Below are 115343 nucleotides of genomic sequence, written 5' to 3' on the forward strand. Positions count from 1 at the left end.
TTATATCCCTTTCTTCTGCTTTTCTTATCAATCTGTCAAGGAACATTGCGCGTTTTGCGGGGTGCAAAGGTAACATCCGTTTTCTATTCTCACAAGCTTTATCGAATCTTTTTTTGAAAATAAATTTTCCTTTTGATCCAATTAACTTGCCAGTATTTTAAAGAACTTCTGCGCCATTGCGGGTGCAAAACTACACCCTTTATTCGCTTTTACAAGCTTTTTAATCCCTTTTTTTTGACCTTTTCTTAACTTTTTCTTTAACTAGCTGATATCACGTTTTTTGAAGATCAAAGTTTTTTCTTTATAACCCTACCCGCCTCCAAAGTATACCCTTTCTTTCTCTAAAACGACTATTCCAACTGCAATACTAACACTTCGATTCCTTTTCTTTCTTTGCCAAATATTTCGAAATACAGCTATAGCTGCTCTTTTACCCGCTCTTCGTTTCGCTTTTCTAATTCATAGGGTGCTTTACCTCCATTATTGAAGTCTAAAATTAATCCAACTAATGGTTTTGTGCTATATAGATGGGATAGTGTGTTAAATTGTACTATTGCTTTTATATCCTATATATAAGGTATCATTATATACATCAAAACAACTAAAAGTTCTAAACTAAGAAAGCACGCGTTAGGGATAGTAGTGAAAAGCCCGCAAGAAAGTGGAGCGTAACGCAACTTTATGAGGACTTGTAGCGGATAGCCCGACTCCTTATATAAAAAGAGACTACTACACGCTATAGTAATTCCTCTTTTTATATATGGAGGAACGCTCAAATAATAGCTTAACGCCTTTAGTTTTCTACCTTTTATAGGGTCACGTTAGAAATTACGGATTTGTCTTGTAGCAAAATGTCACTATCACCGGCATATTGATCTTTTGATTTTATTAAAAGCCAGGTGTTTTAGTGTTTCGTTTTCAGTTTCACTAATATGAATTTGCTTTTGAGTTTTTTTTCATTAAGAATAAAACTGAGATGTCCTTTTTGTAAATCGGTTATTAGTTTGCATATCCAGTTTTACCATGCTCTGAGATTTATTTGCTTTAAACAGAATAGAAGTAATCCATTTAAACAACATAAATTTATTTAATGCATATTATTACAAACATTAATAAAAACTTATGAATAAAAAAACCCACCTTTGTAATTAGATAATTAATATATTCCCTCAGCTAAAAAAAGAATAATTAAGGATTTTAATGAGTGGGTTACAAAAAAATTGTTGACGGAATTGCAGTATGTCCTTTCGTGCTAAAAATTTGCGCTGTAATATTTTCCTTTTCTAATATTTTGAATTAGTAAACAAATACTAGAATTTTAGCGATGAAAACAGATGCCTATTGTATTCGCTTAACTTTTAACCAACCAAAAGTTGAGCGGTGCAATTCCTCTTCCACTGGATATTCCGGGGCAAACTGAACACCCTATTCCGGTTTAAACTGTACATGTGATTGCTGATGGCGATTTTATGGGTGTATCTCCCCGAATATTCCACCACCTGACTTGAACCGCCAAAAGGTTGCTTAGCAAATACCATGAATCCTGCCGGATTTGTTAGTATTCATTGCCATTTCCTAAAAGGATCACTTTATGTTTTGTGATGTTAAGAGCAATTTTCAACCCTTTTTACGGACTGTTTTATTTTAATAATCATAAGCGACTTTTACCAGAACGAATTTTAATTGTAGTTTAAATAACATATATTTACTCAATGATTAACAAAATACAGTTCGTTTAGAGGTTTTTATCCCGATCCTTCAGGAAAATTGACGTTATGTGTCAAGTATACCTAAAATCGGAGAAAAATAACGAATTATGACTGAACAATTTTCACAAAAGACACAAGAAGAATTAAAATCTTATGTTTATATTCTAGTTGACCCAAGAGATAACAAAATATTCTATGTTGGAAAAGGTTATGGAAATCGTGTTTTTTCTCATATTAATGAAGCAATATTTAATCCAAGCGAAACTGAAAAATTAGAAATTATCAGAGCAATTAAAATAGAAATTTAAAAGTAAAACACTTTATAATTAGACACGGATTAGAAGAAAATGAAGCTCTAATAGTTGAATCTGTTTTAATTGATTTTTTGACCTTTAGGGATTTTGCAGAAATTGCTAAAATTTCAAATATCGTCGCTAGACATAATTCATTTAACCAAGGAATTAAAACTGTTAATGAATGTGAAATACTTTACAATTGTGAAGAATTAAAAAAAAGAAAATATTGAACATACAGTTTTAGTAATTAATATAAATAAAACATACGATAATAAACGAAAAAAGAAAAGTGAAAATCCAGTTTATGACAGACCCAATATTTACGAAGCAACTAGAGGTTGGTGGGTATTAGACAAAACAGAGCAGAAAATTAAGAGCTTGTTTTAGCCGAATATAAAGGTGTAATAAGAGCAATATTTAAACCTGAAAAATGGGTTCAAGATATTGAATATAGAGGCACAAAAAGATGGGGATTTGAAGGTTCAGAAATTATTTCAAAAGAAATTCTTGATATATATGAATAAAATAGTGCCTAAAATTAGAGGAATGGCAAATCCTATTCGTTATTTTGAAAAAATATAATAGTAAAAAAAACCAGCCAATAACATTTAGCAAACTAGAACATTTAAAACAGCCGTTCTTATGAAGAAACTCGATTGATTTCTTTCCTAAAAGCAGCCTGTTATTTTTTATTAACTTTATTCTAGTCCTTATTATAGTATTCCTTTTGCCCTATAAACCTTTATTAACCTACATTAAAAAAAAAATGAAAAAATTCTCTTTATTATCCTTCATGATTCTTCTAACCATCAGCTGTGCTTCTCAAGAATCTAGCGTTGCTCGTGTTGATCCTACAAAATACATGAATACAATAACAGCTGACGAACTTAAAACGCACCTTTATATTGTTGCTTCAGACGAAATGGAAGGCCGTGAAACAGGATCTGCCGGACAAAAAAAAGCGGGGATGTACCTCATTGATCAATATAATAAAAATGCGGTTCCCTTTCCTACAGGCGCTTCCGACTATTACCAAAAAATTCCTGCCGCCTTCCTAAATGCAAAACGCAATGAAAACTTACCGGATTCTGAAAACATTTGGGCCTATATTGAGGGTTCTGAAAAACCAAATGAGGTCTTGGTCATTTCTGCCCATTACGACCACGTAGGGACAAAAAACGGAGAAATTTATAACGGCGCTGATGATGATGGTTCCGGAACTGTTGCTTTGTTAGAAATTGCACAAGCATTCCAAATAGCTAAAAAAGCAGGTCATGGTCCAAAACGCTCCATCCTATTTCTCCATGTTACCGGTGAAGAACATGGTCTACATGGCTCCCGATATTATTCTGAAAATCCTCTATTCCCATTAGCCAATACCATAACCAATATCAATATTGACATGATAGGCCGTCGCGATGATGCCCACGCCAGCAGCAATAATTACGTATACGTCATTGGAGCCAATCGATTATCAACTGATCTGGATAACATTTGTACCATTGCAAATGCTAAATACACCAATCTTGTTTTGGATTACAAATTCAATGACCCAGAAGATCCAAATCATTTTTACGAACGTTCTGACCATTATAATTTTGCCAAAAACGGTGTGCCTTCTGTTTTCTTTTTTAATGGCGTCCATGCTGATTACCACAAACCTACTGATAGTCCGGACAAAATTGAATATGATGCCTTGACTAAAAGAGCCCAGTTTGCATTTGTAACCGCCTGGGAACTGGCAAACCGCGCCGAAAGACCTATGGTAGATAAAAAATAAAGTTTGTATTTGGGCACATCCACGCTTTCACTAGCGTTACAGCGTGGTCGGGCTATTCGTTACAATCTTTTATATCTTGTCAGGATTAAAAACCCTGACAAAATATAAAAGGATTTCCACTGCTATCCCTTGTGCAAACCCACAAGGAACGGATTGTCTCATTTATTAATTCATTTGCAGTCCAATAAAAAACTTCAAATTCTATCTAAATAATTTTACCGGACAACACTGTTTTTAAAAAATGTATATTTGACAACCTAAACTAAAAAAATGCAACTCGTTTTCGCTTCCAGCAATAAAAATAAAATTTTCGAATTACAAAGCATGCTTCCTAAAACCATAACCATTGTAAGTTTAGAAAGTATCGGTTGTCTTGAAGACATACCGGAAACAAGCGATACGATTGAAGGCAATGCCATTCAGAAAGCAAATTACATCACTGAAAAATATGGATGCGATTGTTTTGCAGACGATACTGGACTCGAAGTCCATTCCTTAAATGGAGCACCCGGCGTTTATTCTGCCAGATATGCAGGCGAGCAACGCAATGCAAATGATAATATGACTAAATTATTAGATGCCCTTTTGGATAAAGAGGATAGAAAAGCACAATTCAAAACAGTTATAGCACTAAATCTAAACGGGAAACAATATCTGTTTACCGGAATTGCTGGTGGTGAAATAACCTTAAAGAAAACTGGTAATCAAGGTTTTGGTTACGATCCGATCTTTCAACCTGATGGCTATCAGGAAACTTTTGCCGAATTATCATTAGATATAAAAAACAAAATAAGCCATAGAGGAAAAGCAACACAAAAACTGATTCATTTTCTAAAGACGAATAAATAAACGATTCAATTGTACTATTTTTATAACAAAAACTTGAATTCCAAATAAAAATTTCACACTAAATACACCAAATCAAAACGATTAATTTTCAAACAAAACGATAACATTCTGATAATCAAATTATAATAAATTGTAAAATCTTAAAATAGCATTAGTTTATATGAATTATAAACAGTAATTTTGCACCCTATTTTAAAAATACATATGAATAAATTTGAACAATTAGGATTGAGTGAATCGTTACTGAAGGCGATTTTAGATCTAGGATTTGAAAATCCGACCGAAGTACAGGAGAAAGCGATTCCCCTATTATTGGAAAAAGACACAGATATGGTTGCGTTGGCTCAGACAGGGACAGGGAAAACGGCAGCATTTGGATTTCCAGTTATTCAGAAAATTGATGCCAACAACAGAAATACTCAAGCATTAATTTTATCTCCAACACGCGAACTTTGTTTGCAGATTACCAACGAAATTAAAAACTACTCTAAATACGAAAAAGGTATTAATGTGGTAGCAGTTTACGGTGGAGCTAGCATTACAGATCAAGCGAGAGACATAAAGAGAGGCGCGCAAATTATTGTAGCAACTCCAGGAAGAATGCAAGATATGATTAATAGAGGTTTGGTAAACATCTCTCAAATCAACTATTGTATTCTTGACGAAGCTGACGAAATGTTGAACATGGGTTTTTACGAAGATATCGTAAACATCCTTTCTACTACGCCAGACGAAAAAAGCACTTGGTTGTTTTCAGCTACAATGCCTGCCGAAGTAGCACGAATTGGAAAACAATTCATGAAAGACCCAATTGAAATTACAGTTGGAGCTAAAAATTCAGGTTCTGCAACAGTATCGCATGAATTTTACCTTGTAAATGCTCGTGATCGTTACGAAGCTTTGAAACGTTTAGCCGATGCTAATCCAGATATTTTCTCAGTAGTATTTTGTCGTACCAAAAGAGATACGCAAGCTGTTGCTGAAAAATTAGTTGAAGACGGATACAGTGCTGCTGCATTGCACGGAGATTTATCTCAAGCGCAACGTGATGGTGTAATGAAATCTTTTAGAGGAAGACAAATCCAAATGCTTGTCGCTACTGATGTTGCTGCACGTGGAATTGATGTTGATAACATTACTCACGTAGTAAATTACCAATTACCAGACGAAATTGAAACTTACAATCACCGTTCAGGTCGTACTGGCCGTGCTGGTAAATTAGGAACTTCTATCGTAATCGTAACTAAAAGCGAATTGCGCAAGATTTCTTCAATTGAAAGAATCATCAAACAAAAATTCGAAGAAAAAACGATTCCTTCTGGAATTGAAATCTGCGAAATCCAATTATTACACTTAGCTAATAAAATTAAAGATGTAGAAGTTGATCACGAAATTGACAACTATCTTCCTGCAATTAACAGCGTTCTTGAAGATTTATCGAAAGAGGAATTAATCAAGAAAATGGTTTCGGTTGAATTTAACCGTTTTATCAATTATTACAAGAAAACTAGAGATATTTCTAATCAAGCTTCCGGTTCTGAAAGACGTGAGCGCGACGATAGAGATGGTGCTCCGAGAGAAAACAACAATGGTGGCGCAACACGATATTTTGTGAACATAGGTTCTAGAGATAACTTTGACTGGATGTCATTGAAAGATTACCTGAAAGAAACATTAGACTTAGGTCGTGATGACGTTTTCAAAGTAGATGTAAAAGAAGGATTCTCTTTCTTTAACACAGATCCGGAACATACCGATAAAGTAATGGAAGTATTGAACAATGTTCAATTAGAAGGACGTAGAATCAATGTTGAAATTTCTAAAAACGATGGTGGCGGAAGACGTGATCATAACGGAAGAAGTTCTGGCGGAAGTTTTGGCGGAGGTCGTTCTGGTGGCGAAAGAAGTTCAGCTCCAAGAAGAGAAGGTAGTTTTGCTCCAAGAAGAGAAGGTTCTGGTGGATTTAGAAGCGACAGAAATTCTGCTCCTAGAGAAGGTGGTTTCGGAGCAAGAAGAGAAGGTGGTTTTTCATCTGACAGACCTCGAACAGAAGGTTCTGACAGAGCACCAAGACGTTCTGAAAGCTTTGGTGACACACCAAGACCAAGAAGACCAAGAAGAGACTAACATTCATTGTTAATATTCTTATAATTATATACTGAAACTACAAAATATTTAATCCTGTTTTATTACTTTTAAAGTCTTAAATCAGTTTATGAAATATTTTGTAGTTTTCTTTTTTTTAGTACTATCTGTACCTGCTTTTGCGCAAGTTAAGAAACCTTCCCAGAAAGTTGATGGTGTCATCATCAGTAACACAACTAGAGAACCATTATCTAGTGTAAACATCATTAATATTAATAAAGTCAGAGGAGCGACAACCGATTCAAGAGGCCATTTTGAAATCGATGTACAACTAAATGACACACTTCACATTACCAGTCTCGGATTCCAATCGCTTCGTGTACGAGTTACTAATGACTGGATAAAAAATAAAAGCACCAAAATACAGCTAACAGAAAAAGCAATTGCTCTTGAAGAAATAGTTATAAGACCTTTTAATCTAACCGGATATCTTGAAGTAGATACTAAAATCATTCCTATCAGTGAAAATTACCGCTACAGTATTTCCGGATTAACACAAGGATACGAGGCAGGTGAATATTCCCCAAATGCATTTGGAAGAGTATTGGGCTCCATCTTTAATCCAGCAGATATGCTTTATAATTTCTTTGGTAACAACCCCAAAGAACTCAAGAAACTAAAAGAATTAAAAAAGGATGATACCGTTCGAAATCTTTTGGAATCAAAATTTGACAGAGAAACTATTGCGGTACTTTTAGGTATTGACAAAAATGAAATTCCTGAAATTTTGCAACGCTGCAACTACTCTGAATCGTTTATAAAAACAGCAAACGACCTACAAATCATGGATGCCATCAGTGGCTGTTATGAAGAATATAAAGTTTTAAAGATAAAATAAAACATACTCTTATATTGAAATTTTGCCATTTCCATAAATTAAATCATTCCTCAATTCTTAAAGAAATTGGGGCTTTTTTAAAGTAATATTTCAAACAAATCAAAAATATTATATACATTTACCTACATCAAGAATTAAAAACAAAACCTAAATACTCCTATTATGGCAAAAAGTCAAGACGCGAAGAAAACCGCAAAGAAAGAGCCTTTAAAAACGGCTAAAGAAAAGAAAGAAGAAAAAAGAGATAAGAAAAACACTCCCAAAAGAGACTAATTATTAGTGAGCAGTGAGCAGTTTTTAGTATTCAGTTACAAATAGACTGAATACTAAAAACTGATTACTGAACACTTTGTTTTATTTGACTGGAATAGTAGCTAAAATTTCCAAAACAAATTTCCAAAATTTCTGAGAAGAAGAAATACTAGCTCTTTCATCAGGGGAATGCGCTCCGTGAATGGTTGGCCCAAAGGAAATCATATCCATATCCGGATAATTTGTCCCTAGAATTCCACATTCTAATCCTGCGTGACACGCCACTACTTTTGGTTTTTCACCGTTTTGTTTTTCGTAGATTGGCACCAAAACATCCAAAATTTCAGATTCTGAATTTGGTGTCCAACCAGGATACGCACCTGAAAATTCTACTTCACAACCCATTAGTTCAAAAGCGGAACGCAACGCATTGGCCAAATCAAATTTAGCCGTTTCAACAGAAGAACGTGTTAAACATTGTACTGAAAGTTGTCCATCACCTACAATTACTTTGGCAATATTATTCGATGTTTCTACTAAATCTGCAAAATCAGCACTCATGCTGTACACTCCGTTGTGCGCCGTATACATAGATCGTACAAAATAAAACTGAGCAATTGTAGGCATTACTCTAGCAGGAGCTGCCTCCATTTTTTCAAAAACAACTTCTAAATTTGGCTCTGTAGTTTTAAGTTCCGTTTTGATTTCGTTTACAATTTGCTGCATGTCAAAAACAAAAGCTTCATCATATACCTCGGCAATAATTACTTTAGCTTGACTTTCACGCGGAATTGCATTGCGTAAACTTCCTCCTTTTATTTCGGAGATTTGCAAACCAAAATTATCAAAACCATCAAATAACAATCGGTTCATAATTTTATTGGCATTACCTAACCCTTTATGAATATCCATTCCGGAGTGGCCGCCTTTCAGGCCTTTTACAGTAATTGTATACCCCACAGAACCTTCGGGAGTGGCCTCTTCATCATACTCTGCAGTGGCCGTCACATCAATTCCTCCTGCACAACCAATATCTATTTCATCATCTTCTTCCGTATCCATATTTAAAAGAATTTGACCTTGCAGAATACCTCCTTTTAAGTTCAGTGCTCCTGTCATTCCTGTTTCTTCGTCAATAGTAAACAAAGCTTCTATTGCAGGATGCGGAATATCAGTACTTTCTAAAATTGCCATAATCGCAGCAACTCCAAGACCGTTATCAGCACCAAGCGTTGTTCCTCGAGCACGAACCCAATCTCCATCTACATACATATCGATTCCTTGGGTATCAAAATCAAAAACAGTATCAGCATTTTTTTGGTGCACCATATCCAAATGTCCTTGAAGTACGATAGCTTTTCGGTTTTCCATACCAGCAGTTGCCGGTTTTCGGATAATTACGTTTCGAATTTCGTCTTCAAAAGTCTCTAATCCAAGGCTTTCGCCAAATTTTTTCATGAACGCAATCACACGATCTTCCTTTTTAGAAGGACGAGGCACGGCATTCAAATCGGCAAACTTGTTCCAAAGTGCTTTTGGTTCCAGACTTCTTATTTCTTGACTCATTTATTTGTGTTTGAGGTTTAACATTTACAAGTCCCAAAGTTACAAAGTTTAAATTCCTTACGGTAGTAATTGATATTGTAATTATATTTACATTTCCAAAATTCAACCATTGAAAACAAAATATTTCCTTTCCTCCTTTCTATTTATCCAAATACTGCTTTTACAAATTATTTCCTTCTATCCGGAACAGGTAGAAGAATGGTATAGCAATGGTCTCTACCCGATACTTTCGTTGTTCTCGAGAACCATTCTGGGAGAAATTCCATTTTCCATAGGCGATTGTCTCTATTTCATAATTATTTTATTTGTTTTCAAATGGCTTTGGAACAAACGAAAAACATGGAAATCCAATTGGAAAGACACCCTTTTGAGTATACTGAGCTTTGTTTCGGTTTTTTACTTTTTGTTTCATGTACTTTGGGCACTGAATTATTACCGTGAACCGCTTTTTGAAAAAATGGAAATTCAAAAAGACTATTCAGATGCTGATTTGTTGGCTTTCACCAAAAAAATAATTACCAAAACCAATGCCGTTCAAAACCAACTCACAAAAAATGACAGCTTGAAAGTGGTATTCCCGTACTCTCAAGAACAGGTTTTTGAAATGAGTATGAATGGATATAAAAACCTGGAAGCGGAACATCCTTACTTCGCCTATTCAAAGCTAAGTACTAAAAAATCGTTAATTAGTTTGCCCTTGACCTACATGGGTTTTGGAGGCTATTTGAATCCGTTTACCAATGAAGCACAGGTTAATTACCTAGGTCCAATGTACAGTTTCCCCATGACTACTAATCATGAAATGGCACACCAAATAGGCTTTGCAAGCGAAAGTGAATGCAATTTTATTGGGTATTTAGCTTCGGTCAAAAATGATGATTTGTATATTCAATATTCAGGGTACAGCATGGCTTTGCGATATTGTTTAAGCAACTGGAAGGCCCGAGACGAGGTGGTTTTTAAACAATTATTAAACACTGTTCATCCCGGTATTATCAAAAACTACAAAGAAAGTGAGCATTTCTGGAAGCAATACGACACGATTATCGACAAAGGATTCCATGCTTTTTATGATCAATTCCTGAAAGCAAACCAGCAAAAAGACGGCATCGAGGGCTATAGTAAATTTATAAATTTGATGGTAAATTATTACAAGGAAAGAAGTTATGAGTTATAAATAAGACTTTAAAATTCATGATTTTCTATACTTCATCGCTGGTAAATGTCGTAAAACTTTTCTTTTTGTAGGGTCTGATAATCAAACGGCCTTCCCGATCAAAACGAATGTAGTTGTAGACCCAATTCAGGAATACGACGGCTTTATTTTTGAAACCAATCAGTGAAAACAAGTGGACAAACATCCAGACAAACCAGGCAAAAACACCGCTGAAATGGTATCCCGGCAAATCGACTACCGCTTTATTCCTTCCTATGGTTGCCATAGATCCTTTATCATTATATTCAAAAGCTTCCATGGGTTTATTTTTAATTAATTTTATTAAGTTTTCGCCCAATAATTTCCCTTGCTGCATCGCAGGTTGCGCCATCATGGGATGTCCTTGCGGATAGGTTTCGGATTCCATGGAAGCAATATCACCCATTTCTAGGCCGCCAACAGCAACTTAATACAGCAGTTGGAAAGGATGGTAATAGTGTTTATCTAAAAAAGAGTACCTGGACTTTTTTATTTTTGAGTTTTTTAGCTAACGCAATTCCGGCAAAGCCACCGCCTATAATAACTATTCTGGGTAAAGGTGAGTTTGGGATGTTCATTTTTATTGAAATATTTTTTAAAGGTGCTAAAGAATCAAAGATACAACGTTTTAAAATGTGAATTGACAAAGTGAAGGGTGAGAAGTAAATGGTAAAGAGTCAAATTAAACATTTTCAAAATTGGATTTTATTCCGCAAGATCAGGATTTATTTTTTTTTTAAAGCCCGTCAGAAAACTAATCGTGTAATTGAGTTTTGATAAATGTGAAAAGGCTTTTCCTTTGTTTTACGAAAGAAAAGCGTGCAATAATATAGTAGAAAACGAACGAAACGAACTAAAAAAGCAGACAACTCCCCAAAATAAATGATTGCTTTTCATTCGTTTATAATCCGTTATGATTTTGTATTTACACCCATATAGCAACAAACCTTACTTATATATTGTGTGTATTTCTGCAATGCGCTATATTTGCATTCTTAAAATAATAAACAATGATTAAGATTACTTTGCCCGACGGGTCAGTTAAAGAGTTTGCTTCAGGGGTAACACCGATGGATGTTGCTAAAAGCATTAGTGAAGGATTTGCCAGAAATGTGATTTCGGCTTCTTTTGATGATACAACTATTGAAACCACAACTCCTTTGACGACAGACGGCAGTCTTATCTTGTTTACCTGGAATGACGAGGGCGGAAAAAAAGCATTCTGGCACTCTACTTCGCATGTTATGGCACAGGTTCTGGAGGAAATGTACCCAGGAATCAAATTAACGCTCGGACCAGCAATATCTAATGGATTTTATTATGATGTGGATTTTGAAGATCAAAAAATAACGGACGCGGATTTTAAGAAAATTGAGGATCGTGTTCTTGAAATAGCAAGAGGAAAACATGAATTCAAGCTACGTCCTGTATCTAAAAAAGCCGCTTTAGAATTATACAAAGACAACGTTTATAAAACAGAAATGATAACCAATCTTGAGGACGGAACGATTACGTTTTGCGATCATGATACGTTTACTGACTTATGCCGCGGTGGTCATATTCCAAATACTGGAATCATCAAAGCGATGAAAATAATGAGTGTTGCCGGTGCCTACTGGCGCGGTGATGAAAAAAACAAACAGTTGACCCGGGTTTACGGAACTTCGTTTCCTAAACAAAAGGATCTTACGGAATACCTTTTATTACTAGAAGAGGCAAAGCGTCGCGACCATAGAAAACTAGGAAAGGAATTAGAGTTATTTGCTTTTTCACAAAAAGTTGGAGCAGGCTTACCGTTATGGTTGCCAAAAGGAGCTGCATTGAGAGATCGTTTAGAACAGTTTTTAAAAAAAGCACAGAAGAAAGCGGGTTATGAGCAAGTAATTACGCCACATATAGGTCAGAAGGAATTGTATGTCACTTCAGGACATTATGCTAAGTATGGTGCTGATAGTTTTCAACCTATAAGCACTCCTGCTGAAGGTGAAGAGTTTTTATTGAAACCGATGAACTGTCCCCATCACTGCGAAATTTATAATGTAAGACCATGGTCCTACAAAGATTTACCAAAACGTTATGCTGAATTTGGAACCGTTTACAGATACGAACAAAGTGGTGAATTGCACGGATTAACCCGTGTAAGAGGATTTACACAGGATGACGCCCATATTTTTTGTACACCGGAACAATTAGATGAAGAATTCAAGAAAGTAATTGACTTGGTATTGTATGTATTTGGTTCATTAGGATTCGAAAACTTTACCGCTCAGATTTCTTTGAGAGACAAAGAAAACAGAGATAAGTATATTGGTAGTGATGAAAATTGGGAAAAAGCAGAAAATGCGATTATTAATGCTGCTGCAGATAAAGGGCTGAACACCGTCGTTGAATATGGTGAAGCCGCTTTCTATGGTCCAAAATTGGATTTCATGGTAAAAGATGCTTTGGGAAGACAATGGCAATTAGGAACCATTCAAGTAGATTATAACCTGCCGGAACGTTTTGATTTGACCTACAAAGGATCTGACAATGAATTACACAGACCGGTGATGATTCACAGAGCTCCTTTTGGATCAATGGAACGCTTTATTGCTATTTTATTAGAACATACTGCAGGAAATTTCCCTCTTTGGTTAATGCCGGAACAAGCTATAATATTGTCTTTGAGCGAGAAATATGAAATATATGCGAAAAAAGTTTTAGATTTGCTAGAAAATCACGAAATTCGCGCCCTCATAGATAATAGAAACGAGACAATCGGGAAGAAAATCAGAGATGCCGAAATGCAAAAAACCCCGTTTATGTTGATCGTAGGCGAGGAAGAAGAGAGAAACGGAACCATCTCTATTCGTCGTCACGGACAAGAAGGAAAGGGAAATATCAGCGTTACAATAGACGAATTTGTTGCTATTGTAAATGAAGAGATCAATAAAACATTAAAAGTATTTACAGTTTAACTTAAATTATAAAGTCATAGCAATAAGAAGCAACAGAGGTTACCAACCTCGCGTAGAAAAAAAAGATGCACACAGAATAAACAGTCTTATTCGTGGTGTACAAGAAGTAAGACTTGTAGGAGAGAACATTGAGCCAGGAGTTTTTAAACTTTCGGAAGCTCTAAGATTAGCGGATCAATTTGAATTGGATCTTGTTGAGATTTCTCCAAATGCAGAACCACCGGTGTGCAAAATCATGGATTACAAGAAATTTGTTTACGAACAAAAGAAACGTGATAAGATCCTAAAAGCGAAATCTACACAAGTTGTTGTGAAAGAAATCCGTTTTGGCCCACAGACCGATGAGCATGATTATGAGTTTAAGAGAAAGAATGCAGAAAAATTCTTGAAAGAAGGAGCCAAATTGAAAGCATTCGTTTTCTTCAAAGGGCGTTCAATCATATACAAGGACCAAGGTCAAATCTTATTGTTGAGATTGGCAACAGATCTTGAAGAATTTGGAAAAGTAGAAGCCATGCCTGTTCTGGAAGGAAAGAGAATGATCATGTTCATCGCTCCTAAAAAGAAAAAGTAATATCCTCCCCTAACCCTTCCGAAGGAAGGGAACAAAAAAAAAGGAGAAACAAATATAACTTCTCGTCACCCTCCCCTTTGGTGAGGGCTGGGGAGAGGAAAAAATAAGTAAGTACGAATAAATTAAAACACTAGGAAAAAATGCCTAAAATGAAAACCAAATCTAGCGCCAAGAAACGTTTTAAAGTTACTGGTTCTGGAAAGATTAAAAGAAAGCATGCTTTTAAAAGTCACATTTTGACTAAAAAGTCTAAAAAACGTAAATTAGCATTGACTCACTCTGCGCTAGTTCACAAAACAGATATGAAAAGCATCAAACAACAATTAAGAATTATTTAATAAGTCTTAAAGTTGCAAAGTCAAAGGTCTTAAAGCCTTTGGACATTCGACTTTAAAACTTTTGACTAAATAGTCTTTAGGTTAAAACAATTTAAAATAACCTTGGAGTACGGCCATTAAGCGCTTTTGATTTAATTCAAGCCGCCTGCTACAAAAAACAATAAAAATTATGCCAAGATCGGTAAATTCAGTTGCTAAAAGAGCAAGAAGAAAAAAAATAATGAAGCAAGCCAAAGGTTTCTTTGGTAGACGTAAAAACGTTTGGACAGTTGCTAAGAATGCGGTAGAGAAAGCAATGTGCTACGCTTACCGTGACAGAAAAGTGAACAAAAGAAATTTCCGTGCATTATGGATTCAACGTATCAACGCTGGAGCTAGATTGGAAGGAATGTCTTATTCACAATTCATGGGTAAAGTAAAAGCTAACGGAATCGAATTGAACCGTAAAGTGCTTGCTGATTTAGCAATGAATCACCCAGAAGCTTTCAAAGCTGTACTTAATAAAGTAAAATAAACGTTTTATAACTCAATTTAGATTACTTACTTATATAAAAAACCCAATCCGAAAGATTGGGTTTTTTTGTTTACATACTGTTCAGCTTAACTGCTTCTACACCATCATTGCATTAAATTATACTTTTTGATAATGTACTTGGTAATAGGCTTTAGTGGTTTTCCCGTTACTGGGTGAAATCCTGACATATTGAAAAGTTCTATCACTCCATCACGCTTACAATACCACACGATAGGTGTCTCTTTATTAAAGAATTGCAACGTACTACTACAATCTACTTTCTTTAATTTCATTACCTCCTCATCAATGGAACTACTAATTCCAAACTGCCCATTGTCTTTCAAGCAATCTACTGCTACATAATAATTCCCCTCCCATTTCATACAGTCCTTCTCTGGAAAAAAAATTCCTTTTACAGTATATCCCATAAAAAATAATGCCATCAAAATAGCAAGAATAATTCCTGATTTTCTCCAATGCGTATATTGAGAGATTCCTGCTAGAACATTATTAGTAGGTTTCACTAATTGAATACCAACATCGGTCATTCTCTTTTTTTGAAACGCTTTAACACTTTCTTGAGCATCTCTTTCGCTACTCTTACCATGGAGTAAATACGTATTATAAGGCCTTGGAATAAAATCTACCAAAATGGCTGCTAATTCTATTCTAGCCGCAGTATCAGAATCTTTCTGTCCTTTTAGAAAGGATATAATGGGTTTAAATTTTCCGAGATCAAAATTTTCAATTACCCGTCTCAAAGTATCCTCCGCTTTAGCATCAAAAAACATTTTAAATACATTTTCATCTGCATTAGACAGGCCATTACCCAATTTCATCAAGCATAGATTCCGCAATTGTGCAGGGGTTGGATTTAATAATATTCCCGACACTTCATCCATTTTAGATACTTGATATTCTGCTTTAATGGCACGTTTATACTCCTCAAAAGTAATTTTATTCATACTCCTATTTTGGTATTTATAAGCATTAGTCGGAAACTATCAGAATTACCGGAATTACCGGAATTCCTTTGAGAACAAACTGCACTATCCTCATTCCTTTGCTTAAGAATTCTTTGCTGTCTTGAATTGCAATCAAGACAAATGTACAAAACTAGTTCTTAAAAAAAGTGTTACAAAACAGCCTGGTCGGTCTATTCGGGAAGTATAGATGGTCCTATTCTGTTTTCAGCACACTTACTTCCCAAAAAAGCTAATCTTTTATGGTAGGCTAATCCTGATAACAATTCGATTTCGAAATCGGACTGACCAACCCATATTTAATTTTAATTCAAAAAAAATGAAAAGAATACTACTAGTATCGTGTTTAATCATTGCCGGAATTGCAATGGTTTCCTGTACCAATGACGAAGTACAAACCACTCCAGATAACAAACAACAAGTATCCGCAGATGATACAGGAGGAGGTGCGAATGGACAAACTAAAATTCCTCCTCCAAAATAACAATACAAATATAGAATTAAATCCATATCTAAAATTAATTTATGTATTTTCGGGGAATGAAACTTAAAAAGTTGAATTCCCCGTTTTTAATTTCACTCATCCTTTTATTTACAGGATTTATATCTTGCAAAAAAGAAAGTAACATTGCAACACAAATCAAAAGCAACCCGCACTACCAACAGCATTTTTTACGTGCAGAAAAACATTTTGAAAACCAAGTTTATGATAGTGCTTTTTATTACTACAACGAATCCAAATTAGCTTGTAATGAAGGAACGGATACTGGAAAAATAATTTATTCCTTATTAAAAATGGCTGTAATTCAGCAAATACAAGGGGATTATTTGAGTAGTGAAACCACGGCTACTGAGGCTATTTCCTTATTCCAAAAAACAACAAATCGCTACTACAAATGTGCTGTATACAATATATTAGGTATTAATTATGAGCGACTTTATGACTATGACAATGCAATACTCTACTATAATAAAGCACTCAATCAAATCCCGGATGAATCACAAAAAACAATCCTTACAAATAATATTGCCGTAGCGTATATAGGCAAAAATGATTACAAAAGCGCACTGCAGCTTCTGTTGCCATTAACTCTCCATACAAACATTTCAAACGATGAGGAAAATAATGCCAGGGTTCTTGATAATTTGGGCTATTGCTATTTCAAAATGGGTGATTCAAGAAGTCTTTACTATCTGAATACCGCTTTAATCATTAGAAAAAAAATAAAAGATGACTTTGGAATTACAACCAGTTATCTTAATATTGCTGAGTTCTATAAAAAATCCAATCCTGGATTATCTTATAAATATGCACAATTAGCTTACGAAAAAGCAACAAAAATTAACAATGTTGATGACCGATTGAAAGCAATCGCATTATTAATACGAAATAGCGTTGGGAAGGAAACAAAAAAATTTTCCATTCTTCACCTCCACATCAATGACAGCATCAATAAAGCCCGACAAAAAGCAAAAAATCAATTTGCAAAAATAAAATATGATTCTAAAAAAGATAAAGATGAAAATTTAGAACTAAAAACACAAAAAATAGAAAATGCACTTTTATTAGAAAAGCAAAAAAATAGAAATCTAATTTTATCCTTTGTTATCGTATTCACCTTAATAATAAGCATTTCCGCAGCAAATTTTCTTATGGCTAAAAACCGAAGAGAAAAGGTGAAAATTTCATATACCACTGAAATTCGAATTTCAAAAAAACTACATGATGAACTAGCTAACGATGTGTATCAAACCATGGCATTTGCAGAAACACAAGATTTATCCACCGCACAAAATAAAGAAGTTTTACTAACCAGCCTAGACACTATTTATTCCCGGACACGAAACATTTCCAGAGAAAACAGCACTATTGAAGCAGGAGCACTGTTTGAAACTAGTTTAAAAGAAATGATGTCCGGTTTTCAAACAAATGAAATCAATATATTAACCAATGGAATGGATACAATTCAGTGGAACGCTATAAACAGTACTAAAAAAATAACGCTTTACCGAGTGGTACAAGAGTTACTGGTCAACATGAAAAAGCACAGCCAATGCAGTTTAGTTGTATTAACTTTCAAAAAAAATAAAAATAAATTACAAGTCGATTACACTGATAATGGTATTGGAGCCACGCTTGAAGAATTAACTTCAACAAATGGACTTCAAAATGTGGAAAACCGTATTCATGCCATAAAAGGAACCCTTAATTTTGACAGTAAATCCAACAAAGGGTTTAGAGTCCGTTTTATTTTTCCAATATAATCTAGTCCATATGTTCCATAAAGTTTTAGTTGCCGAAGATTTAGACACTATAAGCATCGCAATAATTCAAGCACTAAGAGAGCTTTCTATTTTAGAAATTCACCATGCCAAATACTGTGATGAAGCTTTCCTAAAAATAAAAAGAGCCCTTCATGACAAAGTTCCCTATGACTTGTTGATTAGTGATTTATCATTTAAACCCGATCACCGTCAGGATCGATTATCCTCTGGTGAGGAACTCATTGAAGCCGTAAAAAAAGAACAGCCTGAACTTAAAACCATTGTGTTTTCGATAGAAGACAAATCCTTTAGAATAAAATCACTGTATACTAATTTAGGAATAAATGCCTATGTATCAAAAGGAAGAGACAGTATTCCGGAACTCAAGAAAACGATACAAAATATTTATAATAATAAGAACCTTCATCCATCTGAGGAAGTACGCCATGCTTTAAGAAACAAATCCCTTTTTGAAATTGAAGCCTATGATATTTTACTTTTAAAATCTTTATCCAATGGATTAACCCTGGAGGATATTGCTTCGGAATTTAAAAATTCCGGAATTATTCCTAGTGGCACCAGTAGTCTTGAAAAACGCATCAATAGGCTTAAAATATATTTCAAAGCAAACAATAACGTACATCTTATAGCCATCACTAAAGATTTAGGATTAGTCTAATTCGCATTTCAGACTATTAAAAACTAAAAAAAATATTCCAATAACGTTATTACTGCAATTTAAAAGCATCAAAAACAATCAATTGCTAAGATCATTTACAGCGCTCCAAAGATTTTTGACACGGTGATTAAATCATAAAACATAGCGGTAGAATTGATATGTTTTTTACGGTTGTACCAAAGATAAGTGATGACTAAAATTTAATGTCGTATTTTAATAAAGCACTGAATTTCTTTGCCACAGATTTCACAGATTAGCACAGATTAATTCGTTATGTAATTTTAAAAATCTTTTTAATCCTTACAATCTGTGGCAAAAACTCTTTTTAATAATTGCGACAATATATCTTTCTTGCTACTTAAGTATGCGATATTAGCTTAAATTCACTTCTTTTTTTGACCATTGTATTGGCAAATCATAGCCTGATTTTAATAAAAATGATGTCTTTACGGTTTCCCGTAAAAAATAGATTTCAAAAGTTGCTAGATTTGGTTTATAAAAAATCAAATGAAACAAATGCTCCAGTTTACAATAACCAATTTAGTATTCGCTCGATATTCCGAAGGAAGGATCTTGACAAAGGACAACTATCGGGAGTTCAAAAACCAAATAAAAAAACCCATCTTTTTTATACTGTCATTTTGCATCCTAACATCTTGCAAATCAGAACCAAAAAAACAACCTCAACACCGACAAATACTTCACAACCAAATACATCGAAAATATGATGACGATGTGTTAGTAGTACCAAAACAAACGGATACAGCTATAGACAAAAAAACAAATACGCAAACTGATTCGTTAAAAAGAAAAAATCAAATACCTCTTGCAAATCCAATACAAAGTCCAATTGGGATTGCTATACCTCAAGAAAAGCTAAAAACCTCTTCAAGACAACGAAAAGGTAAAGTTATTTACACATCGGAACGTAAAAAAAAGAATCAATGGAAAAAATTATAATTATGAAATACATCCTGTTGTTTTCAATACAAATAGTTGTACCGAGTATCGGCGGATTATTGATATAGCGTATAAAATTCGGAAAAAACAATCCAAATGAGGAAAACCGTAAAGAAGTTATCTTTTACGGAAGTAATTTTGAAACCAATTAGCAACAAAATACTATGGAATTAACCATTCAACTAAAATCCCTAGCGGATAAAATCATTCAGTTAAAAGACAAAATCGAAACCGAAGAATCAACCAAACACGCATTTGTACTCCCATTTATCAACATGCTTGGCTATGATGCCTTCAATCCGCTGGAGGTAGTCCCTGAATTCACTGCCGATATTGGATTAAAAAAAGGAGAAAAGGTAGACTATGCTATTTTCCAGAGCGGTGAACCCATCCTAATTGTTGAATGCAAAAGCTGGAAAGAAAACCTTTCAGTGCACAGCTCACAACTATTTCGCTATTTTCATGTCACAAAAACTCGTTTTGCACTCTTAACTAATGGCATTCAATATCAATTTTATACCGATTTAGACGAGAAAAACAAAATGGACCAGAAGCCTTTTCTGGAGTTTGACATCATCAATCTCAAAGAAAATTCGATCATTGAAATTGCTAAATTCCATAAATCAAGTTTTAATGTAGATCACATTCTAAACAATGCGAGTGCTTTAAAATATACCAAAGAAATCAAAAAAGAGATTAATGACGAACTGGAAAATCCCTCGAATGATTTTATAAAACTCTTTGCTAATAAAGTATATGCTGGAAGACTTACGGAAAAAGTGATGGAAGAATTCAAAATGTTAGTTCAAAAAGCATTTAATCAATTTATCAACGAAAAAATTAATGACCGCTTGAATGCCGCACTAAATAAAGAAACAATAAAACAACAAGAAGAAAAAATGGAACCCGTTGAAGAAGCGAGCAAAGTGATTACGAGTGATGAAGAACTGGAAGCCTACCGAATTGTCGTGGCTATTCTAAGGCGTAAAATTCCTGTAAACAGAATCGTTCCTCGGGATACTCAATCCTACTTTGGGATTTTACTTGATGACAACAACCGCAAACCTTTATGCAGGTTGCATCTCAACGGAACTAAAAAATATCTTGGCCTTTTCAATGAAAACAAAATCGAAATAAAACATCACATTCAGTCAATTGATGACATTTATCAATTTGAAAAGGAATTATTGGAAACTGTTGGGGCTTATGAAGGGAAGTGATTTACTTTGTAAAAGTATTTACAATACGAAATAAATCCTGTATTATGACCTTTTGACCTAAGTCATTAAAGTACGTGTTGCACCATAAATTCTAAAAGTTGACAAGAATATAAATTATAATTAAACAAATGATTTACAATAACAATTTCAGAAAAATAACGGTAACAGAAAACGGAATAGTTTTGACTTATAAAACACAAAAAATAAAAAAAATATTATTTTTCTGAGTTAGACAAAACGTACGTAAAAGTAAATAAAATGAGGCCAAGTTATACTCTTGTAATTATTTTGGTATCATTATCCTTGGGTTTTCTTTCCTATTTGTACCTGCAAATAGACCTAATCTTACTGATTCCTTTTTTTTTGATTGTATTTATTTTTTTAAAAATGAATGAACACAAAAGCTATAGCATAAAAATCCGTTTGAAAAATGGTGAAATTATAGAAGAAAAAATATTGGCAAAATTAAAACTGGAGACTATCAACAGTATCAATGAAGTCCAAAAAGGGATCTACAACTATAAAATAAATAACAACAAGAATTACCTTTAGTTCCTAACTATGGTCATTTGATTGTTTATACCAAACTTTAAAAAAAATTATATGAATCTCAAAAAAAATCAAATATTAAAATTGTAATTATCTTTCAAGACTACCCGTTATTTGTACCATACTGCCTCTAGTACATACAATTATTATTATTTCAAAAAAGGAGAATCCTATAACAAGTCTAAGTAATGAAATTTCTCCTTTGTCGATATAACCAAAATAAAATACATCAGAAAACAATATTAAACAATCCATAAGACTCGAAAAATTCCTCAAATTCCATTTAATTATCATACGTTTGAGCTACTCTAATTCTATCCGTAAAAAGTGATACTAATATTCTCCTAATTAAATGAAACCCCTATTTTCCTTACTGTTCCTCTTCCTAGCCACTTTTGCTTTCGCTCAAACCAAAATCCTTTCCTGGAACATAGCCAATTTTGGAAAATCGAAATCCGAAGAAACCATTACTTATATTGCAAAAACGCTGAAAGATTATGACATAATTGCCATTCAGGAAGTGGTTGCCGGATATGGAGGCCCACAGGCAGTAGCACGATTAACAGATCAACTCAACCGAAAAGGAGCTAAATGGGAGTATGTGATCAGTGACCCCACCAGCAGCAGTGCCTATAAAACCGAAAGATATGCCTTCATTTGGAAAACGAGCAAAGTAAAGAAAATAGGAAAAGCTTGGCTCGAAAAAAAATACCATCTAGAGATTGAGAGAGAGCCTTATTATTGCACTTTTCAATATGAAAACAAACAATTCACGCTGGTGAATTTTCATGCTATTACTAAAAAAATGCAACCCGAAACCGAGATTAAATATTTCAAATTTTTACCTGATGAATATCCCACCTTGAATTTAATTTTTGCAGGAGACTTCAACTGTCCGCAATCACATTCGGTTTTCAATTCGTTGAAAAAAATGGGATTTCAATCTATTTTAGTAAACCAAAAAACCTCATTGAAACAAGAATGCAAAAAAGAGATTTGTCTCGCTTCTGAATTTGATAATATGTATTACAAAACTTCTAAAACTACACTTCTAAATTCCGGTATTATTCCTTTTTATAAAAATTTTAGCACACTAAAAGAAGCTCGAAAAATATCCGATCACGTTCCTATTTGGTTTGAATTTTCTTTGAATTGATATCCACACCGCATTAAGTGATGTTGTGACTAATGCAATTGATATTGTTCAGGAATATTTAGACAAGGAAAATGAAGATGGAAGCGTTTAATCATTTATCTTTTACATCACAAAAGCTACCGTAACAGGTGGCTTTTTTTTTGATTTTAAATTATTTGGAGCTATTCCTGCTGTTCGTTTTATCCACGCTAAAAAGCGTGGTATACCAATACCATCAGGGCTAAAAAAACCAATTGGTACTGATTGGTTTTTTTATTCTATGTCTTTAATTTTTTCTTTTTAGCTGCAGGGAACAACACATTGTTCAAAATCAAACGGTATCCGGGTGAATTTGCATGCAAGTCCAAAACTGTAGGGGGATCGCCTACCTGATGCTGAAAATCCTCCGGATCATGACCCCCATAAAAAGTGAACATCCCTTTCCCCTTCTGCCCATAAATATAACGGGCTTCGCCATTAAGTTCACCTGTCCCCATGACTAAAACATTCGATTTTACAAGTACCGCATCAAATGATGTTGTTTGTCCCATAAATCCTTTGACAAGTTGTGTGTGATTTTGACACAACATAGTGGGAATAGGATCCCATTTTGCCGAAAATTCCATTAAGGTAAAATAATCTTTTTCCATAGGAATTCTTCGTTTAGAGGTCATATCAATATCAGAGAACTCATATTGTTCAGGTCTTCGCTCTAAGATAAAATCTTTGAAAGCAAAAGAATTACTATAATTCATCTTCGATTGGTAATTGCCTTCACTCACATCCCCATCAAACATAGCTTCGCAAATATCTACTCCATCCGCTGCAAGGGCAATATCAAAACTATCTGTTGCGGAGCACATTGCAAACATAAACCCACCTCCTATTACAAAGTCCCTAATCTTTTTAGCCACAGCTCCCTTTTCGTCAGATACTTTTGAAAACCCTAATTTTGTCGCCAGTATTTCAGCTTCTTTCTTTTGTTCAATATACCAAGGTACATTTTTATACGCTCCGTAAAACTTACCGTATTGCCCGGTAAAATCTTCGTGATGCAAGTGCAACCAGTCATAAAGCAACAATTGGTCTCCCAACACTTCCTGATCATATATAGCTGTAAAAGGAATTTCAGCATAGGTCAAGACCAGCGTCACTGCATCATCCCACGGTTGTTTCCCTTTTGGTGTATACACTGCAATCTTTGGTGCTTTCTCTAAAATAACGGATTCCATATTCTGGGACGGACTGGAGATTTCATTTAAGAGTATCACTTCTTCCTCATCAGAGATTATTTCAAAACTCACTCCTCTAATCTGGCACTCTTTGCGTATTTCCTGCGCATCAGGCACTAAAAAAGAACCGCCACGGTAGTTGAGTAGCCAGCTGACTTTGTGATTTTTTTCCAAACACCAAAACGTAATTCCATACGCCTTCAAGTGATTTTGTTGCGTAGTTTCATCCATTGGCAACAAAATAAAAGAAGCTTTTACGGAAATTGATAGTAGAAAAATCAGAATATATATAAATCGCTTGTACATCATTGTATTGCCTTTTTATATTTCAAAGATAGAAAGGAAGCCGTTCAAATGAGAATAATTTAACTTTAAAATGAATGCACCAATCTAATTTAAATAAAACCACGTAAAAACACCTATAGCCAGACGAATTAGTATCTATAAATTTGTAACTATAACCTAATCTACATTAAATGAAAAATTTAGTACTAAATTCAAAGGAAAACAATAACCATTTTAATTTTAAAACTATTTTTAAAAAAATTGGATTTTCTTTGTTAGTAGGACTTATTGTTGTTTTTTACACTTTATGTTTTAATTATTTTCTTCTGTAATGCTAAATCGAGACCAAAAAACACCACAACCAATTGTTTCAAAAAATTATTATGCCGCGTTATCAGAAGAAATCCTATCAACTGCAAAATTAGGAAAAGATACGACTTCCCTCAGAAGACAACTTTATTATATCAGACATACAAAAATCGAAAAGAGTCTGGACACTGATGCTTTAAAAAAAACTTTTTGGATTAATATCTATAATGCTTTTTATCTCATTATTCTAAACGAAACAAAACAAGACGACACTATGTATCGTCTTAAAAGGATAAAGATTGCACGTTCCATATTCTCGTTAAATGATATTGAACATGGTATTTTAAGAAAAAATAAATTCAAAATAGGATTAGGATATGTAACCAATCCATTTTATTCTGGTTTTATAAAAACCTTAGCCGTCAGTAAACTAGACTACCGAATTCACTTTGCGTTAAGAACTACAAATTTAAATCCTGATCCGTTTGATTATTTTAATTGTGATGAAATTGAATCACAGCTTGCTACTGTCACCACTGATTTTATCAAATTTGAAACTGAATTTGACCATGAATCAAAAAAAATGATCGTATCGCAATTTCTGTTTACCTATTTACGGGATTTTGGCGGAATACAATCCATAAAAAAAATGCTGAAAACTATTTTTAAAAAAGATTTCAAAGGATATTCGTTAAAGTTCAAGCCGTATAACAGAATCGAAAAAAAGCACCCTATTTCTTAGTCCATTGGCATTTGTTAAAGGAATCCCTTATCTTAAAACCTGAATTTAAGTTGTTTAAAATTTTAAAAAAATCTTCTCTTTTTTTGCAAAAAAAAGTGCATCCAGCATTGCTTTTAGTACAAATGGGTTCTGATTAATCTTCAAACGGCATAATTTCATTTTGAACCGCATACACAACCAATCCTGCAATATTCCTGGATTCTGTTTTAAGCAACAAGTTATTTCGATGTCCTTCCACCGTTCTTGGACTTATAAAAAGTTGCTCTGCAATTTCTAAGGTGCTTTTTTGATAGCAAATAAGTTTGAGTACTTCCAATTCACGTACACTCAAAAATCCACTATCAAAGTTACTTTTCGTTTTTCTAGTGTTCAAAATATTGGTTTGAATAATTTTCATGACATATTCCGTATAGTAAAATCCTTTTAAAGCCACTTCATTTACGGTTGTAAGCAATTCTTGTGGTGTCGCATTTTTTATCACATAGGAAACAGCACCAACATCAATCATATTCGCCACAAAAGATTTAGAATCATAGCTGGTTAGCGCTATAATTTTTATTTCAGGGAATTCTTTATGGATGATCTTAGTGGCTTCGACTCCATTTAAAATTGGCATTTTCAGATCCATGATAATAATATCGGGATGATTTTTAGTACTGCGAAGGTAGGAAATCAATTCATCCCCATTGGAGGCTTCAAAAACAATCTCAATATTTGTTTCCCGTTCCAGCAAAAAAGAGATTCCTTTTCTAAAAAGAATTTCATCATCTACTAAAATTATTTGAATAACATCATTCATTATTTAAAAATTAAAAGTGACCGTAATCCCTTTATTTACAGCTGAATTAATGACAATAGTGCTGTTTAAAAAAGCGACTCTACTATCAATATTTTTCATCCCAAGACCTTTTTGCTTGTCTTTATTTTTCATATCAAAACCAATTCCATTATCAGAATAAGAGCATTTTTTGAGTCCGTAATTGTCCTCAAAAAGAATAGATATGACAGTTGCCTTACCGTGCCGAATGGAATTATTGATCAACTCTTGCAAGATTCTAAATACGTGTAAATGCTTCATATTATCTTTAATATCAAAGAAGGTTGTATTTTCATAATTTACCGTGACAACTTGAGAACTATTGCATTCCATGCATAATTCTCCCACTCCTGCATCTAGTCCAAATTTATCTAAAACCGGAGGTAACAAACCGTGTGCGATTTTCCTGGAACTATCCAGCGCTTTGGCAGTCAGATTGATGATATTCTCGGTAATTGTTCCTACCTCATCTTTGGTCAAATTTGGAGTATTTAACAAATGACTGTTCAAAGACACAATATTAAGCTGAGAACTGATGTCGTCATGTAAATCTTGGGCAATACGCTTGCGCTCTTCTTCTTGCGTAATAATTACGGCACTCAATAGCTCTTTTTGATACTGGATTTCCAGATCTTTTTTTTCTAATTCTTTCTGGATAATTTTTTTTCTCGAAAAATAGAAAAACAAGATTAAGACGAATCCCATCAAAAGAAAAGCAACACAGGAATAAATAATTATTTCGATTATATCACTTTCATTTATTAATTCTGCCTTCATAAATATTTATTTAATTACTTTTTGGAAAAACTTTTTTTCCACTCTAGTAAAATGAATAATTGGTAGACTATATAGAGTCCTGAGTTCAATACCCAAGGTGTTTTTGTGTATTCCAGTCTCAATATATTTGTCAAATTTCCTACTATAAATAAAATGGTGCTTCCAAATAAATAGAGTAAAATACCCATATTGATATAATAATACTCTTTTTTCTCATTTAATATGTTGTAAAGATGTAGGGTTGCGTAGCTAACTATTAAAAAAGAGGTAATGAATATTTCGAATAAATTGAATTTAAAAAACAAACTCGGATCTAGTACGTATTGAATTCCAATGACTGCTAAACCAGCATACAAACCCACTGTAACAATCTTTTTTTGATACGTCTCTTTTAATAAAACTTTGTAAAAAAAACTGAGTATTATAAACTGACCCACAAAATAAAAATGAGACAAATAAAGGTTATTAATATTAACTCTTGCCAAGACATTCGAAATTATTTGGATAACTAAAACCAACCCTAAATATCCTGTAAAAATCTTAAAGACTTTATCCTGAAGAGAAAAGCACCGGATAAATAAAACAAAATTCAAAAATAAAACCAAGAGACCTACATATATAAATACATTTAACATCTATTGTAGCATTAGAGTTTCAGGATCACAAGTAGATGGACAAGGAGACGTAAAATCATAAATATCATCTTCCGTTGCACCAGCGTCACCATTGTCTTGAGGGATCATATCAACATAAATTTGAGTTAGGGGATCATATTTTGTTCCCACAATCATTAATTTTTCTACTCCATCATCATCAACTCCTATGTATGCTCTCACTGCATCGACCCCTTCTTTGAGGACTTCTACTAAATCAATTTTAGGGATCAAAAAAGCATTTAAATAATGGTGTTTGTTATAATTTCCTTCTCGTTTAGACCATCGTTTTGCCCATCTTTGGGCTGTTTTTAACGGAATGACATTCACAACTTTTCCTTTTTTTAGGCTTCCAGAAGTAGTTTCTTGTGACATATTTATTAGGTTTGCAGATTACGGATTTTATAAATAAAAAATTATTAGCTAAACTACTGTTTTTTATTGTTTATACAAAACCAGCTTAGTAATTATACAAGCTACAATGTTCGTTTTCAAAATAAGCACCGATTGCTCAGGTCGCTTATTTAGTTCTTGTAACCCTGAATTTGGTTTCTAGAGAATCTAATTTGTAATAGCTTTGCTGAAAGGCATTAATTTAATATGAGTACCAATGCTAAAAATAGCTTGTTTTTGAGTCATCAACCTATTAAATACAAGCTATGAACCTACCTGAATTTTCAGAGAAATACCCTGATTAAGCCACACGTAATAAGGGATTCAAAGCTAAACTACTTGAAATGGGAATTGTATGTAAAAAGTGTCAACACACCGAACATTACTTTCGTAAGGCAGATTTAAAATTTCAATGCAAAAAATGCGGTAGTCGTGTCAGTCTTCGTTCAGGCACCGTTATGGAGAATACTAATTTGCCTTTTCCAATATTGGATGCTCTGTATTGAACTCGTGATGCTGTCACAAAAGAGTTTTTCGGCATTAGAAATACAACGTATGTTGGGTCACAAACATTATGAACCCTTGGTAGGGTAAATTGCTTTAGAGTTGTCTTACTTGAGAATGCTATCAATAAAGAAGCACTCAATAATCACTAAAATAAAAATTATGAACACATTTAAAGCCTTACTCATTTTGATCACTATTGGTTTTGCCATAAATATAAATGCGCAAGAAGCCAATAGTACCGATGAACCAAAAAAAAACACAAAACAAGCTACGGTAACTTATTACCAACAACGCGCTGCAGAGGATGCAAAATATGAGCAGGAGTTTACTGCTCAAAACAACAGCGAAGACAAAGCTTTTTGGAAAGAACAAAAAAAATACGAAAAACAATTAAAGAAAAACAACAAAAAAGCTTATCGCGCCTACATTCAAGGAAAAAAAGAGGCATACGCAGAACATCACCAACATTGCAATCACGATCACCATAGCGATTATTTTTATAGCAATGCCCAGTTTTATTATTACCAATACGACAACAGACACAACTATCAGAGAAGACCAAATCGTACTATAATAAACACTCCGGTGCGAGTAAGCACTCCGAGCATTCGTTTAGGGATTTTTTAATTACGGGTAAACTATTTTTTTTTTAATAATATCTTTTTTAAGACCGACGAAATAATTTTTGTTAAAGAATTCTGATTGAAGTTTCTATGCCATATATTTATTTACTGACTAACCAAAAAGAGCACTCCTAGAGGATTTATTCCTGACACTTTCACAACACTGACAACAGATCTGTAATAATAAAACCTCTTGTAACACTTTTAAATAAATCTAATTACTGTATATTACCATCTTATCTAAAGGTGGAAATTATGAAAGACAATAAAATATTACGTTATATTAAAGACGTGTTAGAAAATAAGCCAACTGGCTGGTTGAATCTAACAACTCACAGACTAGATATTTATGACGAAAAATTGGCAAAAACTCAATTCTTAGAACAGTTTGAAATTTTATTTAATAGCAATAATTCTGAATCAAAGGCATTAGAAGAGTTACCCACTGCTTATGACTATATTCGATTAGGGCATCCATTATCTTGTATATTAGAATGGGTGATTGCCCACTTACATCATTTAAAACCAGAAAATGTAATTAGTTTTTCCTCAAAGACGACTCCGATTTTGGCAGTACTAAGGAAAAATTTATTAGCTGGCAAAAACACTCAAATTATTTACACTGGTGAATTACCAGAATTTTTTGATGTTGAAGTACTTCAGCACATTTATGGCTATACATTTGATTTAAAGAAGATTGAAAAAGAAACAGCCATTTCCAAGTTTGACGGGAGTACCATTTTCATTACGCAGCAAGATGAAATTAGCACTTTTGATTTTACCAAAAACATTGACTTTTTTATCAATGTTCATTCTGACTTTGGAAGTATTTTAGTTGTAAATGGAGACCAAAACGAAAGTTATATCCCCGAAATTCAGCATGTCAGAAGAAGAGAGACCATTGCAATGACGCCAGCCAATTGTCTTGCTATGTTGAAAATTCTGACAGCACAATCTTCTTTAGAACCAAAAGAGAATACTATCGAGACAAACAAAGCAATGGTTTTAGATTCGATTGCGACCATTACCGGAAGCAAGACAAAAGCACTAATTGCTTCCAGTGGACTATCAATTCAATATGCGGTTGTCATGGGATTAATTCATGATGCGAAGGAAAACCATAAAGGAAAGGCGATCAAAATTATTGTTCCCCCCAATTGTTACGGTGGTACAAACGACCAAGCCAGACGAGTTGCTGCTTGCATTGACTCTGTTGAAATACTGGATTTACTGGTTGACGGTGGTAAAGATATGGTTGAAAGTATTGCGCTTCTTTTAGATAAAATTGCTGACGAGGATGCTATTCCAATCATAATTGCTGAAATTCCAACAAATCCCAGAGTTGAAGTTCCGGATCTTTTCAAATTAAGCGCTACTTTGAGTAAACAGCGAAAAACTGCAACTGGTAAAATTGCTACAGATCCTATTTTTGTTTTAGATCAAACCTTTTGTCCAAATGTACACTTTTTAGGTGAAGAGGATATATTATCACCAATTAGGGCCATTTCATATGTAAGCGGATCTAAATTTCCAAGTGGCGGGCAATGTACTGCGGGCTATTGTGTGGGAAATAAAAAAACGGAAGGGTTGATGAAAAAAATAGAATTTCATCTAAAACTTTGCGATAATGAGGCTACCAATCTTCAAATGGAGATTTTGGCAAAACAATTGCCTTCTATGAATCAAAGAATAAAGGATGCATATCATAATACACATGAATTTGTAAACTTCATAAAAAAAACTTTACCAGCGGCGAAAATTAATTTTGTTTCGTCAGCATTGGCAGACCAAGGATTTACCCCCTCTGTGTTTTCATTAGACCTTCCCAGTAAAGGGAACACAACGGAAGAAAAAGAAGCTCATAAAAGAGAGTTAAATCTTAGGTTAATAAATTTAATGATTAGAGAAATACCTAATGAAAGCAAGTTTTGTGTGAGTTATGGGCAGTTAAAAGGATGTTACTGGACAATTCCGGCAACATCAACTCAAGGGACGACTAAAGAGGGTGACAAAGATTACATCGTACGTGTAGCACTTTCTCCTACCATGGATTTAGAACTTCACAAAAAAGTTTTTTTAGATTTTGTCAGCCAAATTTAATTCTGATCCTATACCATTCCTCTATTTAACCTTGAAGGAAAAAACTAAGTAATGATCCATATTAACTAAAATAGAATTTTCTGATTTTTTTTTACAGAAACAGACAACCATTACAAGTAAACCACTGTGGAGGGATAGGTCAAAGATTTGGTTATTAATACCAAACAAAATTACTATTGGCTCCATAAAAAAGCTTTCAGAAAAGTATTTGAATGCTGATAAAATGATCTATTTAGTGGTAGGTGATGCTGAAACGCAGTTAAAAAAGCTGAAGAAAATTGGTTATGGAACGCCAATTCTTCTGAATACACCAGCGGTAAATAAGCTGATTTAAAACTAATTTGGGTTATAAGTAATAACCATGGTATAATGTCGTATTTTAAAATCAGGATAAAATTATGTAACAATATGATTTAAAGCTGTTTTACTTAAAGTTAATTCTTTTGACTTTACGACTTTTAAACTTTCGACTTACTTACATCACTGATTCTCATAGCCGCGATAGATGTGAAAATTTTATTCACTCATTTCATCATATCGCTCCGGAACTTGGGGATCATACAGCGAACATTTGAATTCATCCATTATATTCACTAAAGTATCCATTGTTTTTCCTTCAGTGCCATAACAATCAATTTTTACACTTTGGGGCGTCATCCTGATATGAAAAGCACCTGCACCATAGTTATTTTTCCAACTGTTCTCGTCTACTTTTTCCCATTTGGAGAATACAGAAGCAATTCTGTTCAAAATGACTTGTACCGGAAGTTCTTCAAGACCTTCAATTTCAGCTTGTTCTTCTGAAACAGCTTCATAAACTTCGTGATGGTTGAGATAAATTCCCTCCAGATATTTCCAAAAAACCAATTCGTACATAGATAAAAAATTAAAAGATTAAAGAATTGAAAGATTGAAAAATGAACTTCAATTGAAGCTTTTTAATATTCAAAAGTTCCGTATTCACTGGTAATAGTCAGTTTTTTTGAAGTAGCAGCTTCTACTCTACCTACGATTTGCGCATCAACATTAAATGATTTTGAAATCGCAATAATGTCTTGTGCAACAGCTTCCGGAACATAAATTTCCATACGGTGACCGCAATTGAAAACTTGGTACATTTCTTTCCAATCCGTTTTAGATTGTACTTGAATTAACTGAAATAATGGCGGAACTGGAAATAAATTGTCTTTTATAATGTGTAGGTTTTCTACAAAGTGTAAAATTTTAGTTTGGGCTCCTCCACTGCAATGCACCATTCCGTGAATTTGATTGGAAGAATATTGGTCTAAAATTTTCTTAATGATTGGTGCATACGTTCTGGTTGGCGAAAGCACTAATTGTCCGGCATCGATTGGTGAATTTTCAACGGCGTCTGTCAATTTTACTTGTCCAGAATAGATTAATTCTTCAGGAACTAAAGCATCGAAACTCTCCGGATATTTGGTTGCCAAATATTTCCCGAAAACATCATGACGCGCCGATGTTAACCCGTTGCTTCCCATTCCGCCATTATAGTTTTTCTCGTAAGTAGCCTGGCCAAAAGAAGCCAATCCTACAATTACATCACCGGCTTTAATATTAGCATTATCAATTACTTTGCTGCGTTTCATACGAGCAGTTACTGTTGAATCTACAATTATAGTTCGAACAATATCGCCTACATCAGCAGTTTCTCCACCTGTTGAATGAATGGTCACCCCAAAAGATTCCAGTTCTTTAATCAGTTCTTCGGTTCCGTTAATAATTGCTGAAATTACTTCAGCGGTAATCAAATTTTTATTTCTTCCAATGGTTGATGAAAGCAGAATATTATCCGTTGCACCCACGCACAATAAATCGTCAATATTCATGATTAAAGCATCTTGGGCAATGCCTTTCCAAACAGAAATATCGCCTGTTTCTTTCCAATACATGTAGGCCAAAGAGGATTTAGTTCCCGCTCCGTCAGCATGCATGATCAGACAATATTCTTCGTCTTGAGTTAAATAATCAGGGACAATTTTACAGAAAGCTTGTGGATATAATCCTTTATCAATATTTTTTATCGCATTATGAACATCTTCTTTGGATGCCGAAACACCGCGAAGCGCATATCTTTTTGAAGTATCTGAACTCATGTAGTCTAGTTGTGAAGTCTGCTTTTATGCAGGTAGTTGTGCGGCAAAGGTAATTATTTTTTTGGGTTTTGCCTATCGAGTCATCAGAAGTGTTTCTTGCTAAAATTGTCATACTAAGAATATTTGTTTACACCCTTCAATTTAGCCTTTCAAGGTGCAAAACATCAAAAAAATGTCTACCTGAAACAGATAGACATTTTTATTAAATTTCAATGGCGTAATAAATTACTCCCAATCAAGCATGCATGCGTCAAAAAATAATACTACCCTATGCACCGGTAAATCCAGATATTATTTGACTTATAATGACACTCGATGTGTTAATAAGTAGATTACTTCGTAAATAACAATTCTCTGTATTTTGTTAGTGTCCAAATCTCATCATCCACTAACAGCTCCAGTTTATCACAGTGGCTTCTAATTTCTTCAAAAAATGGTTTTACTTTATCACAATAAGCTAGGGCCATTTCATGTGCATCAGTAATTGCATTGGCTTTCTTTCTAGCTTCGGTCATTTCATGAACTTTAGAATTGATCCCCTCAATATGTCCGGAAATTTCTTTGATTAAAATGATTTGTTCTTTTGCAATTTTTTCAAAATCAGCACCAAAAATCTCTTTTAGTCCCTTCACATTTTCAATCAAAGTGTTTTGGTAGCGAATGGCTGTTGGAATAACATGGTTTTGAGAAAGATCACCTAAAACTCTACCTTCAATTTGAATTTTCTTAGTATACTCCTCTAATTCTATTTCATAACGTGCCTCCACTTCAATATGATTCATGATACCCATTTCAGAAAACAAATCTAAAGCTTGCTTAGAAGCTCTTGCTTTTAGTGCTTCAGGAGTTGTTTTAAAGTTACTTAACCCTCTTTTACCTGCTTCAATTTCCCATGCTTCACTATATCCGTCTCCTTCAAAAAGGATTTTCTTAGAAACTTTGATGTACTCTCTCAAAACATTGAAAATAGCATCATCTTTTTTCATGTCTTTAGATTCTATCAGCGCATCTACTTCAATTTTGAAATCTTTTAATTGTTTTGCTACAATAGTATTCAAAGTCGTCATTGAATTAGAACAGTTAGCTGATGATCCTACTGCTCTGAACTCAAACTTATTTCCTGTAAAAGCGAATGGTGATGTTCTATTTCTATCTGTATTGTCCAAAAGAACATCTGGAATTTTCCCTACTACATTTAGTTTTAAGTCTGTTTTTTCTTCTGGAGATAGTTTCCCTGCAGTTACACCTTCTAATTCTGCTAGAACTTTAGTCAACTGCGCCCCAATAAATACGGATATAATTGCTGGTGGTGCTTCATTTGCCCCTAGTCTATGATCATTACTTGCAGTAGCAATTGCACCTCTTAATAAAGACTCGTAATCATTTACTGCTTTTATTGTATTGATAAAGAAAGTCAGAAACTGTAAATTACTCATTGGAGTTTTACTAGGGCTCAGTAAATTCACTCCTGTATCTGTTGCCAAGGACCAGTTATTATGCTTTCCGGAACCGTTCACTCCTTTGAAAGGTTTTTCATGAAACAACACTTTCAAATCATGGCGTTCTCCTACTTTTTGCATCACATCCATCAACAAGCAGTTATGATCAACAGCAAGATTTGTTTCTTCAAAAATAGGAGCCAATTCAAATTGATTTGGTGCTACTTCATTATGACGTGTTTTCACAGGAATTCCTAACAACATGCATTCTTGTTCCAAGTCTCTCATATACATTAAGGCACGAGTAGGTATAGACCCAAAATAATGGTCATCTAATTGTTGCCCCTTAGCCGATGTATGTCCTAACAAAGTCCTACCGGTCATCATAAGATCAGGACGCGAATTTGCTAAAGATCTATCAATTAAGAAATATTCTTGTTCCCAACCTAAAGTTGCAGTTACCTTTTTTACATTTTTATCAAAATATTTACATACTTCGGTAGCAGCGTCATCCATAGCGGTCAAAGCTCTCAACAAAGGTGTTTTATAGTCTAAAGCTTCCCCCGTATAGGAAATAAAAACCGTTGGAATACACAAAGTAGTTCCAAAAATAAATGCTGGTGATGTTGGATCCCAAGCTGTATACCCTCTAGCTTCAAATGTATTTCTGATTCCACCATTTGGAAAACTAGATGCATCCGGTTCTTGTTGTACTAATTGAGCGCCACCAAATTTCTCTACTGGATCACTGCCATCATACGAAGTTTCAAAGAAAGCATCATGTTTTTCAGCGGTTGTTCCTGTAAGTGGCTGAAACCAGTGTGTATAATGAGTCACCCCTTTAGCCAAGGCCCACTCTTTCATTCCCATTGCGATATAATCCGCTAATTTTCTGTCTATTTTAGTTCCATGTTGAACTGCATCGCGCACTCCTTTAAAAGCATCTGAAGTTAAAAACTGTTTCATTGCTTTGTCATTAAAGACATTTGAACCAAAAATAGTTGATTTTCTATCAGTCTCTTCAAATTTTACTGGAACTCTGTTTGATGCTTCTTTCAAAGCTTGAAAACGTAATGATGACATACAATTTTGTTTTAATTAATTAAACCCCCTATTATTTTGATGCAAATATAATTTAATAATTACTTTTATAAAATATTACCTCTGTTTTTTATGGGTAACCACGTCAAATTTATCAAATTAACAAAAAATATTAATTATAATAACAACTTAGCAATTTAAACACCCCTATTTATTTTTACTGATATTTTCATAAAATAAAATAAACATAGACAATCACAAACAACAGCAAACTTTCGATTAAATATTTATTGAAGTTAAACAATCTAAAAGTATCTTTGTGCAACTTTTTAAATATATGATATATGATTGTCTGGATTTCTTTCTTAGTAGCCGTAATGATTTTCTTGGCTCTTGATTTAGGTGTTTTCAACAAAACGCCACATATTATAAGTTCAAAAGAAGCGGGTAAGTGGACTGCAATATGGGTTACTTTATCATTCCTGTTTTCCGGCGTTATTTATTGGCTCTACAACAATAATTATATCGCAAATCCGGATCAATTAACTCCCACAACAGCATCCATAAAGTTCATTACCGGATATTTAATTGAATTATCATTAAGCATTGACAACATCTTTGTCATAGCCATAATCTTTTCTGCTTTTAAAATTCCGCCACAATACCAGCATCGTGTTTTATTTTGGGGAATATTAGGGGCAATATTCTTTAGAGGCCTAATGATCTTTTTTGGCGTTATGCTAATCAATAAATTTTCTTGGATGACGTATATTTTTGGTGCTTTCCTGATCTATACTGCCATGAAAATGTTGTTTGGAAATGAAAATGAAAAATTTGAACCTAAAAAATCATTCGTCTATAAAAGCCTAAAAAAAATAATGCCCATATCTAATCATATGGATGAGGAGCATTTCTTTGTCAAAAGAAGACACATTACTGCCGCAACCCCTCTATTTGTAGCTCTTGTGGTTATTGAAGTCATGGATGTGGTTTTTGCCATTGATAGTGTTCCTGCTATTTTAGCCATTACTAATGACCCCTTTTTAGTTTTCAGTTCTAATATTTTTGCCATTCTAGGATTGCGATCCATGTATTTCTTTCTGGCTAATATGTTAGCTAAATTTAGTTATCTGGAATACAGTCTAATCGCTATTTTAAGTTTTGTTGGTGTGAAAATGTTAACCCATGACATACTAAAAAAATACAATTATGAAATTCCGGAATGGATGTCACTGGCTTTTATAGCGGTGGCTCTTATAGTGGGAATTGTAGTTTCACTTAGAAAAAACAGCAAAGAGTTTGTCTCCTAATTTTAAGGTCTATAAAAAAAGGAAATCTTTCGATTTCCTTTTTTTTTGACTTCTCTGAAATTATAAATTTATTTTTTGAATTTCACTTTTACTAACCTTCAATGAGGACATAACTGCATCCATATTATTTTTGTTTATTGTAGAGGCAAAATTTGCTGGTACAATTACTATTCTAAAAGTTTGATTTTGTGTCCAACTGGAATCTAAAGTATTCAGATTGAAATTAGCCGCAAGAAAAATTTTAACATCAAACCTGGAATAATCAAAATTAAAATCTAATTCACCACCATTATTCAGATAATACGTTTGAGGCATTAATTTCCAAATATCTGCTCCATTTACCGTATCATACAAATGGTATACTAAAACAGAATCCGAAGAATAAATTGGCGGATCAAATACAACCAAGCTGCTATAATTATTATTGGAGTTGAACGAAGTTGTAACTTCATACACTTCAGTTCGAGGACCGTTATCAACGGTATTATATAGTTCTGTCACTTCACAACTTTGTAGTGTCATCATCCCGATGAAAACTAAAAATAAAGTAATTTTTTTCATTCGTTATCGTTTTATAATTTATATTAAAAAACTCTATTCATGAATTGTGCCAAACTTTATTCTCAAAAAAAAGTGCTTTTCAATTATGGAAAAAAAACTTAAATTATACCTAATAATCCTGGGCTTAAAAGGAACTAAAAAAGCCTCTCAGACGAAAGGCTTTTTTAAAATTTTATTACTATTCGGTTATTATTTCTCCACAACAGCCACGCCATTATTGTTTAAAATTTTGCTAAAAAACAACACATGAAAAGGTAACGCATTTTCCCAATATTCCCACGTATGCGCTCCTGGCCGTTCCGTATAATCGTGAGCAACTTTATTATAAACAAGCCTTCGGTGTAATTCTCTATTGGATTCAATCAAAAAATCATCTACACCGCAATCTATAATCAATTCCAGTTTGTTACTTTTTATTTTATCCACCATATTCAAAACTGCACTGGAGGCATATACTTCCTGTGGCGCTCCTTCAATCCCAAAAACAGGTTCCATTAATTTAGTAACTCTTTCCTTAGATTCCGGATTAATCATGCTTCCCATATCAACAGCGCCGCTCATACTTCCTGCTGCACAAAATAGTTCTGGATGTCTTGTCGAAAGATACAATGCTCCGTGACCTCCCATAGAAAGTCCCGTAATTACACGTCCTTTTCTGTTGTTTATTGTCCGATAAGTGTTGTCTACTTTCTGAATTACTTCTTTTGTAATATACGTTTCAAACTGACTTCCCTTATTCACAGGACTATCCAGATAAAAACTGAATGTTTCTCCTTCCGGCATTACGATTATGATATTATACTGATCTGCTAAATTGTGCAATAAATTCTTATCCGGAGTTTTAGACAACCAATCATTAAAATGACCATAAGCGCCATGCAGCAGATAAAGCACGGGATAATTAATCTTGCTTTTTGCATACGAACTTGGTAATACTACCGCAGCTTTATACGTTTTATTCATTGCCATACTAGGAATTTGCAATGTATCGGCTTTTGCTGCATAAGAAACTACAGTATGACCAAGAAGAAAAAATAAGAATACAATTTGAAGTTTTTTCATACTATTCGGTTTTAAGGTAAAATGTAAATATAGTACTTTAACTCGTTGGGTGTAATTAATGAAAATTTCAATTAATCTTAACTAAAAAAATGAACCACATAGAAACATAGAAAAAAAGAGTTGGACAGCCCAATTTTTGGCTTCATATAGCTATGATTTTCTCCAAAAAAGTGAAACGACTTACATAATTTTAAAATCTATGTTTCTATGTGGTTAAAAAATTAAACGCATTGGATTACACCCAACAGCTACTTTAGAATAAATGTAATAAAGTCGCAATAATTACATGAACAAAAAAAGACCTCTCATTACTGTAAGGTCTTTTAAAAAAAAAATTAGATCACGCCCGCCCAAAAGCGGGATAAGCGATTCACACACTTTTTGCGATGCAAAAAGTGGTTCTCTGCTTACATATTTCTTCTGTATTGTCCACCTACTTCAAATAAAGCAGCTGTTATTTGTCCCAAGGAACAAACCTTGGTCGCTTCCATTAAATGCTCGAATAAATTTTTGTTTTTAATGGCTGCTTCCTGAAGCGTATTTAAATGATCCTTCACTACATCCTGATTGGATTGATGCAAATGGTTCAACATATCAATTTGGTATTGTTTTTCTTCCTCTGTGGCGCGAATTACTTCGGCGGGGATTACTGTTGGAGAACCTTTGGAACTCAAAAACGTATTCACACCAATGATAGGAAATTCACCTGTATGTTTCAAAGTCTCATAATACAAACTTTCTTCTTGAATTTTACTTCTTTGGTACATGGTTTCCATAGCTCCAAGCACGCCACCACGTTCTGTAATTCGGTCAAATTCTAATAAAACTGCCGCTTCGACTAAATCCGTTAGCTCTTCAATAATGAAAGCACCTTGAATTGGATTTTCGTTTTTGGCCAGTCCTAATTCTTTATTGATAATCAACTGAATTGCCATCGCACGACGCACAGATTCTTCTGTAGGTGTTGTAATTGCTTCATCATACGCATTGGTATGCAAGGAATTACAGTTGTCATAAATGGCATACAACGCTTGCAAAGTAGTACGAATATCATTGAAATCAATTTCCTGTGCGTGCAAAGAACGTCCCGAAGTCTGAATGTGGTATTTCAACATTTGCGCACGCTCGTTAGCGCCATATTTATTTTTCATGGCTTTCGCCCAAATTTTACGTGCCACACGACCGATAACGGCATATTCAGGATCTACACCATTCGAAAAGAAAAACGATAAGTTGGGTCCAAAATCATTGATATTCATACCACGACTCAAATAATATTCTACATACGTGAACCCATTAGAGAGCGTGAAAGCCAATTGTGTAATTGGATTTGCTCCCGCTTCGGCAATATGATACCCTGAAATAGAAACCGAATAAAAGTTCCTTACATTCTTAGTAATAAAATATTCCTGTACGTCACCCATTAATCGCAACGCAAATTCAGTAGAGAAAATACAGGTATTTTGCGCTTGATCTTCTTTAAGAATATCGGCCTGAACGGTTCCACGAACTTGAGATAACGTTCTTGCTTTTATTTCGTTATACACTTCCAAAGGTAAAACCTGATCTCCGGTTACACCCAAAAGCAGCAACCCTAAACCGTTATTCCCTTGGGGCAAATCCCCTTGATAATGCGGTCTTTCAACTCCTTTTGCTGCATATATTTTGTTGATTTTTACCTCAACTTCTTTTTCAAGGCCATTTTCTTTGATGTAAAACTCACATTGTTGGTCAATCGCTGCATTCATGAAAAACCCTAATAACATAGGTGCCGGTCCATTAATAGTCATACTCACCGAAGTCATTGCATGAACCAAATCAAAACCAGAATATAATTTCTTAGCATCATCCAAACAACAAATAGAAACTCCGGCATTACCTATTTTTCCATAAATATCAGGGCGTACATGTGGATCGTTTCCGTATAAAGTCACACTGTCAAAAGCCGTTGATAATCGTTTTGCCGGTAATCCCGCACTTACATAATGAAAACGTTTGTTCGTTCTTTCCGGTCCGCCTTCTCCGGCAAACATACGAGATGGATCTTCTCCTTCACGTTTAAAAGGATATAAACCTGCGGTAAAGGGAAATTCTCCAGGAACGTTTTCCTGCAAACACCAACGTAAAATATCACCCCAAGCTTTGTACTTTGGCAATGCAATTTTCGGAATTTGAGAATGTGAAAGGGACTCCGTGTGCGTGGCCATTTTGATTTCTCTATCCCGAACTTTGAACGTATACACCGGATTCTTGTACTTGTTTACTTTCTCGTCCCAAGTCAAAATGATTTCCCAGTTGTATGGATCCAAATCCATTTTTATTTTATCAAATTGATTTAGTAAAAGATTTAAAAATATTTTGTCCTCAGCAGCACCCGGTTTTTCAGATTCTAAAGCACTTGGCAAAACCGAATCGTCATTAATTCCTGTTTTATTCAATTCAGGGATTTTTCTAGTAACCGATTCAATCGTTTTAAAAATCCCGTACAATTTCTGAGCCACTTGTTCTTGGCTAACGGCCGTAACATCATACTTCCGGTTGCTCTCGGCAATTTCAGACAAATAACGGGTTCTGTGTGGCGGAATAACGAAAATCTTCTCGCTCATTTCACGAGTGATTTGGAATGTTGATTTCAAATCAGAATTCGTTTTTTCATGGACTTTATCCATTATCGCTTTGTACAGCGTATTCATTCCCGGATCGTTGAACTGCGAAGCAATAGTCCCAAAAACCGGAAGCGTATCTAAATTCGCATCCCATAAATTATGGTTGCGTTGGTATTGTTTTTTCACGTCTCTCAATGCATCCAGAGAACCGCGTTTGTCAAATTTGTTTATCGCTACCAAGTCAGCAAAATCAAGCATGTCGATTTTTTCTAGTTGAGTTGCAGCACCAAATTCAGGCGTCATTACATATAAAGAAACGTCAGAATGGTCCATAATCTCCGTATCAGATTGTCCTATACCTGAGGTTTCCAGGATTATGATATCATAATTTGCTGCTTTAATCACTTGGATTGCATCGGCAACATATTTAGACAAAGCCAAATTCGATTGGCGTGTGGCCAAAGAACGCATGTAAACTCGAGGGTTATTAATAGCGTTCATTCGGATTCTATCACCTAACAAGGCACCGCCGGTTTTTCTTTTTGATGGATCGACGGATATTAATCCGATAGTTTTTTCCGGGAAATCGATTAGAAAACGACGCACTAATTCATCCACCAAAGAAGATTTTCCTGCTCCACCTGTTCCTGTGATTCCAAGAACCGGAGTTTTACAACCCTGATTCTTTTTTTGGATAACTTCCAGAGTTTTGGCCGCTATGTCTGGGAAATTCTCTGCTGATGAAATAATTCTGGCAATTGCTTTTGGATTTTTTTCTTCCAAATGTTTTATTTCATCCGTCAGTTTATCTCCAACGGGATAATCAGATTGTTGTACTAAATCATTAATCATTCCCTGCAATCCCATCGCGCGACCGTCATCCGGCGCATAAATACGGGTGATTCCGTACGCTTGCAATTCGGCAATTTCAGAAGGCAGGATTACTCCTCCTCCCCCACCAAATATCTTGATTTGCCCAGCTCCTTTTTCCTGAAGCAAGTCATACATGTATTTGAAATATTCGTTGTGTCCGCCTTGATACGAAGTTATCGCAATAGCATTCGCATCTTCCTGAATCGCGGTATTGACCACTTCTTCCACACTACGATCGTGACCCAAATGGATTACCTCAACGCCTGTAGACTGAATGATTCTACGCATAATATTGATTGCAGCATCGTGACCGTCAAAAAGCGCAGCTGCGGTAACAATTCTTACTTTATTGTTAGGGATATATGGTTTTTGTTGTTCCATTTTATGAATATGATAATTTAAGACTGCAATTTACAATTTTATTTTAAAAATTATCCGTTGTTACTGTTGGTTATTAATAAATAATAAAGTTTATGCCATGCAGGACAACAAATAGATTAAAATTGGGCTATTTTTTTAAACATAAAACAACCCAATCTAACTTTTTTATAAACACAGATACATTTAGTTTTGAAAAACACTAATCATTACTAAAAAACAAAGCTAAAAACAAAATGCTAATGCAAAAAATTACAATCCTAATCCATTGCAAAGATCAAAAAGCAATTATTGCCTCCGTTACAAATTATATTGCCTTCATTGATGGCAATATAATCTACCTAGACCAACACGTTGATGCTAATGAGAATGTGTTTTTCATGCGTTTAGAATGTGAATTCAATACCAAAAATTGGAATATTGAAGCTATTAAAAATGATTTTCAAGCAACGTTGGCTTCACCGTTTAATATGTCCTGGGCAATGTACACCCAAGATGAAAAACCAAAAATGGCATTATTTGTTTCAAAATACGACCATTGTTTGTATGATATTTTAGGACGCCACAGCGCTGGTGAATTGCCACTAGAAATTCCTTTGATAATAAGCAACCATGAGGATTTGAAACCAGTAGCAGACCGTTTTAATATTCCGTTTCATTATGTACCTTTTACCAAAGATACAAAAGCCGAAGGCGAGCAAAAACAACTGGATTTACTGAAGCAGTATACTATTGACTTTATTGTTTTGGCTCGCTACATGCAGATTATCACCCCTAAATTGATTGCGCAATACCCGAATCAAATCATCAACATTCATCATTCCTTTCTCCCTGCGTTTCCCGGGGCAAAACCCTATCACTCAGCTTTTATGAGAGGTGTTAAAATCATAGGCGCTACCAGTCATTATGTGACTGAGGAATTGGATGAAGGTCCAATTATCGAGCAGGATATTACCCGAGTTACACACAGTCATTCTATTGAAAATTTCATCATGAAAGGACGTGATCTGGAACGTACGGTTTTGGCAAGAGCCATAAAACTGCATGCCGAGAGAAAAACAATAGTATATGACAATAAAACGATAGTATTTCTATAGACTTATTACCCTTTAAAATCCAGGTCTTAAACAAAAAGATAACTCAAAATTAAAACCTGAGACAGTCCATCGTGTAACTTGCTACCGAGTGAACAAAAAGTATGCATTGAAACAAAGTAAAAAAAAACTTAACGTATGTACAACAAAGTAATAACAAAATCTTAACAGCAAAACGCCTCTGTAAGTGTGATCTTTGCAGAGTAATAAACTGGTTATTTATTATTTTGGTTTTGGTTAGTTAAAGAATTGCCTGCATAAAAATGCAGGCAATTTTTATTTAGCAGTGTTTATAAAAGAAAGAACAGCATCGTTAAAAACATTAGGCTGTTCCACATTGACTACATGTCCACAGTTTTGTATTACAAACAACGTAGACGATTTGTAATGATTTTCTACCACTTTTTTAACTGATGGTAAAAACATATAATCCTCTTCGCCCATCACATAAAGCGTAGGAATATTTAACTCGACCTGACGGAACCATTTGAGTACCGGATTTATTTCGGCGGTGAGTTTAAACCATTTGATAAATTCTTTTTGGTATAATTTCTTGGCCTCGTTGATAAAAAGCACCCGAGACTGTTTGTGACTTTTTTTTGGCATGATGACAAAGGCAAAAAACTGATATAAAACCAAATAAGGCAGTACATATTTAAACAAATTACCCAATCGCATCAATACTTGAGAACGGAAATTCATTTTCAATATCGCACCGCCAAGGATCATGCTTTGCACGCGTTCCGGATACATTTCAGCCAATTGTCTGATGAGTATGGTTCCCAATGAAATTCCGACAAAATGTGATTTTTCAATTTTGAGATGGTTTAAGACTTCCAGAATATCATTGGCCAAAGCCGAAAAAGTATATTTTTGTTTGAAAGCTGTTTTCAGCGTAGGTTTTGATTCCCCGTGACCGCGTAAATCCAATAATAAAACACTATGCTGTTTCTTAAAATCCCGTATTTGTTTGAACCATATAGACGAACTTCCACCAGCACCGTGAACAAAAGTTACCCATTGGTCGCTGTTTTTATTTTCGTAAATGGTATAATTGATCACGTCTTTTTTTTGTAAAAATAGCACATTAATTTTAAATCCCAATCTTAACAAATAATAATGCTTCTTTTAAGATCGTAAAATGTAAATTTGCATAAAATCATCACCCATGAAAGGATTATTGCAAGAGAAAAGTGAAATAGAAAAGCTTAAAAAAGAGTACCAAAAGTTCTCAGAACTAAATTTCCATATCGAAAATTCTTCTGTTAAATCGATCGTGACAACAGAAAAATTGATTTTAGAAGAATGCGAATTATAATTTTTGATGCATTTTTTTAAAATAGTCAAACGCTTTTAACAGCCTGCTTCCATACCAGGAAAACATTTCACCATCTACAAATACCGTTTTTGCGTGGTGTGTGTGTCTTCCTATTTCGAAAGCATCTTCCTCTTTGAAAGGATACGGCTCTGATGAAAGAAAAACCAAATCCGGATCCCCTTCTAAACGCATTTTTTTGAGTTCAATTTCCGGGTAACGTCCAGAAGTCTCGGCATTGCCTGCATATATGTTTTGAAAATGGTTTAGTTTCAGTAATTCATTGATAAAATTATTAGAACCGGCAACCATAAAAGGATTTTTCCAAATGAAATATACTACTTTTTGTTGCGGCTTATCTTTTATAAAGTTTTTAAAATCGCTCAGGGCAAAAGCCAATTTATCGTTCCATTTCTGGGCTTCGGTTCTGCAATTGAAAAGTTGACCAAAGTCGGCAATCATCTGAAAATTATCTTCAATCGTGATGATATTGGTCACCCAAACCGGACAAATTTTACGCAACTCTTCCACAATTTCAGCGGTATTTTCCTCTTTGTTACAAATGACAATATCCGGTTGCAACAATCTGATTTTTTCGTAATGCACTTTTTTGGTGCCACCAACTATTTTCTTGGTCGACTTAAAATGATACGGATGCACGCAGAATTTTGTAATTCCTATAATTCGGTCTTCCAAACCTAAATCATACAGCAATTCCGTTTGTGAGGGAACCAATGATATAATGCGTTTTGGCGAAGTTTCAAAAGAATGTGTTATTCCGATTTGATCGATTAAAGTTTTTTGTCTCAAGTTTAATGTTTAATGTTTAGTAAATCTAATCAAAAATTATATTTTTAAACCATTAAGAAATTTAGAAAAATTAAGGCTTAAAAAGTTTAGCGCTAAAATTTTTGATTCAAATCTTAGCGCAAGGGTAATAAAACTTAATTTCTTAATGGTTTAAAATGAAGAATGATTGAATTCAAAATATTTTATAAAAACCCAAAAACGTTAAACGTTAAACTTCAAACTCATAATTTGCTCCATTTCCTGTTGCATTTTCAACGCTTCGGTTCTTCCTTTATCGGCAAAATTAGTTCCGTTTGAAGCATAAATAATCGCTCTGGAAGAATTGATTAGTAATCCAACATTCGCATTCATTCCGTATTTACAAACTTCAGCCAGACTTCCGCCTTGTGCTCCTACTCCGGGAACAAGCAAGAAACTGTCAGGAACAATTTTGCGAATTTCAGTGAAATATTCAGCTTTTGTTGCACCTACAACATACATCAGGTTTTCGCTGTTTTTCCAGTTTTTAGATATTTCCAAAACTTGTTTGTACAATTCTTTTCCGTTTACGTTTAAAGTCTGAAAATCAAAAGCACCTTCGTTAGAAGTCAAAGCCAACATAATCGTATGTTTACTTTTGAAAGCCAGAAAAGGCTCCACTGAATCTTTTCCCATATAAGGAGCAACGGTAATACTGTCAAAATTCAAATCTTCAAAAAAAGCTTTGGCATACATAGCAGACGTATTACCAATATCACCGCGTTTGGCATCGGCAATAGTAAAAATATCCGGATACGTTGAGTTGATGTAATTAATTGTTTTTTGTAGAGACGTCCATCCTTTCAAACCATACGCTTCATAAAAAGCAATATTAGGTTTATAAGCCACAGCCAAATCATGCGTTGCATCGATTATCGCTTTATTGAATTCGAAAATGGGATCTTCCAATTCTAATAGATGCTGTGGAATTTTAGTCAAATCGACATCGAGTCCTACTGCTAGGAATGATTTTTTTTGTTGAATTTGGTCAATAAGTTGTTGTGTAGTCATTTTTTAGGTGGTGGGTTCTTAGATGTTGGGTGTTGGTTTTAAACCTTGGAATCAACATACTTTTTTAAGGATTGAATTCTTTTTTGAATTATGTTAAGCTCGGAAATAATTTCTAAGTGTAAAAACACATCCACAAAACCTATCTCTTTAGCTATTTCAATTTGAGTCTCTAATTCAAAGGCCGAACCTAAACTTATCTGTAAAAATCTAGAAAAATCCTTTTGAGAAGTTCTGGAACAACCTTCCGCTATGTTCGAAGGAATTGAAACTGCACATCTATTGATTTGAGAAACCAGTCCAAATTTTTCTTCTTTGGGAAACGAACCAGTAATAATATAAATTTTTTTAACAAGTAAAACAGAACTTTGCCAAACTTCTAAATCCCTAAAGTTTCTCATATATTTTAGTTTTACAAAAACCTATAACCTACTAAGACCTAAAACCCGGCGCCCAAAACCTATTTAAAAAACCTCGCTGGCTTCTTTCAGTTTTTCCATGTTGTTGACTAACGCCAACTCCTCTACAATTTTCTGAATATCACCATTCATGATATTTCCCAAATCGTACAACGTCAAACCTACACGGTGATCCGTTACACGACCTTGTGCATAATTATAGGTACGGATTTTTGCAGAACGGTCACCAGAACTTACCTGAGACGTACGCGTTGTAGCATCTTCCGCTTGTTTTTTGGCTAATTCCTGTTCGTACAAACGGGAACGCAAAACGCCAAAAGCTTTATCTTTATTCTTGTGTTGTGATTTCTGATCCTGACATTGCGCCACCAATCCAGTTGGAATGTGTGTCAAACGAACCGCTGATTTAGTTGTATTTACCGATTGTCCACCAGGTCCTGACGAACAGAAGAAATCCACACGCACATCATTCATATCAATTTGCACATCAAATTCCTCTGCTTCCGGCAATACCATAACAGTCGCCGCTGATGTGTGAACACGTCCTTGTGTTTCCGTTTGCGGTACGCGTTGCACACGGTGAACACCCGCTTCAAACTTCAAGGTTCCGTAAACATCCTCACCGGTAACTTCAAAAATCACCTCTTTGAAACCACCCGAAGTTCCCTCATTCATATCCACTACCGAAGTTCTCCAACCTCTGTTCTCACAATATTTCGTGTACATACGGAACAAATCCCCGGCAAAAATACTCGCTTCATCCCCACCCGTTCCGGCACGAATCTCCACCATAACATTTTTGGCATCTTCGGGATCTTTAGGAATCAACATAAACTTGATTTCATCCTCCAGTTCCGGCAATCTTTCCTTAGCTTCGTCCAGTTGCATTTTGGCCATTTCGGTCATATCCGCATCACTGTTATCGGCAATTATTTCGTTTGCTTCGTCGATGTTTGCCATCAAAACAACATATTCATCGCGTTTTTCAGCCAAAGCTTTTAAACTTTTGTACTCTTGATTCAATTGCACATAACGCTTCTGATCCATAATAACATCCGGCTGAATAATCAAATCCGAAATCTCATCGAAACGTTGTTTTACTATTTGAAGTCTATCTAACATTTTCTTAGTCCTTTATTTAGGGTGCAAATTTAGTGAAATATTTCACATTATTCAGTGAAAAGATTTCACATTTTGGATTGCAGATTTCACATTTTTTTCGAGGAGCTGATTCCTGCTGTCATTCCAATCTTTATTGATAAAACTTGCTCTGCGTTTTATCAATAAAGGATTTTCCCTTCCATCAGGGCTAAGGTGTTTGTGTTAAAATAACTGCGTTTACGGTTTCCCGTAAAATTACTGAAACAAAAGGAGTTAGTTTTGGGTGGAGATTTAAAATTGATGATTTTTTATCAGTATTTTCGGCAGAAATTTATATATTTGAGAACCTAAAAGGTAAACAATATTTATCAATCTTTCTAATTTTGGGTTTATAAACGAAAATTTGTTTCACTTGTGTGGAAATTTGTAACTATGCTACTAACTTAGTAAAAGAATTGAACAAAATAATCAAAAATAAAATATGAAAAATTCAGAAATAATAATAGCAACATTTTTCATAATTGAAAGTATCATCATTTGTTACTTCTTTTATGTTTATTCTAATAATGAGAAAATGAATAAAATTCAAAGAGAAAATGAAATAAAAGAATTACAAAACATAATTTTAAATAAAATTGCAGAAACTAAAAAGGAGCAAGAAATTAAAAATATTGAAAATATAAATAATCAACAAACTATACTTAATGAAATTTCACAACAAATATTTGAGAAATTTGAAGAATTAAGCAAGAAAGTAAAACTGTTTCAAGAACAATCAAGCGCAAAAACTGAATTAGGCTTTAAAGTATTATTACAAGAATACATTAAAATTAAAGATGAACTGAATACTGAAACTACCTTAATTAAAGATTCTTTCAAAGATTATTCTCAAAATATTGAAACAACAATATCTAAATACTCTGAAGACAATTACAACACCAAATTAGCTGCAAATAAATTTAAAGAGGAATTGGAGCAAGATTTAAAAAGTATTTTAATGGGAATAAAAGATGCAAAATTAGATGTAGATAAGTTTAAAGAAGAAATGCAACAAGACTTAAAAAATATTTTGATGGAAATAAAAGAACCACTTGATTTGGAATAATTATGAGCAAAATATCAAATCATACCCAAAACACAAAACGAATTATTGCGTATCTTTCATATTTGAGAGACATTAGTAGAAAAATCATTTCAAGAAATGGTTTTGAAAAGTGTTTACTCAATAAAAGTCTTGGATACGCAACTCAATTTGAAGAAATTGAACTAGAGATTAAACCAAACGAAAACAATTATAATGAACTAAACAATTACTATAGTTTTTTACAAAAAAATCACGACAAAAAATTATTTGTAGGACTTGGAACCGTTGCAGGAACAAGTAAAAAAATATTTGCATCACCAATCTTAATAATACAATGTGAATTATCAAAAGATGAAATAACAAATTTTATTTCTATAGAACCTGATATTAGTACATTAACAATAAACTATGATTTTGTTTCCTCATTATCAACAAATTATTTCAATGAAGAAGATGATGTTTTAAATTCTCTAACTGAAGATGAAAATACAACATTAGAAAATATCGAAAGTCATTTGAGAGAAATTTATAAGTTTGACTTTCAATATCTTTCAAAATTTTCAAATGAAATATTTAGTGATTTACAAACTAAAATTGAACAATTCAAAAAAATTAAATTAATTCAGAAATCTGACTATAATTTTAAAGATGAATTAAAAAAATATACATATCGTCCAACTAAAAAAAGTGGAGAAAAACGTAAAGAAAAATCAATATTTGAAAAGGAATTAATTTTTGTCAATGCAAATCATTTTTTTCTTAATCTCATACCAAATGAACTATCTACTTATGAAGCATTAAACAGTTTTGTACAAAGTATCGATGAAGAAGGGGATTTTAAAAATCCAGTTGTTGAAAAATTATTAATAAATGCATTAACCGACGAAAGAGTTCCAATAAATAGAAATCCGATTGAAGATGATATTCAAAAAATTATAGATAAACATATTCCTATTTCATTATCAAACTGTCAAATTCAAGGATTAAAAAATGCTTGGTCAAATGAAATATCTTATATTCAAGGTCCCCCAGGAACGGGTAAATCTCACACAATCTCAGCAATCGTTTTATCAGCAATTGCAATGAATAAAAAAGTTTTAGTATTATCCCAGAAAACCGCCGCATTACAAGTTGTAAATAAGAAAATTGAACCTTATTTATCGGACGGAGATGGATTATTGGGAGTATGTTATTATGATACACATGCAAGAAAAAAAATCAAAGATTATTGTAACTATCTGAGGAATGAAACATCAAACTCAACTAAATTCAGAATAAAATATGCAATATTTGAAACCAAATTATTAGAATATGAAAATATTTTGGCTAAAAATTTAGAAGACATATCAATTGAAAAAATTAAACTAAATAAGATTTTAGAAAAACAAAGATTTTTTAAAGATATAAACGAACGTTTTCTAACTGAATTGCAAAGAATTGATAAAGATTTTTTTGAAATCCCTATTGGATTTCAATTCAAAAAAATCAAAGATGAAAAAAAATATAAAAAAGTTATTGAAAAAATAGAAAAAATATGGGAAGTAAACTCTAATAATTTATCTTCTAAACTTTATATTCACAAGTTCAAGGAACATTTAAAATTAAAATTTAACACGCCAATTAAATGGCTAAATGATAATACTTTGCCTAATTTTAGTAAATCATTTATCAAAGTAAATTTTTTATTCACAGAAGTACAAACCAAAACTAATGAATTAAACATTGATGCAAATAGTATTCGAAAAGGTATCAAAAATTTACAAACAGATATTTTAAAAATTCAAAAACAAATTACTAAACTTAAATACAAAACAAATGTTTTTGAGAAAGTAAGCGATATAACTTATCAACGTGAAATTGACAAGTTTAACGGAATGCTAACAAATGTAAACAGCAAATTAATTGAAAAAAAAATGAATGAAATTGATTTTAAAAAAATCACTGACGTCATTCCTTTTTGGACTGCTGAAATTAGACATTTGGGAAATTTATTTCCTTTAATACCAGATTTATTTGATTTAGTAATTGTTGATGAGGCATCGCAAGTCAATCTTGCTGAAATTTTACCCGCATTTTATCGAGGAAAAAAATTGTGCATTGTTGGAGACCATCAACAATTAAGTTTAAAAGCAGCCGGTTTAAATTTTTCATTAGGGAAAAATTTTGATGAATTAACTTGGGAAAAATATAATCGAGAATTAATGCGTTATCAAACTGCTACAAAGAAAAAACTAACTGTTACTCAATCATCAATATTAGACTTCATAAAAAGTGATGATTATAATGTTATACCAAGAGAAGTTATGCTTGATGAACATTTTCGTTCATTACCAAAACTTGCCAAATATACTAGTAAGCAATTTTATAAAGATGAAGAAAATCCCGAAGGAAAATTAAAAATAATGACGGAAACGCCAGATAAAGTTTCAATTGAATGTTGCAAAGCAATTAATGTAAATGGCAAAAGAGAAACTGAAACAAATAGTAAAGTAGTTCTCGCAGAAGCGGAAGAAGTAGTTAAAATTATTCAAGGTTTAACTTCGTCAAGCACACAGGATTTATTTTATACAACTACTACGAAATACAATTTGCCAAGCCATATTGATAAAAAAGATTTTACAATTGGAGTTATTTCAATGATAAGGGATCAATGTAAAAAAATTGAAGAGTTAATAGAAGAACATTTACCAAATTTAGATAGTGATTATGATTTGATGATTGGAACACCTGAAGAATTTCAAGGTAATGAACGAGATATTATGATTTTTTCACTTTGTCTCGATACGGATTGTAAAGGCGGTCAAGGTCATTACCAAGACCAAAAGAGATTAAATGTTGCAACAAGTAGAGCAAAATTATTTACATATTTTGTTTACTCACCATTTCCAAAAACTTTCAATATCATTTATAACTATTTGTATTATATAAATGGCACAGTTACTGAAAATGATTTGACACCAGTCAAAGATGAAAATCTTAAACCAAATTTACCGAAATTAAACTTTGATTTATTTGAAAGTGATTTTGAAAGATATGTGTATTCTTTTTTAGAAAAATTTGTGGAAATAAATTCCAAGGGAAATAAAATCACATTGCATAATCAAGTAAAGAGTTGCGGTCAAAAAAGATTAGATTTTGTCATGTTTAACCATAATACAAAAAAATCAGTTGCGATTGAAGTAGATGGAGTTCATCATTTTACTAACAACGGAATTGCAGATAATTATACAATTGAACATATTGATAGAATGGAAATCTTAACCCGTGCAGGTTGGAATATCATTAATACACCATATCATAAATGGTATAAAGATGGTTGGTTATCGGAAGAAACAAATAATAATTTCAAAGAAGAAATTGATAGAATTTATTCAGAAATTAAAGATGTAATCTTTTAAAAATAAAGTACGTCCTTTAATAATTATAGTTACCCGATCGCTATAATATCCATAATCGCTGGCGCAGTTTTGCAAACTGTGCCCACAACGAGAAGGAAATAAACAATTGATAAACTAAGTGAGATTGCTTTGTTCCTCGCAATCACTTAAGCGTTCCGGCACAAGCTTTCCGCTCTTGCTCACAAACAGATGTAAATGCATAAAATTTCGCAAGGCCGGAACGCTTGTTTCTACTATTACTAGAAAAATCTGTTTCAATATTTTATGTTTTTTTTCGTTATTATGAAAACAAAACGAAATCTTTAGCCCTGATGGAAGCGGCATCTCCCGATATAGAAAAACAAGGCTTTTTCAGCCGTAGATTTTATTAATCGGGAATACAGCAGACAGCAGGACGGTTCTTCGTTGAGAAAAACAGTCGTTCTGCTCCTAAAAACAGCACAACGTACCAGTTCATAACTCCATAAAATTTATTTTTAATACCAATTTCTAAATTCCTACTTTGCACCCTTAAATCAGTAGGAAAAAATGAAGGTCTGTATTGCCGAAAAACCAAGTGTCGCCCGCGAAATCGCATCCGTTTTGGGAGCTAATACCAAGCATGACGGATATTATGAAGGCAATGGTTATCAGGTCACCTACACTTTTGGGCATTTATGTACCTTAAAAGAACCGAACGATTACAAGCCCCATTGGAAAAGTTGGGACTTGAACAATCTGCCCATGCTTCCCGACAAATTCGAAACCAAAGTGGTCGAGAATTCGGGGATCCAAAAGCAATTCCGAATCATAAAAAGCCTTTTCGACAAAGCCGAGTTGGTCATCAACTGCGGGGATGCCGGGCAAGAGGGTGAACTTATTCAACGCTGGGTGATGAACGAAGCCAATTATAAAGGCGAGGTGCAACGCTTGTGGATTTCTTCCCTAACCACCGAAGCCATCAAAGAGGGTTTCCAGAACTTGAAACCATCTGCCAACTATGATAATTTATACTATGCAGGATTTTCCAGAGCCATTGGCGACTGGTTACTGGGCATGAATGCCACGCGTTTGTACACCGTAAAACATGGCGGATACAAACAAGTTTTGTCTATTGGCAGGGTACAAACCCCAACATTGGCAATGGTCGTGGACCGATTCAAGGAAATCGAGAATTTCAAACCGCAACCGTATTGGGAGTTGCAAACTTTATACAGAGAAACGCTTTTCAGCTATGAAGAAGGACGCTTTTTGAAAAAAGAAGATGGCGAACTCTTGGCCAATAAAGTCAAGGAAAGTGAGTTCGAAATTGTTTCTGTCGAAAAAAAGAATGGCAATGAGTTTGCACCTAAACTATTTGATTTAACAGGATTACAGGTGTATTGCAATACCAAATTTGGTTTTACGGCAGATGAAACGCTCAAAATTGTGCAGACTTTGTACGAACAAAAAGTAGTTACGTATCCCAGAGTTGATACGACGTTTTTGCCCAATGATATCTATCCAAAAGTGGCTGGGATTCTGAAAAACTTGACGAATTATGCAGCATTGACGCAACCGCTTTTGGAAAAAAAGATAAAAAAATCGACCAAAGTTTTCAACGATAAAAAAGTTACGGATCACCATGCGATTATTCCAACGGGGATTCAATCCAACTTGCAATACAATCAGCAGCAAGTATATGACATAATTACCAAGCGATTTATAGCCGTGTTTTATGACGATTGTTTGGTTGCCAATACCATCGTTATTGGGAAAGCAGCAGATGTAGCCTTCAAAACGACAGGAAAAGAAATCCTTAAAAAGGGATTTCGCGTAGTCTTTGAAGATCCAAACGCCAAAGAAAAAGAAGCCGATATTTTACCGAGTTTTGTTGTAGGTGAAAAAGGGCCACATGAACCCTCGTTTTTAGAAAAGGAAACCAAACCACCGAATCAGTTCACCGAAGCTACTTTATTGCGCGCCATGGAAACCGCAGGCAAGCAAGTGGATGATGAAGATTTACGCGAATTGATGAAAGAAAACGGTATTGGGCGTCCCTCCACGCGAGCCAATATTATTGAAACGCTGTTTAAACGCCAATACATCATTAGGAACAAAAAACAGGTATTGCCAACACCTACGGGAATTCAGCTTATTGACACCATTCAAAATGATTTGGTGAAATCAGCTGAACTCACCGGCTCTTGGGAAAAGCAGTTGAAAGATATTGAAAAAGGAACTTTTACCGCTGCTGCGTTTATTAAGAACATGAAAAACATGGTAGAAGCTTTGGTCTATGAAGTGCGAAGTGAAACCAGACGTGCCAATATCTCGCACGCGGGAAGCATTCAAAAAGAAGTTGTCAAAGTCGAGAAAAAGAAAGCCGCGGGAATTTTGGCGGAAGCCTGTCCAAAATGCAGAAAAGGAACACTTATCAAAGGAAAATCTTCATTTGGATGTACCAATTATAAAGCAGGTTGCACGTTCCTATTGCCTTACACTTTTGCAGAGAAAAAAATATCCGAGAACCAATACTTGCGATTACTACAAAAAGGATCTACTGTAAACATGAAAGATTTTAAAACTGATATCGGCACTGTGGAAGGTTTGCTTCGTTTTGACGAAAATTTCCAACTTCAATTAGAAGCCAAGAAAGCTTTAAAAAAAGTCATTCCGGACGAATTAGCCTGTCCGAAATGCAAGAAAGGAACGGTGCTAAAAGGAAAAATGGCTTATGGCTGCAGCGATTATAAATCAGGCTGTGATTTCAAAGTGCCTTTTGATGTGGTCAGAGCAAAACTGAAAGATCAAAAACCAACTAAAGAATTGGTTTATATTATTTTGAATGAAAGTGATTAAATTTTGTTTTAACCATATAAGTAGCAAGAAAGATATATTGTCGCAATTATTAAAAAGAGTTTTTGCCACAGATTGTAAGGATTAAAAAGATTTTTAAAATTACATAACGAATTAATCTGTGCTAATCTGTGGAAAAGAAATTTAGTGCTTTATTAAAATACGACATTAAATTTTAGTCATTACTTAAGTTATATAAGAAAACCCGTTGGGTGCAATTATTCAAAACGTCAGTTCGAGTGTTTTTTGTGTAGTAAAACGGAACAAACTTCTCGATACGCTTCGCACTCGAAGTGACGTGTATCGAGAACCGTTTTTAATACTAATTTTCTAGTTCTCGATATAATCCCGCCCAAAAGCGGGATCACTCGAACTGACGAAAATTATCATCAAAAATTAATTGCACCCAACGGGTTAAGGAAGTTAGTTTATTTGTCACATTGGCTGAAGAGAACGTAAGTTAAAACATTCTTTATGAACTATGCGACTTTCCTTAAATGAACTGTTTTTTTCCTTTATTCTATTCAAATTAAAAACTTATATGACTTATATGGTGAACCTGTGATTCCAAAACTAAAAAAACGACGTTATTCTATTTTTTCTTAATTTAGCAGTTCAAAATAACACCAAATATTTACACCAATGTTTCAAAAAACAACTCTTATATTACTTTTGTTAACCATTTTTTCCTGCAAAGAATCGGATGCAAATGAATTAGAAAAAATGAAAGCCGCCAATTGGATTTTAGGAAATTGGGAAAATAAGTCCGTTGATGGAAATCTTTCTGAAACTTGGAAAAAAGTAAACGACAGTACTTTTGAAGCGCAATCCTATTTTATCAAAGAAAAAGACACTTTGCATTTTGAATCTATTATTTTGCAACAAAAAGGAGAAGAATTAACGTATTCAACTATGGTAAAAGGACAAAACGAGGATAAAGCAGTCGCATTCAAGTTGACAACGACAACTGAGAAACAACTGGTTTTTGAAAACCCGAAACATGATTATCCTCAAAAAATTATTTATAGTCAAATCAATCCAGACAGTATCGTGGTAAAAATTTCAGGAATCCAGCAAGGAAAACCCAGTTCCGAACAATATTCAATGAAAAAAATCAACTAAAATTTTAACATTTTAGTTCCAATCAAAACCTTGCTCGAAATAAGCAAGGTTTTTTTATGCCGTTAAAAAACTGTTTTGCAGTGGAATAAAAATTAATTTTAAATATTATCTATAATTAGTCTAAATAAGTTTTGTTAAGAACAAAAGCACTCTTATATTTGCAACTTATTTTTAATTAATCTAAATAAATGAAAAAGATACCTGCCTTTTACCTGTTCGTTTTGCTTTTTGGAATAACGGTTACTGCTCAAGAAAAGAAAGAGCAAGAAAAAGATACCTTAAAAACATTGAAAGAAGTGATTATAAACACCAACAAATACAGGTATAAAAGAGAAAAAAGCACCACAATCTCTAAAATGCCTTTGAATAATATTGAAAATCCACAGGTGTACAATACGGTTACCAGCGAGTTAATGAAAGAACAAGTGGTTACTAACTTTAGTGATGCGCTAAAAAATGCAACTGGAATCACGCGTCTTTGGGAATCAACCGGGCGTGGCGGCGATGGTGCTGAATATTTTTCCATGAGAGGTTTTTCAGTTCAGCCAACAATGATCAACGGGCTTCCCGGAATCAACAATGGAAGTATTGATCCGGCCAACGTGGACAATATTGAAGTGATCAAAGGACCTTCAGGAACATTATTTGGTAGTAGTTTGATTTCATACGGAGGTTTAATAAATATTGTAACTAAAAAACCTTATTCAAGATTTGGTGGAGAAATCAGTTATAATGCCGGATCGTATGGTATGGATCGCCTTACTGCAGATGTAAATATCCCGCTAAACACGGATGTTTCCGTACGAATCAATACAGCCTACCAAAAAGAAAATTCGTTTCAGGATGCCGGTTTTGGCAAATCCTTTTTCTTTGCGCCTTCCTTGAGTTATAAAGTTAGTGATAAACTTTCGTTCTTGATCAATACTGAATTTACAAACCGAAATTCATCAAATGCCCCGATGCTTTTCTTGAACAGAAATTCCGCTCTATCATTTGATTCGATGGAATTATTCGAAAAAAACTATAATAAATCATTCACTTCAAACGAGCTGTCCATCAGCAATCCTACTTATAATTTACAGGCTCAAATGTTTTATAAAATATCGGATCAGTGGACTTCACAAACGGTATTATCCAGAAGCAACAGTAAAACAAATGGGTATTATTCCTATTTATTTGATGCATCAAACGGAAATGATTTTACACGATTCATTTCTAAAAGAAACGGAGAAACTTTAGCAACGGATATTCAACAAAATTTTATTGGAGACTTTAAAATTGGAAACTTAAGAAACCGATTGGTTGCTGGTGTCGATTATTATAAATCAAATATTATAAACGGGAGTACCGGCTGGGTTGGAAACGGAATTGTCTCCTTAATCGATGGATCAGATACCGGAGATTTGACCCAAGCGGGAGTTGATAATCTTTTAGTAGATTCGTTTGACGGAAATTCAAATGCTGAAGTTGAGGTTATTAGTGCGTACGCCTCTGATGTGTTGAATGTTACCGATAAATTATCTGCAATGATCAGTTTGCGCGTCGATTATTTCAAATCGAAAACAGCGACCGAAGAAAACAGCCAAGCAGCCGTTTCTCCAAAATTCGGTCTGGTTTATATGTTGATTAAAGATAAAGTTTCGGTTTTTTCAAATTATATGAATGGCTTTGTAAATGTAACGCCACGAGAAGTTTCTGAAGTGGATGGTTCTAATCCAAGAATGGAATCTTTTGATCCGGAGCAAGCTAATCAATATGAATTTGGATTAAAAACGAACTTATACAAAGACATCATTTCGGCATCGATTAGCTACTACAACATTGATGTAAAAAACCGATTAATGACGGATCCAAACAATATTAACAACGCAATTCAGGGCGGTGAAGTCAACAGTAAAGGAGTTGAAATCAGTTTTACGGCAAACCCAATGAAAGGATTTAATGTGATTGCTGGATTCAGTAATAACAAAAGTGAAGTTACAAAAGACAATCCCGGTGATGGATATTTAGGATTAAGACCTGAAGAAGCCGGACCAGAAACGCTAGTAAATTTTTGGGCAAATTACACGTTGACTTCCGGGAAATTAAAAGGATTCGGTCTTGGATTTGGCGGAAACCTTGCCAGTGAATATAAAACGTTGAACAGAGCGAATATCGGAACGTTTGTCTTACCAAGTTATACCATATTAAATTCGGCTTTGTCGTATTCGAATGATAAATTCAATTTAGCTTTAAAATTAAATAATATATTAAACGAAAAATATTATTCAGGCTGGTCTACTGTAACTCCACAGCGATTAAGAAGTGTAACTGCCGGTTTGACGTATAAATTTTAAGATTCCTAATTCGTTTTGTCTAACTAAACTCCTCTTTCCCTGGAGGAGTTTAATCCATTTATAATGAAAAATAACACCTTAAAAAAAGCAATCCTAAAAATCCATCTTTGGCTTGGCTTATCCTCAGGCATACTTGTTTTCATAATTGCCATCACGGGAAGTTTGTATGCCTTTCAGGAAGAAATACAAGATTACACCGATGAGTACAGGTTTGTTATAAAACAGGAAAAACCATTTCTATTACCTACGCAATTGGAAGAAATTGCCCGAAAAGAAATTCCAAACAAAGTGTTACATGCCATAAAATACAATGGTTCTGTCAAATCAGTGGAAGCTATATTTTTCCATTACGAACCTTCCTATCATTATATTGTGTACCTCAATCCGTATACAGGTGAAGTCCTTGAAAAAACCAATATGGAAGATGGGTTTTTTAACTTTATTCTTGACGGTCATTTTTATCTTTGGCTGCCTCATGAAATCGGACAAACCGTTACGGCATCGGCAACTTTAGTGTTTTTGATTCTGCTGATTACGGGAATGATTCTTTGGTATCCAAAAAATAAAAATGCTGCCAAACAACGTTTTTGGTTTAAATGGAAAAAAGGATTAAAATGGAAACGCAAAAACTATGACTTGCATAATATTACTGGCTTATACGTGCTTATAATTGCCCTTATTTTTGCAATTACGGGTTTAGTCTGGGGTTTCCAATGGTTTGGTTATTCTTATTATACGGTTCTTGGTGGAGAAAAATCATTGGTTTATGAAGATCCAATTTCGACTATAAAAACAAAAAAAGTAGATAAACCGCTGGATCAAATTTGGACTTTGATGCAAAAAGAATATCCAAAAGCAAAATCTATAGAAGTGCATCCACCGGAAAGTGCCAATTCTTCTATTGCTGCAAATGCAAATCCTGAGGAAGGCACCTATTGGAAAATAGACTATCGTTATTTTGACCAATACAACCTAGAAGAACAAAAAGTAGATCACCTTTACGGAAGGTATAAAGAAGCTAAAATTGCCGACAAACTGCTGCTCTTGAATTACGACATTCATACGGGTGCCGTTTTTGGAATAGCCGGAAAAATATTTGCCTTTTTAATCAGTTTACTTATTGCGAGTCTTCCTATAACCGGATGCTATATTTGGTGGGGAAGAAACCGAAAATCAAATGTTAAAATTTAACGTTTCACGCTAAAATTAAAAATCCTTGTCTAAAAGCAAGGATTTTTTTTATTTAAAAAACTGTATTACAATACATTAAAAAACATTTAAATTATTATCCATATTTAATCTAAATAAGTTTTGTTAAATCAAATTCAGATTCTATATTTGTATCGTTATTTTTAATTATTCCAAATAAAGATTCATGAGAAACTTTTTAATACCCACTTTAACCTTATTTTTCAGCATAAGTGGCTTTGCACAAGAAACTGCACACATAATTGAAAATTTCTAAATCTTTTGGTACAAGCGGCAGTCTTGTAGTAGAGGATATTTTAGCAAGAACAACATAACATACAGCCAATTTGAGTTTTTTTATGCAGATTGTCAAATATTACAAATGTTTTGAATTATACCGTACATGAAAATTACAGTGTAAACCCAACAGCCCCCCGTCAAGTGATGACCAGCTTAAAATATAAATTCTAATTAAACCTTTTGCCAAATAAAAAGTCTGATTCATAATTCAAAACCTAAAATTCAAACCCATGATGAAAATAAAAGCAAGAAATTTACACCGTGATTTAGGGTATTTCTATATCGGATTAATTGTTTCTTTTGCCCTCTCAGGACTTATGATGAACCACAGAGAATACTGGCATCCGGAAAAATACACTACCGAAACCAAGGCGATCCAAGTAAAAGTTTTTGCTGAAAATGAAATTAATGAAAAATTTGCTGAAGATTTAGGCAAACAATTGGGCATCGATGATAAAATGAGACGTCAAATGGTAAAAAAAGGAACCTTTAAAATTTCTTTTGAAAAACACGATGTCGAAATTGACCTGAAAACTGGAAAAGGTGAGATTGTTTCCTTCTCTAAAACGCCAATTATCAGCCAAACGATGAAATTGCATAAAAACACCTCTAATTTTTGGATTTATTATTCTGATATTTTTGCGATCAGCTTAATCATTATTGCCTTAACAGGAACGGTTATGATTAAAGCCGGAAAATTCAGTTGGAAAAACAGGGGTTGGAAACTGGCCGTTGCCGGAATTATATTTCCGTTATTATTTTTGTTTTTATTTGGCTAAATTTCTACTTCAATCCTGCTAAACTAAGTTGACATAAAAAAGAACCCGACCCATATTGAAAATGGGTCGGGTTTATATATTTTGACTAAGTCTATTTCAATCCAGCCAAACTGTGCTCGATAGTTTCCATTTTTGCCAGAGCATCTGCTTCTTTTTGTCTTTCGTTGGCTAAAACTTTCTCCGGTGCACCAGCCACAAATTTCTCGTTGGCTAGTTTATTTTGTACTGATTTCAAGAAACCTTGCGTATAGACTAACTCCGCCGTCAGTTTAGCAATTTCAGCTTGCACGTCAATATTTCCAGTGATTGGGATGAAATATTCATTCGATTTGACACGGAAAGACAAGGCGCCATCCACTTTATCCAAAACATATTCTAAGGAAGTCAAGTTTCCTAATTTAGTCACCACCGAATCAAAATAATCCGAAGTATTGTCATTATTGACAATTTTAAATTCAATCGCATCTTTAAACGGAATATTCTTGTCTTTACGGATCGTACGAATTCCGGAAATAACCTCCATTGTGTTTTCAAAATCAGCAATTAAACGGGAATCAAACGGTTTTATTTCTGGCCAAGTCGAAACGATTAATGCTTCATCTGTAGTTCTTTCGGCAAGAATTTGCCAAATTTCCTCTGTCAGGAACGGCATAAACGGATGCAATAATTTTAAATTATTTTCAAGCATTGCTATGGCTTTCGCCAAAGTAACGCTGTCGATTGGCTGTTGGTACGCCGGTTTTATCATTTCCAGGAACCAAGAGCAGAAATCATCCCAAACCAGTTTGTAAATTCCCATTAAAGCTTCGGAAATTCTGTATTTTTCGAAATTATCTTCGATTTCTAGAAGTGTTTGTTGCAACTTGGCTTCATACCACTCGATTGCTACTTTTGAAGATTCCGGTTGTGGAATCGTTTCCGAAACTTCCCAACCTTTGATCAATTTAAAGGCATTCCAAATTTTATTGGTGAATGCTTTTCCTTGGTTGCACAATTCTTCGTCAAACATAATGTCATTCCCGGCAGAAGCGCTCAAAAGCAATCCAACCCGAACACCATCGGCACCAAATTTTTCTATTAAGTCTAAAGGATCCGGTGAATTCCCTAATGATTTAGACATTTTACGTCTTTGTTTGTCACGAACTAAACCAGTCAAATAAACATTTGTAAAAGGTTTTTTTCCTGTGTACTCATATCCTGCAATAATCATTCTCGCTACCCAGAAAAACAAAATATCCGGACCAGTTACTAAATCATTGGTTGGATAATAGTATTTAAAGTCTTCACTTTCCGGATTCATTATACCTCCAAAAACGGACATTGGCCATAGCCAAGACGAGAACCAAGTGTCAAGAGCGTCAACATCTTGCTTTAAATCTTTTGTTTCAAGTTTAAGGTTTAAAGTTTTCTCTCTCGCTAACTTTAGAGCGTCTTCAATATTTTCAGCGACCACGAAATCCTCTTTTCCGTCGCCATAGAAATAGGCCGGAATTTGTTGTCCCCACCACAATTGACGCGAAATATTCCAATCGCGAATGTTGTTTAGCCAATGGGCGTACGTATTGTTAAAACGTGCTGGATGCAATTTAATTTCGCCATCAACCAATACGGATTGAATTGCCGGTTTTACCAAATCTTCCATTTTCAAGAACCATTGGTCTGATAAACGAGGCTCGATAACTGCTTTGGTTCTTTCCGAAGTACCTACTTTATTTAAGTGTGTTTCTGTTTTTGCTAAAGCACCTATAGTCCCTAGTTCTTTTGCAATTTCTTCACGAACCACAAAACGATCTTTCCCTTGGTAATGCAAACCAAAACTATTCATCGTTGCATCTTCGTTGAAAATATCAATAATCTCCAAATTATGCTTTTCTCCCAATGCCTTGTCATTCATGTCGTGAGCTGGGGTCACTTTCAAACAACCAGTACCAAATTCGATATCAACATAATCGTCTTCGATAATCGGAATCACTCTTCCGCAAATAGGGACAATCGCTTTTTTGCCTTTCAAATGAGCAAAACGTTCGTCATTTGGATTAATACAAATGGCGCTATCACCAAAAATAGTTTCCGGACGCGTTGTTGCTATTGTCAGAAAATCTTCGGATCCTTCTATTTTATATTGTATATAATATAATTTTCCTTGTTGTTCTTCATAAATTACTTCTTCATCAGACAAAGTCGTTTTGGCTTCCGGATCCCAGTTCACCATTCGGTATCCTCGATAAATCAAACCTTTGTTGTATAAATCTACAAAAGAACGAATCACTGAGGCTGACATATCAGGATCCATGGTGAATTTTGTTCGATCCCAATCACATGAACAGCCCAATTGTTTGAGTTGTTCCAGAATTACACCGCCATATTTATCCGTCCATTCCCAGGCATGCGCCAAAAATTCTACACGTGTTAAATCATTTTTATGGATTCCTTCAGCTTTTAATTTGGCTACCACCTTAGCTTCTGTAGCTATTGAGGCATGATCCGTTCCCGGAACCCAGCACGCATTGAACCCTTTAAGACGCGCTCTTCTTATTAATACATCTTGAATAGTATTGTTCAACATGTGTCCCATGTGTAAAACTCCAGTCACATTAGGCGGTGGAATTACGATAGTATATGGTGTTCTATGATCCGGCTCTGAGTGAAAATAATTGTTTTTCATCCAGTAGTCATACCACTTATTCTCAATAGTTTTAGCGTCAAATTGTGCAGGAATAATCATTTTATTGTGGGTCATTTAATCGTTAAATTCAATTGTTTGTTGGTTCCGTTAAACCAATAACCAGATCAACAAATACCCTTGTAGACTTTGGTCTGATATTTGTAATTCTGATAGGGCACAAAAGTAAATAATTAAGTAGACTATAAAAAGGGAAATAAAAATTTGTGCGTTAATTAAAACAAAGTATATTTACTTTAATGAATTTAAAAAAATGAAAATGAAAAAAATACTAATTTTATTTGCATTCACATTAATTAGCACCGTAGGATTTGCTCAAAATGGCCCTAAAATTGAATTTTCTGCAAAAGACAATACAATCGATTATGGGAGGGTTACCAAAAATGATAATGGAACCCGTAATTTTATTTTTACGAACACTGGAAATGCGCCATTACTTATTACAAATGTACTTTCTACTTGTGGGTGCACCATTCCAACAAAACCAACCGAGCCAATTATGCCGGGAAAAACAGGAAAAATATCCATAAAATACAATATGGCTCCCGGACCAATTAGAAAAACAATAACTGTTGAATCGAATGCCGTGAATTACGATTCCGGGAGAGTCGCTTTAAAAATAAAAGGGGAAGTAGTTGCAAATTAAATCACGCAATTGTGATTTATTTAAAACAAGGAGATACCCTGTTTCCTCAGACTTTCGCGTTAAGGAGCCAATGGACAAAAACACTATTCCTCTAAATCCAATGTGTCCTATTTGATTTTTACCCGACCTACTTGATGGATTTAAATTCCATGTGTACACATCAATACGCTTCCTGAAACCCTCTGGAGGCGTTTTTTGTTAGAGAAAATCCTGTAACTGAAATCTAAATTTCAGAATCTGACTGTTTCTTTCCACTTCCAATGTTATCCATTTTTCCTCCTCAGATCTAAAGAGAGAATTAACTTTTTGCAACGAATATCTATAAGCAGGAGCGTTATTGATTAAAATAATAATATCGCCTTTTTGTACTCCTGAATTTGCTGCAGGCGAATTATTTCTAACATTTGCAATCTCATAAATAGGCTTTAATTGGAATTTATACTTAAAGTCATTGAGTACTTTAGTTTCGCCTGACTCATTATATTTTGGTAACAAAGGGACGGTTTCCATCCGAACAGTTTCCTGAACCCACTGTAATCCGTTGTGCTGGATCTCTACTCCGCTTTTATTGTATGCAAAAGGATCGTTGTAAAGACTATTTTTTTTTACATACATTTCTTTTTTAGGGTAATTAAAAATAACGGTAAATCTTTTCATAATCTCTCCTCCTACTGATCCCATCCGATCAGGAACCATAGTAACATTCCTAATTGAAGTAGAGTCCGGGAAAGCTACTATTGGATTATTAAATACAAACTGATTCATTGCGAATTTTTGAATTCTGGCTCTTTTTCCTTCAACATCACCACTAAATCCTCTGCCCAAAAAATCAGCAAAATTTTTCGGGGGAACTTTAAGAAATTCGGAGCGATCCTGAAACAACCATATTGCATCACTATTTCCTATATCAATCAGCAACTTGACCACCAGTTCCTTATTATTCAACAACACCGTACTTTTTAAATACGGCTTTGATTTCTCGATAGCGATAGGAATAGTTTTGAACTTTCTATCTATTTTTTTTCTATTTTTAGCGGTATCGCTATAGACTATAACTCTCTTTTTAGAGTAATTAATTTCGACCAGATTATTTCTAAAAAACTGAAATCCTATAATTCCGTTTACAGGAATCCCAATATGAGAGGATAAATTAAAATCCTGATTCAAAACAATATAAACCATATGATCCGCATACAACATGCTGCCGAATTGCAATATATTATTGGTCGATTTCAATCCCTCGACCGCCTCTTGACTCCCTAATCCTCTTAATAGTACTTTTTCAGCGTTAAAAAAACGAACTTCTTTTTTTTCTTCCAAACTAAATAATATGGTCTCTTCTACACCGGAATCCAATAAAAAATTCAATTCTACTCCATTCACTTTTATAGGCAGAAGCACTAAATTATTGATCAACTTGAAAGGCACACTAATTTTGTCTCCGTTTTTTTTAAACTGAAATCCTTGCTGCGCCAAAACACTGGATATTGAGAAGATTAAAAAAAATAAATTTAGCGTTCTTTTCATTGTGCTAGCTTTCTATAAAAATACTAAAAATATAAAACAAAACCTTGTTTTATATGATATATCCGGGCATAAATTGTGATAAATTCGAAAAAAAAATCGCAAATTTGCAATTCAATAATTTAAGACTATGCCAACAATATCAAATAAAGGCAAACAAATGCCTGAATCACCAATACGAAAATTGGTTCCCTACTCTGAAATAGCGAAAAATAAAGGCCATAAAGTATACCATTTAAACATTGGCCAACCCGATATCAGAACTCCTGAAGTTGCTATGAATGCGGTTAAAAATATAGATTTAACTATTTTAGAATACAGCCATTCCGCCGGGAATGAAAGCTATAGAAAAAAATTAGCTGCCTATTATACAAATCAAGGAATTCCTGTACATATTGAAGATATTATAATCTCCACCGGAGGATCTGAAGCCTTGATGTTTGCTATAGGCAGCACGATGGATCATGGTGATGAGATCATTATTCCGGAACCATTTTATGCAAATTATAATGGATTTTCAACCGCATCGGGAGTTTCTGTAGTTCCAGTAATCTCGAGTATTGAAACCGGCTTTGCATTACCGGCCGTAGCTGATTTTGAAAAGCTGATTACGCCAAAAACAAAAGCGATCCTGATTTGTAATCCAGGAAATCCAACGGGTTATTTATATTCAAAAGAAGAAATCATGCAACTGGCTGCCTTAGTCAAAAAACATGATTTATTCCTAATTTCTGATGAAGTATATCGTGAATTTACTTATGATGGTGATGTCCATTATTCCGTAATGAATGTTCCCGGGCTTGAAGAACATGCAATCATGATTGATTCTGTTTCAAAAAGATACAGCATGTGCGGTGCCAGAATAGGATGTATTGTTTCTAAAAACAAGGAACTGATGGCTACTGCAATGAAATTTGCACAAGCAAGATTAAGTCCACCAACGATTGAACAGATTGCAAGCGAAGCTGCTCTTGACACTCCACAAAGTTATTTTGACGAAGTAATTTCAGAATATAGAGAACGCAGAGACACTTTGATTGAAGAATTAAATAAAATAGATGGCGTTATTGTAAGCAAACCAAAAGGGGCTTTTTATTGTATTGCGCAACTACCAATTACTAATGCCGATGCTTTTGCGCAATGGCTATTAGAAAGTTATGACCTAAATGGAGAAACAGTAATGGTAGCACCAGCAGCCGGTTTTTACTCTACTACGGGAATGGGATTAAATCAGGTTCGAATTGCTTATGTTTTAAAGAAAGAAGATTTAATTAGCGCAGTACGAATCCTGAAAGCAGCGATTCCTGTTTATAATGCGACACTAACGAAAGTATAATCAAACACATTTTGGTAGACATCCCCTTTAGGGAACCGGAACTATTTTATAAAAGGCAGTAACGAGTTCGTTATTGCCTTTTATTTTTAGATCCAAAAAAGAGAGTATAACGGGCGGCTGAACCAATAAAGTAGTCTTAAATAGTAGGAGCGATAGAAATTTTTTAATTTTTATTATTTACCTTTACCCCTTAAATATTTACACCAACAATAATAGTTGCTTTTAATGATAAAAAACGAAGAATTTCAAGACGAAATAGGAGAAAACCATATTAGTTTATCCGCAAAAAATCCAGTACGAGATGATGCTTTTGCCATTTCTGATGAGGAAAAAATTGAAAAAATAAAAAAGGACGTGGAGAGCATTCTAATCACACTTGGAATGGACTTGACCGATGATAGTTTAAAAGGCACGCCCAATCGTGTTGCCAAAATGTTTGTAAAGGAAATTTTTGGCGGTTTAAATCCTGCTAAAAAACCAAAAGCATCTACATTTGACAATAATTACAAGTACGGTGAAATGTTAGTTGAAAAAAACATCATCGTATATTCTACCTGTGAACATCATTTATTACCAATTATAGGAAGAGCGCACGTAGCTTATATTTCAAACGGCAGAGTTATTGGTTTGTCTAAAATGAACCGTATCGTAGAATATTATGCTAAAAGACCTCAGGTTCAGGAGCGCTTAACCATGCAAATTGTTCAGGAATTACAAATCGCATTAGGTACAGAAGATGTAGCCTGTGTAATCGATGCCAAGCACCTTTGTGTAAATTCAAGAGGAATCAGTGATATTGAAAGTAGTACCGTAACCTCTGAATTTGGCGGAAAATTTAAAGATAGTGTCACTCGCAGAGAGTTTTTAGATTACATTAAATTAGAAACTAAGTTCTAGTCCTCTCCCCGACCCTCTGCAAAGGAGAGGGAGCCCAGCTTGGTAAGATCAGAACAAGATTACAACAATTATTAATAACGCATTCACGTCTCAACTCCCTTCCCTTTGGGAGGGCTGGGGTGGGGAAAACAATAATCTACAATGCCATTATACAATAGCCAAAATCTAAAAATATACAATTCTCTTTCAGGAGAAAAAGAAATTTTCAAACCTATTCATGAAGGAAATGTAGGAATGTATGTTTGTGGACCTACAGTTTACAGCAATGTACATCTTGGAAATGTGCGTACCTTTATGTCTTTTGACGTGATTTTTAGGTATTTTTTGCATTTAGAATACAAAGTACGCTACGTTAGAAACATTACGGATGTGGGGCATATTGTGGACGATGTGGATGAAGGTGAGGATAAAATTGCCAAAAAAGCACGTCTGGAACAACTGGAACCAATGGAAGTAGTGCAACGCTATACGGTTGATTTTCATGAAATTCTGAATGCTTTTAACTTTTTGTCACCAAGTATCGAACCTACTGCAACGGGACATATTATTGAGCAAATTGAAATTATCAAAACCATAATTGAAAAAGGAATTGGTTATGAAGCCAATGGCTCTGTTTATTTTGATGTGGTAAAATTTAATGAAACCAATCATTACGGCAGATTAAGTGGCCGAAACATTGAGGATATGCTAGCCAATACCCGGGATCTTGACGGGCAAAGTGACAAGAGAAATCCACAGGATTTTGCGCTTTGGAAAAAAGCGGAAACTCAACATATTATGCGTTGGCCTTCGCCGTGGAGTGATGGATTTCCGGGATGGCATTTAGAATGTACAGCAATGAGCACTAAATACTTAGGTAATCATTTTGACATTCACGGTGGCGGAATGGATTTAAAGTTCCCGCATCATGAGTGTGAAATTGCACAAAACGAAGCCTGTACCGGTCAAACTCCGGTTAATTATTGGCTGCACGCCAATATGTTGACTTTGAACGGAAAAAAAATGGCAAAATCTACGGGAAATAATATTTTGCCAAGAGAAATATTGACTGGAGAAAACACCGTTTTAAGTAAAGCTTTTTCAGCATCAGTAGCACGATTTTTTATGCTCCAGGCGCATTACAGAAGTATTCTTGATTTTTCTGATGATGCCATTGTTGCTGCCGAAAAAGGATACAAACGATTGATGGAAGCGATGAATTCGTTGAAAGAAATCACTGTTCACACAAAAAGCACCGTTGACATTCCGGCTTGGAAACAAACCTGTTATGATGCAATGAATGACGATTTTAACACTCCTATTTTGATTGCGCAGTTGTTTGAAGGTGTACGTTTTATCAATTTACTAAAGGATGAAAAAGAGACCTTGAATGCGGAAGATTTAAACCATTTTGCAAAAACAATGCATGCATTTGCGTTTGACGTATTAGGATTAGAAGACGAAAAAGTCTCGGACAGCAATAACGATAAGTTAGAAGGAACGGTCAATATGCTTATTGAAATGAGAAAACAAGCTCGCGACAATAAGAATTTTGCACTTTCTGATCAAATAAGGGATCAATTGATTGTATTAGGAATTCAGTTAAAAGATGGTAAAGAAGGAACTTCGTTTAGTATCTAGTCCGCTAAATACCGAAATCGATTACAACTGAAAAATAATTTTGAATAACAACAGAGAAGTTTTAATTTTAAAATCATGTTATCAAAAATCATCATTTACCCATTTTTACTATTGGTTCGTTTCTATCAAGTGGCCATTTCACCCTTTACACCTGCGGCTTGTAGATTTGAACCCACGTGCTCCTCGTATATGATTGAAGCTTTACAAACCCACGGTTTGTTTTATGGCGGGTTTTTAGGTATAAAACGTGTTTTTAGTTGCCATCCTTGGGGAAAAACCGGCTATGATCCGGTTCCCAAAAAATCATGTACGCATAAAGATTCTCTTTTTTAATACGAATTTTACATTTAATCTCTATTTTTACGTCAAACATATAAAATACAATACATGACACACGCTTTAAACATCGTTTGGAATCCATCAGAAGGAATTGATTTAGGCTTTTTTATCATTCGTTATTACAGTTTAATGTTTGTAATTGCTTTTGGATTAGGCTGGTATATTATGAAAAATATCTTTGATCGTGAAGGGGAATCAATAGAAAAATTAGATTCGTTATTTATCTGGACTGTATTAGCGACCTTACTTGGTGCACGTTTGGGTCACGTTTTCTTTTACGATTGGGAGTATTATCGCAATCATTTATTGGAAATTTTTATGCCAATACGAGAAAATCCAAACGAAACGATTTTATACATTATAAAAGGATGGGAATTCACAGGTTTTCAAGGTTTAGCAAGTCATGGTGCTGCCATATCAATAATTATTGCTATGTATTTTTACAGTAAAAATATATTGAAAAAACCCCAGTTATGGATTTTGGACCGGGTGGTTATTCCTGTTGCAAGCGGTGCTATTTTCGTCAGATTGGGTAACTTTTTTAATTCGGAGATTATTGGTCATAAAACGACTTCTGACTTTGGAATAAAATTCTTGAAAGACCATTTTAGTGCTATGGACGCGGTCAATGCGACTCAAATACCCAATCCTCAAGCTGCGTACTCAGCCATTGCGAACGACCCTAAATTTGTCTCTTTACTGGAACAAGTTCCGGTAAGACATCCTACTCAATTGTACGAGGCATTCTGTTATATTTTTGTTTTTGCAGTCTTATTTTTCCTGTATTGGAAAACCGAAAAAAGAAGGTATACCGGATTTATATTTGGTATGTTCCTGGTTCTTTTATTTACAGTCCGTTTTATAGTAGAATCTGTTAAGGAAAGTCAAGGCGGTTTTGAAAGTGCTTTAGGTTTATTTTCAACCGGACAATGGCTTAGTATCCCCTTTATTCTTATAGGACTGTATTTTATTCTTACGTCAGAAAAAGAAATAACAAACTAAATAACAATACGTTACAACAAAAAAAGCGTTAGCTGCATCTTAGTAGCTAACGCTTTCTTTATAACGAAAAGGAGAACCCAAAGTCAATGTTTTTAGTCGTATATCCCGCATTGGTTTTCTGTAATCCCCCATTAGACACATGACGAATATTTGGTCTTACGTCTAAAGTCACACCCTTAAACCTAAAAGTAAATCCTACCGCTAAAACATCTGAAAAGGCAAAACCTTTGGAGAGTCGTTCCGTTTCTGTATCTGTAATCATTGGACCTATGCTCCCTAAAACATAAATACTCGCCGATTTAAAGACTGGTTTTCGCACTAAAAAGCCAAGACTAAGAACGTATTCTTTTACATCTTTTAGCTTTGTATAGCGCTCCCGTTTTACAATATAATCCGGATCATCGGGCTCCACAAAATAAATATTTAGGAGTTGATGGCTTGCAAAATTAATTTCTGGCTGAAGCACTAGTGCGTATTTAAAATTCTTCGTTTGTTTTACAACATAATAAATTTGCACCTTATAAGACTTATTTGTAAAGGTATAATTTCTGTTTTTAAATTCATTTCCTATTCCATACGAAAAACCCAGATCAACTTTACTTGTCTTTTCTTGGGCATAAAATGGAATTGTACAAAGGACTAAAACTAAAATAACTAATACTTTCATCCGCATAACTACTAGTATTTTCGTTTATCTGATTATACAGTTTTCAAAAAAGGAATTAAAATCATGTTTAAAGTTACAAATAAAAAAAGAGATTCAATTTTTGCTGAATCTCTTTTTTTAATTGGTATAAAAAGCTGTTTCTAGTTTTCTAGATGCGCCTTTTCGACTCTGTCTTTATCTTCTTTTGAGATGGTGTCTACAAGTACTGGTGTTGCAATAAACAATGAAGAGTATGTCCCTACAATGATACCAACTAACATAGCAAATATAAATCCTCTGATAGATTCCCCTCCAAAAACAAACATGATCAACAACACCACAATCATCGTCAAAGAGGTATTGATAGTTCTTGACATCGTTGTATTAATAGATTGATTTACGATTTCAGAGAAAGAACCTTTAGTTTTTCCGGCTAAATATTCACGAACCCTGTCAAATACAATAACTGTATCATTCATAGAATACCCAATAACGGTTAGAATCGCGGCGATAAAATGCTGATCGATTTCCATACCAAAAGGCATAAATTTATAGCACAATGAATAAATTCCTAGCACAAAAATAACATCGTGGGCAACAGCAGCAATCGCTCCTAAACTGTATTGCCATTTTCTATAACTGATCATCAAATATAAAAACACGATTGCCATTGCTCCAAGAACCGCCCAATAAGCATTCGTTTTAATATCTTCAGCAACTGTTGGCCCTACTTTAGACGCTTGTAAAATACCGAGTTTTTTACCATCATAAGCATTAACAAATTTATCATACGTCATATCAGCTGAAAAATGTTGTTTTAAAGTAGTAAACAATAATTTATTTACTTCTTCGTCTGCTTTGATTCCTGGCTCTTCCACTTTGTATTTAGTGGTAATTTTCAATTGATTATCACTACCAAAAACTTTTACTTCGGCACTACCATCAAAAACTTCCGCTAGCTCTGCTTTTACGGTTTCAGTTTCAATTGCTTTTTCAAAACGCACCTGAAAAGTTCGCCCTCCTACAAAGTCGACTCCTTCATCAAGACCGTTAATTGCTAATGAAGTAAAACTGATAACAACTATAATACTAGAAAATAAATACGTCCATTTTTTAACTCCCAAGAAATTAAACTTGAAATTGACAAACATATTTTTAGAGAAATTAGTAACAAACGTCAAATTGTTCTTTTTACTAATGTTCCAGTCAATAAAAATTCGCGCAATAAAAATAGAAGTAAACAATGAGGTTATAATACCAATCAATAAAGTAGTAGCAAACCCCTTAATTGGTCCTGAACCAAAAATGAACAATACAGCTCCAGTCAAAATATGCGTTACATTGGCATCTGTAATAGAGGACATTGCTCCTCTCCAGCTATAGGAAGTTTTAACGGCTTCTTCTAGTGTTTTACCCGCACGCAACTCTTCTTTTGCTCTTTCGTAGATAATGATATTCGCATCAACAGCTGTTCCCATTGTCAATACGATACCTGCAATACCTGGCAATGTAAGAACTGCACCAATACTTGCTAAAATTCCGAATAAGAAAAGTAAGTTAACCGCTAATGCAATATTAGCATACCAACCTGCTCTGCCGTAATAAATCATCATCCAGAGTGACACTAAAAGCAATCCTAACAAAGCAGAATTAGTCCCGTTATCAATTGCTTCCTGACCTAAGGATGGCCCTACCACTTCTGACTGAACAATATCTGCGGCAGCCGGTAATTTACCTGCTCTCAATACATTTGCTAAATCTTTAGTTTCTGTAACATCAAAAGCTCCTGAAATTTCAGATCTACCTCCTGAAATTGGACCTGTTGAAACTCCTGGTGCAGAATACACCACATCATCAAGAACAATAGCAATATTACTTTTTTGAGTGTATGCTCTACCTGTTAATTCTTCCCATGCTTTTGCACCTTGTCCGTTCATTTGCATTGAAACTGCTGGTTTACCTGATTGGTCAAAGGTATCACTTGCATCTGTAACCACACCACCAGCCATTGCCGGTACATTGTCTCGGTTTCCTTTTAAAGCATATAATTCTACTGCTTCAACAGCTTTTGCTTTATCGTCTTTAATAGTCAAAGGTTTTCCCCAAACAAATTTCACATACCGCTGGTCTGCAGCCAATAAAACTCTAATATCCGCTCTTTTTAAATATCCGTTTACAACAGCCGTATCTTTTGGAGAGAAAAGTCCCAAAACTGGACCTCCACCTTGTCCAATGATTTTATCAAATAAAGGATTATTTCCTTTTTTTGCATCAGCTGAATCTTTACCATCCGAAAGCAAAGCGCTCAAAGAATCTTTCACAACGGGTTTAACTTCGGCAATATTGATTTCAGTTTTCTTCAATGACTCGTTAGCTGCCATCAAAAAATTACCAATTTCTTCTATTTTATATGTTTCCCAAAACTCTAGTTGAGCGGTACTTTGTAATAATCTTTTAATTCTGTCTACATCTTTAGCCCCAGGAAGTTCTACAAGAATTCTTCCCGTCTCCCCTAATTTTTGAATGTTAGGTTGGGTAACACCAAATTTGTCTATACGCTCTCTCAATACACCAAAAGCACTTTCTACAGACTCATCTACTTTTCTTTTGATTACTTTTTCTACCTCAGCATCGGTCATTTGAAAATCGACTCCACCTTCACCTTGCAAACTTCTGTTTGCAAAAATATCAGGAGAAGCTAATTTTACGGTTCCTTTTGAATTCGCTTCAAAAGCATTGAAAAATGCATCTAAATAGGTTTGATTTCCTTTTAGAGTTGCTGTTGCATCAGCCAAAGATTTATTAAAAACCGGATTTTTTGAGTTATTCGATAAACCTTTCAATATGTCTTTAACAGATATTTGAAGTATTACATTAATACCTCCTTCTAAGTCAAGACCTTTGTTGATTTGCTTATCACTTACTTCATTATAAGTAAAATTAGTAAACCCAAGGCTAAATACTTTTTCTTTACCGATAGAATCTAAATATTTAGCTTCTTTATCAGGGTTTCCACCCGCAAAAGATTTCGCATCATTTTTAATTTTGCTCGCGACAAAAGTGAACGAAAGTTGGTAAATACTTACCAATGCAAATAGAATTGCGAAAAATTTAATAAGTCCTTTATTCTGCATTATTACTAAAAATTAATTATTTTATATTTATTTATTTTTGCTTTAAACCTTATGAAAGAACACTTTACATTCGTTTTTTATATTATAAAAGAATATATCGAGCTACTTCATTTTTTTTAAACCGAGCAAATATATAATTAACGGTAAGATTAACCAATTTATTTATAGATTAATCTCAAGAAAAAGACTGCAAAGATGCAGTCTTCTCTTTTTTATATGTAAATTTTTATACCAAAATCGATTTTAAAGCTTCATTCATTTGTCTGACTGCGTCTGCACTTTTAGCAAATAAGGCTTTTTCAGCATCATTTAGTTTAATGTCAAGAATTTCTTCTACTCCATTTTTACCAATAATACACGGAACACCAATACAGATATCATCCTGACCATATTCTCCTTCAACGAAAACAGAACATGCAATCATTTTCTTTTGATCATTTAAAATACTATCCACCAAGAAAGCAACGGAAGCTCCGGGAGCATACCATGCCGATGTTCCAAGCAGTCCTGTAAGTGTAGCTCCACCAACCATAGTATCGGCAGCTACTTTTTGCAATTCCTCTTCAGATAGAAATTGTGAAACCGGAATTCCGTTATAAGATGCTAATCGTGTCAAAGGAATCATAGTAGTATCGCCGTGTCCCCCAATAACCATTGCTGAAATATCATTGGCCGGTTTGTCTAAAGCCAAAGACAAATACGTTCTAAAACGAGAACTGTCTAACGCTCCACCCATCCCAATAATTCTGTTTTTTGGTAATCCCGTAGATTTCAATGCCAAATATGTCATGGTATCCATAGGATTAGAAACGACCACTATAATAGTATCCGGTGAATGCTTCAATACATTTTCAGCAACCGTTTTCACGATTCCTGCATTAATTCCTATTAATTCTTCCCGAGTCATTCCTGGTTTTCTTGGAATTCCAGATGTAATTACCACTACATCACTTCCTGCTGTTTTAGCATAATCATTGGTAACACCTGATACTTTGGTATTAAAACCAGTATTGGTAGCACATTGCATGATATCTAACGCTTTTCCTTCAGCAAAACCTTCTCTAATATCCAATAGTACTACTTCGCTGGCAATTCCTCTATAAGAAATCACGTCCGCACATGTTGCTCCTACATTTCCTGCTCCTACAATGGTAACTTTCATATTTTAAAGTTTATTCGGTTATTTGTTAATTTGGTTACTTTTTTTGCGTTATTCTATTAGAATAAAAACGGATGATTACGTTACGTTACGCATCAATATTTGCGTAAACTGCGTTTTTCTCAATAAATTCTCTTCGTGGTGGTACTTCATCACCCATTAACATTGAGAAAACTCTATCGGCTTCCGCCAAACTGTCAATAGTTACCTGACGCAATGTTCTAAAACTTGGATCCATTGTAGTTTCCCATAATTGCTCTGCGTTCATCTCTCCAAGACCTTTATAACGTTGAATTCCTGCACTTCCGCCCATTCTTTCATTTGCCTGATCACGTTGCAAATCATTCCATGCGTATTCTTTTTTGTTTCCTTTTTTAACTAAATACAAAGGCGGTGCGGCAATATATACGTGCCCTTGTTCGATTAATTCTTTCATAAATCTAAAGAAGAACGTCAAGATTAAAGTAGAAATATGACTACCATCGACATCGGCATCACACATAATGATTACTTTGTGGTAGCGTAATTTTTCGATATTTAATGCTTTGCTGTCTTCGGCAGTTCCTATTGTAACGCCTAGCGCAGTAAATATATTTCGAATCTCTTCGTTTTCAAAAACCTTGTGATGCATTGCTTTTTCTACGTTCAAAATCTTACCACGCAAAGGTAAAATAGCTTGAAACGCACGATCACGACCTTGTTTTGCGGTTCCTCCCGCCGAATCTCCCTCGACAAGGTATACTTCACATTTTGCTGGATCCTGTTCTGAACAATCTGATAATTTTCCTGGCAATCCACCGCCACCCATTACGGTTTTGCGTTGTACCATTTCACGTGCTTTTTTGGCTGCGTGACGTGCTTGTGCTGCAAGAATAACTTTTTGAACAATGATACGGGCATCATTTGGATTTTCTTCCAAATAGTTTTCAATCATCTCACTTACCGCTTGACTTACAGGAGAAACAACTTCTCTGTTCCCAAGTTTCGTTTTCGTTTGTCCTTCAAATTGTGGCTCCTGCACTTTTACCGAAATAATAGCGGTCAATCCTTCCCGGAAATCGTCTCCTGAAATATCAAATTTCAATTTGTCTAACATTCCGGAAGCATCTGCGTATTTCTTTAACGATCTTGTAAGACCGGTTCTAAAACCTTGCAAGTGCGTTCCTCCCTCATGCGTATTGATATTATTCACATACGAGAAAATATTTTCCGTATAGCTGGTATTGTAAATTAACGCCACCTCTACCGGAATTTCTCCTTTTTCATGATCCATAGAAATTACGTGCGCAATAATTGGCTCACGGTTCCCATCTAAGTAACGGATGTATTCTTTTAAACCTTCGTCAGAATGAAATACTTCTGAAACAAAATTTCCGTCTTTATCAAATTCTCTTTTATCCGTAAATGTAATCGTGATTCCTTTATTCAAATAAGATAATTCACGCATACGAGCCGATAAAGTATCATACGAATACTCAATAGTTTGGGTAAATATGCTTGGATCCGGATAAAAAGTAACAATTGTCCCTCTCTTAGTCGTTTCTCCAATTTGCTTAACCGGGTATAATGCTTTCCCTTTTTCGTATTCTTGTTCGTATATTTTACCATCACTACTGTGAACTGTAGCTCTCAAATGGTTTGACAATGCATTTACCACCGAAACCCCTACACCGTGAAGACCACCGGAAACTTTATACGAATCTTTGTCAAATTTTCCTCCGGCACCAATCTTGGTCATTACAACCTCTAATGCTGAAACCCCTTCTTTTTTATGAATTCCTACCGGAATACCACGCCCATTATCTTCAACAGAAACGGATCCATCTTCATTAATATCAACTATTATGGTATCACAATGGCCTCCCATTGCCTCATCAATAGAGTTATCCACAACCTCATACACTAAATGATGCAGACCTCGAACTCCCACATCTCCAATATACATCGAAGGACGCATCCTTACGTGTTCCATTCCTTCTAATGCCTGAATACTATCTGCTGAATAACTGTCCTTCTTGATTTCTTCGCTCATATATATTTTATTCTAAAAAAAATGTACTTTTTGTCTAACACGCAAATATATAAAAACGCAAATTATATAACCGTTAAATTCCCTTTTAAAGCCCTTAAGTTATTAACATTTGTTCATATAATTACAAAAAAACGCTCTCAAAATTGAGAGCGTTCTTCATTTATAAAAAATTTAAATTATTGTTTCAAACTACAACTCCTATTTTGGCAATTTCAGTATCTGCCTGAACGTGTGCCGCATTCGCTCTTCCGCTTGGATCAAGGTTTTCCTGCCATTTTGGAATCCACTTCCTAACCGTTTGTGCCGCACTTACTTGCGGATAATATTTATTAAATACCGACCTGTAAAAATACGCTTCTTTAGTTGTAGGAGAATTATACGGAAATTCAGCTACAGCTCCAGCTAATTGCTCATCCGTAACTTGCGTAGCACAATAATCAATTAATTCATCAATCCAATTGTATCCTACTCCATCCGAAAATTGTTCTTTTTGTCTCCACAAAACCTCTTCAGGCAGATACGGATTATCTGGCGTATCAAATGCTTTTCTTAAAATGTATTTTTCTTTTCCATCGTACGTTTTAGGCATCTTTTCTTCTGCTTTGATGCGAATTGACACATCCAAAAACGCTTTGTCTAAAAACGGAACTCTGGTTTCTAATCCGTGCGCCATCGTTGATTTGTCCGCTCTTAACAAATCGGCGGTAAACAATTTCTGTACTCTTTCAATAGTTTCCTTTTGGAAATCCTCCGCCGAAGGTGCATTTCTAAAATACAAATATCCCCCAAAAATCTCATCGGCTCCTTCGCCTGAGAGCACCACTTTTACACCTAAATCCGTAATTGCTTTCGACAAGAAATACATTGGTGTACTTGCTCTAACCGAAGTCACGTCATACGTTTCTAAATGCCAGATTAATTTATCTAAGATTTTTATTCCTTCTGCAACAGTAAAATGAATTTCATGATGTTCAGTCCCTAAAAATTCCGCTACTTTTCTGGCAGCCGCAGCATCTGGCGCATCCGCATTTAATCCAATAGAAAATGATTGTAATTTTTTGCCGCTTTCCGCCAATAACCTAGAAGCAATTGCTGATGTTAATGAAGAATCCAATCCTCCTGAAAGCAACACTCCAATGGGTACATCGCTCATTAAACGCTTACGAGTTGCTTCAGTCAACGTTTCCCTGATTAAATCCAAATCTAATTCTTGGTCGGCTTTTAAATAATCTTCATATTCCGGTTTGTAATATTTCACAAAACCTGTTTTTTGAGTATAATAATGTCCCGGAGGAAAAGTAGAAAATGTTTTACACTGATCCGCAATAGGTTTCATTTCGGAGGAAAAATAGATCCTTCCTCTTTCGTCCAAACCATAATACAACGGTTTCACTCCCATTGGATCTCTGCCGGCAATAAAATCATCGCCATCTACTACCACAAAAGCCCAGTCGCCATCCAGCATATTGCAAAAATCGTATCCAAACTCTTCGTACAAATGCACAATAACCTCTGAATCTGATTTGGTTCTAAAAGCATGCCTTTTCAACACACCATCTCTCAATTCCTGATGATTGTATATTTCGCCATTATGAACCATATAGGCCGTTTTTGTGCCTTGTATCGGTTGTTTTCCAGAATGTAAATCAATTATAGACAATCGTTCGTGACTTAAAATATGCCCTTTTTCAGTAACATGTAAATCACTTTCATCCGGACCACGATGCGTCATTCTTTTTGAAAGTGCTCCAAACAATTGTTCCTCTTTTCCTCTTCCGATAATGGCTAATATTCCGCACATAACTCTATATTTTTATTTTTTCCCAATTCTAAGTCGACAAATATGCAATAGCAGTTACAAATACAAAACACAATTATGATATTTAGTTACTATTTAAAACAAAAAAATACGTTTAACATCAAAAATGTAATTTAATTATCAGAAAAACCAAACCTACTATAACAACTATAACTCATAAACGCATCCGTTTAATTACTTCACTTTCTGACCTTTTAAATAGGTATTCGTTGGTTTCATTTTTACTATCATATTCTCTTTCACCATAATTAAATCCTGGTCAAACATCACAAAATCAGCCCATTTTCCTACTTCCAGACTTCCTTTTTCTTTTTCTTCAAAATTAGAATAGGCGGCCCAAATAGTCATTCCTCTTAAAGTTTCAACTCTAGTCAACGCATTTTCCATTTGAAAGCCCTCTTTTGGATATTCCTTACTGTCTTTTCTGGCTACAGCAGCATGAAAAGTAAGCATCGGATTCACTTCCTCTACTGGGAAATCAGTTCCAAGAGCTACCATTCCAGCTTTTTGAAGTAATTTTTTATAAGCATAGGCATTTTTCAGCCTTTCTTTCCCCAATCTGTCTTCAGCCCAATACATATCAGATGTAGCATGCGTGGGTTGAACCGAAGGAATAATTCCAAATTTGAAATAGTCAAAATCCGCTTCACGCAAAACTTGAGCGTGCTCAATTTTCCATCTTCGGTCTTTTGTGCCTGTCAAAACTTCTCTGTAAATTTTCAAAATCACCGTATTTGCTGAATCGCCAATGGCATGTGTATTCAACTGAAAATTTGAAGCTGCAATTTGTCTAGCTACATCGCTTAATCCAGAAATTGGTGCCAACAAAGCGCCATATTCGCCTGGCTTGTCGGAATACGGTTTGTGCATGCACGCTCCACGCGAACCCAAAGCACCATCACCATACATTTTAAAGGAACGCACATTTAGATTATCTGTTTTATAAATTCCTTTTTTTAAGTATAAATCAATGTTTTTTTGATTTGCAGTAATCATTGCATATACATTAAGCTTCATCACTTTTGCCTTTTGCAAACTATCCATCAAGTGAATAATGTCCGGATCCAATCCTGCATCATTTACAGTCGTCAATCCGTAATCAAACATCACTTTTTCGGCATCAAGCAAAGCGGCTATTTGTGTTTTACGGGTTGGTTTTGGAATTATTTTGAACACTAATTCCATTGGATTGTCTACTAAAATTCCTGTTGGCTCCCCGTTTGCAATTTCAATCTGACCACCAACAGCTTTCGTATCCTTTGTGATTCCTGCTAACTTCAAAGCTTTACTATTCACGATAATGGCATGACCGTCGATTCGATTTAAAACTACAGGAATATCAGGAAACGCAACATCTAAATCTGCTTTTGTTGGATACTTTTTGACTTTCCAATCGTTTTGATCCCAACCATTACCCACAATAAAGGTTGGATTTTTATCTTTTTGAAAAGCCTTTAAACGGGAAATTATTTCGTTCATGCTTTTGGTACCGCGCAAATCCGATTCCTGCAAGCTCAATCCATAGCTATAAAAATGGCAATGTGCATCAATCAGGCCTGGATAAATGAATTTGCCTTCCGCATCTATCGTATTCTTGGATTCATATTGTTTTGAAATCTCACCATTAGTCCCAATAGCGATAATTTTACCTTCATCGATTGCCATAGCCGAAGCTTTCTCAAAGGAGTTATTGACCGTGTAAATAGTGGCACCGGTAATAATGGTATCAACGGAAATCTTATTTTTTTGATCACACGAAATCAATAAAAATAAAACAAAGAATAAAGTAATATATCTCATAATAAACATTTTAGTTTTGCTAATATAAAGAACTCCTCCTAATTATTTTAGACAATGTGTAATTATAATGTTTTTTCAAATTCTAAACTGCTCTCGAAATATGTTTCTCATAAAAAAACGCTCTCAAAATGGAGAGCGTTTTATCTATTTATAAAATCTTAATTAATTGTATTTATGCTTTTGCATACGCATCATCATGCACACTTGCCACCGCTCTTCCTGACGGATCATTCATGTTCTTGAAAGCCTCATCCCATTCCAATGCAATTTTTGTACTACACGCCACACTTGCTTCTTGCGGCACACACAAAGCGGCGGCATCACTTGGAAAATGCTCATGAAAAATAGAACGGTAATAATATTCCTCTTTTGAAGTAGGAGTTTGCAACGGAAATTTATATTTAGCATTTGCTAATTGTTCATCCGAAATTTCAACAGCTACAACTTCTTTTAATGTATCAATCCACCCATAACCTACACCATCACTAAATTGTTCTTTTTGTCTCCAAGCTACACTTGGCGGCAACATCTCTTCAAAAGCTTTACGAACCACCCACTTTTCCATAGGATGTTCTGCATTGATCATTTTATCTTGTGGATTAACGCGCATCGCCACATCCATAAATTCTTTATCTAAAAATGGCACACGTCCTTCAATTCCCCATGCTGCTAAACTTTTGTTCGCTCGTAAACAATCGTACATGTGCAATTTACCTAATTTACGTACGTTTTCTTCGTGAAATTCTCTCGCGTTTGGCGCTTTGTGAAAATACAAATATCCTCCAAAAAGTTCATCTGCTCCTTCACCTGATAACACCATTTTGATACCCATAGATTTAATAACTCTTGCCATCAACCACATTGGTGTCGACGCCCTTATTGTAGTCACATCATACGTTTCTAAGTTGTAAATTACATCTTTAATTGCATCTAACCCTTCTTGAATAGTGAATTTAATTTCGTGGTGAATGGTTCCAATATGATCCGCTACGATTTGAGCTGCTGCTAAATCCGGAGAGCCCTCTAATCCCACCGAGAAAGAATGCAATTGCGGATACCAAGCATCAGCAACATCTCCGGATTCAATACGTTTTTGCGCATATTTTTTGGCCACAGCCGAAGTAATAGAAGAATCTAATCCTCCTGAAAGCAATACTCCATAAGGTACATCACTCATCAATTGTCTGTGAACCGCTGCTTCTAAAGCCACTTTAATTTCGTCAATGCTGGTTACGTTGTCTTTTACAGCATCATAATCTGTCCATTCTCTTTTGTACCATTGTACAAATTCGCCATCTTTACTTGACATATAATGTCCTGGAGGAAACAATTGAATTTTAGTACAATAGCCTTCTAATGCTTTCAATTCAGAAGCCACATAAAAAGTTCCGTGTTCATCCCAACCTATGTATAATGGAATAATTCCCATGTGATCCCGAGCAACAAAATACTCGTCTTTTTCGACATCATAAATAGCAAATCCAAAAATCCCATTCATTTCATCTATAAAATGAGGCCCTTTTTCTTTGTAAAGTGCTAGAATTACTTCGCAGTCACTTTCGGTTTGAAAGTTATATTTACCCTCAAATTGTTTACGTAATTCTCTGTGGTTGTAAATTTCACCATTTGCGGCTAAAACAAGTTGTTTGTCTTCACTGAACAACGGTTGTTTCCCTGAAGCAGGATCAACGATTGCCAGTCGTTCGTGAGACAAAATGGCTTTTTCATTACTAAAAATTCCACTCCAGTCCGGTCCACGATGACGGATAATTTTAGACATTTCTAATACTTGCGGTCTTAAAACTTCCGCTTTTTGTTTTAAATCAAAGGCACATACTATTCCGCACATAATTTTTTTGTTTAAAGTTTAAGGTTTGCTTCGCCTGTTCGAGTAAAACTCTCGAGTCAAGTTATGAAAGAAACCTGCTTTGTTCATTTTGATAGGGCAAAGATGGAGTTATAGTTCTAATTGAAAAACGCAAATACTCTTTTTAGTTATAATTTATAACTAAAAAATAGAATTTACGTTTAAACCGTAATGGAAAGGTGCTAAAAATAGAATTGAAGTTGCGGATTGTAAAATGGGACGCAAATGAGACGGATGTAAATAACGGATTTTTATTTAATTTCCTCAACCAAATACTTCGTACCATTTATCTCAAAAGTAAACCCTTCTTGATTTCCCATCAGTTTATTTCCCAAAGGTGATTGCGGAGATAATGCGATAATATTGATTCCTTCGACATTGATTTTAGGAAGTGCCACACTCAGGTACAAATAGATTCCATTTGCTCTTACCAAGCTCCCCACAATAATCGTTTCGGCGATTATAGTCGCATCAATTTTATCCAAAACTATTTTTTGATCCAGTACTTCTCTCAATTTACGATTGAGTTTTTCCTGCTCAATGTGCATCATAGACAAAGCGGTTTCATGTTTATCTCCGGCTGAACCTTTAGCATCGTTTTTAGAATCTTCGGTAAGTGCCACAATCATGTCTTTGAAAACATCGATTCGATCCTGAACTAATTGCAGGTAATGGGTATGTATTTTTTGTTTGAAAGTCATAAGTAGATTTACATGCCTGACAGGGTTCAAAACCCTGTCGGGCATTCAAAGTTTTTAAATAAAAAAAGCGAAGATTGTTTTACTTTTCGGCTCCTTCTCCTTCGGGGAGGCCTGGGGTAGGGATTAAAAATCAAATTTATAGTTCACGCCTAAAATCACCTGAAATCCCTGCACTGGATAATTTTGCCATTTTTGGTAGGCATTATTAGTGATATTATTGGCTCTGGCAAAAGCAGTCAATCGGTCGCTATATTTGTAACCAACATTTGCATTGACATCAAAATAAGACTTCAAAGTTACAGGAGCAGCGTTAGTCACCACATTGGTATTAACCTGAAAATCTTTTCGCTCGCCCACATAGAACACATTTGTACCAGCAAACCACTTCTCTGTTATGTTAACATCCAAGCTTGAATTTAATTTTATAGCCGGCAAATTCCATGCTTCTTGTTGAAAATCATTTGTAAAACTGCTAAAGCTTCCGTTGATTCCAAAAGTCACGTTCTTAGAAAAATCAGCTTTTACTTCTCCATAAAAATTCAACGTTCTCATATCGTCATACACCACTTGAAAAGAATTCCCAAAAGCATAGTCCTGATTGGTTGCATTTTCATTGTAATCATTGCTTTTAAACAACGCCTTATTGCGCTCATTAATATATGAACCTCTTATATTATAACTCATATTATTAGTCAATTTCCCTTTTAATCCTGCAAAAATATCATACTGCTGATCCGTAGGTGCAATAGCGAGTGTTGGTGACAAAAAAGGATTTTCATCTACAAAGTCCTGGTACGAGTTTTGTTTTAAATTTCCTTCGGCTCCCGCATAAAAAATCATCAAATCACCAACAACATTATAGGAAGCGTTAAATTTTGGATACACAAAAAATTTATTATTGCTGTTTTGATTGTCCAGACTATAAAAAATAGCGGCACCAATATTCAGTGTCCAATCCTCCTCCTGCATCACAAAACTAGGTGCAATTCCCAGATTTGTAAAACCGTATTTGATTGGTTCTGTATTGGTATTTAAATAATTATTATTGAAACTTCCACCAACATAATCTACGATTAAGTCCGTTTTTACAGCACTATCCATCACATCAAATTCTACAGTTGGCTTGGCGTAAAACCTATTTTCTGAAGAATCAAAAATATCAGAAAAATGATTAAATTTCAGACTCATTTTATTAAAAAAACTTTCGTTAAAGGCTACATTCCCTCCTAACGTCAGCGTACTGTAGGATTGCTGCGGCCTGATTCCACTGATCAAGATTGCTCTGTCCTGAGGCGCCAGCGTAGTACCAAAATCAGCCGGTAATCCATACCAATTGTACGTTTGGTTTTGATATCCTAAATCCAGATTCCATGAAACTTCTTTTCGATTTGATCCATACATCAAATCAATCGAAGTGTCATAAAAACGATCGTCCAGAATCACCTTTTCAATACCCCCTTGGGAGGAGTGATGCCGAAACATGCCACCAATATAATCCGTAGCATTAAGGTCATGATTCACATATAATTCCCCTACAAAGGTTCCGTAATTCCCTACACCAAATGTGGCGTAGTTTTGAAACAAAACGGCTTCTTTTTCTTTCTCTACGCCTGCTGCTTTTCCTTTAGACGGCGTGAAAGTTGATGCTACCGGGAAAGAGAAAATAGTATACTTTACGGTTTCCTTTTTTGTGTTATCTTCTTCGTCCAGCAACGGTGTTTCCTTTACTTTGAAAGCATCTAATATGGTTGGTGTGAATGGCTTGACTACATTTACGGTCTCGGTACCTATTTGCTCTTTCTTTTGTGCAAATGAAACTTGAGAAACGAAAAGAAATAAAATCCCCAACCCAACGCTCCCCAAAGGGAACGGATCCGAAAACGTTACGCTATTATTTATAACCGATATTACTTTGTTTTTAAATGTCATGTTTTATTTTTTTACTGCTAACTTCCTACTGCTACTTTTTTTACTACTGCATTTTTAACCGGTACGTTACACTTCCCATTCTCCTTTTGCGAGGTATTGTGTTTTTCCTCCAATTTTAATATCAAACTGATTTTCAGCTAATTTTCCATCAAAATAAATCTGAGAGGCTCTGTTTATAAAATCGCCCTGATGATTAATCATTTGAATTTCCGGCGAGTGATATTTTAAAAGAAAAGCCTGTAAACACGTGCTCGCACTTCCCGTAGCCGCGTCTTCTATAAGCTGATTCGCTTCAATACAAAACATCCTGCTACTCAGCTTTTTTTCTACCAAACAATAAAAATACAACGCTCTATGACTGGTTTTGCAATGTGCATGCAGCCATTCGTTCATTTTATCCTTATCAAGAATCAAATGCTCTAGTGCCTTTTTACTTTTAATAGGAACAATCACAAAAGCGCTTCCTGTAGTCACTTCCTGAATGGGAAATTTATCCTCAAAATCAGCTCTGCTTAAATTGCTGAAGGATAAAAAATCTTCCGTTAAAAAAGTATTCAAAAACTCCGGTTGAGCCGCCTGTAGCCAAACCAAATCTCCCGATTGATGTACCGGAATTTCACCAATTGGAACCGACAGCGAAATCTTTTCAGGTTTATTCTCAAATATTTTATGCATCAAAACCCATGATGTTCCTATGATCGGATGGCCTGCAAACTGCATTTCGTGGTCTGGTGTGAAAATCCTAATCGCAGCAGTTTTATTCTCCGGTTGAAGCTTAGTAATAAAGGTGCTTTCGGCAAAGTTGATTTCGCGGGCAATTGTCTGCAGCTGCTGGTCGCTCAAGGAATCAGCACCTAAAAAAACCGCGAGTTGATTGCCTGCATATTTATTCTCTGCAAAAACATCAACGATGTAAAAAGGTAGATTCATTCCGTATGTTTTTTTTGTTTTCAGTTATTTTTTCGCGTTGATTTTGGTTGTTTTTCTAACTTCCACTCACAGCTTTATTTAGTTATCGATGCATTTGTTTTGGACTCTTCCGCTTTAATTCTGTCTAATTCAGTTTGTGCCTCTGAAACTACATCCTGAAAATCAGTAAAATTCTGAATGACGTTTTCTAAAATGTAAGTCGCCTGATAGCTGTCTTTGAGTCCGTAAAAATTTTTCGCCATTAAGACTAATCCTTTGGCTCCAAAATACTTATAGCTCGCATAATTTTCGGCTAATTTTTGAACGGCAACATTAGAAGCTTCAAAATTTTCTTCTTTATTTTTAAAATAAGCATCATAGTACAGGGCTTCGGCCGCTAATTCCCCCTTAGCAATTGTCATTACTTTGGCATAAGCCGCTCGTGCTATGGCTTCATCACCAGTTTGCATTGCTGCGCGTGCAATGATAATTTGCGCATCACTTTTGACATTATCATCAGTCTTTGGATTCATTAAGACTTTCTCCGCGTACACTACTGAATTTGGATAGTCCTTATTTTCATAAAAACATTTCATCAGATTGGATTGTGCAAATGTTTTATTCTGAGAAACATCTGCTTCGTTTTCTAGACGGGACAATACCGGAATTGCTTTGTCATATTCCTTATTTTTAAGAAAAAACTGTGCCAAACGCACTAAAGATGGCTCCGTAAATTCACTTCTGGATTGGGCTATTACAAATTCATAATTAGGAATTGATTTGCTTTCAGATCCTTCAGAAAAATACAATTGCGCCAGGTAATAATTAGCCTTCAAGGCATGTATTCCTGGGGAAAATTGACTTAAATACCCACTAAAACCTGTAATTGCCTGTTTGGTATTGTTTTGTTGAAATTGTTTTTCAGCAGCTTCAAATGTATCATTATCCAGCTCTGCATCCGTGACAGCCACAAAATCTAGGGTACGTACCCAAGTTGCATATTCATCTACTCTGCCCATATCTACGTAAATTAATCGAGCTGCAGCTACTGCTTCTAATGCCTCCGGAGACCGAGGAAATTCAGCCGCTACTTTCTTAAACTTCACTACTGCCTGATCATTCCTGTCTGAATTAAAATAAATTAATCCCTGGCGCAAAATAGATTTTGAGGCAAAAGAACTCTTTTTGAATTCTGTATTCAGTTGCTCATACGCTTTTAAAGCTAAATCATTTTTATTTTCGGCAACATACGTATTCCCTAGTTCAAATAAAGCATCATCTCGGTAACCCGATTTTGGATACAATTGTAAAAAAGCATTCAATTCTTCTATTTTTTTATCGTTTTTATCCATAAATCCATAGGAAATTGCTTTTTGAAAATACGCATAATCCGCATCGACACTTTTAGAGGCTATCACTTTAGAGTACGCATCCATTGCGGGACCGTATTTTGAGGTTACAAAACGACAATCTGCCAAACGCAAATACGAATCATTCAAACGCACTTTATCCTCTGGTGCTTTTTCAATCTGATTTTCGAAATAATTTCCTGCCTGATCGTACTCTTTCAATTTGAAATAAGCATACGCAATCGTGTAATTGTGATTTTTATATTCAGGAGTTTTTGAGGCTTGTGCAAAGCCTGCAAATTGTTTGAAACTCAACAACGCATTTTTAAAATCATTCAAAACATATTCTGTTTCTGCTTTCCAGAAAGCCGCTCTGGCAGTAAAATACGGATCTTTCTGTTCGTTCATAGACTGCGTAAACATAGTCAAGGCTTCCGGATAATCACCGTCTGTATACAATTCTAACCCATTGAAAAAAGTAACTTTCTGGTACGCTAATTTGTTTTCAGGGGATCTGTTTTTTTCCAATATTACTAAGGCCTCTTTATAGTTTTTAGAAGAAATATAAGAATCAATCAAGAGTCTTTCTATTTCTGAACGGTTGGCATTATTGGGGTATTTCTTCAAAAAAGCATGCAAAATTGCAGGCACACTTTGATAGGAATTTCCAAGTTCATAGCTTAATTTAGCGTAATTCAAACCCGCATCTTCCTGTATTGCTTCGTCAAATGACATTTCCGACGCATTTTTGAAAGCATTTAAAGCTTGCTGTTTCTTGTTTGTATTGAGGTAACTTTCCCCCAAATGATAATAGGCGTTTTGTGCAACAAAATCTTTCCCACCTATGATTTTATTGAACTGAGAAATGGCATTTTCGTAGTCTTTTTGTTTGTAATACGCATATCCTAATTGGTAAAAATCCGTATTATTCCATCTTCCTTTTTTACCTTGATAAGCAACTAAATAGGGAATTGCGGTATCGTATTTTTTTAAATTAAAATAGCTTTCGCCAATGATTTTATTAAGTTCCGATTTTTCTAAAGGATTTGATTTGGCCATTGCTTTTTCCCCTAAATCAATTGCGTTTTGGAAATTTCCTAATTTAAAATTCATATCCGCCTGATAATAAGACAGTTTTTCCTTGTATTTTTCTTCTCCGGAAACGGCGTCAAAATATTTTGTCGCTTGCTTATAATCATCTCCTTCATAGGCCATGAATCCCAAGTAATATTTAGCTTGCGAACCATATTCAGGAGCATTCACCACTTTATTAAAATAAACAGTTGCCTCTTTTTTCTTTTTGGCATTAAAAAAACTATACCCTTTTTGAAAATTAAACTGGTCTTGTTCCTTTCTGCTCAGATTCCTTTCATCCACTTTGTCAAACCATTGCAGGGCTTGGGGGTAATTTCCCAAACTAAAATGATACTGTGCCACCTCGATATACGCTTGATTTTGTTTGACACTCGTAGGATAATCCGAAACAAAGCGTTCCATCATCTGATCTGCATTGGCTTGATTAGTACGAATGGCGCAATTTGCCACATAATAGGCACAATCTGATTTTAATTCATCGGTGCCGGCGGATTCTTTTACTTTATTAAAAATAATTTGTGCCGATGCATATTGTTCTTCGTTAAACAACGAAACCGCTTTGTTGAAATCCTTTAAATCGTGGGTATAAATAGTTGATTTTTGTGCCGAAATACTGATAGTGCTACTAATGAAGAAACTACAGAAAAGCCAAGAAATTTTACGCATTGTGGTTTTATTTTAATAATTCAAATGTATTGCATTCTGATCTTTATAACGAATTGCGATTGGTTTTTATTATGAATATTTTTTTTTAACCGTTTATAATTTAACCTTCTTAAAACAGATTGACCAATTATTATACCTTTTAATAACCTGACCACCGGATCCGTTAACACAATAGTAACGGACAACGAGTTTTGGCTTAACACCTTAAAAATATCTTTACTTTAATAAATTTAAACATAAACATATAAAAAAATGAAAGTTAATTACTATTTTATTTTATTGAGTACACTATGGTTTTTTACTATTAAAGCACAAGAAAACAGCACTTTAAATGGAATTATTACAGACGAATCAGGCAAACCTCTTATTGGTGCATCAATCAACATTAATACCACATCTAAGAACACGATAACTGATATTGCTGGAAGTTACCAATTGCAAAATATAAAATTCGGCACTTACACAATTCAAGTGGCCTATCTTGGTTACGAAAGCCAAAAAATTTCAATCTCTTTAAACCAATCCGAAACAACACAAAATTTTATTTTAAAAGAAAGTTCCTTTCAATTAGATGGTATTATTGTTACCGCCCAAAAAAGAGAACAATTAAATAAAGATGTTCCCATCGCCATTACCTCTTATGGGGGGAAATTTATTGAAAATTTAGGGATTTCAGAATATGATGCTTTTTCAGATTATGTTCCTGGATTACAAATCCAGATTCAAAGTGTAAATAATCCTGGTATCGTTATTAGAGGAATTACCAGTGATAGTGGGGATTCTCGAGTAGAACCACGCGTTTCAATTTTTCAAGATGGCGTTTCCATCAGTAAATCCAGAGGATCTGTAGTAGAGTTATTTGACATTGAACGCGTTGAAGTTTTAAAAGGCCCTCAGGGAACTCTTTTTGGCAGAGGTGCACAAATTGGTGCCATGCATATTATTCAAAACAAAGCTAAAAACGAAAATTCAGGAGAACTAAAAATAGGAACGGGTAATTATAACCAATTCTCAGTGAATGGGTTTGCAAACACTCCCCTTATTAAGGACAAACTATTTGTAAGAGTAGCCGGAATCCTGAGTAAAAGAGACGGTTTTATAGAAAACAGATCTGGAGGCAACTTGAATGGTAAAGAAACGCTAGCTTTTAGAACTTCCTTAAAATATTTAATGAGTGATAAAACCAGTTTAGATTTAATTGCAAACTGGCAACAGGATACCCCACCGGGAACGGGTTTCAAAAGCGGAACTTATGCCCCTTTAGGTGGAACAACCAACCCAAATACCTTTGCGGACTTAGAACGAGGAACCGAATTGGGGATCGACAGAAAAGTTTATGGTCTTACAGCGATATTGAAATCTGAAATCAATCCTAATTGGGATATGACCGCCACCACAGCTTACAGAGAATTTAAATCAGATGAAGCTTTTGATGCCGATGGTACGGCAGCTCCAGTGCTTTACTTTAGAGAAATTGCTGAAGGAAAACAATTCAGCCAAGAAATGAGATTTAATTTTAATGATAAAAATAAATTATCCGGTTTCGTTGGAGCAAATGTTTTTTATGAAAAAGGATCTCAAGCGGTTCCTTTTGAAGTAAATGAACAAAGTTATTTTGCCTTATTGGCAGCTAGAAATACACTAATCGTTAATGGCGTTCCTACCTTATACCCAAATATTCCAAACGACCCTGCTTTTGGTCCATTGGCAGGAGCTCCGCTTTTAGCTTTCAACAAAGAAAAATCAACCAATTTTGGAGAGAATTATTCTGGAGATATCTTCGCAGATGCATCTTATGATTTAACTGATAAATTGACTTTTACTTTGGGTGTAAGAGCTACTTTAGAAAATAGTAATGCCGGTTTAGAGGTTCAAAATGCAGATCAGCCTGGTGTATTGGGTAATTTTTTAGGAGTTTTTCCTAACAACTTATTTGCTCCTACAAATGGAAAACGTACTGCCAGCGAAACCTTCACCTCTGCTGTTGGACGATTTGCTATAAATTATGATATAACGGACCACATTACTCTTTTTGGGAATGTTGCCAGAGGCCGAAGACCTAACGTAATTAATGTTACCGCGAAAACTGTTAATGTATTATCGGATGAAACGGTATGGTCTTATGAATTTGGCGCCAAATCTCTCTTCCTAAACAACCGATTGCAATTTGACATCAATGCTTTTATATACGATTACAGCAATTTTCAAACGACTATCGCACGATTAGACGAACAGAATGGTTTAGTGATTCAGCCAAATGACAGCGGTTCCGCCTCAACTTTTGGTTTTGAAACGGCCTTGCAATATCAGTTTACAAAAAACAGTTCTTTCTTTGTCAATTATGCGTACATTGATGCTGCCTTTGATGAAACGGATTCAGACGGGAACCAACAACAATTGGCGGGAAATACTTTCCGATTGACTCCAAAACATTCCTTTTCTGTTGGTTTTAATTACAATCCATCTGTAAACACTATCTTAGACCTTTACCTTAGACCAAGCTATACATACAAATCGAAAGTGTTTTTTGAAGAAACAAACTTACCTAATATTTCACAAGCGGGGTATGGTCTTTTGAATATCAGAACAGGATTAACCATTAGAAAAAAATACGAAATAGGATTATTCATGACTAATCTTTTTGACAAAAAGTATATTATTGATGCCGGAAATACCGGTGGTGCTTTTGGAATACCAACTTTTATAGCTGGTGCACCTCAGTTCTATGGTGTACAAATGGCTGTTAAATTTTAACAAAAATGAAAAAAACAATAAACACACTACTTGCAGCACTCTTTTTTTGCACTTCTATTTTTAGCCAAGAAGGAATAAGCACAGTAGAAATATCCAGCTTAGATTCCTATCTCGCTACTACAGAAGCTAAAGTAATTGGAATCAAGCCAAACAATGCGGCTAAAATAATATGGGCTGATGGGTATAAAAACAAAAAAACAGCTGTTGCTTTTGTTTATTTGCATGGTTTTGGTGCCAGTCACCGTGAGGGAGAACCGGTTTTAAAAATGCTTTCTACACAATACAAAGCCAACATCTACCTCTCGCGTTTAGAGGAACATGGTCTTTATCGTAAAAATACCTTCGAATTTCTTACGCCTGAAAACTATATTGCCTCTGCTCAACAAGCACTAGAAATTGGGAAAAAACTGGGAGAAAAAGTAATTTTGGTCAGTACCTCGACGGGAGGAACTTTAAGCTTGAAATTGGCATCCGAAGATCCTAGCATCTCGGGATTGATCCTCTATTCGCCTTTTGTCGATTTATTTAATCCTGCTATGGCGGGTATCATCCTGCCTGGTGGTAGAGAGAAATTCAAAGAAACTATTGGTGGCAATATGCGAACACAAAACCGCCCAGAGGAACAAGCTAAGTACTGGTCTACCAATTACCACATCAATGGCTATGTTTCCTTAATCACTATGCTTAAGCAAAACATGACCGAAACTACATTTACAAAGGTCAAGTGTCCGGTTTTCTTAGGCTATTATTACAAAAACGAAAAAGAACAAGACCAAGTCGTTTCCGTTTCTGCCATGCATACAATGTACAACTCTTTAGGAACGCCTGAAAACAAAAAAACAAAAATAGCCTTTCCAGAAAGTGGGGATCATGTTATTGCTTGTGATTTACGTTCAAAGGATTGGCAAGGTGTTTATCAGGCTACGGTAGACTTTTTAAACCAAACAATTTTACAATAAAAACATGAATAAAATCATAATAACAGCAGTTTTAGCAATATGTACGCTAGGTTGCAAGGCTCAACAAGAAAAACAAACAGTCCAATTACTTCCTGGTGAAATTCAAACTCTCTTTAATTTTGATTTACAGGGGCATCGTGGAGCAAGAGGACTCTACCCCGAAAATTCATTAGTTGCCTTTAAAAACGCAATCAAATTGGGAGTAAACACCTTAGAGCTAGACGTAGTTGTTACAAAGGACGACCAAATACTGGTATCACATGATCCTTTTTTCAACCACATAATTTGTTTGGATAGTTTAGGAAACACTATTAACAAGGAGGACGAATTAAACTTAAATATCTATCAGACTACTTATTCACAAATACGTCAATATGATTGTGGTAGCATCAAACATCCACAATTTCCTGAGCAGACTAATAGTAGGGTTTCAAAACCATTGCTGTTGGATGTAATTGCGCAGTCTGAACTTTTATCTGACCAAAAGATCTTCTATAATATTGAAATAAAAAGTACTCCAGAGGGGGACAATAAATACCATCCAACACCTCAGGTTTTTGCGGATTTATTTATTAAAACAATCCAAGGGCGTATCCCTATGGAAAGACTAACTATCCAGAGTTTTGATTTTAGAGTACTGCGCTATATCCATCAAGCCTACCCTGATTACAAACTAGCGGCTCTGGTGTACAAAGATAGTGTCAAAACAAATTTAGATGCTTTGGGATTTATCCCAGACAGCTACAGTCCAGAACATACGCTATTGACTGCCGAAATTGTAGCGGAATTACATGCCAAAGGAATGAAAGTTATTCCTTGGACTATTAATGAAGCAAGTCGGATGAAAACGGTTCTAGGTTGGGGAGTTGATGGCATCATAACGGATTATCCCGATAGAGGATTGCGCTTTAAAAAATAAGAACTTTCGTCTTGATTTCATTTGTTCCTTAAAGCAACAAAACTATCCTGTTTGGGTGAGGCTACTGAAAAGGTCCTTAACAAATTATATTTCATTAAAAGAGTAGAAAACCTTCATTTTCTACTCTTTTTTTATGCTAAAATAGGAACTTCAAGCAGCAATAAAGTGCGGATAAATTGGCTTTAAATAAAATTCGGACTTTCCCTTGTTTATACCTGTTTTTTGAAAATCCGTTGAATAGAATAGAATTTATTTTGAATAGAACCGTTATCTTGTTACTTTTACCCCATAAACAAACTGTATTATGTCACAATCTGTCCTGTCTTTAAAAAACGTTACTATTTTCCAAGAACAAAAAACTATTTTAGCTCATGTAAATTTGGAGGTAAAACATGGTGAATTCCTGTATATTATAGGAAAAACAGGTTCCGGAAAAAGCAGCTTAATGAAGACCTTGTATGGTGATTTGGCTTTAAAAGAAGGCGAAGGAAGTATTGTTGACTTTGATTTAGCCACCTTAAAAGAAGATGACATTCCGTTTTTGAGAAGAAAAATTGGAATCGTTTTTCAGGATTTCAAATTACTGCCGGACAGAACCATTAAAGACAATATGTTATTTGTCCTGAAAGCTACAGGCTGGACTGATGCTGATGAAATGCAGCGAAAAATTGATGAGGTGCTGGACAAAGTAGCAATGAAAGAGTTTGGCAACAAAATGCCACACCAAATTTCAGGTGGTGAGCAACAACGTGTTGCCATTGCCAGAGCTTTACTCAACGATCCTGAACTTATACTTGCGGATGAACCTACCGGGAATCTGGATCCACAAACCAGTGCTGAAGTCTTGGAAGTTTTAAAAAGCATCAATGCCAATGGAAAAACAGTCATTATGGCCACTCATGATTATGCGTTGCTTATGAAATTCCCTTCGAAAACATTAAAATGTGAAGACGAACGAATTTTTGAAGTAGTGCAACAGAGAGCCGTGTAATGCTTTCTATTCTTATCCCAATATACAATTATAATGTGTATCCTTTAGCATTGGAGCTGCGCAAACAATGTTTGGAATGCAATATTGATTTTGAGATTTTATGCCAAGATGATTCTTCTGATTCTTCCCTAAATATTTTTAATGAAAAAATAAATTTGCTTTCTCACTGCAGTTTTGTTTCATTAAAAGAAAACATTGCCCACAGAGAAAACAGGAATTCACTTGCCGAAAAAGCAAAATTTGAGTATTTACTTTTTATAGACGGGGATTCTACTATTGTGAATTCTGATTATATCAAAAGATATTTATCAAATTTATTTGATTTTGATGTGGTTTATGGAGGACGCTTGCATCCAGAAAAATGTCCTTCTGATAATCAAAAACTACGGTGGAAGTACGGAAGATTCATTGAAGATAAATCCGCTGCAAACAGAAAGACAAAACCCTATCACTCACTACTTTTTAATAATACCATAATTAAAAAAGTCTGTTTTGACACAGTACAATTTGACAAAACCATAAAAAAATACGGTCACGATGACACCCAACTCTCGTTTCAACTAAGCAAATTAAAATCCAAAGTAAGCCATATAGAAAACCCTGTTGAACATGGCGATTTAGACACTAATCTAGTGTATTTGAACAAGACCAAAGAGTCTTTAGAAAATTTAAATTTATTGTATCAGAAGAAAAAAATTGACATTGAATTTGTACGATTATTGCAACTGTATCATTTTTTAAAAACAACCAAATCAACTTTTATTATTTCAAAAATAAATGCCGTTTTTGAAAAATTATTATTTAAAAACTTGACCGGAGACAATCCTAATATACTGGTTTTTAATTTGTTCAGAGCAGGTTATTTATGCTCCATTGACTTTAAGAGTAGAGCCTAAACTTCCTTTTTAAGTCCAATAAACAATTGATGCCAAGTTTGCATAATGGCATCGATGTGATATTTTTTACTCGATAATTTTGCCTTTTTTGCCATTTCACTTCGTAACACCTCGTTTTCGATTAAAATTTCTATAGCCGCTACATAATCCGATTCGTTCCCGTTTTCAATCAAAAATCCATCTTCTTTATGCGTGATTATTGCTCTTGGTCCGCAAGGACAATCGTAAGCAATACAGGGTAATCCGGAAGCCATTGCCTCAATTAACACCATTCCAAAACCTTCATATCGAGACGTCATCAGATAAAATGAAGCATCTAAATATTTTTCGTTAATATTCTGAACAGGTTCATAAAAAACTATATTATTTGAAATATCCAATTTTTGGGCAAGTTGTTTTAAATCGATATTTTCATTAGATTTTCCATAAATTTCCAATATCCAATCTGGATGTTTTAAAACCACTTTTTTCCAGATTTGTAACATCCTGTCAAATCCTTTTTCGTACGTATGTCGCCCTACCGCAATTGCTTTCTTATTTTTTAGTTCACCAGATTTTTCCGTTACAAACCATAAAGGATTCGCAATAACCAGTGTGTTTTTTATGTTCCATTCTGAAATACTCTCGTTTGTTTCAACAACAAATCGATTGTATTTTTTTATTCCGTTTTTTTTCAGTTGTAAAACAAGATTCGAGAACAATTTAGTAAAACTGTTTGTCACAATTTCACTTTCTTCAATAAACCTGGAACTATGCATTTCTAGCACCAGAGGAATTTTATATTTTATAATAAAAGGAATTAAATATGCCTTTAGACCATTATCACAAACAAGTATAATATCCGGGTTTACAGTCTTAATACAACTGTTTAGTTTCTTACAATACGCTTTCAAAAAAGAAAGATTTTTTCCTTTTAAAATCATATCGTGAAAAGTGATCTTCTTATTAAAAGAATAAAACAAAGGAGAATGACCTCCGTTTTGAGTCAGAATAACAACTTCATAGCCTAATTGTTCAACCAGATAATTGGCTTTGACAGCAATAACTCTTGCCACACCTCCGGGGTTATTAATGTTAGGAACTACAAATAGCAACTTCATTTTTTTGATTTCAAAAATTCGTCATAATCTCTGATATAATCTTCTTCTTTAAACATATCTGAGGCTAAAACCAAGCAAACTGATCCCGAAGAAAAGTTTTGCAGTTCTCTCCAAATTCCTGTTGTAATGAGTAAACCTACGTTTGGTTTATTTAATAGGTAGCTTTTTTTCTCGATACCGTCATGAACAACCACCTCAAAACTACCGCTCAATGCAATTAAAATTTCTTGTTGCTGAATATGGGAATGACCACCTCTAAAAGCAGTACTAGGCACATCAAAGAGATAGTAAATTCGTTTGAATTCAAATGGAATTACACCACTTTGAATGTAGGCTAAGTTTCCACGAACATCGTCTATTACAGGAATTTTTAATACTTGTACGTTTTCTACTGTTGTCATTTTCTGCTAATTTTCATTACATCTAACCATTGCATGCCTATATTTTCAATTGAGAAGGATTGTACGCTTGCCAATGCATTTTGTTTACAATGCTGATACAATACTTCGTCTTCAATGAATAAATTCATCGCTTCCGTCATTTTACTACCATTTTGATTTTCAACTAATAAACCATTTTCTTTATTTACAATTATTTCACTTGGACCGGCTAAGCAGTCAAAGGATATTACCGGCGTATTACAGGCTAATGATTCTAGTAGAACATTTGGCAGTCCTTCATTCAAGCTACTCAAAACAAAGAATTTAGCATTTTTCAGGTACTTAAACGGATTCTGTTTAAACCCTAAAAAATGAACTTTATCTCCCAGCTTTTTTTCTTTTACTAACTTTAAAAGAATATTTTTTCTTTTGCCTTCCCCTAATAAAACCAAATGTATCCCTTTTTGGGGTAAAGTCGAATGGGCATACGCTTCAATTAATTTATCAAATTGCTTGATATTAGTTTCCATTTGACCTATCCCAATAATATACTTGAAGTTAAGTGAAACAGGTTCTTCACTCTTCCTGACAATTTCCTCAATATCTATAGGGTTGTAAATGGTAATTGCGTTTTTCAGCTGGTGCTTTCGCGCTATTAACTCTTTCGATTGATTAGAAACACTAACCACTTTATAACAATTTCCATACATGTATCGGGTAAGCACCGACCAATTGGGCATATAATGATTAATCAAATAACTGTGCACGGTGAAAATAGTATTGGTTTTATAAAGCCATTTTGAAATTAATAATTCTTGAATGGGTTTTATCCTAAATCGGAAATCAATAATAAAATCAAATTCATGCTCTTTCAAATAGTTCTTCAAAAATAAAAACCGACTGAATTTATTTGAAAAACCGTTGGTTTTGTTTTTCATTTTACCCAAATTGACTAATTTTCCGGCATAGGAATAGGAAACGGCATCCAGGACAATAATAGTATGAACTTCTATGCCCTGTTTTTCAAAAAAAAAGGATAAAACAGCCATCACTTTTTCAGCACCTCCATCACTTAATCGGTACCCTATTAATGCGATTTTATATTTTTTATTGGGTATTATCATTCTCAATTTGTTATTTTCGTCTCAAATATAACGCTTTTAAAAAAACATGCAAGATAATCCACTAGTCACCGTTATTTGTTTGTGTTACAATCATAAAGATTATGTAATAGAGAGCTTAATGTCTGTATTAAACCAACATTACGATACTATTGAGTTGATTATCGTGGACGATTGCAGTACTGATAATTCTAAATCCGTAATTGAGAAATGGCTTCTGGATTATCCACAAATTCCATTTATAGCCAATGACACTAATTTAGGGAATACTAAGTCCTTCAATAATGCCTTAAAAACAGCAAAAGGGGATTATATTATTGACTTGGCTGCTGATGATGTATTATTGCCCAATTGCATCACTTCACAAATAAATGCTTTCAACAACACAACTTTTAAAAATCTTGGAATTGTATATGGAAACGTCGAATTAATCACTGAAAAAGGCAAACACGAATCTTATTATTTCCCTGTTGATAGCTTTCAAAAGGCAGTCAAGGAAAGAACAACGGGAGATATTTATGAATCAGTTCTTTCTGGTGGTGACTGTATTTGCTCCGTTTCATCAATGGTCAAAAAATCACTGTTCGATGCTTTGAACGGCTATGATGAAACGCTGGCGTACGAGGATTTGGATTTTTGGATTCGGGCTTCTCGAACGTACGAATTTGACTTTATTGATGCTATTCTGGTTCAAAAAAGAATTGTACACCACTCCCTAGGCACTCATTTTTTTAAGAAAAAAGATGCCAGAGCCAGAAAAATTAATCAGAGTACATATTTGATCCTTAAAAAAGCAATTGGGCTCAATAGAACAAAAAAAGAGGATAAAGCAATTTTAAAACGCATTCATTTTGAGATGATTCTCGCCTATAAAACTGCTCATAATACGTTGTTACTGCGCTATATTATTATGGAAATTAAGTTGCGATTTCATTTGTTAGCTTCATAAACTACACTATCAAATACTCGTCCAGCAAGGCTTTCTCTCCTTCCCAATCTCTGGAAATGGCGTTTTTTATAAATTTTGCCGGAATACCACCAATCAAAATATTTGAACCAAATGACGTATAATCCGCAGTACACACACTACTGGAGCCTATCGTACAAAAATCAGGGGTAGTCGTATTTTGCAGTACCGTAACCCTGCTGGCTGCATAGTTGTAATTTCCTATTCTAATTGGCGCTGTCATTTTAAACTTTTCACCCGTTGTAGTATCCATCATCTGATGGAAATTAGTGTCCATAATTTGTGATTCCGAACCAAAACGGGCATAATCCCCCAATACAACATGTTCCATACAAATCAACTTTGCATTTGAGGCCAATGAAGCCATGTGTCCCAATTCGCACAATCCACCGTCACCAACATAAATAAAATAATCTTTACCCAATTGTATGTGACCTTTTAAAATGAGCGTTCCCAAAATAGTAATTTCGGCAATTCCTTTGTGAAGCGTATTCATTTCATAAGGTTGTCCAAAACCAATCATTCCCTTTTTTACAACTCCCTCAATTTTGATTGCACCCGTTATTGAAGTAAATTTTACTTTTCCATAAAAAAATACAGGGAGCTGCTTAGCAATAGGATACGGGAATTTTTTAAAATTAAAGTACAGTGTTTTGGTCCAGTTTACGGAATAATACAGTTGTAACCGATGATAAAAAAATCTTACTTTTCTGTAAACATTCTTAAGTATTTCAATCATTCTTTTCTTAATTATAGCATTGAACAATTCTTTTAATGCGGTCTTTTTGTTCATTTCAAATAAAACAAAAACAATCGACACTACTACCATTAGTGACATTAAGCCATACTTTAAAATTGGATTTGGAAGGTATCTGAACAAAAAAGTTGCCACACACAGCAAGATGCAAATTAAATAAGTGTTATAAAAATCGCTTTCAAAATAAAACCCATATCTTTTTTTGGTGATTATTTTTAAACCCAAAAAATGAATGAAATAATAGAGCAAAAAACTAAATCCAAGACCTTCCAAACCATAATAATAATACCCTAAAACATTCAAAATAAGCGAAATGCTATTAAATCCAACAGCAGTTCGCATAAACATTTTCGAATCGCCTTTGGCAATCAAAATATAGCCCATTGACCACGAAACGGCCCGAAACAACATTGCTATTATTCCAAAACAAACCATTGGAATAATGGCGTTGAATTCCGGTGTAAATATAATTTTCACAATCAACGGAATGCACGTTAAAAATAAAATGATTACCGGTGTAATAATCAATATTGAAACAAACGATTGCTGAACAACACTGGTTCTTACTTTTTCATTATCCGCACTAATGAACGCTAATCTTGGAAAATAATCGGTACTCATGACCGTAAAAATTACTCCCACATAGGAATTCAACAAGGTGAAACCGGCATTATAAAACCCAACTTGTTCTAAACCACCCCATTTTCCAACAAAAATTTGAATCAAATACGTTGATAACAAGGTCAGCAAACCACTTAATGTCAATAAAATACCTAGTCTAATAATACTTTTTCCTTCGGCATTTCCTTGTTCTTTAGAAAACACATTTTTTTCAAATGGTATTTTTTTCGAATAATAAAAAGAAACCAATAGTGAGGCTAAAGAGGCAACTATGATGGTGGGGACAATGGCATCAATCCGGTAATAATAATACAACGGAATTGAAACTAACAACCCCAATCCATTTCCATAAAAATTAGCTTTGGCTAAAAGCCGCATTTTTCTTAAACCCTGCAAAACAACCAGCTGGCCAATCATTAATTGCCGGAACAACAAGGTGATCGAAATAAAAACAAAGGTAAAAGTATGATTCGAATTCCCAAAAGTAATTTGGCTCAGCCAACTAGAAAACAGGATCACAAGAACGCATCCTAAAATCCCGGTTAGTACTGCGAGCTTTTTTATAAGTGCTGCTACAGATGCAATCGTACTTAAATTGTCGTTTTTGTAGCTACTGGAAAGGTGTTTTACACCACTGGTTTCAATCCCTAAACCAGTAACACCGCCCACAAGATTCATCGCCGAGTTCAACAAAGAAATAATCCCCATTCCCTCAGGCCCAATAAAAACAGCAATACACTTAGTCCGGATAACCCCAATAATAATCATAAAAAACTGAACACCTCCAAAAAGCGAAGTCGTTTTTACAATGCGATGATATGACGTTTTACTATCGGACACTTTTTAATATGTATTTAAAATTGCAATAATATGACGAACCTCCTCCGGTGTCAAGGCAGGACTTATGGGCAAACTCAAAACTTCTTCATGAATTTTTTCAGTAATTGGAAAGGACAACATATTCCATCCCGCAGTCTCAGAAGAGAAAGCTTTTTGACGGTGGGGCGAAACTGGATAATGGATAACCGTTTGAATTCCGTTTTGACGTAAATATTCTTGTAAATCCGTTCTATCCTGAGTTCGAATGACAAATAAATGAAAGACATGATTGTTTGACAAATCCCAAAATGGAAGTATTATTTTATCGTTTTTTATTTCTGATAAATAGCGATTGGCAATTGTTCTTCGGCGGTCGTTCTCAGCATTTAAAAACGGTAATTTCACATTTAAAAAAGCAGCTTGCAATTCGTCTAATCTGGAGTTTATCCCTACATAGTCATTATAATACTTGGTTTCCGATCCGTAATTTCGAAGCGACTGAATAACCCTGGCTAATTCAGAATCATTAGTCGTAACGGCACCGGCATCACCCAATGCCCCTAGATTTTTCCCAGGATAAAAACTATAGGCTTGGGTTTTTGGCTTTTGGTTTATGGTCTTCGCACTTTCATCTTCAAAGGAAGCCCCGTGAGCCTGAGCCGCATCTTCTACTACTAATAAATTGTTTGCTGCAGCAATTTCATTTATTTTCTCCATTTCTGCCAGCTGTCCGTAGAGATGAACGACTAGAATAGCTCCCGTTTTAGAAGTGATTTTTGCTGTAATTAAATCGGGATCCAAGTTATAGGTTTCTAATTTTGGCTCGCTCAGAACCGGAATTAAATCTGCTTGCAAAATAGCGAGAATACTGGCAATGTACGTGTTTGCTGGCACAATGACTTCGTCCCCTTTTTGCAGTTTTCCTAACACGATATAGGCTTTAAAAATGAGCACTAAAGCATCAAAACCATTTCCCGTCCCAATACAGTATTTTGTTCCGCAATAAGCCGCAAAATTGGTTTCAAACTCGCTGACTTCATTCCCTAAAATATACCAACCATTCGCTAAAAACCCTTTTAATTTTTCCTGAAAAGCAGTTTCATAGGGCTTGTTTGTTTTTTTTAAATCTAAAAATGGTATCATACTAGATTCATTTTATAAAAGTCTTGGCCATATACCGTGCAGCCTAATTCTTCTTTTTGTTTCAAAAGTCCGGCATGAAATCCGCTTTCATTAGTATCATTTACAATACCCATATCAAAAAAAAGCATGCCTTGTTTTTTGTATTTTTCTATTAAGGTAATAAATGCAAAATCCAATGCGCGCAACTCCTCGCCTTTTTTAGTGGTGGCTCCGTATTGTGATTTCACCACCGTTTCGGTTTCAAACAGCGTCACTCCGGCAACTATTACATCTTCATAATACACTGAAAATTGTTTGATGTTTTGCGGAAATAATATCTTTAATTTTGTGATTTCTTGCAAGGTATGAACTGGTTTTGCATTGTATTTTTCACGCAATCTTGGTTCTAAAACCAATTCCCAGAAAGAGTCCGGCTCCGCTTCCTCGACAAGTTGCAAATCGAATGCTTCAATTTTTCTCAAATGCTTCAATTTACTTTTAGAAACAGTCAGTGGCATTGCTAAATTAATGGCCAAATTCATTTCTTTCTTCTCCAGAAAAGCACCTTTTTTAAGCAGGAAAAACTCCATTTCAGCATTTCCTTTTGAAAAATAAAAAAAAGGGATTTGTTTCAAATAAAAGGATTGGATGCTATGGTCTTTAAAAAAAGACAAAACACAGTCTACAAGTTCCGCTACTATCTCTGCTTTTATTATAGCTGAATAAACCAAGCCGCCATAGGTCAAACCCTGATGTGAAAAAATGCTGTTTTCCAGTTTATTAGCTGGCAAAACTGCTACCAGTTTTTGTTTGTCATAAATCAGTACTGAAAAATCTTCAAAGCGATCCTCATGGTATTCCATAAAATCACGGTGAAACAAAAAGGTTGCATTTTTGGCTTGACCAATAAAGGAATTCCAATGGTCATAATCGCTTTTTTGATATCGTTTGACGGTATAATTTTTCACGCTTTGGTTTTAGACTTTGTGAAAGTAATCATTTTTTATTTAGGTTCTAAAGTGGGCAGATACCATTTGAATTTTACGGCCATCAACCGAATTATAATAATAAAAATTGACGTTGTTATGTATAAAATATCCTTATCCAAATTAAATTCCCGAAGCATAAAAAATAGCATTCCGCCCAGAATACAAATCGTGGCGTAAATTTCCCGTCTGAAAATCACCGGAATATCGTTGCATAAAATATCCCGAATAACCCCTCCAAAACAAGCTGTGATCGTTCCTAATGCAATGCATATAACAGGATGCAAACCAATATTTATTCCTTTTTCAAGACCAATTAATGTAAAAACGCCCAGCCCGACGGTATCAAATAAAAACAAAGAAGTGCGCAAACGATCAAATTTTTTCCTGAAAATAATCGACAAAACAAACCCCAAAAAAATCACATACACGTAATTCAGGTCCAGCATCCAGCCCACGGGCGTCCTACCAATCATAACATCTCGTAAGGTTCCGCCGCCAACAGCCGTTACAAACGCAATGATGAACACCCCAAAAGGATCGAGTTTTTTACTCATAGCGGTCAATGCGCCTGACATGGTAAAAGCAATCGTACCGACAAAGTCTAGAAAGTAAAACATTTAGATTGAAATTTTTTAATTTTGGAATTTCGACAAAAATAAAGAAAATACTCGTAAAAATAACCAAAGTAACTGGCATTAATGCTGCTATTGCTTCCAAATAAATATTCGGATCAGATTAGAAAACTGGATTTTCTCTGTGTATCTTTGTCGTGTTTAATTAAATAGAGGAAAGCCTTGAAACAAATTACTTCGATACAAAATCCGCACATAAAATCCTTAGTGCAATTGCAGGAAAAAGCAAAAGCGCGCAAACAATCCGGTACTTTTTTGATAGAGGGAAAACGGGAAATTTCAATTGCCATCAAAGGCGGTTACGAAATAGAAACTTTATTGTTTTTACCTGAACTTTGTTCCGAGACTGAAGCGCATCAATTTTCTGAAAATGCAGAATTGATCGAAATCAACAAAGAAGTCTACCAGAAACTGGCTTATCGCGATACCACCGAGGGTATTTTGGCTATAGCCAAAACCAAATCATTGCGATTATCCGATTTAGAATTATCCGAAAACCCATTGATTCTAGTTGCTGAAGCACCTGAAAAACCGGGAAACATTGGCGCTTTGTTGCGCACTGCGGATGCTGCTAATCTGGATGCCGTGATTATTGCCAACCCAAAAAGCGATTTATACAACCCAAATATTGTGCGTTCCAGCGTAGGTTGTTTGTTTACCAACCAAATTGCAACCGGAACTACAGCAGAAATTATTGCTTTTTTGAAGGAACGAAAAATCAATTTTTATTGTGCAACGCTACAAAACTCCACTTCCTATCATACCCAAGATTACACCACACCAACGGCTTTAGTAGTAGGAACAGAGGCAACTGGCTTGACAGCAGCATGGCGAGAAGAAGCCACGCGAAATATTATTATTCCAATGCAGGGCGAAATCGATTCTATGAATGTTTCCGTTGCTGCAGCCATCTTGATCTTTGAAGCCAAAAGACAACGGGGATTTTAGACTGAAGATGAATGCTTTTTTGATAGGAGATTTCAAAATTTTCATTGGCACACCTAAAGACAATTGGTTTAGAGAAGTGCAACTTTCAGGTAAAAGAGAAATTTTATTTTGCTTCCAAACGTTCCCACAACTTTATGGTGCTATTTTTTCTGCAAAGACAGTAATTGTGTGGTAAAATGGAATAATACCTATTTTCATGCTGATGTGTATTTATTTTTAGAATGTGTGGCAATTGAAAAGCAGTCTGAATCACAATAAAACCCATTTCCGGACGGACTGATTTCAGTTATGACTTTCAAAATTTAGCGTTTAAAAAAATCCTGTAATATCGTGCTTAAATAAAATTGCATATCTGCTAACTTATTGCTATTTTTAAGAAATGAACCATGCCGTTATGATCGAAATAGATTTAGAAAAAGAAAATAAAGCTATAGCTCAGGAGTACAAAGAGTTACTTCGAATAAGCTACCAAACCTTGAGTGATGAGGACAAAAAACTCATCCGAAAAGCCTTTGATGTATCTGTAGAAGCCCATAAAGAGCAACGCAGAAAGTCCGGTGAAGCCTACATTTTTCATCCTATCGCTGTAGCAAAAATTGTTGCTTCAGAAATAGGTTTGGGAGCAACCTCTATTGCAGCTGCATTATTGCACGATGTGGTCGAGGATACACCCACTACAATTCAGGACATCGAGCGCTTATTTAATCCTAAAGTAGCCCAAATTGTTGAAGGATTAACAAAAATATCTATGGTGCAAAGAGACCTAAACGTTTCAATGCAAGCCGAAAATTTTCGCAAGATGATTTTGACGCTAAATGATGATGTGCGCGTAATCCTGATTAAACTTGCTGATCGCCTGCACAACATGCAAACCATGGATTCGATGCAAGAGGACAAGCAGACTAAAATTGCATCTGAAACCTTGTACATTTATGCGCCACTGGCCCATCGATTGGGTTTGTACAATATCAAGACAAAACTGGAAGATTTAGGATTAAAATATACGGAACCAGCAGTATACAATGAAATCGTAAGTAAAATAAAAGAAACTAAAGAGGAGCAGGATGCGTATATTGAGGCTATTTCAAATATTTTAAAAACATCCTTAGATACTGAAGGAATTGATTATATCATAAAAGGCCGTCCAAAATCAATCTACTCCATCCGGAGAAAGATGCAGGCTCAAAATGTAAGTTTTGACGAAGTGTATGATAAATTTGCACTCCGAATTGTTTACAAATCAACTCCCCATGACGAAAAATTCATCGCTTGGAAAATATACTCCATTGTAACGGACCACTACAGGCCCAGCCCGAGTAGGTTGCGCGATTGGATTTCGTCTCCAAAATCTACTGGCTACGAAGCCTTGCATATTACCGTAATGGGACCCAAAGGGCGCTGGATTGAAGTTCAGGTACGCAGCGAACGCATGGATGAAATTGCCGAAAAAGGATATGCTGCGCACTACAAATATAAAAATGGCGCTACCGAAGAAAGTGGTTTGGATGTCTGGCTCAATTTACTAAAAGAAGCCTTAGAGAATTCTGAGACAAATGCAGTAAATTTTGTGGAGGATTTCAAGATGAATTTATATTCAAAAGAAATTTTTGTTTTTACCCCAAAGGGAGAAATAAAATCCTTGCCCAAAGGTGCTACATCGCTTGATTTTGCTTTCAGCATTCACTCCGAAATAGGCATTCGCACCAGGGGAACACGTGTAAACGGAAAATTAGTCCCGTTGAATTTTGAATTAAAAAGTGGTGATCAAATTGAAGTAATCACGTCACAACATCAAAAACCAACGATCAACTGGCTGGATTATGTGACCACTTCAAGAGCCAAAACTAAGATAAAAAATGTTTTAAACGAGAACACCAAGAAAATTGGAGAAGAAGGAAAAGAACTGCTGACGCGTAAACTAAAGCATTTAAAAATAACTTTAAATGAATCTGTTGTAAATGAGCTAGTCAATTTTTTTAAGTTAAAAACAAGCTTAGATTTATTTTACAGAGTCGGGATTGGCGCTATAGAAAACCAACAACTCAAAGATTATGCCGCCCAAAAAAGCAATTCTTTTATTAATTTTTTCAAGAATAAAATAAAACGAACCGCCAGCACAGCTGATGAGGACATTCATAAACCAATAATAAGCAGCAATTATGACATGCTCGTATTTGGCAAAGAACATGACAAACTGGATTATAAATTATCCCCGTGTTGCAACCCAATTCCCGGGGATGACGTGTTTGGGTTTGTCACGATAAACGAAGGGATAAAAGTGCATAAAAAAGATTGCCCAAACGCGATTGGAATGCAATCCAACTATGCCTACCGGATCATGACGGCCAAATGGATTGACTCTTCCCAAGAAGAATTCAAAGCCATCATAAACATAACCGGAATGGATGTTTTAGGACTTACCAACCAGCTGACAAAAGTGATTTCGAATAATATGCATGTGAACATCCAGAGTATTTCTTTGAGCACAGAGGCAGGTATCTTTCATGGGCAGGTGGCCGTAATTGTTCAGAACAATACAATCTTAAAAAAATTAATCAATAATATCAAAAAGATTGATGGAATAGATAAGGTAACCCGAGTTTATAAAACCTAGAAAAGTTGCTGGTTTTTTACATAATGTAGCTTTTCATACCTGAAACGGAACAAACTTGAAACTAAACAAACCGGAAATTTTAATCTTTAAACTAAAAAATTTATCTTTGCCAGCATATGACACTCATTTCCACAGATAACAACAAGAATCAAGAAATTGTAAAAAATGTTTTTACAATGTATCTTGAAAAAAAAGGACATCGCAAAACGCCTGAACGTTATGCTATTCTTCAGGAAATTTACGATAGTGAAGAACATTTTGACGTAGAGAATCTCTACATCAAAATGAAAAATAAAAACTATCGGGTTAGTAGGGCAACCCTTTACAATACTATCGAATTATTATTGGACTGTGCTTTAGTGCGCAAACACCAATTTGGACAGAATCAGGCACATTACGAAAAATCATATTTTGACAAACAGCACGATCACATTATCATGACTGATACCGGTGAAGTAATCGAGTTTTGTGACCCTAGAATCCAAAGCATCAAAAAAACAATTGAGGAAATTTTCGATATAGAAATTACAAATCACTCCTTATACCTTTACGGTGTAAAAAAGGAAAAGAATACTCTGGACGAACAAGATCGTTCCTAAATATAAAAATTAACTACAAATAACATATAGAATGACGGTAGATTTATTACTAGGGTTGCAATGGGGAGATGAAGGAAAAGGAAAAATTGTGGATGTTCTTACTTCGAAATATGACATTATTGCACGTTTTCAAGGAGGTCCAAATGCAGGACACACTTTAGAATTTGATGGAATAAAACATGTTCTTAGAACTATTCCTTCCGGTATTTTTCATAAAACTGCTGTAAACATCATTGGAAACGGAGTTGTAATTGATCCTGTAGTTTTTCAAAAAGAAATTGAAGGCCTTGAAAAATTTAATTTAGACATCAAAAACAAATTAATCATTTCAAGAAAAGCGCATTTAATTTTGCCAACGCACCGCTTGTTAGATGCCGCATCAGAAGCATCTAAAGGAAAAGCAAAAATTGGTTCTACTTTAAAAGGAATTGGCCCTACTTATATGGACAAAACCGGAAGAAACGGAATCCGTGTGGGTGATATTGAATTAGAAGATTTTACAGATCGTTACAGAGCTTTGGCTGACAAGCACGAAGCCATGATAAAATTCTATGATGTTGCGATACAATACAATTTAGAAGAATTAGAAAAAGAATTTTTTGAAGCTATCGAAGAGCTAAAAAAATTAGACTTTATTGATAGCGAAGAATATTTACACCAAGCGCAAAAAGCAGGTAAATCAATATTATGTGAAGGAGCCCAAGGTTCGTTATTAGATGTTGATTTTGGAACCTATCCATTTGTGACTTCCTCTAATACAACTGCCGCAGGCGCTTGTACCGGTTTAGGGATTGCTCCAAATAAAATCAAGGAAGTATACGGAATCTTCAAAGCCTATGTAACACGCGTTGGAAGTGGCCCGTTCCCTACTGAACTTTTTGACGAAGATGGTGCAACTATGGCCCGTGTTGGAAATGAATTTGGATCAGTAACCGGCAGACAAAGACGTTGTGGCTGGTTAGACTTAGTAGCACTGAAATATGCGGTTCAGGTGAATGGTGTAACCCAACTGATGATGATGAAAGGGGATGTCCTTTCAGGATTTGAAACGTTGAAAGTATGTACGGAATACAATTATAAAGGAGAAAATATTTCACATTTCCCATACAACATTGAACCGGAAAATGTAACTCCAGTGTATCAGGATTTCAAAGGATGGAAACAAGATTTGACTGGTATGACCACATATGATGAGTTACCAATCGAATTAAAAGAATACATTGAATTCATCGAAAAAGAAGTAGAAGTGCCTATCAAAATTGTTTCTGTAGGTCCAGACAGAAAGCAAACGATTCTGAAATAAGATTATGAAACGTCCCGATAAATCGGGACGTTTTTTTTAGTTTAAAAATCAATTCCTACGAATGAAAAACCCAACCATTAAAATACAAAAAACCGAATTGCTCTCAGACAATTGGTACCTTTTAAACAAAGTCACTTTTGACTATCAAAAAAAAGACGACTCCTGGATTACCCAAAAAAGAGAAGTCTATGATAGAGGAAACGGAGCCGCCATTTTACTTTATAACACTTTACAAAAAACCGTTATTCTTACACGCCAGTTTCGCTTGCCAACCTATCTTAACGGGAATGAAACCGGCATGATGATTGAGGTTTGTGCCGGCCTTTTGGATCAAGACAATCCGGAGCAATGCATCATTAGAGAAACCGAAGAAGAAACAGGATATCGTATTTCTACAGTCAAAAAAGTCATGGAAACATATATGTCGCCAGGAGCTGTAACTGAAATATTGTATTTATTTGTTGGCGAGTACGATGAATCTTTGAAAGTAAGTGACGGTGGCGGAGTAGCACATGAGGAAGAAAATATAGATGTGATTGAAATGTCTTTTGAAGAAGCGTATGCCATGATTGAATCTGGTCAAATGCAGGATGCCAAGACTATTATGTTACTACAGTATGCTAAAATTCATAATTTGGTTTAATGAGTAATCCCACTAAAGGAGTTCTATTTGCCTTATTTGCTACCTTGTTATGGTCCGTTAATATGGTCATCGCCAGTGGCATAAAAGACCACATTCCTCCTATAGGACTGGCCTTTTGGCGCTGGACAATTGCATGTCTCGTTTTGGCTCCATTTGCTTTAAAAAGCACTACTAGAAATTTCACAATTGTTAAAAAACACCTCCGGTATCTTGTGTTTACGGCGGTATTGGGAATCACTATTTTCAACACGTTAATTTACATTGCAGGAAAAACAACGAGTGCTGTGAATTTATCGCTAATCGCCATTTCGATTCCGTTATTTATTGTTGCAATCTCCAGAATTATTTTTAAAGAGACCGTTTCTAATCTGAAAATCATAGGAATTGTAACTATAATCACAGGGGTTCTAGTGCTAATTACCAAAGGTTCGCTTCAGGCCTTGCTAAAAATCAACTTTACCATTGGGGATTTATTGATGCTTGTGGCTTGCTTCTTTTTTGCGTATTACACTATTTTAGTGCGCAAAAAACCACCTGAATTAACACCAAAAGTATTTTTGTTTAGTGTTTTTGTAATAGGCACACTGCTCCTTTTTCCTTTTTATCTTTGTGAACATTTGTTTTACAAAAAAGTTGTTTTTGACACTAAAACGATTCTGATTACCACCTATGTTGGCATTTTTGCTTCGCTGGTTTCTTTCTATTTGTGGAACGAAGCCATACGATTGATAGGCACATCGAAAACAGCTCTAATCTATTATTTAATCCCAATATTCAGCGGTATTCTTGCTTACTTTTTCCTAAATCAAGCAATTGGATTGATACAAATTATTAGTATGGGCATCATTGTTTCTGGTTTATTAATTACCAATAAGAAGTAATTTTTAATTTTTGACAAAATAGAAAAGCAGAATGAATTTATTTTCATTCTGCTTTCATGTTTATACGGTTTTCTAAAAAACATTATTTATTGGGCTGCGGAGTCATTCGCAAATACGGTTTGACCCTTTCGTAGCCTTTTGGAAATTTAGTCGGGATATCTTCATCTTTAACCGCAGGCGAAATCACAACGCTGTCTCCATCTTTCCAGTTGGCCGGTGTGGCCACGCTGTAATTAGCTGTCAATTGCAGACTATCGATGACACGCAATAATTCATCAAAATTTCTACCGGTTGATGCCGGATAGGTCAATGTCAATTTTATTTTTTTGTCTGGTCCTATTATAAAAACGGAACGAACGGTGAAACTCTCACTTGCGTTGGGATGAATCATGTCATATAGTTCCGCGATATGCTTGTCTTCATCTGCTATTATAGGGAAATCTACAGTAGTATTTTGAGTTTCATTGATGTCTTTAATCCATTCCATGTGTGAATCGACGCTATCTACACTCAATGCGATTACCTTGACATTTCGTTTTTTAAATTCAGGATAATACAGTGCTGCTGTTCCTAACTCAGTGGTACAAACCGGTGTGAAATCAGCGGGATGTGAGAACAAAATACCCCAGGAATCTCCCAGCCATTGATAAAATTCTATTTTTCCTTGTGACGTTTCTGCTTCAAAATCAGGAGCAATATCGCCTAATCGTACTGTTGCCATACTCTTTTATTTTAATAATTAGTAACACTGTAAGGTATCGAAATAAACACACTTTAGAGGAAAAACAACTCTTAAAATTCTACTAATTTTTATAAAAACCAGAACGAAGCCCTTTAAAAAATAATGCCATTAGGAAACCAAATACCTAGAGCTCTGATCGCAACAGCATCTCCCGATTTAGAAAAACGAGGCTTTTTCAGCTGTAGTTTTTATTACCTTGGAATACAAGTACAGAGCAGGATACGAGCGAAGCGAACTGACGAAGTAAATATAGCTACGAAAAAGTATTATTTTTTCTTTAAATTAGGCAAAAAGAAAGCAATAATTCCGATCAGCGGCAAATAGGCACACAGGTAATAGACATAAGTGATACTGGTGTGATCTGCTAGATTTCCGAGTAAAGCAGAGCCTAAACCTCCCATTCCGAAGGCGAAACCATAGAAAAGTCCAGAAACCATTCCGAGTTTTTTAGGCAGTAATTCCTGTGCAAAAACCAGAATAGCCGGAAAGGCTGAGGACATTATAGTTCCAATGAGGACGGAAAGGACTCCGGTCCAAAATAAATCGACAAACGGCAACAGTAAGGTAAAAGGCGCGGCTCCCAAGACAGAGAACCAAATGACGTATTTCCTGCCGTATTTATCGCCCAAAGGCCCACCAATTAAAGTTCCTATTGCGCAAGAAGCTAAAAACAAAACCAAGTGAAACTGGGCATCCTGCACTGATAATCCAAATTTTTCGATTAAATAAAAGGTGAAATAACTGGACATACTGGCCATGTAAAAGAATTTTGAAAATATCAAAACCATCAAAATTCCCACGGAGATTGCGATCGTTTTTTGGGACAAATTAGGCAAATTGATTACCGCTTTTTTAGTGCTCCTTATACTCAAATGATTTTGATACCACAGGGCAATCCTACTCAAAACAACCAATCCGATAAGGGCGACGGAGACGAACCAAATGATGTGATATTGGGAATTAGGAACCACAATTAAGGCAACCAGTAAAGGCCCGATTGCTGTTCCTGCATTGCCCCCCAACTGAAAAATGGATTGTGCCAAACCCCGTTTTCCTCCAGAGGCCAAAAAGGAGATTCGGGATGCTTCAGGATGAAAAATAGACGAACCGATCCCGACCAATACAACCGACACTATGATCATTGAAAAACTGGACGCATAGGACAAACCCACAATTCCGGATAAGGTAAAAAGCATTCCGAAAATTTGGGAAAAAGGTTTTGGTCTTTTGTCCGTGTAGAGTCCCACGATCGGCTGCAAAATGGAAGCCGCTAATTGATAGGCCAAGGTAATTAACCCGATTTGGGTGAAGGTTAAATTAAAATTTTCTTTTAAAATAGGGTACGCGGCCGGAATAACGGCCTGTAATAAATCATTGAGCAAATGAGCAAATGCAATAGAAAACAGGACAGGATACACGGTTTGCTGTGCAATAACGGTAGTGTCAATTTGTGTTGCATTATCAGAGGATGAATTCATATTTTTTAATAAAACTGTATTATTAATGCGAATAAGGAGTAGCAAAAAGATGCCCAAACCTTTAAATTAATTAAAAACAAAAGACTGAAAGCCATACTATTTAAGATGCTTTTGACTCCTTTTTGACCTAGCTGTATACTCTGAATAAGGTGCTAAAATTAGTTAAAAATTGCGTTTTAATCCGTAAAAAAGATGGAAAAAAATTAAAACAAGCACGATTTGTTATTACAGTAAATTAAAATCCTGTTTAGGTATTTATAAAAATTATTACGCCTCTCTTTGTAGAAATTCAGTACTGCCTTGCCTATTTTTTTTTTACAAAAAAAGCAGAAAAAATACATTTTTACGCGTTTAAACGGTGATAATAGCTTTTAAACGGTAAAAAAAAGAGTGTTTTACTAAAAAATATTTTATATTTAAAGCGTTAAATTATAGCGTTTGGATAATTCTGTAAAAGGACAGTTGCTAAAAAACAAAAGGACTCTCGACTAAGTGGACTATATTTACAAAAGAGAACTATTCCTAAAAAAGTTAGCA

At 34.9% G+C, this 115343-nt stretch carries 88 protein-coding genes and 3 pseudogenes; 49 read left to right on the forward strand and 42 right to left on the reverse strand.

What is annotated here, in order from left to right:
* Positions 1-1451 precede the first annotated feature (1451 nt).
* Positions 1452-1541: pseudogene (locus tag EKM01_RS07910) on the reverse strand (transposase); the annotation flags it as partial.
* Positions 1542-1816: 275 nt separating this feature from the next.
* On the opposite strand from EKM01_RS07910, the gene EKM01_RS14790 reads away from it, so the two are divergent.
* The 5 genes from EKM01_RS14790 (at position 1817) to EKM01_RS07935 (ending at position 7617) form a co-directional block, all read left to right on the forward strand.
* Positions 1817-2017, forward strand: a complete 201-nt coding sequence (locus tag EKM01_RS14790; RefSeq protein WP_233589314.1) for a GIY-YIG nuclease family protein — start codon at positions 1817-1819, stop codon at positions 2015-2017.
* Between the two features lie 754 nt (positions 2018-2771).
* A complete protein-coding gene (locus EKM01_RS07920) occupies positions 2772-3785 on the forward strand; it encodes a M28 family metallopeptidase (protein WP_126767717.1) in 1014 nt (337 codons plus the stop codon).
* Positions 3786-4055: 270 nt separating this feature from the next.
* Complete coding sequence (locus EKM01_RS07925; RefSeq protein ID WP_126555663.1) at positions 4056-4634, forward strand: non-canonical purine NTP diphosphatase; 579 nt, start codon at positions 4056-4058, stop codon at positions 4632-4634.
* A 204-nt stretch (positions 4635-4838) separates the two neighbouring features.
* Complete coding sequence (locus tag EKM01_RS07930; RefSeq protein ID WP_126460901.1) at positions 4839-6761, forward strand: DEAD/DEAH box helicase; 1923 nt, start codon at positions 4839-4841, stop codon at positions 6759-6761.
* Between the two features lie 88 nt (positions 6762-6849).
* A complete protein-coding gene (locus EKM01_RS07935) occupies positions 6850-7617 on the forward strand; it encodes a carboxypeptidase-like regulatory domain-containing protein (protein ID WP_126460905.1) in 768 nt (255 codons plus the stop codon).
* A gap of 354 nt (positions 7618-7971) precedes the next feature.
* Here EKM01_RS07935 and EKM01_RS07945 read toward each other — a convergent pair whose 3' ends face one another.
* A complete protein-coding gene (locus EKM01_RS07945; RefSeq protein WP_126767720.1) occupies positions 7972-9435 on the reverse strand; it encodes an aminoacyl-histidine dipeptidase in 1464 nt (487 codons plus the stop codon).
* A 109-nt stretch (positions 9436-9544) separates the two neighbouring features.
* On the opposite strand from EKM01_RS07945, the gene EKM01_RS07950 reads away from it, so the two are divergent.
* Positions 9545-10612, forward strand: a complete 1068-nt coding sequence (locus EKM01_RS07950) for a DUF3810 domain-containing protein (RefSeq protein WP_126564387.1) — start codon at positions 9545-9547, stop codon at positions 10610-10612.
* Positions 10613-10637: 25 nt separating this feature from the next.
* Here EKM01_RS07950 and EKM01_RS07955 read toward each other — a convergent pair.
* Positions 10638-11036: pseudogene (locus EKM01_RS07955) on the reverse strand (NAD(P)/FAD-dependent oxidoreductase); the annotation flags it as partial.
* A gap of 55 nt (positions 11037-11091) precedes the next feature.
* Positions 11092-11208 (reverse strand): FAD-dependent oxidoreductase, encoded by a 117-nt coding sequence (locus EKM01_RS14565; protein ID WP_158616091.1) that lies wholly within the window; start codon positions 11206-11208, stop codon positions 11092-11094.
* A 432-nt stretch (positions 11209-11640) separates the two neighbouring features.
* On the opposite strand from EKM01_RS14565, the gene thrS reads away from it, so the two are divergent.
* The 4 genes from thrS (at position 11641) to rplT (ending at position 15013) form a co-directional block, all read left to right on the forward strand.
* Positions 11641-13587 (forward strand): threonine--tRNA ligase, encoded by a 1947-nt coding sequence (thrS, locus tag EKM01_RS07960; RefSeq protein WP_126767723.1) that lies wholly within the window; start codon positions 11641-11643, stop codon positions 13585-13587.
* A 16-nt stretch (positions 13588-13603) separates the two neighbouring features.
* The gene (infC, locus tag EKM01_RS07965; protein ID WP_370273076.1) at positions 13604-14161 is read left to right on the forward strand and encodes a translation initiation factor IF-3; all 558 of its coding nucleotides are present in this window, start codon (positions 13604-13606) and stop codon (positions 14159-14161) included.
* A 140-nt stretch (positions 14162-14301) separates the two neighbouring features.
* A complete protein-coding gene (gene rpmI, locus EKM01_RS07970) occupies positions 14302-14499 on the forward strand; it encodes a 50S ribosomal protein L35 (protein ID WP_022827375.1) in 198 nt (65 codons plus the stop codon).
* A gap of 169 nt (positions 14500-14668) precedes the next feature.
* Complete coding sequence (gene rplT / locus EKM01_RS07975) at positions 14669-15013, forward strand: 50S ribosomal protein L20 (RefSeq protein WP_035633036.1); 345 nt, start codon at positions 14669-14671, stop codon at positions 15011-15013.
* Positions 15014-15117: 104 nt separating this feature from the next.
* Here the strand turns inward: rplT and EKM01_RS07980 are convergent, their stop codons facing one another.
* Positions 15118-15978: a hypothetical protein gene (locus tag EKM01_RS07980; protein WP_126767726.1), complete on the reverse strand. Its 861-nt coding sequence runs from the start codon at positions 15976-15978 to the stop codon at positions 15118-15120.
* Between the two features lie 337 nt (positions 15979-16315).
* Here EKM01_RS07980 and EKM01_RS14570 point away from each other — a divergent pair, with 337 nt between their 5' ends.
* From EKM01_RS14570 to EKM01_RS08005, 7 genes are all read left to right on the forward strand, one after another.
* A complete protein-coding gene (locus tag EKM01_RS14570) occupies positions 16316-16480 on the forward strand; it encodes a hypothetical protein (RefSeq protein ID WP_156063249.1) in 165 nt (54 codons plus the stop codon).
* 56 nt (positions 16481-16536) lie between these two features.
* Positions 16537-18261, forward strand: a complete 1725-nt coding sequence (locus EKM01_RS07985; RefSeq protein WP_158616092.1) for a tetratricopeptide repeat protein — start codon at positions 16537-16539, stop codon at positions 18259-18261.
* Positions 18262-18271: 10 nt separating this feature from the next.
* On the forward strand, positions 18272-18940 hold the full coding sequence (locus tag EKM01_RS07990) for a response regulator transcription factor (protein WP_126460926.1): 669 nt from the start codon (positions 18272-18274) through the stop codon (positions 18938-18940).
* 507 nt (positions 18941-19447) lie between these two features.
* Entirely contained in the window at positions 19448-19900 is a 453-nt protein-coding gene (locus EKM01_RS07995; RefSeq protein ID WP_126767728.1) for a hypothetical protein, read from the forward strand.
* Positions 19901-20064: 164 nt separating this feature from the next.
* Positions 20065-21120, forward strand: a complete 1056-nt coding sequence (locus EKM01_RS08000) for a type I restriction endonuclease (protein ID WP_126564390.1) — start codon at positions 20065-20067, stop codon at positions 21118-21120.
* Between the two features lie 387 nt (positions 21121-21507).
* Positions 21508-21672 (forward strand): hypothetical protein, encoded by a 165-nt coding sequence (locus EKM01_RS14575; RefSeq protein WP_158616093.1) that lies wholly within the window; start codon positions 21508-21510, stop codon positions 21670-21672.
* A 349-nt stretch (positions 21673-22021) separates the two neighbouring features.
* Positions 22022-22825 carry an endonuclease/exonuclease/phosphatase family protein gene (locus EKM01_RS08005; RefSeq protein WP_126767731.1) on the forward strand — a complete coding sequence of 268 codons (804 nt, stop codon included), beginning with the start codon at positions 22022-22024 and terminating at the stop codon, positions 22823-22825.
* A 257-nt stretch (positions 22826-23082) separates the two neighbouring features.
* On the opposite strand, the gene EKM01_RS08010 is transcribed toward EKM01_RS08005, so the two are convergent.
* Complete coding sequence (locus tag EKM01_RS08010) at positions 23083-24342, reverse strand: asparagine synthetase B (RefSeq protein ID WP_126768025.1); 1260 nt, start codon at positions 24340-24342, stop codon at positions 23083-23085.
* 310 nt (positions 24343-24652) lie between these two features.
* Between EKM01_RS08010 and EKM01_RS08015 the strand changes: the two genes are divergently transcribed.
* Positions 24653-25372 (forward strand): DUF547 domain-containing protein, encoded by a 720-nt coding sequence (locus EKM01_RS08015; RefSeq protein ID WP_126460939.1) that lies wholly within the window; start codon positions 24653-24655, stop codon positions 25370-25372.
* 133 nt (positions 25373-25505) lie between these two features.
* On the opposite strand, the gene EKM01_RS08020 is transcribed toward EKM01_RS08015, so the two are convergent.
* From EKM01_RS08020 to EKM01_RS08035, 3 genes are all read right to left on the reverse strand, one after another.
* Positions 25506-26171, reverse strand: a complete 666-nt coding sequence (locus EKM01_RS08020; RefSeq protein ID WP_126460942.1) for a response regulator transcription factor — start codon at positions 26169-26171, stop codon at positions 25506-25508.
* A 3-nt stretch (positions 26172-26174) separates the two neighbouring features.
* Complete coding sequence (locus tag EKM01_RS08025; RefSeq protein WP_126568284.1) at positions 26175-26966, reverse strand: sensor histidine kinase; 792 nt, start codon at positions 26964-26966, stop codon at positions 26175-26177.
* Between the two features lie 635 nt (positions 26967-27601).
* A complete protein-coding gene (locus EKM01_RS08035; RefSeq protein WP_126767737.1) occupies positions 27602-27994 on the reverse strand; it encodes a hypothetical protein in 393 nt (130 codons plus the stop codon).
* Positions 27995-28269: 275 nt separating this feature from the next.
* On the opposite strand from EKM01_RS08035, the pseudogene EKM01_RS08040 reads away from it, so the two are divergent.
* From EKM01_RS08040 to EKM01_RS08050, 3 genes and pseudogenes are all read left to right on the forward strand, one after another.
* Positions 28270-28597: pseudogene (locus EKM01_RS08040) on the forward strand (IS1595 family transposase); the annotation flags it as partial.
* Positions 28598-28678: 81 nt separating this feature from the next.
* Positions 28679-29146 carry a hypothetical protein gene (locus EKM01_RS08045; protein WP_126460955.1) on the forward strand — a complete coding sequence of 156 codons (468 nt, stop codon included), beginning with the start codon at positions 28679-28681 and terminating at the stop codon, positions 29144-29146.
* 251 nt (positions 29147-29397) lie between these two features.
* Entirely contained in the window at positions 29398-31242 is a 1845-nt protein-coding gene (locus tag EKM01_RS08050; protein WP_126767739.1) for a PLP-dependent transferase, read from the forward strand.
* Positions 31243-31758: 516 nt separating this feature from the next.
* Here the strand turns inward: EKM01_RS08050 and EKM01_RS08055 are convergent.
* From EKM01_RS08055 to EKM01_RS08065, 3 genes are all read right to left on the reverse strand, one after another.
* Positions 31759-32118 (reverse strand): hypothetical protein, encoded by a 360-nt coding sequence (locus EKM01_RS08055; RefSeq protein WP_126460964.1) that lies wholly within the window; start codon positions 32116-32118, stop codon positions 31759-31761.
* Positions 32119-32180: 62 nt separating this feature from the next.
* Positions 32181-33359: an AIR synthase related protein gene (locus EKM01_RS08060; RefSeq protein ID WP_126767742.1), complete on the reverse strand. Its 1179-nt coding sequence runs from the start codon at positions 33357-33359 to the stop codon at positions 32181-32183.
* Positions 33360-33691: 332 nt separating this feature from the next.
* Positions 33692-35881 (reverse strand): glutamine synthetase III, encoded by a 2190-nt coding sequence (locus tag EKM01_RS08065; protein WP_126460970.1) that lies wholly within the window; start codon positions 35879-35881, stop codon positions 33692-33694.
* Between the two features lie 302 nt (positions 35882-36183).
* On the opposite strand from EKM01_RS08065, the gene EKM01_RS08070 reads away from it, so the two are divergent.
* Positions 36184-37149, forward strand: a complete 966-nt coding sequence (locus tag EKM01_RS08070; protein ID WP_126460973.1) for a TerC family protein — start codon at positions 36184-36186, stop codon at positions 37147-37149.
* Between the two features lie 60 nt (positions 37150-37209).
* Here EKM01_RS08070 and EKM01_RS08075 read toward each other — a convergent pair whose 3' ends face one another.
* From EKM01_RS08075 to EKM01_RS08085, 3 genes are all read right to left on the reverse strand, one after another.
* The gene (locus EKM01_RS08075; protein ID WP_126555617.1) at positions 37210-37710 is read right to left on the reverse strand and encodes a hypothetical protein; all 501 of its coding nucleotides are present in this window, start codon (positions 37708-37710) and stop codon (positions 37210-37212) included.
* Positions 37711-37899: 189 nt separating this feature from the next.
* Entirely contained in the window at positions 37900-38772 is an 873-nt protein-coding gene (locus EKM01_RS08080) for an alpha/beta hydrolase family protein (protein WP_126555615.1), read from the reverse strand.
* Positions 38773-39179: 407 nt separating this feature from the next.
* Entirely contained in the window at positions 39180-42632 is a 3453-nt protein-coding gene (locus EKM01_RS08085) for a methylmalonyl-CoA mutase family protein (protein ID WP_126555612.1), read from the reverse strand.
* A 239-nt stretch (positions 42633-42871) separates the two neighbouring features.
* Here EKM01_RS08085 and purU point away from each other — a divergent pair, with 239 nt between their 5' ends.
* Entirely contained in the window at positions 42872-43726 is an 855-nt protein-coding gene (gene purU, locus EKM01_RS08090) for a formyltetrahydrofolate deformylase (protein ID WP_126460985.1), read from the forward strand.
* Positions 43727-43999: 273 nt separating this feature from the next.
* Here purU and EKM01_RS08095 read toward each other — a convergent pair whose 3' ends face one another.
* On the reverse strand, positions 44000-44785 hold the full coding sequence (locus EKM01_RS08095) for an alpha/beta fold hydrolase (RefSeq protein WP_126461574.1): 786 nt from the start codon (positions 44783-44785) through the stop codon (positions 44000-44002).
* A gap of 106 nt (positions 44786-44891) precedes the next feature.
* Between EKM01_RS08095 and EKM01_RS14665 the strand changes: the two genes are divergently transcribed.
* Positions 44892-45041, forward strand: coding sequence for a hypothetical protein (locus EKM01_RS14665; protein WP_197037202.1), 150 nt, complete (start codon positions 44892-44894; stop codon positions 45039-45041).
* On the opposite strand, the gene EKM01_RS08100 is transcribed toward EKM01_RS14665, so the two are convergent.
* From EKM01_RS08100 to prfA, 4 genes are all read right to left on the reverse strand, one after another.
* Positions 45036-45848 (reverse strand): ABC transporter substrate-binding protein, encoded by an 813-nt coding sequence (locus EKM01_RS08100; protein WP_199736841.1) that lies wholly within the window; start codon positions 45846-45848, stop codon positions 45036-45038. The two genes, EKM01_RS14665 and EKM01_RS08100, sit on opposite strands and share 6 nt — an antisense overlap.
* Before the next feature lie 201 nt (positions 45849-46049).
* Positions 46050-46877 (reverse strand): orotidine-5'-phosphate decarboxylase, encoded by an 828-nt coding sequence (gene pyrF / locus EKM01_RS08105; RefSeq protein WP_126767745.1) that lies wholly within the window; start codon positions 46875-46877, stop codon positions 46050-46052.
* 38 nt (positions 46878-46915) lie between these two features.
* The gene (locus EKM01_RS08110) at positions 46916-47275 is read right to left on the reverse strand and encodes a four helix bundle protein (RefSeq protein WP_126460991.1); all 360 of its coding nucleotides are present in this window, start codon (positions 47273-47275) and stop codon (positions 46916-46918) included.
* A gap of 63 nt (positions 47276-47338) precedes the next feature.
* A complete protein-coding gene (prfA, locus tag EKM01_RS08115) occupies positions 47339-48415 on the reverse strand; it encodes a peptide chain release factor 1 (protein WP_126767747.1) in 1077 nt (358 codons plus the stop codon).
* A 460-nt stretch (positions 48416-48875) separates the two neighbouring features.
* Here prfA and EKM01_RS08120 point away from each other — a divergent pair, with 460 nt between their 5' ends.
* The 7 genes from EKM01_RS08120 (at position 48876) to EKM01_RS08150 (ending at position 61418) form a co-directional block, all read left to right on the forward strand.
* Positions 48876-49499 (forward strand): hypothetical protein, encoded by a 624-nt coding sequence (locus EKM01_RS08120; protein ID WP_126767750.1) that lies wholly within the window; start codon positions 48876-48878, stop codon positions 49497-49499.
* Between the two features lie 2 nt (positions 49500-49501).
* Positions 49502-52876 carry an AAA domain-containing protein gene (locus EKM01_RS08125; protein ID WP_126767753.1) on the forward strand — a complete coding sequence of 1125 codons (3375 nt, stop codon included), beginning with the start codon at positions 49502-49504 and terminating at the stop codon, positions 52874-52876.
* Between the two features lie 528 nt (positions 52877-53404).
* Entirely contained in the window at positions 53405-55696 is a 2292-nt protein-coding gene (locus EKM01_RS08130) for a DNA topoisomerase 3 (RefSeq protein WP_126767756.1), read from the forward strand.
* A gap of 639 nt (positions 55697-56335) precedes the next feature.
* Complete coding sequence (locus EKM01_RS08135) at positions 56336-56815, forward strand: DUF6265 family protein (protein WP_126568274.1); 480 nt, start codon at positions 56336-56338, stop codon at positions 56813-56815.
* A 188-nt stretch (positions 56816-57003) separates the two neighbouring features.
* On the forward strand, positions 57004-59151 hold the full coding sequence (locus tag EKM01_RS08140; RefSeq protein WP_126767759.1) for a TonB-dependent siderophore receptor: 2148 nt from the start codon (positions 57004-57006) through the stop codon (positions 59149-59151).
* Positions 59152-59214: 63 nt separating this feature from the next.
* Positions 59215-60342, forward strand: a complete 1128-nt coding sequence (locus EKM01_RS08145; RefSeq protein WP_126555591.1) for a PepSY domain-containing protein — start codon at positions 59215-59217, stop codon at positions 60340-60342.
* 527 nt (positions 60343-60869) lie between these two features.
* Entirely contained in the window at positions 60870-61418 is a 549-nt protein-coding gene (locus EKM01_RS08150) for a PepSY-associated TM helix domain-containing protein (protein ID WP_126555588.1), read from the forward strand.
* Between the two features lie 91 nt (positions 61419-61509).
* Here the strand turns inward: EKM01_RS08150 and EKM01_RS08155 are convergent, their stop codons facing one another.
* On the reverse strand, positions 61510-64143 hold the full coding sequence (locus tag EKM01_RS08155; protein WP_126768028.1) for a valine--tRNA ligase: 2634 nt from the start codon (positions 64141-64143) through the stop codon (positions 61510-61512).
* A gap of 217 nt (positions 64144-64360) precedes the next feature.
* On the opposite strand from EKM01_RS08155, the gene EKM01_RS08160 reads away from it, so the two are divergent.
* Entirely contained in the window at positions 64361-64747 is a 387-nt protein-coding gene (locus EKM01_RS08160) for a DUF1573 domain-containing protein (protein ID WP_126568268.1), read from the forward strand.
* Between the two features lie 198 nt (positions 64748-64945).
* On the opposite strand, the gene EKM01_RS08165 is transcribed toward EKM01_RS08160, so the two are convergent.
* Positions 64946-66274, reverse strand: coding sequence for a PDZ domain-containing protein (locus tag EKM01_RS08165; RefSeq protein WP_126767762.1), 1329 nt, complete (start codon positions 66272-66274; stop codon positions 64946-64948).
* Positions 66275-66401: 127 nt separating this feature from the next.
* Between EKM01_RS08165 and EKM01_RS08170 the strand changes: the two genes are divergently transcribed.
* The 5 genes from EKM01_RS08170 to lgt all read left to right on the forward strand — a co-directional run bounded on the left by EKM01_RS08170 (position 66402) and on the right by lgt (position 71465).
* Positions 66402-67607, forward strand: a complete 1206-nt coding sequence (locus EKM01_RS08170; protein ID WP_126767765.1) for a pyridoxal phosphate-dependent aminotransferase — start codon at positions 66402-66404, stop codon at positions 67605-67607.
* A 225-nt stretch (positions 67608-67832) separates the two neighbouring features.
* Complete coding sequence (folE, locus tag EKM01_RS08175) at positions 67833-68504, forward strand: GTP cyclohydrolase I FolE (protein WP_126454086.1); 672 nt, start codon at positions 67833-67835, stop codon at positions 68502-68504.
* 141 nt (positions 68505-68645) lie between these two features.
* The gene (cysS, locus tag EKM01_RS08180; protein WP_126740059.1) at positions 68646-70124 is read left to right on the forward strand and encodes a cysteine--tRNA ligase; all 1479 of its coding nucleotides are present in this window, start codon (positions 68646-68648) and stop codon (positions 70122-70124) included.
* A 75-nt stretch (positions 70125-70199) separates the two neighbouring features.
* A complete protein-coding gene (gene yidD / locus EKM01_RS08185; protein ID WP_126461032.1) occupies positions 70200-70457 on the forward strand; it encodes a membrane protein insertion efficiency factor YidD in 258 nt (85 codons plus the stop codon).
* Between the two features lie 54 nt (positions 70458-70511).
* Positions 70512-71465: a prolipoprotein diacylglyceryl transferase gene (gene lgt, locus EKM01_RS08190; RefSeq protein WP_126454092.1), complete on the forward strand. Its 954-nt coding sequence runs from the start codon at positions 70512-70514 to the stop codon at positions 71463-71465.
* Positions 71466-71523: 58 nt separating this feature from the next.
* Here lgt and EKM01_RS08195 read toward each other — a convergent pair whose 3' ends face one another.
* The 11 genes from EKM01_RS08195 to EKM01_RS08245 form a co-directional block, all read right to left on the reverse strand.
* On the reverse strand, positions 71524-72132 hold the full coding sequence (locus EKM01_RS08195; protein WP_233589315.1) for an acyloxyacyl hydrolase: 609 nt from the start codon (positions 72130-72132) through the stop codon (positions 71524-71526).
* A gap of 140 nt (positions 72133-72272) precedes the next feature.
* The gene (gene secDF / locus EKM01_RS08200; RefSeq protein WP_126767771.1) at positions 72273-75245 is read right to left on the reverse strand and encodes a protein translocase subunit SecDF; all 2973 of its coding nucleotides are present in this window, start codon (positions 75243-75245) and stop codon (positions 72273-72275) included.
* Between the two features lie 226 nt (positions 75246-75471).
* On the reverse strand, positions 75472-76407 hold the full coding sequence (gene mdh, locus EKM01_RS08205; RefSeq protein ID WP_126767774.1) for a malate dehydrogenase: 936 nt from the start codon (positions 76405-76407) through the stop codon (positions 75472-75474).
* A gap of 85 nt (positions 76408-76492) precedes the next feature.
* Positions 76493-78436, reverse strand: a complete 1944-nt coding sequence (gyrB, locus tag EKM01_RS08210; RefSeq protein ID WP_126461045.1) for a DNA topoisomerase (ATP-hydrolyzing) subunit B — start codon at positions 78434-78436, stop codon at positions 76493-76495.
* A gap of 184 nt (positions 78437-78620) precedes the next feature.
* On the reverse strand, positions 78621-80237 hold the full coding sequence (gene asnB, locus EKM01_RS08215; protein WP_126461048.1) for an asparagine synthase B: 1617 nt from the start codon (positions 80235-80237) through the stop codon (positions 78621-78623).
* A 192-nt stretch (positions 80238-80429) separates the two neighbouring features.
* Complete coding sequence (locus EKM01_RS08220) at positions 80430-82055, reverse strand: amidohydrolase (RefSeq protein ID WP_126767777.1); 1626 nt, start codon at positions 82053-82055, stop codon at positions 80430-80432.
* Between the two features lie 172 nt (positions 82056-82227).
* On the reverse strand, positions 82228-83904 hold the full coding sequence (gene asnB / locus EKM01_RS08225) for an asparagine synthase B (RefSeq protein WP_126767780.1): 1677 nt from the start codon (positions 83902-83904) through the stop codon (positions 82228-82230).
* Positions 83905-84173: 269 nt separating this feature from the next.
* Positions 84174-84623: a hypothetical protein gene (locus tag EKM01_RS08230; protein WP_126767783.1), complete on the reverse strand. Its 450-nt coding sequence runs from the start codon at positions 84621-84623 to the stop codon at positions 84174-84176.
* A 123-nt stretch (positions 84624-84746) separates the two neighbouring features.
* Positions 84747-86552, reverse strand: coding sequence for a TonB-dependent receptor (locus EKM01_RS08235; protein ID WP_158616094.1), 1806 nt, complete (start codon positions 86550-86552; stop codon positions 84747-84749).
* A 66-nt stretch (positions 86553-86618) separates the two neighbouring features.
* Positions 86619-87482 (reverse strand): PhzF family phenazine biosynthesis protein, encoded by an 864-nt coding sequence (locus EKM01_RS08240; RefSeq protein ID WP_126767786.1) that lies wholly within the window; start codon positions 87480-87482, stop codon positions 86619-86621.
* A 74-nt stretch (positions 87483-87556) separates the two neighbouring features.
* Positions 87557-90571: a tetratricopeptide repeat protein gene (locus tag EKM01_RS08245; RefSeq protein WP_126767789.1), complete on the reverse strand. Its 3015-nt coding sequence runs from the start codon at positions 90569-90571 to the stop codon at positions 87557-87559.
* A 252-nt stretch (positions 90572-90823) separates the two neighbouring features.
* Here EKM01_RS08245 and EKM01_RS08250 point away from each other — a divergent pair, with 252 nt between their 5' ends.
* From EKM01_RS08250 to EKM01_RS08270, 5 genes are all read left to right on the forward strand, one after another.
* A complete protein-coding gene (locus EKM01_RS08250) occupies positions 90824-93325 on the forward strand; it encodes a TonB-dependent receptor (protein ID WP_126455926.1) in 2502 nt (833 codons plus the stop codon).
* Between the two features lie 5 nt (positions 93326-93330).
* Positions 93331-94284, forward strand: coding sequence for a carboxylesterase (locus tag EKM01_RS08255; protein WP_126767792.1), 954 nt, complete (start codon positions 93331-93333; stop codon positions 94282-94284).
* A 4-nt stretch (positions 94285-94288) separates the two neighbouring features.
* The gene (locus tag EKM01_RS08260; protein ID WP_126767795.1) at positions 94289-95203 is read left to right on the forward strand and encodes a glycerophosphodiester phosphodiesterase; all 915 of its coding nucleotides are present in this window, start codon (positions 94289-94291) and stop codon (positions 95201-95203) included.
* Between the two features lie 304 nt (positions 95204-95507).
* On the forward strand, positions 95508-96194 hold the full coding sequence (locus tag EKM01_RS08265; protein ID WP_126461087.1) for a cell division ATP-binding protein FtsE: 687 nt from the start codon (positions 95508-95510) through the stop codon (positions 96192-96194).
* Positions 96194-97090 (forward strand): glycosyltransferase family 2 protein, encoded by an 897-nt coding sequence (locus EKM01_RS08270; RefSeq protein WP_126767798.1) that lies wholly within the window; start codon positions 96194-96196, stop codon positions 97088-97090. The genes EKM01_RS08265 and EKM01_RS08270 overlap by 1 nt, the downstream gene beginning before the upstream one ends.
* Here EKM01_RS08270 and EKM01_RS08275 read toward each other — a convergent pair.
* The 3 genes from EKM01_RS08275 to EKM01_RS08285 are packed head-to-tail and all read right to left on the reverse strand — an operon-like array spanning position 97087 to position 99694.
* On the reverse strand, positions 97087-98190 hold the full coding sequence (locus EKM01_RS08275; RefSeq protein WP_126767801.1) for a glycosyltransferase family 4 protein: 1104 nt from the start codon (positions 98188-98190) through the stop codon (positions 97087-97089). The genes EKM01_RS08270 and EKM01_RS08275 overlap by 4 nt on opposite strands.
* Complete coding sequence (locus EKM01_RS08280) at positions 98187-98591, reverse strand: FdtA/QdtA family cupin domain-containing protein (protein ID WP_126461096.1); 405 nt, start codon at positions 98589-98591, stop codon at positions 98187-98189. Before EKM01_RS08280 ends, EKM01_RS08275 begins: the two co-directional genes overlap by 4 nt.
* Positions 98588-99694: a glycosyltransferase gene (locus EKM01_RS08285; protein WP_126767804.1), complete on the reverse strand. Its 1107-nt coding sequence runs from the start codon at positions 99692-99694 to the stop codon at positions 98588-98590. The genes EKM01_RS08280 and EKM01_RS08285 overlap by 4 nt, the downstream gene beginning before the upstream one ends.
* Before the next feature lie 46 nt (positions 99695-99740).
* Between EKM01_RS08285 and EKM01_RS08290 the strand changes: the two genes are divergently transcribed.
* The gene (locus EKM01_RS08290; RefSeq protein ID WP_126767806.1) at positions 99741-100640 is read left to right on the forward strand and encodes a glycosyltransferase; all 900 of its coding nucleotides are present in this window, start codon (positions 99741-99743) and stop codon (positions 100638-100640) included.
* Position 100641: 1 nt separating this feature from the next.
* Here the strand turns inward: EKM01_RS08290 and EKM01_RS08295 are convergent, their stop codons facing one another.
* From EKM01_RS08295 to EKM01_RS08310, 4 genes are read right to left on the reverse strand one after another with little or no spacing between them, the layout of a single operon-like run.
* The gene (locus EKM01_RS08295) at positions 100642-102876 is read right to left on the reverse strand and encodes an oligosaccharide flippase family protein (protein ID WP_126767809.1); all 2235 of its coding nucleotides are present in this window, start codon (positions 102874-102876) and stop codon (positions 100642-100644) included.
* Positions 102877-102879: 3 nt separating this feature from the next.
* Positions 102880-103998 carry a DegT/DnrJ/EryC1/StrS aminotransferase family protein gene (locus tag EKM01_RS08300; RefSeq protein ID WP_126767812.1) on the reverse strand — a complete coding sequence of 373 codons (1119 nt, stop codon included), beginning with the start codon at positions 103996-103998 and terminating at the stop codon, positions 102880-102882.
* Positions 103995-104945 carry a FemAB family protein gene (locus EKM01_RS08305; protein ID WP_126767815.1) on the reverse strand — a complete coding sequence of 317 codons (951 nt, stop codon included), beginning with the start codon at positions 104943-104945 and terminating at the stop codon, positions 103995-103997. Before EKM01_RS08305 ends, EKM01_RS08300 begins: the two co-directional genes overlap by 4 nt.
* Positions 104946-104980: 35 nt before the next feature.
* Positions 104981-105583, reverse strand: a complete 603-nt coding sequence (locus EKM01_RS08310; protein ID WP_126556317.1) for a trimeric intracellular cation channel family protein — start codon at positions 105581-105583, stop codon at positions 104981-104983.
* Positions 105584-105760: 177 nt separating this feature from the next.
* Between EKM01_RS08310 and EKM01_RS08315 the strand changes: the two genes are divergently transcribed.
* The 6 genes from EKM01_RS08315 to EKM01_RS08340 all read left to right on the forward strand — a co-directional run bounded on the left by EKM01_RS08315 (position 105761) and on the right by EKM01_RS08340 (position 112586).
* Positions 105761-106546: an RNA methyltransferase gene (locus tag EKM01_RS08315; protein WP_126556320.1), complete on the forward strand. Its 786-nt coding sequence runs from the start codon at positions 105761-105763 to the stop codon at positions 106544-106546.
* A gap of 394 nt (positions 106547-106940) precedes the next feature.
* Entirely contained in the window at positions 106941-109160 is a 2220-nt protein-coding gene (locus tag EKM01_RS08320) for a bifunctional (p)ppGpp synthetase/guanosine-3',5'-bis(diphosphate) 3'-pyrophosphohydrolase (RefSeq protein ID WP_126767823.1), read from the forward strand.
* Between the two features lie 116 nt (positions 109161-109276).
* Positions 109277-109759: a Fur family transcriptional regulator gene (locus EKM01_RS08325; RefSeq protein ID WP_126461125.1), complete on the forward strand. Its 483-nt coding sequence runs from the start codon at positions 109277-109279 to the stop codon at positions 109757-109759.
* Positions 109760-109790: 31 nt separating this feature from the next.
* Complete coding sequence (locus EKM01_RS08330; protein WP_126461129.1) at positions 109791-111062, forward strand: adenylosuccinate synthase; 1272 nt, start codon at positions 109791-109793, stop codon at positions 111060-111062.
* 61 nt (positions 111063-111123) lie between these two features.
* Positions 111124-111705, forward strand: coding sequence for a GDP-mannose pyrophosphatase NudK (nudK, locus tag EKM01_RS08335; protein WP_126767826.1), 582 nt, complete (start codon positions 111124-111126; stop codon positions 111703-111705).
* Entirely contained in the window at positions 111705-112586 is an 882-nt protein-coding gene (locus tag EKM01_RS08340; RefSeq protein WP_126767828.1) for a DMT family transporter, read from the forward strand. Before nudK ends, EKM01_RS08340 begins: the two co-directional genes overlap by 1 nt.
* Before the next feature lie 82 nt (positions 112587-112668).
* Here EKM01_RS08340 and EKM01_RS08345 read toward each other — a convergent pair whose 3' ends face one another.
* Positions 112669-113307, reverse strand: a complete 639-nt coding sequence (locus EKM01_RS08345) for a peroxiredoxin (RefSeq protein ID WP_126767831.1) — start codon at positions 113305-113307, stop codon at positions 112669-112671.
* 287 nt (positions 113308-113594) lie between these two features.
* Positions 113595-114806 (reverse strand): MFS transporter, encoded by a 1212-nt coding sequence (locus tag EKM01_RS08350; protein ID WP_126767833.1) that lies wholly within the window; start codon positions 114804-114806, stop codon positions 113595-113597.
* Between the last annotated feature and the right edge of the window lie 537 nt (positions 114807-115343).

The sequence above is a fragment of the Flavobacterium sp. RSP46 genome, from assembly GCF_003984825.1.
In the GTDB taxonomy this organism is placed as follows: domain Bacteria; phylum Bacteroidota; class Bacteroidia; order Flavobacteriales; family Flavobacteriaceae; genus Flavobacterium.

What these genes read in the sequence shown, in the direction of transcription:
- EKM01_RS08330 (WP_126461129.1), top strand. Translation starts at nt 109,791, where the DNA reads ATGACGGTAGATTTATTACTAGGGTTGCAATGGGGAGATGAAGGAAAA.
- EKM01_RS07930 (WP_126460901.1), top strand. Translation starts at nt 4,839, where the DNA reads ATGAATAAATTTGAACAATTAGGATTGAGTGAATCGTTACTGAAGGCG.
- EKM01_RS08080 (WP_126555615.1), bottom strand. Translation starts at nt 38,772, where the DNA reads ATGAAAAAACTTCAAATTGTATTCTTATTTTTTCTTCTTGGTCATACT.
- EKM01_RS08320 (WP_126767823.1), top strand. Translation starts at nt 106,941, where the DNA reads ATGATCGAAATAGATTTAGAAAAAGAAAATAAAGCTATAGCTCAGGAG.
- folE (WP_126454086.1), top strand. Translation starts at nt 67,833, where the DNA reads ATGATAAAAAACGAAGAATTTCAAGACGAAATAGGAGAAAACCATATT.
- lgt (WP_126454092.1), top strand. Translation starts at nt 70,512, where the DNA reads ATGACACACGCTTTAAACATCGTTTGGAATCCATCAGAAGGAATTGAT.
- EKM01_RS08005 (WP_126767731.1), top strand. Translation starts at nt 22,022, where the DNA reads ATGAAACCCCTATTTTCCTTACTGTTCCTCTTCCTAGCCACTTTTGCT.
- secDF (WP_126767771.1), bottom strand. Translation starts at nt 75,245, where the DNA reads ATGCAGAATAAAGGACTTATTAAATTTTTCGCAATTCTATTTGCATTG.
- EKM01_RS08135 (WP_126568274.1), top strand. Translation starts at nt 56,336, where the DNA reads ATGTTTCAAAAAACAACTCTTATATTACTTTTGTTAACCATTTTTTCC.
- EKM01_RS14570 (WP_156063249.1), top strand. Translation starts at nt 16,316, where the DNA reads ATGAAAAGAATACTACTAGTATCGTGTTTAATCATTGCCGGAATTGCA.
- EKM01_RS08235 (WP_158616094.1), bottom strand. Translation starts at nt 86,552, where the DNA reads ATGACATTTAAAAACAAAGTAATATCGGTTATAAATAATAGCGTAACG.
- EKM01_RS08255 (WP_126767792.1), top strand. Translation starts at nt 93,331, where the DNA reads ATGAAAAAAACAATAAACACACTACTTGCAGCACTCTTTTTTTGCACT.
- EKM01_RS07995 (WP_126767728.1), top strand. Translation starts at nt 19,448, where the DNA reads ATGAAACAAATGCTCCAGTTTACAATAACCAATTTAGTATTCGCTCGA.
- EKM01_RS08310 (WP_126556317.1), bottom strand. Translation starts at nt 105,583, where the DNA reads ATGTTTTACTTTCTAGACTTTGTCGGTACGATTGCTTTTACCATGTCA.
- EKM01_RS08130 (WP_126767756.1), top strand. Translation starts at nt 53,405, where the DNA reads ATGAAGGTCTGTATTGCCGAAAAACCAAGTGTCGCCCGCGAAATCGCA.
- EKM01_RS14575 (WP_158616093.1), top strand. Translation starts at nt 21,508, where the DNA reads ATGAATGAACACAAAAGCTATAGCATAAAAATCCGTTTGAAAAATGGT.
- EKM01_RS08245 (WP_126767789.1), bottom strand. Translation starts at nt 90,571, where the DNA reads ATGCGTAAAATTTCTTGGCTTTTCTGTAGTTTCTTCATTAGTAGCACT.
- EKM01_RS08165 (WP_126767762.1), bottom strand. Translation starts at nt 66,274, where the DNA reads ATGAAAAGAACGCTAAATTTATTTTTTTTAATCTTCTCAATATCCAGT.
- cysS (WP_126740059.1), top strand. Translation starts at nt 68,646, where the DNA reads ATGCCATTATACAATAGCCAAAATCTAAAAATATACAATTCTCTTTCA.
- EKM01_RS08155 (WP_126768028.1), bottom strand. Translation starts at nt 64,143, where the DNA reads ATGATTATTCCTGCACAATTTGACGCTAAAACTATTGAGAATAAGTGG.
- EKM01_RS08015 (WP_126460939.1), top strand. Translation starts at nt 24,653, where the DNA reads ATGCTAAATCGAGACCAAAAAACACCACAACCAATTGTTTCAAAAAAT.
- EKM01_RS08020 (WP_126460942.1), bottom strand. Translation starts at nt 26,171, where the DNA reads ATGAATGATGTTATTCAAATAATTTTAGTAGATGATGAAATTCTTTTT.
- EKM01_RS08000 (WP_126564390.1), top strand. Translation starts at nt 20,065, where the DNA reads ATGGAATTAACCATTCAACTAAAATCCCTAGCGGATAAAATCATTCAG.
- EKM01_RS08270 (WP_126767798.1), top strand. Translation starts at nt 96,194, where the DNA reads ATGCTTTCTATTCTTATCCCAATATACAATTATAATGTGTATCCTTTA.
- EKM01_RS08220 (WP_126767777.1), bottom strand. Translation starts at nt 82,055, where the DNA reads ATGAGATATATTACTTTATTCTTTGTTTTATTTTTATTGATTTCGTGT.
- EKM01_RS08300 (WP_126767812.1), bottom strand. Translation starts at nt 103,998, where the DNA reads ATGATACCATTTTTAGATTTAAAAAAAACAAACAAGCCCTATGAAACT.
- EKM01_RS08010 (WP_126768025.1), bottom strand. Translation starts at nt 24,342, where the DNA reads ATGTACAAGCGATTTATATATATTCTGATTTTTCTACTATCAATTTCC.
- yidD (WP_126461032.1), top strand. Translation starts at nt 70,200, where the DNA reads ATGTTATCAAAAATCATCATTTACCCATTTTTACTATTGGTTCGTTTC.
- EKM01_RS08055 (WP_126460964.1), bottom strand. Translation starts at nt 32,118, where the DNA reads ATGTACGAATTGGTTTTTTGGAAATATCTGGAGGGAATTTATCTCAAC.
- EKM01_RS08075 (WP_126555617.1), bottom strand. Translation starts at nt 37,710, where the DNA reads ATGAAAAAAATTACTTTATTTTTAGTTTTCATCGGGATGATGACACTA.
- EKM01_RS08260 (WP_126767795.1), top strand. Translation starts at nt 94,289, where the DNA reads ATGAATAAAATCATAATAACAGCAGTTTTAGCAATATGTACGCTAGGT.
- EKM01_RS08240 (WP_126767786.1), bottom strand. Translation starts at nt 87,482, where the DNA reads ATGAATCTACCTTTTTACATCGTTGATGTTTTTGCAGAGAATAAATAT.
- EKM01_RS08325 (WP_126461125.1), top strand. Translation starts at nt 109,277, where the DNA reads ATGACACTCATTTCCACAGATAACAACAAGAATCAAGAAATTGTAAAA.
- EKM01_RS07945 (WP_126767720.1), bottom strand. Translation starts at nt 9,435, where the DNA reads ATGAGTCAAGAAATAAGAAGTCTGGAACCAAAAGCACTTTGGAACAAG.
- EKM01_RS08065 (WP_126460970.1), bottom strand. Translation starts at nt 35,881, where the DNA reads ATGTCATCATTACGTTTTCAAGCTTTGAAAGAAGCATCAAACAGAGTT.
- EKM01_RS08265 (WP_126461087.1), top strand. Translation starts at nt 95,508, where the DNA reads ATGTCACAATCTGTCCTGTCTTTAAAAAACGTTACTATTTTCCAAGAA.
- EKM01_RS08070 (WP_126460973.1), top strand. Translation starts at nt 36,184, where the DNA reads ATGATTGTCTGGATTTCTTTCTTAGTAGCCGTAATGATTTTCTTGGCT.
- EKM01_RS08125 (WP_126767753.1), top strand. Translation starts at nt 49,502, where the DNA reads ATGAGCAAAATATCAAATCATACCCAAAACACAAAACGAATTATTGCG.
- EKM01_RS08045 (WP_126460955.1), top strand. Translation starts at nt 28,679, where the DNA reads ATGAACACATTTAAAGCCTTACTCATTTTGATCACTATTGGTTTTGCC.
- EKM01_RS08160 (WP_126568268.1), top strand. Translation starts at nt 64,361, where the DNA reads ATGAAAAAAATACTAATTTTATTTGCATTCACATTAATTAGCACCGTA.
- EKM01_RS08150 (WP_126555588.1), top strand. Translation starts at nt 60,870, where the DNA reads ATGATGAAAATAAAAGCAAGAAATTTACACCGTGATTTAGGGTATTTC.
- EKM01_RS08280 (WP_126461096.1), bottom strand. Translation starts at nt 98,591, where the DNA reads ATGACAACAGTAGAAAACGTACAAGTATTAAAAATTCCTGTAATAGAC.
- EKM01_RS08085 (WP_126555612.1), bottom strand. Translation starts at nt 42,632, where the DNA reads ATGGAACAACAAAAACCATATATCCCTAACAATAAAGTAAGAATTGTT.
- thrS (WP_126767723.1), top strand. Translation starts at nt 11,641, where the DNA reads ATGATTAAGATTACTTTGCCCGACGGGTCAGTTAAAGAGTTTGCTTCA.
- EKM01_RS08140 (WP_126767759.1), top strand. Translation starts at nt 57,004, where the DNA reads ATGAAAAAGATACCTGCCTTTTACCTGTTCGTTTTGCTTTTTGGAATA.
- EKM01_RS08345 (WP_126767831.1), bottom strand. Translation starts at nt 113,307, where the DNA reads ATGGCAACAGTACGATTAGGCGATATTGCTCCTGATTTTGAAGCAGAA.
- mdh (WP_126767774.1), bottom strand. Translation starts at nt 76,407, where the DNA reads ATGAAAGTTACCATTGTAGGAGCAGGAAATGTAGGAGCAACATGTGCG.
- EKM01_RS14665 (WP_197037202.1), top strand. Translation starts at nt 44,892, where the DNA reads ATGAAAGGATTATTGCAAGAGAAAAGTGAAATAGAAAAGCTTAAAAAA.
- rpmI (WP_022827375.1), top strand. Translation starts at nt 14,302, where the DNA reads ATGCCTAAAATGAAAACCAAATCTAGCGCCAAGAAACGTTTTAAAGTT.
- EKM01_RS07920 (WP_126767717.1), top strand. Translation starts at nt 2,772, where the DNA reads ATGAAAAAATTCTCTTTATTATCCTTCATGATTCTTCTAACCATCAGC.
- EKM01_RS08050 (WP_126767739.1), top strand. Translation starts at nt 29,398, where the DNA reads ATGAAAGACAATAAAATATTACGTTATATTAAAGACGTGTTAGAAAAT.
- EKM01_RS08285 (WP_126767804.1), bottom strand. Translation starts at nt 99,694, where the DNA reads ATGATAATACCCAATAAAAAATATAAAATCGCATTAATAGGGTACCGA.
- pyrF (WP_126767745.1), bottom strand. Translation starts at nt 46,877, where the DNA reads ATGACTACACAACAACTTATTGACCAAATTCAACAAAAAAAATCATTC.
- EKM01_RS14790 (WP_233589314.1), top strand. Translation starts at nt 1,817, where the DNA reads ATGACTGAACAATTTTCACAAAAGACACAAGAAGAATTAAAATCTTAT.
- rplT (WP_035633036.1), top strand. Translation starts at nt 14,669, where the DNA reads ATGCCAAGATCGGTAAATTCAGTTGCTAAAAGAGCAAGAAGAAAAAAA.
- gyrB (WP_126461045.1), bottom strand. Translation starts at nt 78,436, where the DNA reads ATGAGCGAAGAAATCAAGAAGGACAGTTATTCAGCAGATAGTATTCAG.
- EKM01_RS08120 (WP_126767750.1), top strand. Translation starts at nt 48,876, where the DNA reads ATGAAAAATTCAGAAATAATAATAGCAACATTTTTCATAATTGAAAGT.
- EKM01_RS08025 (WP_126568284.1), bottom strand. Translation starts at nt 26,966, where the DNA reads ATGAAGGCAGAATTAATAAATGAAAGTGATATAATCGAAATAATTATT.
- EKM01_RS08170 (WP_126767765.1), top strand. Translation starts at nt 66,402, where the DNA reads ATGCCAACAATATCAAATAAAGGCAAACAAATGCCTGAATCACCAATA.
- EKM01_RS07990 (WP_126460926.1), top strand. Translation starts at nt 18,272, where the DNA reads ATGTTCCATAAAGTTTTAGTTGCCGAAGATTTAGACACTATAAGCATC.
- EKM01_RS07935 (WP_126460905.1), top strand. Translation starts at nt 6,850, where the DNA reads ATGAAATATTTTGTAGTTTTCTTTTTTTTAGTACTATCTGTACCTGCT.
- purU (WP_126460985.1), top strand. Translation starts at nt 42,872, where the DNA reads ATGCAAAAAATTACAATCCTAATCCATTGCAAAGATCAAAAAGCAATT.
- EKM01_RS08060 (WP_126767742.1), bottom strand. Translation starts at nt 33,359, where the DNA reads ATGAGTTCAGATACTTCAAAAAGATATGCGCTTCGCGGTGTTTCGGCA.
- EKM01_RS08350 (WP_126767833.1), bottom strand. Translation starts at nt 114,806, where the DNA reads ATGAATTCATCCTCTGATAATGCAACACAAATTGACACTACCGTTATT.
- EKM01_RS08275 (WP_126767801.1), bottom strand. Translation starts at nt 98,190, where the DNA reads ATGAAGTTGCTATTTGTAGTTCCTAACATTAATAACCCCGGAGGTGTG.
- EKM01_RS07985 (WP_158616092.1), top strand. Translation starts at nt 16,537, where the DNA reads ATGAAACTTAAAAAGTTGAATTCCCCGTTTTTAATTTCACTCATCCTT.
- EKM01_RS08250 (WP_126455926.1), top strand. Translation starts at nt 90,824, where the DNA reads ATGAAAGTTAATTACTATTTTATTTTATTGAGTACACTATGGTTTTTT.
- EKM01_RS08035 (WP_126767737.1), bottom strand. Translation starts at nt 27,994, where the DNA reads ATGTCACAAGAAACTACTTCTGGAAGCCTAAAAAAAGGAAAAGTTGTG.
- asnB (WP_126461048.1), bottom strand. Translation starts at nt 80,237, where the DNA reads ATGTGCGGAATATTAGCCATTATCGGAAGAGGAAAAGAGGAACAATTG.
- EKM01_RS08230 (WP_126767783.1), bottom strand. Translation starts at nt 84,623, where the DNA reads ATGACTTTCAAACAAAAAATACATACCCATTACCTGCAATTAGTTCAG.
- nudK (WP_126767826.1), top strand. Translation starts at nt 111,124, where the DNA reads ATGAAAAACCCAACCATTAAAATACAAAAAACCGAATTGCTCTCAGAC.
- EKM01_RS14565 (WP_158616091.1), bottom strand. Translation starts at nt 11,208, where the DNA reads ATGAACATCCCAAACTCACCTTTACCCAGAATAGTTATTATAGGCGGT.
- EKM01_RS07925 (WP_126555663.1), top strand. Translation starts at nt 4,056, where the DNA reads ATGCAACTCGTTTTCGCTTCCAGCAATAAAAATAAAATTTTCGAATTA.
- EKM01_RS07980 (WP_126767726.1), bottom strand. Translation starts at nt 15,978, where the DNA reads ATGAATAAAATTACTTTTGAGGAGTATAAACGTGCCATTAAAGCAGAA.
- prfA (WP_126767747.1), bottom strand. Translation starts at nt 48,415, where the DNA reads ATGTTAGATAGACTTCAAATAGTAAAACAACGTTTCGATGAGATTTCG.
- EKM01_RS08195 (WP_233589315.1), bottom strand. Translation starts at nt 72,132, where the DNA reads ATGAAAGTATTAGTTATTTTAGTTTTAGTCCTTTGTACAATTCCATTT.
- EKM01_RS08145 (WP_126555591.1), top strand. Translation starts at nt 59,215, where the DNA reads ATGAAAAATAACACCTTAAAAAAAGCAATCCTAAAAATCCATCTTTGG.
- EKM01_RS08340 (WP_126767828.1), top strand. Translation starts at nt 111,705, where the DNA reads ATGAGTAATCCCACTAAAGGAGTTCTATTTGCCTTATTTGCTACCTTG.
- EKM01_RS08110 (WP_126460991.1), bottom strand. Translation starts at nt 47,275, where the DNA reads ATGAGAAACTTTAGGGATTTAGAAGTTTGGCAAAGTTCTGTTTTACTT.
- asnB (WP_126767780.1), bottom strand. Translation starts at nt 83,904, where the DNA reads ATGTGCGGAATAGTATGTGCCTTTGATTTAAAACAAAAAGCGGAAGTT.
- EKM01_RS08290 (WP_126767806.1), top strand. Translation starts at nt 99,741, where the DNA reads ATGCAAGATAATCCACTAGTCACCGTTATTTGTTTGTGTTACAATCAT.